The organism is Nocardioides perillae (assembly GCF_013409425.1).
Classification (GTDB): domain Bacteria; phylum Actinomycetota; class Actinomycetes; order Propionibacteriales; family Nocardioidaceae; genus Nocardioides; species Nocardioides perillae.
Map to the genome: position 1 here is coordinate 683972 of NZ_JACCAC010000001.1, position 115343 is coordinate 799314.

Annotated in this window: 92 protein-coding genes, 2 tRNA genes, 1 other RNA gene and 3 pseudogenes (1 of these 98 cut by a window edge); 58 read left to right on the top strand and 40 right to left on the bottom strand. The window is 75.1% G+C overall.

Features of this window, described 5'->3' with window-relative positions; translation table 11 throughout:
• Positions 1-136: 136 nt before the first annotated feature.
• From BJ989_RS03260 to BJ989_RS18970, 4 genes and pseudogenes are all read left to right on the top strand, one after another.
• Complete coding sequence (locus BJ989_RS03260) at positions 137-1063, top strand: hypothetical protein (protein WP_179516980.1); 927 nt, start codon at positions 137-139, stop codon at positions 1061-1063.
• A complete protein-coding gene (locus BJ989_RS18580; protein WP_218848702.1) occupies positions 1060-1572 on the top strand; it encodes a phage holin family protein in 513 nt (170 codons plus the stop codon). Before BJ989_RS03260 ends, BJ989_RS18580 begins: the two co-directional genes overlap by 4 nt.
• Positions 1548-2183 (top strand): DUF3618 domain-containing protein, encoded by a 636-nt coding sequence (locus BJ989_RS03270; protein WP_179516981.1) that lies wholly within the window; start codon positions 1548-1550, stop codon positions 2181-2183. Before BJ989_RS18580 ends, BJ989_RS03270 begins: the two co-directional genes overlap by 25 nt.
• A 179-nt stretch (positions 2184-2362) precedes the next feature.
• Positions 2363-2617: pseudogene (locus BJ989_RS18970) on the top strand (hypothetical protein); the annotation flags it as partial.
• A gap of 204 nt (positions 2618-2821) precedes the next feature.
• Here BJ989_RS18970 and BJ989_RS18585 read toward each other — a convergent pair.
• The 3 genes from BJ989_RS18585 to BJ989_RS03290 form a co-directional block, all read right to left on the bottom strand.
• The gene (locus BJ989_RS18585) at positions 2822-3607 is read right to left on the bottom strand and encodes an ANTAR domain-containing protein (protein WP_179516982.1); all 786 of its coding nucleotides are present in this window, start codon (positions 3605-3607) and stop codon (positions 2822-2824) included.
• Between the two features lie 168 nt (positions 3608-3775).
• Positions 3776-4027, bottom strand: coding sequence for a hypothetical protein (locus BJ989_RS03285; protein WP_179516983.1), 252 nt, complete (start codon positions 4025-4027; stop codon positions 3776-3778).
• A 111-nt stretch (positions 4028-4138) separates the two neighbouring features.
• Positions 4139-5119 (bottom strand): LysR family transcriptional regulator, encoded by a 981-nt coding sequence (locus BJ989_RS03290; RefSeq protein ID WP_343049056.1) that lies wholly within the window; start codon positions 5117-5119, stop codon positions 4139-4141.
• 133 nt (positions 5120-5252) lie between these two features.
• Here BJ989_RS03290 and BJ989_RS03295 point away from each other — a divergent pair, with 133 nt between their 5' ends.
• The 5 genes from BJ989_RS03295 (at position 5253) to BJ989_RS03315 (ending at position 18445) form a co-directional block, all read left to right on the top strand.
• On the top strand, positions 5253-8786 hold the full coding sequence (locus BJ989_RS03295) for a proline dehydrogenase family protein (protein ID WP_179516984.1): 3534 nt from the start codon (positions 5253-5255) through the stop codon (positions 8784-8786).
• A gap of 82 nt (positions 8787-8868) precedes the next feature.
• Positions 8869-12342 carry an exodeoxyribonuclease V subunit gamma gene (recC, locus tag BJ989_RS03300; protein WP_179516985.1) on the top strand — a complete coding sequence of 1158 codons (3474 nt, stop codon included), beginning with the start codon at positions 8869-8871 and terminating at the stop codon, positions 12340-12342.
• Positions 12339-15899, top strand: a complete 3561-nt coding sequence (locus BJ989_RS03305; RefSeq protein ID WP_343049057.1) for a UvrD-helicase domain-containing protein — start codon at positions 12339-12341, stop codon at positions 15897-15899. Before recC ends, BJ989_RS03305 begins: the two co-directional genes overlap by 4 nt.
• Positions 15896-17767 carry an exodeoxyribonuclease V subunit alpha gene (gene recD / locus BJ989_RS03310; RefSeq protein ID WP_179516986.1) on the top strand — a complete coding sequence of 624 codons (1872 nt, stop codon included), beginning with the start codon at positions 15896-15898 and terminating at the stop codon, positions 17765-17767. Before BJ989_RS03305 ends, recD begins: the two co-directional genes overlap by 4 nt.
• A gap of 237 nt (positions 17768-18004) precedes the next feature.
• Positions 18005-18445 (top strand): nitroreductase family deazaflavin-dependent oxidoreductase, encoded by a 441-nt coding sequence (locus tag BJ989_RS03315; RefSeq protein WP_179516987.1) that lies wholly within the window; start codon positions 18005-18007, stop codon positions 18443-18445.
• Here BJ989_RS03315 and bluB read toward each other — a convergent pair.
• On the bottom strand, positions 18435-19151 hold the full coding sequence (gene bluB / locus BJ989_RS03320) for a 5,6-dimethylbenzimidazole synthase (protein WP_179516988.1): 717 nt from the start codon (positions 19149-19151) through the stop codon (positions 18435-18437). The genes BJ989_RS03315 and bluB overlap by 11 nt on opposite strands.
• Positions 19152-19230: 79 nt before the next feature.
• Here bluB and BJ989_RS03325 point away from each other — a divergent pair, with 79 nt between their 5' ends.
• Positions 19231-20805: an alpha/beta hydrolase family protein gene (locus BJ989_RS03325; protein ID WP_343049058.1), complete on the top strand. Its 1575-nt coding sequence runs from the start codon at positions 19231-19233 to the stop codon at positions 20803-20805.
• Between the two features lie 24 nt (positions 20806-20829).
• Here BJ989_RS03325 and BJ989_RS03330 read toward each other — a convergent pair whose 3' ends face one another.
• Positions 20830-21456 carry an ACT domain-containing protein gene (locus BJ989_RS03330; RefSeq protein WP_179516989.1) on the bottom strand — a complete coding sequence of 209 codons (627 nt, stop codon included), beginning with the start codon at positions 21454-21456 and terminating at the stop codon, positions 20830-20832.
• A gap of 66 nt (positions 21457-21522) precedes the next feature.
• Between BJ989_RS03330 and BJ989_RS03335 the strand changes: the two genes are divergently transcribed.
• On the top strand, positions 21523-22440 hold the full coding sequence (locus BJ989_RS03335) for a 1,4-dihydroxy-2-naphthoyl-CoA synthase (protein ID WP_179516990.1): 918 nt from the start codon (positions 21523-21525) through the stop codon (positions 22438-22440).
• 257 nt (positions 22441-22697) lie between these two features.
• Here BJ989_RS03335 and BJ989_RS03340 read toward each other — a convergent pair whose 3' ends face one another.
• Together BJ989_RS03340 and BJ989_RS03345 are read right to left on the bottom strand one after the other, a co-directional pair.
• A complete protein-coding gene (locus BJ989_RS03340) occupies positions 22698-23309 on the bottom strand; it encodes an NYN domain-containing protein (protein ID WP_343049059.1) in 612 nt (203 codons plus the stop codon).
• A 188-nt stretch (positions 23310-23497) separates the two neighbouring features.
• On the bottom strand, positions 23498-23779 hold the full coding sequence (locus BJ989_RS03345; protein ID WP_246283388.1) for a tyrosine-type recombinase/integrase: 282 nt from the start codon (positions 23777-23779) through the stop codon (positions 23498-23500).
• Between BJ989_RS03345 and BJ989_RS17445 the strand changes: the two are divergent.
• From BJ989_RS17445 to BJ989_RS03385, 8 genes and pseudogenes are all read left to right on the top strand, one after another.
• A pseudogene (locus BJ989_RS17445) lies at positions 23763-24029 on the top strand (restriction system modified-DNA reader domain-containing protein); the annotation flags it as partial. The gene BJ989_RS03345 and the pseudogene BJ989_RS17445 sit on opposite strands and share 17 nt — an antisense overlap.
• Before the next feature lie 169 nt (positions 24030-24198).
• Positions 24199-26958, top strand: coding sequence for a type I restriction endonuclease subunit R (locus BJ989_RS03355; RefSeq protein WP_179516991.1), 2760 nt, complete (start codon positions 24199-24201; stop codon positions 26956-26958).
• The gene (locus tag BJ989_RS03360) at positions 26955-28211 is read left to right on the top strand and encodes a restriction endonuclease subunit S (RefSeq protein ID WP_179516992.1); all 1257 of its coding nucleotides are present in this window, start codon (positions 26955-26957) and stop codon (positions 28209-28211) included. Before BJ989_RS03355 ends, BJ989_RS03360 begins: the two co-directional genes overlap by 4 nt.
• A gap of 57 nt (positions 28212-28268) precedes the next feature.
• A complete protein-coding gene (locus BJ989_RS03365) occupies positions 28269-29471 on the top strand; it encodes a hypothetical protein (RefSeq protein ID WP_179516993.1) in 1203 nt (400 codons plus the stop codon).
• Positions 29446-30168 carry a hypothetical protein gene (locus BJ989_RS03370; RefSeq protein ID WP_179516994.1) on the top strand — a complete coding sequence of 241 codons (723 nt, stop codon included), beginning with the start codon at positions 29446-29448 and terminating at the stop codon, positions 30166-30168. Before BJ989_RS03365 ends, BJ989_RS03370 begins: the two co-directional genes overlap by 26 nt.
• Positions 30155-31651: a class I SAM-dependent DNA methyltransferase gene (locus BJ989_RS03375; RefSeq protein WP_179516995.1), complete on the top strand. Its 1497-nt coding sequence runs from the start codon at positions 30155-30157 to the stop codon at positions 31649-31651. The genes BJ989_RS03370 and BJ989_RS03375 overlap by 14 nt, the downstream gene beginning before the upstream one ends.
• A complete protein-coding gene (locus tag BJ989_RS03380; RefSeq protein ID WP_179516996.1) occupies positions 31651-31983 on the top strand; it encodes a DUF3024 domain-containing protein in 333 nt (110 codons plus the stop codon). The genes BJ989_RS03375 and BJ989_RS03380 overlap by 1 nt, the downstream gene beginning before the upstream one ends.
• Positions 31984-32408: 425 nt before the next feature.
• Positions 32409-33098: a hypothetical protein gene (locus tag BJ989_RS03385; RefSeq protein ID WP_179516997.1), complete on the top strand. Its 690-nt coding sequence runs from the start codon at positions 32409-32411 to the stop codon at positions 33096-33098.
• Here the strand turns inward: BJ989_RS03385 and BJ989_RS03390 are convergent.
• The 12 genes from BJ989_RS03390 to BJ989_RS03445 form a co-directional block, all read right to left on the bottom strand.
• Positions 33095-33892: a WHG domain-containing protein gene (locus tag BJ989_RS03390; RefSeq protein ID WP_179516998.1), complete on the bottom strand. Its 798-nt coding sequence runs from the start codon at positions 33890-33892 to the stop codon at positions 33095-33097. The genes BJ989_RS03385 and BJ989_RS03390 overlap by 4 nt on opposite strands.
• On the bottom strand, positions 33889-35166 hold the full coding sequence (locus BJ989_RS03395) for a glycosyltransferase (protein WP_179516999.1): 1278 nt from the start codon (positions 35164-35166) through the stop codon (positions 33889-33891). Before BJ989_RS03395 ends, BJ989_RS03390 begins: the two co-directional genes overlap by 4 nt.
• A complete protein-coding gene (locus BJ989_RS03400) occupies positions 35163-36176 on the bottom strand; it encodes a glycosyltransferase (protein ID WP_179517000.1) in 1014 nt (337 codons plus the stop codon). Before BJ989_RS03400 ends, BJ989_RS03395 begins: the two co-directional genes overlap by 4 nt.
• Positions 36167-37024, bottom strand: a complete 858-nt coding sequence (locus tag BJ989_RS03405) for a polysaccharide deacetylase family protein (protein WP_179517001.1) — start codon at positions 37022-37024, stop codon at positions 36167-36169. Before BJ989_RS03405 ends, BJ989_RS03400 begins: the two co-directional genes overlap by 10 nt.
• Positions 37021-38076: a glycosyltransferase gene (locus BJ989_RS03410; protein ID WP_218848704.1), complete on the bottom strand. Its 1056-nt coding sequence runs from the start codon at positions 38074-38076 to the stop codon at positions 37021-37023. Before BJ989_RS03410 ends, BJ989_RS03405 begins: the two co-directional genes overlap by 4 nt.
• Before the next feature lie 218 nt (positions 38077-38294).
• The gene (locus BJ989_RS03415; protein ID WP_179517002.1) at positions 38295-39497 is read right to left on the bottom strand and encodes a GH39 family glycosyl hydrolase; all 1203 of its coding nucleotides are present in this window, start codon (positions 39495-39497) and stop codon (positions 38295-38297) included.
• On the bottom strand, positions 39494-40798 hold the full coding sequence (locus BJ989_RS03420) for an acyltransferase family protein (protein WP_179517003.1): 1305 nt from the start codon (positions 40796-40798) through the stop codon (positions 39494-39496). The genes BJ989_RS03415 and BJ989_RS03420 overlap by 4 nt, the downstream gene beginning before the upstream one ends.
• Positions 40795-42213 (bottom strand): lipopolysaccharide biosynthesis protein, encoded by a 1419-nt coding sequence (locus BJ989_RS03425; protein ID WP_179517004.1) that lies wholly within the window; start codon positions 42211-42213, stop codon positions 40795-40797. The genes BJ989_RS03420 and BJ989_RS03425 overlap by 4 nt, the downstream gene beginning before the upstream one ends.
• Positions 42210-44549 (bottom strand): glycosyltransferase family 39 protein, encoded by a 2340-nt coding sequence (locus BJ989_RS03430; protein WP_179517005.1) that lies wholly within the window; start codon positions 44547-44549, stop codon positions 42210-42212. The genes BJ989_RS03425 and BJ989_RS03430 overlap by 4 nt, the downstream gene beginning before the upstream one ends.
• Positions 44546-45766 carry a glycosyltransferase gene (locus tag BJ989_RS18590; protein ID WP_179517006.1) on the bottom strand — a complete coding sequence of 407 codons (1221 nt, stop codon included), beginning with the start codon at positions 45764-45766 and terminating at the stop codon, positions 44546-44548. The genes BJ989_RS03430 and BJ989_RS18590 overlap by 4 nt, the downstream gene beginning before the upstream one ends.
• On the bottom strand, positions 45763-46635 hold the full coding sequence (locus tag BJ989_RS03440; protein WP_179517007.1) for a glycosyltransferase family 2 protein: 873 nt from the start codon (positions 46633-46635) through the stop codon (positions 45763-45765). The genes BJ989_RS18590 and BJ989_RS03440 overlap by 4 nt, the downstream gene beginning before the upstream one ends.
• Before the next feature lie 209 nt (positions 46636-46844).
• Positions 46845-47849 carry a hypothetical protein gene (locus BJ989_RS03445; RefSeq protein WP_179517008.1) on the bottom strand — a complete coding sequence of 335 codons (1005 nt, stop codon included), beginning with the start codon at positions 47847-47849 and terminating at the stop codon, positions 46845-46847.
• Between the two features lie 122 nt (positions 47850-47971).
• Here BJ989_RS03445 and BJ989_RS03450 point away from each other — a divergent pair, with 122 nt between their 5' ends.
• The gene (locus tag BJ989_RS03450) at positions 47972-48661 is read left to right on the top strand and encodes an NAD-dependent deacylase (RefSeq protein WP_343049061.1); all 690 of its coding nucleotides are present in this window, start codon (positions 47972-47974) and stop codon (positions 48659-48661) included.
• A gap of 131 nt (positions 48662-48792) precedes the next feature.
• Here the strand turns inward: BJ989_RS03450 and BJ989_RS03455 are convergent, their stop codons facing one another.
• Entirely contained in the window at positions 48793-49584 is a 792-nt protein-coding gene (locus BJ989_RS03455; protein WP_179517010.1) for a WHG domain-containing protein, read from the bottom strand.
• A 106-nt stretch (positions 49585-49690) separates the two neighbouring features.
• Between BJ989_RS03455 and BJ989_RS03460 the strand changes: the two genes are divergently transcribed.
• Positions 49691-51994, top strand: coding sequence for an MMPL family transporter (locus BJ989_RS03460; RefSeq protein ID WP_218848706.1), 2304 nt, complete (start codon positions 49691-49693; stop codon positions 51992-51994).
• A gap of 30 nt (positions 51995-52024) precedes the next feature.
• The gene (locus BJ989_RS03465; protein WP_179517011.1) at positions 52025-52696 is read left to right on the top strand and encodes a CPBP family glutamic-type intramembrane protease; all 672 of its coding nucleotides are present in this window, start codon (positions 52025-52027) and stop codon (positions 52694-52696) included.
• 54 nt (positions 52697-52750) lie between these two features.
• Here the strand turns inward: BJ989_RS03465 and BJ989_RS03470 are convergent, their stop codons facing one another.
• The 5 genes from BJ989_RS03470 to glgX all read right to left on the bottom strand — a co-directional run bounded on the left by BJ989_RS03470 (position 52751) and on the right by glgX (position 61529).
• Positions 52751-53671, bottom strand: coding sequence for an NAD(P)H-binding protein (locus BJ989_RS03470; protein ID WP_179517012.1), 921 nt, complete (start codon positions 53669-53671; stop codon positions 52751-52753).
• Between the two features lie 58 nt (positions 53672-53729).
• The gene (locus tag BJ989_RS03475; protein WP_343049062.1) at positions 53730-54731 is read right to left on the bottom strand and encodes a M15 family metallopeptidase; all 1002 of its coding nucleotides are present in this window, start codon (positions 54729-54731) and stop codon (positions 53730-53732) included.
• An 86-nt stretch (positions 54732-54817) separates the two neighbouring features.
• The gene (treZ, locus tag BJ989_RS03480; protein ID WP_179517013.1) at positions 54818-56650 is read right to left on the bottom strand and encodes a malto-oligosyltrehalose trehalohydrolase; all 1833 of its coding nucleotides are present in this window, start codon (positions 56648-56650) and stop codon (positions 54818-54820) included.
• On the bottom strand, positions 56650-59118 hold the full coding sequence (treY, locus tag BJ989_RS03485) for a malto-oligosyltrehalose synthase (protein WP_343049063.1): 2469 nt from the start codon (positions 59116-59118) through the stop codon (positions 56650-56652). The genes treZ and treY overlap by 1 nt, the downstream gene beginning before the upstream one ends.
• Positions 59115-61529 carry a glycogen debranching protein GlgX gene (glgX, locus tag BJ989_RS03490; protein ID WP_179519345.1) on the bottom strand — a complete coding sequence of 805 codons (2415 nt, stop codon included), beginning with the start codon at positions 61527-61529 and terminating at the stop codon, positions 59115-59117. The genes treY and glgX overlap by 4 nt, the downstream gene beginning before the upstream one ends.
• Before the next feature lie 209 nt (positions 61530-61738).
• On the opposite strand from glgX, the gene BJ989_RS03495 reads away from it, so the two are divergent.
• The 6 genes from BJ989_RS03495 (at position 61739) to BJ989_RS03520 (ending at position 67048) form a co-directional block, all read left to right on the top strand.
• Entirely contained in the window at positions 61739-62893 is a 1155-nt protein-coding gene (locus BJ989_RS03495) for an acyl-CoA dehydrogenase family protein (RefSeq protein ID WP_179517014.1), read from the top strand.
• Positions 62894-63097: 204 nt separating this feature from the next.
• Positions 63098-63346 carry a hypothetical protein gene (locus BJ989_RS03500; protein WP_179517015.1) on the top strand — a complete coding sequence of 83 codons (249 nt, stop codon included), beginning with the start codon at positions 63098-63100 and terminating at the stop codon, positions 63344-63346.
• A 106-nt stretch (positions 63347-63452) separates the two neighbouring features.
• Complete coding sequence (gene thpR, locus BJ989_RS03505; RefSeq protein ID WP_179517016.1) at positions 63453-64025, top strand: RNA 2',3'-cyclic phosphodiesterase; 573 nt, start codon at positions 63453-63455, stop codon at positions 64023-64025.
• Between the two features lie 145 nt (positions 64026-64170).
• Positions 64171-65328 carry an NAD(P) transhydrogenase subunit alpha gene (locus BJ989_RS03510; protein WP_179517017.1) on the top strand — a complete coding sequence of 386 codons (1158 nt, stop codon included), beginning with the start codon at positions 64171-64173 and terminating at the stop codon, positions 65326-65328.
• Positions 65325-65654 carry a proton-translocating transhydrogenase family protein gene (locus BJ989_RS03515; protein ID WP_179517018.1) on the top strand — a complete coding sequence of 110 codons (330 nt, stop codon included), beginning with the start codon at positions 65325-65327 and terminating at the stop codon, positions 65652-65654. The genes BJ989_RS03510 and BJ989_RS03515 overlap by 4 nt, the downstream gene beginning before the upstream one ends.
• A 5-nt stretch (positions 65655-65659) precedes the next feature.
• Positions 65660-67048 (top strand): NAD(P)(+) transhydrogenase (Re/Si-specific) subunit beta, encoded by a 1389-nt coding sequence (locus BJ989_RS03520; protein ID WP_179517019.1) that lies wholly within the window; start codon positions 65660-65662, stop codon positions 67046-67048.
• 32 nt (positions 67049-67080) lie between these two features.
• On the opposite strand, the gene upp is transcribed toward BJ989_RS03520, so the two are convergent.
• Positions 67081-67725 (bottom strand): uracil phosphoribosyltransferase, encoded by a 645-nt coding sequence (gene upp / locus BJ989_RS03525; protein WP_179517020.1) that lies wholly within the window; start codon positions 67723-67725, stop codon positions 67081-67083.
• Positions 67726-67860: 135 nt separating this feature from the next.
• On the opposite strand from upp, the gene BJ989_RS03530 reads away from it, so the two are divergent.
• From BJ989_RS03530 to BJ989_RS03570, 9 genes are all read left to right on the top strand, one after another.
• Complete coding sequence (locus BJ989_RS03530; RefSeq protein ID WP_179517021.1) at positions 67861-68358, top strand: tRNA adenosine deaminase-associated protein; 498 nt, start codon at positions 67861-67863, stop codon at positions 68356-68358.
• A 65-nt stretch (positions 68359-68423) separates the two neighbouring features.
• Entirely contained in the window at positions 68424-68882 is a 459-nt protein-coding gene (locus BJ989_RS03535; RefSeq protein WP_179519346.1) for a nucleoside deaminase, read from the top strand.
• 459 nt (positions 68883-69341) lie between these two features.
• Entirely contained in the window at positions 69342-70136 is a 795-nt protein-coding gene (locus BJ989_RS03540) for a (Fe-S)-binding protein (RefSeq protein WP_179519347.1), read from the top strand.
• Between the two features lie 17 nt (positions 70137-70153).
• On the top strand, positions 70154-71635 hold the full coding sequence (locus BJ989_RS03545) for a lactate utilization protein B (RefSeq protein WP_179519348.1): 1482 nt from the start codon (positions 70154-70156) through the stop codon (positions 71633-71635).
• The gene (locus tag BJ989_RS03550; RefSeq protein WP_179517022.1) at positions 71632-72267 is read left to right on the top strand and encodes an LUD domain-containing protein; all 636 of its coding nucleotides are present in this window, start codon (positions 71632-71634) and stop codon (positions 72265-72267) included. The genes BJ989_RS03545 and BJ989_RS03550 overlap by 4 nt, the downstream gene beginning before the upstream one ends.
• Before the next feature lie 86 nt (positions 72268-72353).
• On the top strand, positions 72354-73460 hold the full coding sequence (locus BJ989_RS03555; RefSeq protein ID WP_179517023.1) for an EamA family transporter: 1107 nt from the start codon (positions 72354-72356) through the stop codon (positions 73458-73460).
• A complete protein-coding gene (locus BJ989_RS03560; RefSeq protein ID WP_179517024.1) occupies positions 73364-73645 on the top strand; it encodes a GlsB/YeaQ/YmgE family stress response membrane protein in 282 nt (93 codons plus the stop codon). The genes BJ989_RS03555 and BJ989_RS03560 overlap by 97 nt, the downstream gene beginning before the upstream one ends.
• Before the next feature lie 85 nt (positions 73646-73730).
• Positions 73731-75002: an MFS transporter gene (locus BJ989_RS03565; RefSeq protein WP_218848708.1), complete on the top strand. Its 1272-nt coding sequence runs from the start codon at positions 73731-73733 to the stop codon at positions 75000-75002.
• A 120-nt stretch (positions 75003-75122) separates the two neighbouring features.
• A tRNA-Ser gene (locus tag BJ989_RS03570) sits at positions 75123-75212 on the top strand.
• A gap of 228 nt (positions 75213-75440) precedes the next feature.
• Here BJ989_RS03570 and BJ989_RS03575 read toward each other — a convergent pair.
• The 5 genes from BJ989_RS03575 to BJ989_RS03595 are packed head-to-tail and all read right to left on the bottom strand — an operon-like array spanning position 75441 to position 80913.
• Positions 75441-77210, bottom strand: a complete 1770-nt coding sequence (locus tag BJ989_RS03575; protein WP_179517025.1) for a PhnE/PtxC family ABC transporter permease — start codon at positions 77208-77210, stop codon at positions 75441-75443.
• Positions 77207-77962: an ATP-binding cassette domain-containing protein gene (locus tag BJ989_RS03580; RefSeq protein ID WP_218848709.1), complete on the bottom strand. Its 756-nt coding sequence runs from the start codon at positions 77960-77962 to the stop codon at positions 77207-77209. The genes BJ989_RS03575 and BJ989_RS03580 overlap by 4 nt, the downstream gene beginning before the upstream one ends.
• Positions 77959-78921: a putative selenate ABC transporter substrate-binding protein gene (locus tag BJ989_RS03585; RefSeq protein ID WP_179517026.1), complete on the bottom strand. Its 963-nt coding sequence runs from the start codon at positions 78919-78921 to the stop codon at positions 77959-77961. The genes BJ989_RS03580 and BJ989_RS03585 overlap by 4 nt, the downstream gene beginning before the upstream one ends.
• Positions 78918-79817: an Rv1678 family membrane protein gene (locus BJ989_RS03590; RefSeq protein WP_179517027.1), complete on the bottom strand. Its 900-nt coding sequence runs from the start codon at positions 79815-79817 to the stop codon at positions 78918-78920. The genes BJ989_RS03585 and BJ989_RS03590 overlap by 4 nt, the downstream gene beginning before the upstream one ends.
• Positions 79810-80913 (bottom strand): radical SAM protein, encoded by a 1104-nt coding sequence (locus tag BJ989_RS03595; protein ID WP_179517028.1) that lies wholly within the window; start codon positions 80911-80913, stop codon positions 79810-79812. The genes BJ989_RS03590 and BJ989_RS03595 overlap by 8 nt, the downstream gene beginning before the upstream one ends.
• Before the next feature lie 148 nt (positions 80914-81061).
• Here BJ989_RS03595 and BJ989_RS03600 point away from each other — a divergent pair, with 148 nt between their 5' ends.
• Positions 81062-81718, top strand: coding sequence for a methyltransferase domain-containing protein (locus BJ989_RS03600; protein WP_179517029.1), 657 nt, complete (start codon positions 81062-81064; stop codon positions 81716-81718).
• 21 nt (positions 81719-81739) lie between these two features.
• Here BJ989_RS03600 and BJ989_RS03605 read toward each other — a convergent pair whose 3' ends face one another.
• Complete coding sequence (locus BJ989_RS03605; protein WP_179517030.1) at positions 81740-83224, bottom strand: protein adenylyltransferase SelO family protein; 1485 nt, start codon at positions 83222-83224, stop codon at positions 81740-81742.
• Positions 83225-83266: 42 nt separating this feature from the next.
• Between BJ989_RS03605 and BJ989_RS03610 the strand changes: the two genes are divergently transcribed.
• Together BJ989_RS03610 and BJ989_RS03615 are read left to right on the top strand one after the other, a co-directional pair.
• A complete protein-coding gene (locus tag BJ989_RS03610; protein WP_179517031.1) occupies positions 83267-84889 on the top strand; it encodes an FMN-binding glutamate synthase family protein in 1623 nt (540 codons plus the stop codon).
• Positions 84890-84938: 49 nt separating this feature from the next.
• A complete protein-coding gene (locus BJ989_RS03615) occupies positions 84939-85583 on the top strand; it encodes a response regulator (protein ID WP_179517032.1) in 645 nt (214 codons plus the stop codon).
• A 44-nt stretch (positions 85584-85627) separates the two neighbouring features.
• Here the strand turns inward: BJ989_RS03615 and BJ989_RS03620 are convergent, their stop codons facing one another.
• The gene (locus BJ989_RS03620; protein ID WP_179517033.1) at positions 85628-87238 is read right to left on the bottom strand and encodes a GAF domain-containing protein; all 1611 of its coding nucleotides are present in this window, start codon (positions 87236-87238) and stop codon (positions 85628-85630) included.
• 119 nt (positions 87239-87357) lie between these two features.
• Here BJ989_RS03620 and BJ989_RS17450 point away from each other — a divergent pair, with 119 nt between their 5' ends.
• The 6 genes and pseudogenes from BJ989_RS17450 (at position 87358) to BJ989_RS03645 (ending at position 95831) form a co-directional block, all read left to right on the top strand.
• Positions 87358-87534 (top strand): enoyl-CoA hydratase-related protein, encoded by a 177-nt coding sequence (locus BJ989_RS17450; RefSeq protein WP_246283392.1) that lies wholly within the window; start codon positions 87358-87360, stop codon positions 87532-87534.
• Positions 87535-87546: 12 nt separating this feature from the next.
• Positions 87547-88125 (top strand): annotated as a pseudogene (locus tag BJ989_RS03625) (crotonase/enoyl-CoA hydratase family protein); the annotation flags it as partial.
• Between the two features lie 14 nt (positions 88126-88139).
• Positions 88140-89003: an AAA family ATPase gene (locus BJ989_RS03630; protein WP_179517034.1), complete on the top strand. Its 864-nt coding sequence runs from the start codon at positions 88140-88142 to the stop codon at positions 89001-89003.
• Between the two features lie 28 nt (positions 89004-89031).
• A complete protein-coding gene (locus tag BJ989_RS03635) occupies positions 89032-90498 on the top strand; it encodes a VWA domain-containing protein (protein WP_179517035.1) in 1467 nt (488 codons plus the stop codon).
• A gap of 183 nt (positions 90499-90681) precedes the next feature.
• Positions 90682-94386 carry a M36 family metallopeptidase gene (locus tag BJ989_RS03640; RefSeq protein ID WP_179517036.1) on the top strand — a complete coding sequence of 1235 codons (3705 nt, stop codon included), beginning with the start codon at positions 90682-90684 and terminating at the stop codon, positions 94384-94386.
• A gap of 137 nt (positions 94387-94523) precedes the next feature.
• A complete protein-coding gene (locus BJ989_RS03645; protein WP_218848710.1) occupies positions 94524-95831 on the top strand; it encodes a YncE family protein in 1308 nt (435 codons plus the stop codon).
• Positions 95832-95960: 129 nt separating this feature from the next.
• Here BJ989_RS03645 and BJ989_RS03650 read toward each other — a convergent pair whose 3' ends face one another.
• The gene (locus BJ989_RS03650) at positions 95961-97187 is read right to left on the bottom strand and encodes a pyridoxal phosphate-dependent aminotransferase (RefSeq protein WP_179517037.1); all 1227 of its coding nucleotides are present in this window, start codon (positions 97185-97187) and stop codon (positions 95961-95963) included.
• Positions 97188-97289: 102 nt separating this feature from the next.
• Here BJ989_RS03650 and BJ989_RS03655 point away from each other — a divergent pair, with 102 nt between their 5' ends.
• Positions 97290-98777, top strand: coding sequence for a potassium/proton antiporter (locus BJ989_RS03655; RefSeq protein WP_179519352.1), 1488 nt, complete (start codon positions 97290-97292; stop codon positions 98775-98777).
• Positions 98778-98872: 95 nt separating this feature from the next.
• Here BJ989_RS03655 and BJ989_RS18595 read toward each other — a convergent pair whose 3' ends face one another.
• A complete protein-coding gene (locus tag BJ989_RS18595) occupies positions 98873-99445 on the bottom strand; it encodes a LytR C-terminal domain-containing protein (RefSeq protein ID WP_179517038.1) in 573 nt (190 codons plus the stop codon).
• On the bottom strand, positions 99442-99744 hold the full coding sequence (locus tag BJ989_RS03665) for a type II toxin-antitoxin system VapB family antitoxin (RefSeq protein WP_179517039.1): 303 nt from the start codon (positions 99742-99744) through the stop codon (positions 99442-99444). Before BJ989_RS03665 ends, BJ989_RS18595 begins: the two co-directional genes overlap by 4 nt.
• A 42-nt stretch (positions 99745-99786) precedes the next feature.
• Here BJ989_RS03665 and BJ989_RS03670 point away from each other — a divergent pair, with 42 nt between their 5' ends.
• On the top strand, positions 99787-101490 hold the full coding sequence (locus BJ989_RS03670) for a helicase HerA-like domain-containing protein (RefSeq protein ID WP_179517040.1): 1704 nt from the start codon (positions 99787-99789) through the stop codon (positions 101488-101490).
• A gap of 95 nt (positions 101491-101585) precedes the next feature.
• Here BJ989_RS03670 and BJ989_RS03675 read toward each other — a convergent pair whose 3' ends face one another.
• Both BJ989_RS03675 and eccCb read right to left on the bottom strand, forming a co-directional pair.
• Positions 101586-101759 carry a hypothetical protein gene (locus BJ989_RS03675; RefSeq protein WP_179517041.1) on the bottom strand — a complete coding sequence of 58 codons (174 nt, stop codon included), beginning with the start codon at positions 101757-101759 and terminating at the stop codon, positions 101586-101588.
• Between the two features lie 162 nt (positions 101760-101921).
• Positions 101922-106190 carry a type VII secretion protein EccCb gene (gene eccCb, locus BJ989_RS03680; protein WP_179517042.1) on the bottom strand — a complete coding sequence of 1423 codons (4269 nt, stop codon included), beginning with the start codon at positions 106188-106190 and terminating at the stop codon, positions 101922-101924.
• Between the two features lie 248 nt (positions 106191-106438).
• On the opposite strand from eccCb, the gene BJ989_RS03685 reads away from it, so the two are divergent.
• From BJ989_RS03685 to BJ989_RS03700, 4 genes are all read left to right on the top strand, one after another.
• Positions 106439-106747 (top strand): WXG100 family type VII secretion target, encoded by a 309-nt coding sequence (locus BJ989_RS03685; protein ID WP_179517043.1) that lies wholly within the window; start codon positions 106439-106441, stop codon positions 106745-106747.
• Between the two features lie 24 nt (positions 106748-106771).
• A complete protein-coding gene (locus BJ989_RS03690) occupies positions 106772-107065 on the top strand; it encodes a WXG100 family type VII secretion target (RefSeq protein ID WP_179517044.1) in 294 nt (97 codons plus the stop codon).
• Between the two features lie 90 nt (positions 107066-107155).
• On the top strand, positions 107156-108541 hold the full coding sequence (locus BJ989_RS03695; RefSeq protein WP_179517045.1) for an EsaB/YukD family protein: 1386 nt from the start codon (positions 107156-107158) through the stop codon (positions 108539-108541).
• The gene (locus BJ989_RS03700) at positions 108538-108753 is read left to right on the top strand and encodes a hypothetical protein (protein WP_179517046.1); all 216 of its coding nucleotides are present in this window, start codon (positions 108538-108540) and stop codon (positions 108751-108753) included. The genes BJ989_RS03695 and BJ989_RS03700 overlap by 4 nt, the downstream gene beginning before the upstream one ends.
• Before the next feature lie 26 nt (positions 108754-108779).
• On the opposite strand, the gene BJ989_RS03705 is transcribed toward BJ989_RS03700, so the two are convergent.
• Positions 108780-109577, bottom strand: coding sequence for an NYN domain-containing protein (locus BJ989_RS03705; protein ID WP_218848711.1), 798 nt, complete (start codon positions 109575-109577; stop codon positions 108780-108782).
• 96 nt (positions 109578-109673) lie between these two features.
• On the opposite strand from BJ989_RS03705, the gene BJ989_RS03710 reads away from it, so the two are divergent.
• Positions 109674-111398, top strand: a complete 1725-nt coding sequence (locus tag BJ989_RS03710) for a class I adenylate-forming enzyme family protein (RefSeq protein WP_218848712.1) — start codon at positions 109674-109676, stop codon at positions 111396-111398.
• On the opposite strand, the gene BJ989_RS03715 is transcribed toward BJ989_RS03710, so the two are convergent.
• Positions 111386-111474, bottom strand: a tRNA-Ser gene (locus tag BJ989_RS03715). The two genes, BJ989_RS03710 and BJ989_RS03715, sit on opposite strands and share 13 nt — an antisense overlap.
• Positions 111475-111586: 112 nt before the next feature.
• Here BJ989_RS03715 and ffs point away from each other — a divergent pair.
• The 5 genes from ffs to BJ989_RS03740 all read left to right on the top strand — a co-directional run.
• Positions 111587-111679, top strand: an RNA gene (gene ffs / locus BJ989_RS03720) — signal recognition particle sRNA small type.
• Between the two features lie 90 nt (positions 111680-111769).
• Positions 111770-114058 (top strand): DNA polymerase III subunit gamma and tau, encoded by a 2289-nt coding sequence (locus tag BJ989_RS03725; protein WP_179517047.1) that lies wholly within the window; start codon positions 111770-111772, stop codon positions 114056-114058.
• 124 nt (positions 114059-114182) lie between these two features.
• A complete protein-coding gene (locus BJ989_RS03730) occupies positions 114183-114608 on the top strand; it encodes a YbaB/EbfC family nucleoid-associated protein (protein ID WP_179517048.1) in 426 nt (141 codons plus the stop codon).
• A gap of 9 nt (positions 114609-114617) precedes the next feature.
• Positions 114618-115217 (top strand): recombination mediator RecR, encoded by a 600-nt coding sequence (recR, locus tag BJ989_RS03735; RefSeq protein WP_179517049.1) that lies wholly within the window; start codon positions 114618-114620, stop codon positions 115215-115217.
• Positions 115210-115343 carry the beginning of a DUF5063 domain-containing protein gene (locus BJ989_RS03740; protein WP_179517050.1) on the top strand. Its footprint extends 538 nt past the window's final position, so only the first 134 of its 672 coding nucleotides appear in the window; its start codon is at positions 115210-115212; its stop codon lies off the right edge, out of view. Before recR ends, BJ989_RS03740 begins: the two co-directional genes overlap by 8 nt.

Here is a 115343-nt window from a genome sequence, read left to right on the forward strand (position 1 = left end):
TACCCCAGCGGGTGGTGTTGCGCGGCCCCCGGATTGGAGCCCGGCCGGGCGGGGGTACTGCGTCGTCACCACGGGCTGGCGGCCGCAGGCAGCCGGCTCGACCCAGGCACCACGACCACCGACCACAGGAGGACCCATGACCGAGGCCACCACACCGACCGGTCTCACCGGCGGCCCCGGCGGCACCGGCGGCACCGGCACCTCGGGCTACGCGACCGGCACGACCGGCTCCGGCTCCGGCGGCGGGACCGCCGAGAAGGCCCAGGAGGTCGCCGGCACCGCCAAGGAGCAGACCCAGGCCGTCGCCGGCACCGCGGCCAGCGAGGCCAAGGACGTCGCCGGCGAGGCGGCCCAGCAGGCGCGCGAGGTGGCCGGCGAGGCCAAGCAGCACGCCCGCGACCTGCTCGGGGAGGCCCGGGGCCACCTCGAGAGCCAGTCCTCGGAGCAGCTCGGTCGCCTGACCGACCTGCTGCGCGAGGCCGGCGACCAGCTGCAGTCGATGGCCCAGCAGGGTGACGGCGTCGCCGCCGACCTCGCCCGCCAGGTCGCCGACCGGGTCCAGGGACTCACCGGCCGCCTCGAGGGCCGCGAGCCCGCCGACCTGCTGCAGGAGGTGCGCGGCTACGCCCGTCGCAGCCCCGGCACGTTCCTGCTCGGCGCGCTCGCCGCCGGCGTCGTCGCCGGCCGCCTGGCGCGCGGCGCCAAGGACGCCGGTGTGATCGGCGGCTCGAGCACCTCGGGCACCTCCGGTCCCGCGGGCCTGGCCGGCAGCAGCGACCGCCTGCCGCAGACCACCGGTGACGCCGCCGCCGACCCCCTCGCGGGTCGCCCGGTGCCCACCGGCGTGCCGCAGGCCCACACCCTCGAGACCGCCCCGGGCAGCACGCCGGGCGTCCCCGGCGGCACCGGGATCGACCGCGGCGTCGACGGCGGCGTCGGCGGACCCGCGGTGCCGTCCCAGCGCACCGAGGACGACGCGCTCGACCTCGAGGCCTCCGGCACCGGTCTCGGATCCGACCCGACCGGGTACGGCGCGCGGCCGGCGGGCGGTGGTCCGGCGTGAGCACACCCCAGGACCGCACCGCGGTCACGGACGCTCCCGGCGTGCCGGGTCAGACCCGGGCCGCCAACCCCGGCGTCAGCGGCAGCACCGAGACCTTCGCCGGCGAGGACCACGCGCCGCGCGGCAGCGGTGACGGCCGCAGCCTCGGCGAGATCGTCAGCGACGTCACCGGCGACCTCAGCCGCCTCTTCCAGCAGGAGGTCGAGCTCGCCAAGACCGAGCTGAAGCAGGAGCTCACCAAGGCCGGCAAGGGCGCCGGGCTGCTCGGAGGTGCCGGCGTCGCCGGCCTCTACTTCCTCGGCTTCGCCTCGCTCGCCCTCGCCTACCTGCTGCACAACTGGCTGCCGCTCGAGGCGGGCGCCGGGATCGTCGCGCTGCTGTGGGGCCTCGTGGCCGCCGCGCTGGCGCTGACCGGCAAGAAGGAAGTCCAGGAAGCCAACCCGCAGCTGCCCCAGACGCAGCGCACGATCCAGGAGGACAAGGAATGGGTCAGAGCACAGAAGAGCTGAGCCGCGACATCGCGGGCACCCGCCGGGACCTGGCGTCGGACCTCGACGCGCTGCAGGACCGCGTGAGCCCGCAGGCCATCGTGGAGCGTCGCAAGGCGGCCGCCAAGGGCCGCTGGGAGTCGACCAAGAACAAGGTCATGGGCAGCGCCTCGTCGGCCAAGCACTCCGCCGCCGACACCGCCTCCGGCACCGCCGGCTCGGTGCGCGACGGTGCCTCCGGCGCCGTCCACGGCGTGGCCGACACCGCCAGCGGTGCGGTCTCGACCGTGGAGGACAAGGTGGAGGGCAGCCCCCTGGCCGCCGGCCTGGTCGCCTTCGGCGCCGGGGTCGTGCTCGCCGGACTGCTGCCGTCCTCGCAGCGCGAGGCGCAGGCCGCCCGCCAGGTCGTCGAGACGGCCAAGGAGCAGGGTCAGCCGCTCGTCGAGGAGGCGAAGTCGGTGGCCCAGCAGGTCGGCCAGGACCTCCAGGGGTCCGCCACCGAGCACGCCCAGGACCTGCAGCAGTCGGCGACCGAGAGCGCCGAGCAGGTGAAGGGCTCCGCCCAAGAGTCGGCCTCCCGGGTCCAGGACGAGGGCACGAGCGCGGTCGACGAGGTCAAGAGCTCCAGCTGACCGACCGCACGCGCCCTGCGGAAGGCGCCCCCACCCGGTGTGTCAGGGGAGTCCGGGTGGGGGCGCCGTCCTGCGTGCTGACGGCTCGCCGTCCGCCGGGCCGCTGCCCGTCGCACGCCGGCGGCCGGTCGGCCGCGTCGCCCGACTCCCCTGACCTCACCCACGTCGGAGGAGACCAGATGACCTCGCTCGCCCACCAGTCCACCGCCGAGCTCGGCGGGCGCCTCAGCGTGCTCGCCCGGCAGAAGGCCGACCACGTGCGCCTCGACCGGCTGCTGCACCGCCTCGAGCAGGCCGAGGGCCGCGAGGAGGACGAGGTGCTGCACCGGATCGCGCGGCTGGTCTTCCCGCACGCCTTCGCCGAGGAGTCGGTGCTCTGGCCGGTGCTGCGCCGCGAGCTGCCCGACGGCGAGGAGCTGACCCTGCAGGTGGAGCAGGAGCACCAGGAGGTCAACGAGCTCTGGACGCGCCTCGAGGACGCTGTCGACCTGCCGCACGCCCGAGGACCGCGCCGAGGGCAACACCTGGTCCGACCGCTTCGGCAATCCGGAGAACCGGGTCGACAAGATCGGCGTGCTCGTGCGCAGCCGGCCCGTCGGCTGAGGCTCGTGCCGACGGCTCGCGCGGGTGGGGTGAGGTCAGCCGACCGGCTCGGCGGGGTCGACCCCCGACTCGGCCGCGCCCTGGTCGCGCCGGTCCACGACCTCGCGCGCGACCAGCGCGAGCTTGACCTCGCGGGTGCTGGCCTGGCGCACGAGGTAGTCCCAGGCGCGGTCGTGCGTCAGGTCGTAGCGCTCCATCACGATGCCGATCGCCTGCCCGATGACCGAGCGGGTCTCGAGGGCGCGGGCGACGTCCTGCTGGTGGGCGAGGCGCTCGACCGAGCCGGCGGCCGCGGCGGCCACCGTCTCGAGGAGGCGGCGGCTGCCGGTCGACAGCGACACCTCCAGCGCGACGCCGACGAGCACGCCGCGCACGCGGCGTCCGTCCAGGAGCGGCACGCACACGAGGGCGCGCACCCCGTGCCGGGCGGCGAGGTCACCGACCGCCGACCACTCGTCGAGGGCGCGGCGCAGGACGTGCGCGGTCTCCCGGGCCTCGGCCGCCGCGTGGGCGGGCCCGGCGGCCGCGGCCAGCTCGGCGGCCACCAGGTCGCGGGCCACCGGGCCGGTGGCCGCCCGGCACTCCCACGGCCCGCCGAGGTCAACGACGAAGGCCACCTCGGAGACCTCGGGTGCGAGCAGCACGGCTCCGCGGGCGAGGTGGGTGAGCGTGGCGTCGAGCGCGTCCGCGTCACGGACCGGGCCCAGGGCCGGGTGCAGGACGTCGAGCACGTCGGGGTCGGTGCCGAGCGGAGCGGCCGCGGGTGCGGGCGCGCCGGTCGAGCCCGGGGTGGTCGCCCCGGGAAGCACGTGGTCAGGCACGGTCGCTCCTGGCCGGGCTACGGCGGTCACGACGGTCCGGGCGGTTGTCTGCACCCGTGGGGGACAACGTAGTCGAGGGCCCCAGGTCACGCGCGGGCGGGCTGTCCGTGGGCGCCTCGCGCGAGCACCCGCGGCCTGGCAGCCGGGCGAGCGCCTTCGCCCCGCGCCTCAGGGCCAGGCGGCGGGCGGGGCGGGGTCGACGGGCGGCTCGTCGAGCTCGACGACGCGGACGGGACCGCCGGGGTCGAGGCGCTCGCCGGGGGACGCGGCCGTCGTGGGTGTCCCCACCCCGACGACGAGCACGAGCGCGGTGACGCCGGCGTAGCCGGCGAGGGCGCGCACCAGCCCGGTGACGGCCGCGACGCGCAGCCCGTCGCGCAGGGGCAGCGCCGCGATCCGCTCGCTGCGGGACCGCACCACGGCACACCTCCTCGCCCTCACGCGTCGTCCGGCTGCTGCCGGGGGCGCCCGGTGGCGCCGCACCACCTCAACGACGCAGCGCGGCGAAGGTCCCGCCGCGCCTCGGTCGACTCAGCCAGCGCCGCCGCCTCCGGGTCCGACCCCGGGCCCCGCTCCCGCCTCGACGACGGCGCGGGCGAGGGCGGCGCGGACGGCTCGCACCGAGGGGCGGTCGGTCGTGGTGCGGCGCGCGGCGGTGAAGACCGATCGCTCGGGGTCGCCGGGCAGGTCGAGCAGCCGCACCCCCGGGTCGCCGCGGCCCACCCACACGAGGTCGGGCAGCAGGGCGACGGCGTTGCCGGAGGCGACGAGCGCGACGTGGGCCTGCAGGTCGGCGGTCTCGAAGCGCACGTCGGGCTCGAAGCCGGCGCGCCGGCACATCTGCTCGGCGAAGTGGCGCGAGGCCGCGCCGTGGGGCTCCATCACCCACGGCGAGCGGGCTGCGTCGGGCAGCGACCCCACGGCGTCCCAGGCCGCGGCGCTCCCCGTGCCGCCGCCGGTGGGGGGCAGTGCGAGCCGGATCCGGTCGCCGGTGAGCGGCTCGCGGTCGAGGCCGGGGTGCCACGGCGCGGCGTGGCCGGGGTACTGCTCGGCGACCACCAGGTCGAAGTCGCGGGCCGAGGTCTCGAGCAGCGCGGTCTCGGGCTCGCGCTGGGTGACCGTCACGCGCAGGCGCGGGTGGTCCTCGCCCAGCATCCGCAAGGTGGCGGGCAGCAGCGCGAGCGCGGCGGACTGGAAGACCGCGAGCCGCACCGGGCCGACCACCTCCCGCTGGGCCGAGGCGAGGTCGCTCTCGGCCTGCTCGAGCCGTTCGAGCACCGCGACCGTGTGCTCGACCAGGATCTCCGCCTCGGGCGTCAGCTGCACCCGGCGACCGGCCTTGCGCAGCAGCTCCACCCCGGCCTCCCGCTCCAGCTGCGCGAGCTGCTGGGAGACCGCCGACGGGCTCTGGTGCAGGGCAGCGGCGACGTCGGCCAGCGTGCCGCGCAGGGCCAGCTCGCGCAGCAGCCGCAGCCGTCGTACGTCGAGCACGGAGGCCTCCTCGCCGCCCACGGGGGACCGGTCGATCGTGAAGCACAGGTGACGAGCACCCGTCAGAAGAGTTCACTTCACCTTACGCGTCGGTCGCCGCACACTGGGAGGACCCGGCGCGCCACCCGCGCGCCCGCCCGCCTGCGAGGACTCCGTGACCACCACCCCGGCCGCCCCTGCCTCCCGCCCCGTCCCGTCGGACCCGACCGGCGCGTCGGGCGACCCCGAGCTCGTCGGCCTCGCCGACGAGGTGACCGCCCAGGTCCGCCGCTGGCTCGCGACCTCCGCCGAGCTGCCCGTCGACGCCTCGGCCCAGCACCTCGCGGGCGTGCTGAAGGACAGCAGGGGCCTCGACTTCACCGTCGGCTTCGTCGACGGCGTCGTGCGCCCCGAGGACCCGCGCGTGGCGGCGCGCAACTTCGCGGTGCTGGCCCGCGACGTGCCCCGCTTCTTGCCGTGGCACCTGCGGGTCGCGGTGCGCGTCGGCGCGCTGGCCGGCCTGCTGCTGCCCGCGCTCGTCATCCCGGTCGTGCGCCGCGCGCTGCGCCAGATGGTCGGCCACCTGGTGGTCGACGCGCGCGACCGCCAGCTCGGCCGGGCGCTGGCCCGGATCCGCGAGCGCGACGTGCGGCTCAACATCAACCTCCTCGGCGAGGCCGTGCTCGGCGAGCGCGAGGCCGCCAAGCGGCTCGAGGGCACCCACCGGCTGCTCGCCCGCGACGACGTCGACTACGTCTCGATCAAGGTCTCCTCGACCGTGGCGCCGCACAACCCGTGGGCCTTCGACGAGGCCGTCGAGCACGTCGTCGACCGGCTGCTGCCGCTCTACCGCCGCGCGGCCGCGGCCAGCCCGCAGAAGTTCGTCAACCTCGACATGGAGGAGTACCGCGACCTCGAGCTGACCACCGCGGTCTTCACCCGCATCCTCGACCGCGAGGAGTTCCTCGGCCTGGAGGCCGGCATCGTGCTCCAGGCCTACCTGCCCGACGCCCTCGCCGCGATGGTGCGGCTGCAGGAGTGGTCCGCGGCGCGGGTCGCCCGCGGTGGCGCGCCGATCAAGGTGCGCGTGGTCAAGGGCGCCAACCTGCCGATGGAGCGCGTCGAGGCCGAGGTGCACGACTGGCCCCTCGCCACCTGGCACACCAAGCAGGACTCCGACACCCACTACAAGCGCGTGCTGTCCTACGCGCTGAACCCCGAGCGCACCGCCCACGTGCGCATCGGCGTCGCCGGCCACAACCTCTTCGACGTCGCGTTCGCCTGGATCCTCGCCGGTCGCCGCGGGGTCCGCGACGGCATCGACTTCGAGATGCTGCTGGGCATGGCCCAGGGCCAGGCGGAGGCCGTCCGCCGCGACGTCGCGGCGGAGGGCGGCTCGCTGCTGCTCTACACGCCGGTCGTGCACCCCCGCGAGTTCGACGTCGCCATCGCCTACCTCATCCGCCGCCTCGAGGAGGGCGCGAGCCGCGAGAACTTCATGTCCGCGGTCTTCGACCTGCACGAGGACGCGCAGCTCTTCGAGCGCGAGCGGCAGCGCTTCCTCGCCTCGCTCGTCGCGGTCGACGACGTCGTCCCGCCGCCGCACCGCACCCAGGACCGCCGCACCGAGGACCCCGCCGAGGCCGTCGCCGGCACCTACCGCGCGACCCCCGACACCGACCCCGCCCTGCCGGGCAACCTGGCGTGGGGCCGCGAGGTCCTCGCCCGGGTGCCGGGCTCCACGCTCGGCGCCGACCTGGTCGCCGCCCACACCGTGGACTCCGCCGACGCGCTCGAGGGCGTCCTCGCCCGGGCGACCGACCCGGCCGCCGGCGGCGCCTGGGGCCGGCTGAGCGGTGCGGAGCGCGCGGCGCACCTGCGCCGGGCCGCGGTCGAGCTCGAGCGACGTCGTGGCGCGCTGCTCGAGGTGATGGCCTCGGAGTGCGGCAAGACCCTCGACCAGGGCGACCCCGAGGTCTCCGAGGCGGTCGACTTCGCCAACTACTACGCCCACCTCGCCGAGGAGCTCGACGAGGTCGACGGCGCCGAGCACCACCCCGTGGGGCTGACCGTCGTCACCCCGCCGTGGAACTTCCCGGTCGCGATCCCGGCTGGCTCGGCGCTCGCGGCGCTGGCGGCGGGGTCCGCGGTGGTCGTCAAGCCCGCTCCGCAGGCCCAGCGGTGCGGCTCGGTCATGGTCGAGGCGCTGTGGGCCGCGGGCATCCCCGCCGACGCGCTGCAGCTGGTGCACGTCGAGGAGGGCGACCTCGGCCGCGCGCTCATCGCCGACCCGCGGGTCGAGCGGTTGATCCTCACGGGCGCCTACGACACGGCCGCGCTCTTCCGCTCCTTCCGCCCCGACCTGCCGCTGCTGGCGGAGACCTCGGGCAAGAACGCCCTCGTCGTCACCCCGAGCGCCGACCTGGACCTCGCGGTCAAGGACCTCGTCGCCTCCGCCTTCGGCCACGCCGGCCAGAAGTGCTCGGCGGCGTCGCTGGCGATCCTCGTCGGCTCCGTGGCCCGCTCGCGCCGCTTCCGCCAGCAGCTGGTCGACGCGGTGACCTCGCTCGAGGTCGGCTACCCCGAGGTCGCCACCACGAAGGTGGGCCCCCTGGTCGAGCCCGCCTCGGGCAAGCTGCTGCGCGCGCTCACCACGCTCGGCCCCGGTGAGTCGTGGCTCGTCGAGCCCCGGCAGCTCGACGACACCGGTCGCCTGTGGTCGCCCGGCGTGAAGGAGGGCGTCGTGCGCGGCTCGGAGTTCCACCTCACCGAGTACTTCGGCCCCGTCCTGGGCCTCATGGTCGCCGCCGACCTCGACGAGGCGGTGACGCTGCAGAACGAGGTCGACTACGGCCTCACCGCCGGCCTGCACAGCCTCGACCCCGACGAGGTCCGCACCTGGCTCGACCGCGTCGAGGCCGGCAACGTCTACGTCAACCGCGGCACCACCGGCGCGATCGTGCAGCGCCAGCCCTTCGGCGGCTGGAAGCGGTCGGCGGTGGGTGCGGGCTCGAAGGCCGGCGGCCCGCACTACCTCGTCGGGCTGTCGTCGTGGACCTCGCGGCCCGCGGGCGCGACCACCGCCCCCCTCGAGCCCGCCCGCGCGCTCCTGGCCGCGGCGGCCGACGCCCTCGGCGAGGACGAGCGGGCCTCGGTCGAGCGCGCCCTGCGCTCCGACGCGGCGTACTGGGGCGAGGTGCTGGGCACGCCCGACGACGTGACCGGGCTCGCCGCCGAGCGCAACGTGCTGCGCCACCTGCCGGTGCCGGTGGTGGTGCGCCACGTCGGCGGCCCGCTCGGCCCGCTGGTGCGGGTGCTCGCCGCGGGGCTCGTGGCCGGCTCCCGGCTGCGGGCGTCGGTCACCCCCGAGGCGTACGCCGCCCTGCCGGTCGCCCTGCGCGCCGAGCTGTCGGCACGGGGGGTGGCCCTGAGCGCCGAGGACGACTCGGCGTGGCTGGCCCGCGCGGACGCGCTGGGCCGCGACAGCCACGGTGCCCGGGTGCGCCTGGTCGGCCCTGCCGCGGAGACCGCGGCCGCGGCGCTCGCCCTCGCGGACGTCGTGGGCACCCGGCCCGAGGTGGCGGTGTGGTCCGGCCCGGTGACCGAGGCCGGTCGCGTCGAGCTGCTGCCCTTCGTGCACGAGCAGGCGATCAGCATCACCGCGCACCGCTTCGGCACGCCGCACCGGCTCGCCCACGAGGTGCTCTGACCCGGCGGGGTCCCCGGGCCTCTCCACAGGCCGAGCGGAGGGTCCGCCGACGCTGTCGGCGGACCCTCCTAGGGTGCTGTGCGTGGTCCTCCACCTGCACCGCGCCGAGCGCACCGACCTGCTCGCCGACGCCCTCGGCGAGCTGCTGGCGCGTCCGCTCCCCGACCCCTTCGCCAGCGAGGTCGTCGTGGTGCCCGCGCGTGGGGTCGAGCGGTGGCTGACCCAGCGGCTCTCCCACCGGCTCGGCGCTGCGCCGGGTGCGGGCGACGGTGTCTGCGCCGGGGTGCGCTTCCTCTCGCCGCGCTCGCTGGTGGGCCTGCTGCTCGAGCGCGACCGCGACGACCCGTGGGACCCCGACCGCCTCGTGTGGCCGCTGCTCGAGGTGGTCGACGGCTGCCTCGGCGAGCCCGGCTTCGAGGCGCTCTCGTCGCACCTCGGGCACGGGGCTGGCGGGCCGGGCGGGCCGGGTGGGGGCGCGGTCGACCCTCGGGCGTCGCGGCGGTGGTCGGTGGCGCGGCGCCTGTCCGGGCTGCTGTCGTCCTACGCCGTGCAGCGCCCCCGGCTCGTCGCCGACTGGCGCGCGGGCCTCGACACCGACGGCGCGGGTCGTGCGCTCGACGACGACCTGCGCTGGCAGGCCGAGCTGTGGCGGCGGCTCGTCGCCGCGGTCGACCACCCCGCGCCCGACGAGCGGCACGCCGCCGCGCTCGCCTCGCTCACCGCCGGCGGCGCGGGCCTCGACCTGCCGCCGCGGCTCTCGCTCTTCGGCCACACCCGCCTGCCGGAGACGGAGGTCGAGCTGCTGCGCGCCGTGGGCGAGGTGCGCGACGTCCACCTGTGGCTGCCCCAGGCCTCCACGGCGCTGTGGGAGCAGCTCGCGCCGACCGCCCGGGAGGGCCGGGTGGCGCGGCGCGACGACGCCTCCGCGCTGCTGGTGGGCCACCCGCTGCTCGCCTCGCTCGGGCGCGACGCCCGCGAGCTGCGGCGCACCCTCGGGCCGGTGGTCCACGACGAGGCGGTGCCCTCGCCGCCCACCCCCGCCACGCTGCTCGGCTGGCTGCAGGCCGACCTGCGGGCCGGGGTCGAGCCGAGCGCCGAGACCCGGGCCGCGCGGGTGCCGGCGGCCGACGACCGCAGCGTGCAGGTGCACGCCTGCCACGGCCCGGCCCGGCAGGTCGACGTGCTCCGCGAGGTGCTGGTGGGCCTCCTCGAGGACGACCCGACCCTCGAGCCGCGCGACGTGCTCGTGATGTGCCCCGACATCGAGGGCTACGCCCCCCTGGTCTCCGCCGCGTTCGGGCTCGCGGACCTCTCGACCACCGCGCTGGGCGACGAGGCGGTCGGCGGGCACGACGCCGTCGCCACGGGGCACCCCGCCCACCGGCTGCGGGTGCGGCTCGCCGACCGGGCGCCCGGCGCGACCAACCCGCTCCTCGTCGTGGCGGCGACCCTCGTCGAGCTCGCCGGCGGGCGCGTCACCGCCACCGACGTGCTCGACCTCGCCGGCACCGAGCCGGTCCGCCGGCGCTTCGGGCTCGACGACGACGACCTCGAGCGGGTGACGGCGTGGGTCGACGAGGCGGCGGTGCGGTGGGGCCTCGACGGCGCCCACCGCGCCGACTACGGCCTCGCCCTCGACGACGGCACCTGGGCGACCGGTCTGCGGCGGCTGCTGGTCGGCGCGGCGGTCGCGGGCGACGGGCACCGGCAGGTGCGCGGCGTGCTGCCGCTCGACGACGTCGGCGACGGCGACCTCGAGCTCGTCGGCCGCGTGGGCGAGCTCGTGGCGCGGCTGCAGGCCTTCGTCGAGCGCGCCCGGGAGGCGGTCGGCGTGGGCGAGTGGGTCGCCGCGCTGCGCGCCGGGATGGCGGGTCTCACCGCCACCGACCCGGGCGAGGCGTGGCAGGCCGCCCAGCTCGAGCGCGAGCTGGCGCGCATGGGTGCCGGCGGCGAGGGCGAGGGGGTCGGCCCGGCGCTCCGCCAGTCCGACGTGCGCGCGCTGCTGCGGCACCGCCTGGGAGGGCGACCGACGCGGTCCGGCTTCCGCACCGGCACGCTCACCGTCTGCACGATGGTGCCGATGCGCTCGGTGCCGCACCGGGTGGTGTGCCTGGTCGGGCTCGACGACGACGTCTTCCCCCGCGGCACCACCGTCGACGGCGACGACGTGCTGGCCCGCAGCCCCCGCACCGGTGAGCGCGACCCGCGATCCGAGGACCGCCAGCTCCTGCTCGACGCCGTCACCTCGGCGACCGAGACCCTCGTCGTGACCTACACCGGCCGCGGGGTCCACACCGGGCTCGAGCGCCCGCCCGCCGTGCCCCTCGGCGAGCTCCTCGACGCCGTCGACCGCACCGCGGCCGACCCCGTGCGCGACCGCGTCGTCGTGCACCACCCGCTGCAGCCCCACGACGAGCAGACGATGCAGCCGGGCCGCCTCGGGGTCCCCACGCCGTTCACCTTCGACCGCAGCGCGGTCGCCGGCGCCACCGCCGCCCGCGACCCCCGGCCCGCGGAGCCGCTGCTGGTCCGCGAGCCGCTGCCGGCCCGGGCCGCGGCGGTCCCCGGAGCCGGGCCGGCCCCGGGCGCGGCGTCCGGAGGCGACGACGGCGTCTCGCTCGCCGACCTGCACGACGTGCTCACCCACCCCGTGCGCGCCTTCCTGCGCCACCGGCTGCGCATCACGACCGGCCGTGAGCACGAGGAGCTGCGCGACGCGCTGCCGCTCTCGCTCGACCCGCTGGAGAAGTGGGCGGTCGGCGACCGGCTCGTGCGGGTGGTCCTCGACGGGGCGCCTCCCCAGGAGGCGATGCGCGCCGAGCAGCTGCGCGGGACGCTGCCGCCCGGTCGTCTCGGGGGCACCCAGCTCGACGAGGTCAAGCGAGAGGTCAAGCCGCTCGTCGAGCACGGCCTCGCGCTGCGCCGCGGCGCCCCGCGCACGGTCGACGTCGACGTCGTCCTGCGCGACGGTCGGCGGCTCACCGGCACGGTCGGCGACCTCTTCGGCGGCGACCTCGTGCGGGTCGGCTACTCACGCGTCGGCGCCCGCCACCGCCTCGCGGCGTGGGTCGACGCGCTCGCCCTGGCCGCCGGCCACCCCGACCACAACTGGACCGCGCACACGGTCGGCAAGCACCGGGGCGGTGCTCAGCGCGCCCTCGTGCCGCCGCTCGACGACCGCGCGGTCGGCTGGCTCTCCGACCTCGTCGAGGTCGCCGACCGGGCGCTGCGCGAGCCGTTGCCGCTGCCGCTGCGCACCGGCCTGGCGTGGGCCGAGGAGTTCGCCCACGCCCGCCGCGGCCGCGAGGTCGACCCCGACGCCAAGGGCCGCGCCGAGTGGGAGACGCCGCGCTTCGACCAGACCGGCTTCCCCCGCGAGGACGCCGACGCCTGGCACGTGCGCGCGTTCGGCGAGCACGCCCCCTGGTCGTGCCTCACCGGGCCGCCCCAGCCGCACGACGTCCCCGGCGAGGCGCCCCACCGCCTGGGGCGCTACGCCTGGGCCGTGTGGGGCCCGCTGCTCACCGAGGCCGGGGAGCAGGTGCGGGCGCTGTGACGCACGAGGAGGGCCCCGTCGTGCCCGTGGGTCCCGTCGCGCCTGTCGATCCGGTCGCGCCGGTCGTGCCCGTCGCGTTCGACGTCACCGGGCCGCTCCCGAGCGGCACCACGCTGCTCGAGGCCAGCGCCGGCACCGGCAAGACCTGGACGATCGCGGCGCTCGTCACCCGCTGGGTCGCCGAAGGCGAGGCGGAGCTCGACGAGATGCTCGTCGTGACCTTCACGCGCGCGGCCAGCCAGGAGCTCCGCGACCGCGTGCGGGCACAGCTCGTCGCGGCCGAGCGGTGCCTCGGCGAGGTGGTCGACGGGATCCGCGACCTCGACGACGCCGCTGCTCGGGTGGGCGACGACGCGCTGCTGGCCCACCTGCTGCGCGCCGACCACGCAGCACTGGGTGACCGCCGGCGACGGCTGCGCGCCGCGGTGGGCGGTTTCGACGGCGCGACGATCGCGACCATCCACCAGTTCTGCCAGCTGGTGCTCCGGGGGCTCGGGGTCGCGGGCGACACCGACGCCGACGCCACGCTCGTCGAGGACCTCGAGGAGCTGCTGACCGAGGTGGTCGACGACCTCTACCTCGCGCGGTTCGCCGACCTCGACGGCACGCCGCCGTTCGACCGACCCACCGCCCTGCGCCTGGCCCGCGACGTGGTCGCCGACCCGCGGGCGCGCGTCGAGCCGCAGGCGGCGCTCGAGGCGGCGCCCGACGAGGTCCCGGCGCAGCGGGTGCGGTTCGCGCTCGACGTGCTCGCCGAGCTGGACCGCCGCAAGCGGCGCCTGGGCGTCCTGTCCTACGACGACCTCCTCGGCCAGCTCGCCGACGCGCTCGCCGCGGCCGACGCGCCCGCCCGTGCACGCATGCGCCACCGCTGGAAGGTCGCTCTCGTCGACGAGTTCCAGGACACCGACCCGGTGCAGTGGCAGGTCTTCGAGCGCGCCTTCCACGGCGCGGCGACGCTCGTGCTCATCGGTGACCCCAAGCAGGCCGTCTACGCCTTCCGCGGCGGCGACGTCACCACCTACCTCCGGGCCGCCGAGCTCGCCACGACGCGCGGCACGCTCGCGGTCAACCGGCGCTCCGACGCGCCGTTGGTCGCCGCGACCACGGCGCTCCTCGGCGGTGCGCAGCTCGGTGACGAGCAGATCGCGGTGCACGACGTCTCCGCCCACCACCGGGAAGCCCGGTTGCTGGTCGACGACCAGCCGGCACCCCCGCTGCGGCTGCGCGTGGTGCGCCACGAGGAGCTGGGGGTCTCGGCCAAGGCCTGGGTCAAGGTCGACCAGTGGCGCGAGCACGTCGCGCGCGACCTCGCCCGCGACGTCCGCCGCCAGCTCGGCGACCCGCGGGTGCGCTTCTGCGGCCGTCGGCTGGAGGCGGCCGACGTGGCGGTCCTGGCGCACACCCGCCGCGACCTGCTGGCCGCGCAGGCTGCGCTCGCCGAGGTCGGCGTGCCGGCGGTCGTCGGCGCCGGCGGCTCGGTCTTTTCGACGCCGGCCGCCGTCCAGTGGCTGACGCTCCTCGAGGCGCTGGAGCAGCCCCACCGTGCCGACCGGGTGCGCGCCGCGGCGCTCACCGCGTTCGTCGGGCTCACCGCGGTCGAGGTCGACGCGGGCGGCGACGCCGCAGCCGCAGACGCCCTCACCGACCGCCTCGCCGAGCGGGTGCGGGCCCTCGCGGAGGTCTTGGCCCAGCGCGGCGTGGCGGCGGTGCTCGAGTGCGCGGTGCTGGCCGGACTGGTGCCGCGGGTCCTCGGCACGGTCGGCGGCGAGCGGCTGCTGACGGACCTGCGCCACGTGGGCGAGGCCCTCCACCGGGTCGCGGTCGAGGAGCGGCTCGGCGTGGTCGGCCTGCTCGGCTGGCTGCGCGAGCAGATGGCCGACGACAAGGTCGAGGTGGCCTCCGAGCGCACCCGCCGTCTCGACTCCGACGCCGCCGCCGTGCAGCTCGTGACCATCCACGGCGCGAAGGGCCTGCAGTACGGCCTGGTCTACCTCCCCGGCCTGTGGGACCGCTGGGTCGGCGACCGTGGGCCGGACGTCCCGCTCTACCACGACGCCGAGGGCCGCCGCTGCCGCGACGTCGGGGGCCCTGGCCCGCACCGCGAGGAGTCGCTGCGGCGTCACCGGGCAGAGGAGGCGGGCGAGTCGCTGCGCCTGCTCTACGTCGCCCTCACCCGGGCGCAGTCGCAGGTCGTGGCGTGGTGGGCGCCGGCGAAGAGCAACACACCGAGTGCACCGCTCCACCGGGTCCTCTTCGGTCGACGCCCCGGCGACCCGGTCGTGCCCGACACGGTCGCCCTGCCCGACGCCGACCGGCTCGCCAACGCGCTCGCCGGGTGGCGTGACGCCGGGGCGCTGACCCCCGAGCTCGCCGTGCCGGTGGAGCCCACCGACGAGGCCCCTGTCCGGGACCGCCCACCCCTCGCCGCGCGCGAGGCGCGACGGCGGGTCGACACGGCGTGGCGCCGCACGTCCTACTCCTCGCTGTCCGCTGCCGCCGGCACCGGCTCGCCGTCCGGCGTCGGGGTCGGCGACGGCGCCGCCGCCGGGGACATCACGGCAGCGGGTCCCGGCGGTCCCGGCGACCGGCTGCCACCGCTGAGCGAGCCGGAGGACGCGCCCGAGCTGCGCGACGGTGACGTGCTCGACGCGCCCGACGCGGGTGGCGCGCTCGCCGACGACGGCCGGCCGCTCACCGCGGTGCCCTCGCCGATGGCCGACCTGCCGGTCGGCGCGACCTTCGGCTCGCTGGTCCACGCCGTGCTCGAGCACGCCGACCCGGCGGCCGACGACTGGTCCGGCGAGCTGCGTCGCCACCTCGACGAGCAGGCGGTGTGGTGGCCGCTCGACGTCGACCGCGACGCCCTGGTCACGGCCCTGGTCGCGGCGTGCGACACCCCTCTGGGGCCGCTCGCCGGCGAGCGCACGCTGCGCCAGGTGGGTCTGGACGACCGGCTGCGCGAGATGGAGTTCGAGCTGCCGCTGGCAGGGGGCGACCACCCCTCGCACGCCCCCGGCTCGGGGGCACCGGCCGTCCTGCTGGGTCACCTGGCGCCGCTGCTGCGTGCCCACCTGGCCACCGACGACCCGTTGCTGGGCTACGCCGACACCCTCGAGGCCGACCCGGCCCTCGCCGGGCAGGAGCTGCGCGGCTACCTCACCGGCTCGATCGACGTGGTCCTGCGCCACACGGGTGATGACGGGGTCCCGCGCTTCGTCACCGTCGACTACAAGACCAACTGGGTCGGCGGCGACGACGGCGTGCTCACCGCCTACGACTACCGCCCCCGTGTGCTCGCGGCCGCGATGGGCCACAGCGACTACCCGCTCCAGGCCCTGCTCTACACGGTGGTCCTGCACCGCTACCTCCGCTGGCGGCTGGCCGGTTACGACCCCGACGTGCACCTGGGCGGGGTGCTCTACCTCTACCTGCGCGGGCTGTGCGGCCCCGAGACCCCGCGCGTCGACGGGCAGCCGTGCGGCGTCTTCGCGTGGCGGCCGCCCACGCCGCTGGTGACGGCGCTGTCCGACCTGCTCGACGGGAGACGTCCGTGATCGACACCTTCGAGCCCGTCGACGCCCACGACCACCGGCTGGTGGCCGGGGCGACGGGGCTGCTCGGCGAGGCCAACCGTGCCGGCGCGGTGACCGCCGCCGACGTGCACCTCGCGCGAGCCCTTGGCGACCTGGTGGGCGAGACCGACGAGCGCGTGCTGCTGGCAGCGGCGCTGGCCACCGCCGCGGTGCGCGGTGGGTCGGTCTGCCTCGACCTCGCCGCGGTCGCGGTCGAGGCGCGCGAGTCCGGCGACGACGTCGAGGCACCGGGCCCGGGAGAGGCGGGTCGGGGTGGGCGCAGCGCAGGAGAGGCGGTCCCGGGAGAGGCGGGCGCCGTGCCGCCCGCGCTGGCCTGGCCGGAGCCCGCGGCCTGGTGCGCCGCCGTCGCGGGCAGCAGGCTCGTGGCCGAGGGGGTGCTGCGCTGGGAGCACGACCTGCTCTACCTCGACCGCTACCACGCCCAGGAGCAGCAGGTGCTCGCCGACCTGCTCGCGCGGGGGGCGTCCACGCCGCCGGTCGACGAGGCACGGCTCGCGGACTCGCTCGCCCGGGTGCTGCCCGGCGCGGGCTACGCCGAGCAGCGCGCCGCGGTCTCCCGCGCGGCCCGGCAGTGGACGACGGTGCTGACCGGCGGTCCCGGCACCGGCAAGACCACCGCCGTCGCCGGCCTGCTCGTCGTGCTCGCCGAGCAGGCGCGCAGCCGCGGGGAGGTCCCGCGCGTCGCGCTCGCCGCCCCGACCGGCAAGGCCGCGGCCCGGCTCCAGGAGGCGGTGTCCGGCTCCGCCGCGACCCTCGACCCCGACGGCAGCACCGGTCTGGCGACGCTGCAGGCCTCGACGCTGCACCGCCTCCTGCGACCGGTGCCGCGCAGCCGCACCCGCTTCCGCCACGACCGGGCCAACCGGTTGCCCCACGACGTCGTCGTGGTCGACGAGAGCTCGATGGTGTCGCTGACGATGATGGCGCGCCTGGTCGAGGCCGTGCGGCCCGATGCGCGGCTGGTGCTCGTGGGCGATCCCGACCAGCTGTCCTCCGTCGAGGCCGGCGCCGTCTTGACCGACCTCGTCGCCGGATGGGCGGGTCGCCCGGACGACCCGGTCACGCGGCTCGAGACCACCCACCGCTTCGGCGCGCACATCGGCGAGCTCGCCGCCGCCCTCCGCACCGGCGACGCCGACGCCGCTGTGCGGGTGCTGGCGGCGGGGCACCACGAGGTCGAGTGGGTGCGCGACCCCGACCCGGCGGCACAGGCCGCCGCCGTGCGCTCGACCGCGCTCGAGGCGGCACTCGGGCTGCGCGACGCCGCACTCGCCGGTGACCTGCCCGGTGCCGTCGCCGCGCTCGACCGGCACCGCCTGCTCTGCGCCCACCGCGAGGGACCCCACGGCGTACGCCACTGGAACCGCCAGGTCGAGTCGTGGCTGACCGAGGTGACGGGCGATCCGCTGCACGACCCGTCCTACCCGGGCCGGCCGCTGCTCGTGACCGCCAACGACCACGTCCTCGGCGTCTGGAACGGTGACACCGGCGTCGTCGCGCAGACCGGCCGCGGCCGGCGGGTCGCCCTGGCCACCGGCGGCGCGGTCCGCGACCTCGCCCCCTCCCGGCTCGGCGAGGTGCAGACCATGCACGCCATGACGATCCACAAGAGCCAGGGCAGCCAGGCCGACGTCGTCACCGTGCTGCTGCCCGACGAGGACTCCCGCCTGCTCACCCGCGAGCTGTTCTACACCGCGGTCACCCGCGCCCGCCGGCGCGTGCGCGTCGTCGGCTCCGAGGCCGCCGTCCGTGCTGCGCTGGCCCGCGGGGCCCGCCGCGCGAGCGGCCTGCGCCAGCGCCTCGAGTCCGCCCCCGTCCCCCACCTCTGACGCCCACGGCCCAGGCCGGCGCCCGGCGCAGGCCGCATGTCCCGGTCATGCGTCATGCGGATCGGGCGCGATCGCGTGCAGACCGCACGACGCAGGGGCCAGGACGGACAGGACGCCGTCGCGGCGTCATGCGGAGCGGACGCCATCGCGTGCAGACCGCATGACGCACGCACGGCGACCACCGCCGGCGGAGCCGCGACCCTGGACGCCGGGACGTGCGGGTGGTGGGGTGGGGCCATGCCCCTCACCGGAGAGTACGAGTCGAGCACGAGCAGCTGGGTGCGCGAGCAGGTCGAGACCTACGAGCGCACCGGTGGTCGCGAGGGCGCCGAGATGCGCGGCGTGCCCATCGTCGTCATCACCTCCCGCGGGGTGCGATCGGGCAAGCTGCGCAAGAACCCCGTCATGCGCGTCGAGCACGACGGGGTCTACGCCGCCGTGGCGTCGAAGGGCGGCGCGCCGGACAACCCGGCGTGGTACGCCAACATGGTGGCCGAGCCGCTCGTCGAGCTGCAGGACGGTCCCGAGCCCGCGGACTACCGCGCCCGCGAGGTGCACGGCGAGGAGCGGGCGGCCTGGTGGGAGCGGGCGGTCGCGGTCTGGCCCGACTACGACGACTACGCCGCGCGCACCGACCGCGAGATCCCGGTCCTGGTCCTGGAGCCGGTCAACGGCTGAGCGCGCCCACCCCGCCCGGCAGGGACGACGTCGACCCTGACCCGCCCAGCGTCGCGCCCCACCTCCCGTGGTGCACCGCCTCGGCGAGGGGGCGTCGCTGCCGCCAGCCGGCGCGCTCGAGGTCGGGGGTCTCGGCGAGCGCGCTCACAGGCCCCAGGCACAGCCACGCCACCGGTCGGACCCCGGCCGGCACACCGAGCAGGTCGGCGAGGAACTCCTCGCGGTAGAAGGACACCCACCCCACGCCGAGCCCCTCGGCGGTGGCCGCGAGCCAGAGGTTCTGGATGGCCAGGCAGGTGGAGTAGAGGCCCGCGTCGGCGATCGCGTGCCGCCCCAGGACGGCCGGGCCCCCGCGCGCGTCGTCGTGGGTGACGACGACGCCGAGGGACGACTCGAGCACCCCCTCGACCTTGATCCGCTCGAAGGTGGCCCGCCGCTCCCCGTCGAGCGAGGCCGCGAAGGTGTCGCGCTCGTGGCGCACGTGGTCGCGGAAGGCGGTGCGGGTCGCGACGTCGTCGACGAGGACGAAGTCCCACGGCTGCGAGTGGCCGACGCTGGGCGCGGCGTGGGCGGCGCCGAGCACGCGACGCAGCGCGGCCGGGTCCACGGGCGCGCCGGTGAACTCCCGCCGCACGTCCCGGCGCCGGTGCACCACGTCGTAGAGCGAGGCGGTGGGTCCGGCGGCCGGGTTACGGGGAGCGCTCACCCGCGGCACGCTAGCCGCCGTCTCGGCGTGCCCTGTGCCCCGCTCGCTCGTTGGCCCGGTGAGACCCCGAGGAGGACCCGTGCGCCGCCCCACCACCCCTCGCGCGAGCCGCGCCGACCGCGCCAGCCGTGCCCCCCGCGCCCCCCGCGCCCCCCGCGCGACCCGTGCGAGCCGCGCCCTCGCGGGTGCGCTCACCGTCCTGGCGACCGGCGCCGCGCTGCTCGCCGCGCCGACGGGCCCGGCCGCGGCCGAGGAGCCCACGCCGGGCACACCGGCGTACGTCGCGCGCGACCTGCAGAACGTCGCCGACGCCTACGGACGCATCACCGGGTCCGGCGGGCAGCTGCAGAACCCCGCCTACCTCCCGGCCCTGGTCGTCGCCTCGACCGCGCGCCACGTCGCCCAGATGCTCGACCAGGTGGCCTCGCCGACCCGCCTCGCGGTGACGCCGGGCAACCTGGTGCCGGGGTGGAACGTCGGCAACCCGCTGCGCGACGGCTGGGCGGGCACCCGCGGCCGGGCGGCGCGGGTCGCCTTCACCAACCGCCACGGCGCGCTGCTGCGCGGCACGGTCTGGGCCCCGCGCCCGGGGGCGCGCGACCCCTACACCGGACGGCCCCTGCGCGGGCCCTTCCCCGGCGTCGTGGTCACGCCGGGCTCGGTGCAGGGCTCGCAGGGGATGTACGAGTGGCTCGCCCAGGACCTCGCCGAGCGGGGCTACGTCGTCCTCACCTACGACGTGCAGGGCCAGGGCACGAGCGAGACGCTCCCGCACACCACCGGCGAGGCCTTCCCCGGGTGCGACCCGACCGCCGCGCCCGCAGGCGAGGAGACGACCGGCTGCCCGGGTGTGCCCTCGCAGCAGCTCGCGAACTTCACCGTGGGCACCCGCGACGCGCTCTTTTTCCTGCTGGCCACCCCGCGTCGGCCCTACGCGAACCCGGGCAGCACTGGCGCTCCGGTGCAGCGGGCCAACCCGTTCTGGCGGCTCCTCGACCGCCGCCCGATGGCCGACCCGTGGACCCCGGGGCGGCGCACCAAGGTGGCGATCGTCGGGCACTCGCTCGGCGCCGCCGCCGTCAGCCGGGTGCAGGCCGACGACCGACGGGTCGCGACCGTCGTCGCGCTCGACAAGCTCGGCAACGGCACCGGTGGCTCGGGGCCGCTGCGCCCGCGGGTGCCGGCGCTGGCGGTGCAGTCGGAGTACGGCTTCACGGTCGCGCCGTACGCCCTCGCCGGCGGCGGCTCGATCATGCCGCAGCCGAGCCCGCAGGGCCCCGACCCGCGACGCGAGCGGGCCACGGGCTGGGAGGCGTGGGACGCCGCGGGGGTCGACAGCCTGCTCGTCGTGCCGCGCGCCTCGACCCACCTCGAGTACACCGACATCCCGCTCGTCCTCCCCGCGAGCCGGTGGGGCCAGGCCGTCACCAGCGCGTACGTCCAGCGCTGGCTCGACCGCTACCTCAAGCGCCGCGGTGCGCCGAGCGACCTGCTCGCGCGCTCCTTCCGCTACCTCGAGCCCGTCGGCGAGGGCCGGTGGGAGCCTGTGGTGGTGCGCCGTGACCCCAGCTACCAGTTCTGCTCCGCCTTCCGGCTGAGCACCGACCGTGGCCGGGTGCTGCGCGACGCCACCTGGACGGGACCCGCCTGCTGAGGCCGGTGCCGCGGCGAGCGCGGGTCAGGCCGTGCGCGAGATCGACAGCGCGAGGCCGACGAGGTGGCCGAGGCGCGCGACCTCGGAGTCGAGGAAGGCCGGTCCGCCGCGGCGACCGATCAGCACGACGTCGTCGTCGGCCAGCGGCGCGCCGACGGTGACGTTGACGTCGTCCCCGAGGTCGACGTGGCCCGGCCGCGTGAGCGCGGGCCACGGCAGCGTGGTGGGGGCCGCGCCGGTCGCGTGCACCCGTTCGACGCCGTCGTGTCCGTCACCGGTGCGCCGCACCCGCGCCGCCCAGTCGGCGCGGAAGGTCACGGGCAGCAGGTCGATGAGCCGGTCCAGCGCCTGGGCTGGGTGCTCGGTGAGGTCCTCGACCGCCTCGAGGTCGAGGACGAGCCCGCCACTGCCGGCGTAGCGGCTGATCCACAGCACGCGCACACCGTCGAGCGCGCTGCAGGCCGAGACCAGGGAGTCGGGCATGGTGCCGGGGGCGGTCTCGAGCAGCACGTCGTCGACCGCGGTGCCGTCGGGCCGCTTCTCGACGATCTCGATGGCCTCGATGTCGCCGCCGGCCTCACCGATGGCCGAGGCGACCCGGCCCAACGACCCGGGCACGTCGGGCAGCTCCACGCGCAGCAGGAACGGCATCGCGCTCCCTCCCCTCGTCGGACCGCGACCCTAGCCTGCCCGAGCCGTCTCGGTAGGTTCCACCCCATGAGCGCGATCGACGGAGTGTCCGAGACCTTCGACCCCGAGGCGTGGGACGTCGTCCCGGGCTTCGAGGACCTGACCGACACCACCTACCACCGCGCGCGGGAGCACGGTACGGTGCGCGTCGCCTTCGACCGCCCCGACGTGCTCAACGCCTTCCGGCCCCACACCGTCGACGAGCTGCTGCGCATCCTCGAGCACGCCCGCACCTCCTCCGACGTCGGCTGCGTGCTCCTCACCGGCAACGGGCCCGGCGAGCGCCACGGCAAGCGCGCCTTCTGCACCGGCGGCGACCAGCGCATCCGGGGTCGCGCGGGCTACCAGTACGCCGACGGCGAGCAGCCCGACACGGTCGACAAGGCCAAGCTGGCCCGGCTGCACATCCTGGAGGTGCAGCGCTTGATCCGCTTCATGCCGAAGGTCGTGGTGTGCCTGGTCAACGGGTGGGCGGCCGGCGGCGGCCACAGCCTGCACGTCGTGTGCGACCTGACGCTGGCGAGTGCCGAGCACGCCCGCTTCAAGCAGACCGACGCCGACGTCGGCTCCTTCGACGGCGGGTTCGGCTCGGCCTACCTCGCCCGCCAGGTCGGCCAGAAGTTCGCGCGCGAGATCTTCTTCCTCGCCGACGAGTACGACGCCGCCGACATGCACGCCATGGGTGCGGTCAACCGGGTGGTGCCGCACGCCGAGCTCGAGGCGGTCGGCCTCGAGTGGGGCCGGCGCATCAACGGCAAGTCGCCGACGGCGCAGCGGATGCTGAAGTACTCGTTCAACCTTGTCGACGACGGCCTCGTCGGCCAGCAGCTCTTCGCCGGCGAGACCACCCGCCTGGCCTACATGACCGACGAGGCGCAGGAGGGGCGCGACCAGTTCCTCGAGAAGCGCGACCCCGACTGGTCGGAGTACCCCTGGTACTACTGATTTGACGCGTCTGCGCAGGTCAGGCGCAGGTTTGGTCGTCGAAGTCCGCGTCTGGTCCGCAGAAAGTCTGCGCGAATCGGCTGGAGTCGTGGTGACTGACGCGTACCGTCGTGGTCCTGGGTCCGTCGACAGGCCCACCCTTTAGGCGGGGACATCCCCCGCCACTCCCTCGGGAGGCGGTTCGACCCGAGGGCCGCAAGACCCGCAGAACTACCTGCGGTCGCCCTTCGTGAAGGAGTGAGTGGGCGGGGTTCGCGTCAGGACCACTTCACGGGTCGCAAATAGGAACGTCCAGCGCCGCTCACGGTCTGGGGGAGTTGACTCTGCCGGATCTTGTTGGGGCTGATGTGGAACGAGCCCGGCATCAGCTTCTTGAGCTCGGCCGAGAATCGCTTCGGCGGAAAGGCTGCCGCGACGTAGAGGCTCGGGTTGAGGGACCGCGCGGCCTTCACCGCCGGCGTGAGGTCGCTGTCCGCGCTGACGATCAGTGCCGAATCGGAGAGGCGGCGCGCGGCATCCGCGACAAGTGACGTCGCGATGTTCACGTCCGTCTCCTTCTCCTCGTAGTGGGTCCACCCGGCGCCACACTTGCGGCACTTCATCGGCTTCTTCTGGTAGCGCCCTTGAACGATGTCGACCAGGCCAGGGTTCTGCGCGAGCAGCGCCTGTTGGTACCGGCCTTGTCGGGAAGCGGCGGGTGGCTCATCAAGGACCGGCGCCGTGAAGTAGCGCACCTGGACCAAGTTGCTTCGCGGCCTCAGACTCTTCGAGAGGTCGACTAGGTCGAGCCACAGCATGCGTCGGCCAAACTGCTCCTTGAGCCCGTGATACAGGTTGAAACCGTCCACGTAGACGATCAGGCTCGACACGGGGTGCTCCTCCTTGGGATGGGGCGACCACCCTACGGCGTGCGTTATGAGTGTGACGCAACACTGGATGTCCGGATCTTGGTTCGCAGGCCCGCGTATGGCTATAGTCTCCGTACACCACGCCAAGGCCTCGCGGCCTTGGTCCAACGGCCCCATCTTCACGATGGGGCCGTTTTTGTTTGTCCCGGTCACCCCTCAGAGAGGCTGTCGGCCTGCCGGGTCGACTGGGCGATCAGGTCGGCGGCCGCAGCCCGCGTCCGATCCTCCGCTGTCGGCCACAGATGGTTGTAAGTGTTCAGGGTCGTCGTCGCCGACGAGTGCCCCAGCGCTCGCTGCACGGTGACGACGTCGCACCCGGCGGCGATCAGCCCGGAAGCGTAGAAATACCGCAGGTCGTGGAGCCGCACGTGCGGCAGTCCAGCTGACGTCCGGGTCGCGCGCCACCGCCAGTCGATGTCGTTGTCGTACATCGGTCCGTCGCGGACGGTGAACAGTCAAGCCCCCCAAACCAAGGCGCAGGACTGGGTGGAGATCAAGCACCTCATCGAAGCGGGTCTCCTCTCGGTCGGCGACAAGCTGATCGCGACCCACCGAGACTTCGCCGGCGTCGAGGCGCTGATCGCCGCTGATGCCAAGATCGAGTTGAACGGCAGGTGCTTTGCAACGCCGACAGGCGCGGGCAACCATCTGCGCAGGCGGGCGACGAACGGCTGGTACTTCAGGTCCGTGGCCGACGGCCGTCGGCTGCGCGACCTACGGTCGGAGTTCCTCGCCGCCGCAGAGTCCCACGAGACGGGCAGCTCTCCCTCATCGATGAGTGGTCGGAAGCTTCCGGGCCGGTCGCTGGAGTTAGAGACGCGGCCATCCTGCACGACTAACCTTGCTGGCCATGACTCCCGGGGACGACACCAACCGCCTTGCGGCGGAGGCACGCGCCCGGGTGCTGATCGACCGCCAACTGGCCGAGGCCAGTTGGTCGGTGCAGGACAAGACGGCGATGAACCTCTTCGCCGCCCAGGGGGTCGCCGTCCGCGAGGTCACCCTCAAGCCGGGTCACGGCCGAGCGGACTACCTGCTGTACGTCGATCAGAAGGTCGTCGGCGTCATCGAGGCCAAGCCGGAGGGGACGCCGCTCTCCGGCGTCGAATGGCAGTCCAGCAAGTACGCCGACGGGCTGCCCGCGGACGTCAAGCTGGCGGCGCTGACCAAGGACGGCCGGCTTCCGTTCGTGTTCGAAGCCAGCGGCACCGAGACCCACTTCACGAACGGCTATGACCCCAATCCTCGGGCGCGACGGATCTTTAACGTCCCCAAGCCCTCGACGCTCGCGGGCATCCTCAAGCATGTGGACGAGGAGCACCCGACGTGGCGCGGGAAGGTACGCGCGTTCCCGCCGCTAGACACCCGGCCGCTGCGACCATCTCAGATCGAGGCGATCAACGGTGTCGAGACCAGTCTGCGCGAGCAGCGTTACGACCGCAGCCTCGTGCAGATGGCCACCGGCGCGGGCAAGACCTACACCGCCGTCACGCTGTCCTACCGGTTGCTGAAGCACGGCGGCTTCCAGCGAATTCTGTTCCTCGTCGACCGCAACAACCTGGCTAGGCAGACGATGGCCGAGTTCGAGAACTACCAGACCCCTGATGACGGCCGGAAGTTCACCGAGCTCTACAACGTCAACCGGCTCAAGCGCGGGCCGATGCCGGATGCGACCAGCGTCGCGATCTCGACCATCCAGCGCGTCTTCACGGCGCTGCGTAACGAGGAGGTCGGGGACACCGACGACCCGGACCTCGACGGCTGGGTGCCTGAGACTCCCGTCACCGTGGCCTACAACCCCGACATCCCGCCTGAGGCCTTCGACTTGATCGTGGTCGACGAGGCCCACCGCTCGATCTACGGCCAGTGGCGCGGGGTGCTGGAGTACTTCGATGCCCACGTGGTCGGGCTCACCGCCACCCCCGGCAAGCAGACCTTCGGGTTCTTCAAGCAGAACCTCGTCAGCGAGTACACCTACCCGCAGTCGGTGGCCGACAACGTCAACGTCGACTTCGACATCTACCGGATCAGGACCCAGATCAGCGAGCAGGGATCGACAATCGAGGCCGGCACCATCGTGCCGAAGGTCGACCGGCGCACACGGGCTCAACGCTACGAAGCGCTCGACGAGGATCTGGAATACCGCCGGACCCAGCTCGATCGTGCCGTGACCGCGACCGACCAGATCCGCACGGTCCTGGAGACCTTCCGCCACAAGCTCTTCACCGAGATCTTCCCCGGCCGCTCGGTGGTGCCCAAGTCGCTGATCTTCGCCAAGGACGACGCCCACGCCGAGGAGATCGTCACCCAGGTCCGCGAAGTGTTCGGCAAGGGCAACGACTTCGCCGCCAAGATCACCTACAACGCCCGCAACGCCGACCAACAGCTCGCCGCCTTCCGCACCAGCGCCGCCCTGCGGATCGCGGTCACCGTCGACATGATCGCCACCGGCACCGACGTGAAGCCCCTGGAGTGCGTCTTCTTCATGCGCGACGTCCGCTCCCCACAGTACTTCGAGCAGATGAAGGGACGCGGTGCCCGCACCATCCCCGACGCCGACTTCCAGGCCGTCACCCCCGACGCCAAGGAGAAGACCCGCTTCGTGCTGGTCGACGCCGTCGGCGTCACCGAGCACGACTTCGTCGAGCCGCCGCTGAACCGCGAGAAGTCGATCAGCCTGCAGAAGCTTCTGGAGAAGGCCGCCAACCTCACCATCACCGAGGACGAGACGGCCACACTCGCCTCCCGCCTCGCTGCTCTCGAAGCGCAGATCACCGACGACGAGCGCACCGAGCTCGACGCCGTCGCCGGCGGCTCGCTGCGCCAGGTCGTCCGCGAGCTCGTGGATGCCGTCGATCCCGACGTCCAGGCCAAGGCCCTCGAAGGCGCCGCCGACCAGGACCAAGCGCTCCAGCAGCTGATCATCGCCGCGGTGAAGCCGATTGCCTCGAACCCCGACCTGCGGGCGCGCATCCTCGAACTCCGCCGCGCCCACGACCGGATCATCGACGAGGTCTCCACCGACGTCCTCCTCGACGCCTACGGAGTCATCGACACCAGCAAGGCCAAGTCCGTCGTGGAGTCCTGGCGCGCCTACCTCGACGAGCATCGCTCCGAGATCACCGCCATCCAGCTCCTTGCCGAAGCGCGGGAGCGGCGTATCTCGTTCGGCGACATCAAGGAGCTGGCCGACCGCATCTCGCGGCCGCCCTACAACTGGACTCCCGACATCATCTGGAACGCCTACGTCGCGCTCGACCCCGAGTACGGCAAGGCGTCAACCACTCACCGGACGCTGACCGATCTGGTCTCTCTGATCCGCTTCACCCTTGGCGAGGACGACCGGCTCGCGCCGTACGCCGACAAGGTCAACCAGAAGTACGCCGCCTGGCTGGCCCAACAGGAGCAGGCCGGCGTCGCGTTCACGCCTGCCGAGCGTTGGTGGCTGGATCGGATGGTCCAGGTCATCGCGTCCTCCGCCGGTATCAGCCCTGCCGACCTCGACCAGCCCCCGTTCACCGAGAAGGGCGGCACCGACGGTGCCGTCCGTGATCTCGGCGAACGAGCAGGAAGCCTGATCGACGAGCTGAACCAGGAACTCACTGCATGACGTGGCCTGTCGTCACCCTCAACGATCTGCAGGCGAACGAACCCAGGGCAATCACCGACGGCCCTTTCGGATCCAACCTCGCAAGCCGCCACTACACAGAGAGCGGCCCTCGCGTCGTCCGCCTGCAGAACATCGGCGATGGTCAGTTCATCGACGAGCGGGCGCACATATCCGAGGAGCACTTCGAGTCGCTCCGTGCGCACGAGGTCCGAGCCGGAGACCTCCTGGTCGCTTCACTAGGTGAGGTCCTGCCGCGCGCCTGTCTTGCGCCACCTGCCCTTGGACCCGCCATCGTGAAGGCTGATTGCATCCGGGTGCGCCTCGGCGATGCGGTCGACCCGCGCTGGGTCCTCTACGCGCTCCAACGTCCCGAGGTACGGCGGTGGGCTGACGAGCACCGACATGGTGTCGGGCGTCCGCGGCTCGGGCTGAAGGCGATCCGCCAGATCCCGATCCCCCTCCCGGAACTCGAAGAGCAGCAACGCATCGTCGACCTCCTCGAAGGCCACCTCTCCCGCCTCGACGCCGCTGAGGCGCTCGTTCGCAAGTCGATTCGTCGTCAGGCCGCCCTCCGCGACGCAGCCCTGTATGACTGGGTTCAACGAGCGCGTGAGTCGGCGGGCGTCGAGCTTGCGACGTTAGGTTCGATTGCGAAGGTTACGAGCGGACTGACGCCCCTCAAAGCCAACAAGGCCTTCTATGAGGGTGGGACCATCCCGTGGATCACCAGCGGTGACCTCCATCAAGGTGTCGTGACCAAGGCATCCACCTTCGTCACAGAACGCGCCCTTGCGGACACAACGCTCAAGATGGTGCCTGCGGGTGCTCTCTTGATCGCCATGTACGGGGAAGGAAAGACCCGCGGCACCGCCGCTGAGCTCGGGTTCGACGCGACCACGAATCAAGCGTGCGCCGCGGTCGTTCTGCACGACCCGAATCTTCGGCGGTGGGTTCGGCTCGTCCTTGACGCGAACTACACCCGCGTTCGTCGGTTGGCGGCGGGAGGGGTGCAGCCGAACCTCAATCTTTCGATCATCAAGGCGATTGAGGTTCCGATTCCCAAGGCAGACCTGCGTGGCGAACTGCTTGCCGAGCGCCGTGAACTCGATGAACAATCCCGCAGGTTGAGGGCCGATTTGGCTGCCGCGCAGTCTCGCGGTCGCAGCCTCCGGAGGTCGCTGCTCGCGGCTGCCTTCTCGGGCCGCCTCACGACTGAGCTGCCGCAGCCGGCGGAGTCGACACTTGCTGTGTGAGGCAGCTGCCCCTGCGCCACTCGCCGATATGTCGGACGTGGGGGCGAGGATTCTCTTGTGAGCCTCGTTTTCTCGAACCGCGTCCGCACCGACGCCTCCCCGTGCGGCCACAGCGAGTCGACCTTCGCGTTCCTTGACCGGGTTGCTGGTCCGTACTGGGAACAGGTCCGGGAACTCATCGAGAAGTGGGTGGCGCATCTGCCGGTTGAGTGCTGTGCAGATGTGATCGGCCGGCTTCGTTCGCCGGACTACGCGCAGCACGCGAGCGCCTACTGGGAGTTGCACCTCCACGAGACCTCTAGATCGAGCGGGTTCGACGTCGTCGTCCACCCGCAGGTGACCGGAAGCCCCAGGCAGCCTGACTTCCTGGTGAGCCGCGGGGACGACTCGTTCTACGTCGAGGCGACATGCCTCGTGTCGAAGGCGACCGACCCCGGCGCCTCAGCCCGCAAGCGGCAGGTTTACGACGCCTTGGACTCGATCAGCTGTCCGAACTTCTTCCTGCAGATCGACGTCAATCGAGTCGGGCCGGCCGATCTGCCGACCAAGCCGCTGCGGCGACGACTGGAGGCCTGGGTCCGGACGCTGGATCCCGACCCGATTGTCGTAGACGACCACTACCTCGACTTCGGCGAAAGCTTTGAGTGGTCCCATGCAGGATGGGAGTTGCGGTTTCGCCCGTTCCCGGTCAGCGCGGGCGCGCGCGGACGACCCGGCCATCGCCCGTTGGGCATCTTCGGACCTGTCGAGGCGGCGTGGATCAACGATGATCAGACGCTCCGCGGGGCCTTGCAGGACAAGGGCTCCGCCTACGGCGAGCTGGACCGTCCGCTCGTCATCGCCGTCAACAGTTTTGCCTTGAGCCACGATGACTACGACACGATGAACGCGCTTTACGGCACCGAGCAGATCACGATCTCACTGACGGATCGAAACGCTCCGCCCGTGCCCTCGCGCAAGCCCGATGGATACTGGCTCGCAGGCACCTGGGCGCACCAGCATGTGGCAGGAATCCTGATCGGTCGGTCGATTGCTGAGTACCGTCCGACGGCCACGCCAACATTCTGGGTCCACCCCGAGCCGGTGGAGGCCGTCCAACCACTGCCCGTCTGGAGGGCCGCGGAACCGGTGGATGACCACATCGAATACCGCGAGCCCCCGAGACCCTTCACGAGCTGTTCCGGCTGCCCGAGGTCTGGCCGGCCGGCGAGCCGTTCCCGCAGGAGATGCTGGCATGAGCTTCGGAAACCCACCCAATGAGGATGTGCGCCGCTTCCTCGTGGACCCACATGAAGTCATGGCGTCCCTCGCTCGCCGCCGGCCGGTATTCCATTCCGAAGCGGACTTCCAGTTCGCCTTCGCCTGGGAGGCGAAGACACTGATCCCCGGTGTCGAGGTCAGGCTGGAGACGCATCCCGAGCCCGGAGTCCGTCTCGACTTGGAGTTGATCGATCCTGCCGCGAAACGCGGGCTGGCCGTCGAACTGAAGTACATGACACGGCTGTGGACGGGCGAGTCAGGCGGCGAGTCCTTCGCGCTGAAGAACCACGGCGCCTCCGACCTGCGCGCGTACGACGTCGTCAAGGACATCGAGCGCGTTGAGCGGTTCGTCCTGCCGCGGCCCGGATGGACCGGGTTGGTGATCGCTCTGACCAACGAGAGCGCCTACTGGCGCTCGCCGACTCACGGACGTACCACGAATGCCGATGCGTTCCGCCTCTTCGAGGGGAACCTTCTGGCCGGCGAACGTCGGTGGGGACCGAACACCGGCGGGACCGCCAAGGGAAGGGAGGCACCGCTCGCACTGCGCGGGACCTATGAACTCCAGTGGGTCGACTACTCACGACTGGACGCCGGGCCAGCCGGGTCGTTTCGAGCACTCGTCGTGCCGATCGACGGGGACGGCATGGCATCGAGCCAGACCAGCCAACCGAGGGCAACAGATGACCACTCCTGACTCCCGCCGCCTCGTCGCCAAGCTCGTTGCCGGGAGCAACGTGCTCCGCGACTCGGGCGTCAACATGTACGAGTACACCGAGCAGTTGACCTACCTGCTGTTCCTCAAGATGGCCGAGGAGCGGGCGACCCGGCCGCTGAATCCCGAGCGCGTGGTGCCGGAGGAGTACTCCTGGCACCGGCTGCTCGGGTTGTCGGGCGAAGCGCTCGAGAACACCTACAACCACATCCTGCGTGGCCTCGCCAGCCAACCGGGCGTGCTCGGTGCGATCTACCGCGGGGCGCAGAACAAGATCTCTAATCCCTCACATCTCAAGACGCTGATCGTCGACTACATCGACAAGGAGAACTGGTCGGCCGCCGGCGCCGACATCAACGGGGACGCCTACGAGGAGCTGCTGGAGCGCTCGGCCGGAGATACCAAGTCGACTGCAGGGCAGTACTTCACGCCGCGCGCGCTGATCCATGCGATCGTCGATGTGGTCCAGCCGACGGTCGCCGACCGGGTCATCGACCCGGCGAGCGGCACCGGCGGCTTCCTGCTTGCGGCCCATGCCTATGCCACTCGCGACGCCGCGAACCTCACTCCGCCGGAGCGCGAGCACCTCCAGACCAGGTTCGTGCGCGGTGTCGACATCGGCGCCACGACATCGCGGCTCGCGTCGATGAACCTGCTGCTGCACGGCATCGGGTCGATCACCGGTAACTCCCTCATCGACCACAAGGACGCTCTCGTCGCCGATCCGGGCGAGCGGTGGAGCGTCGTCCTTGCCAATCCGCCCTTCGGTCGCAGCTCGTCGACCGACATCGGCGGCGGGGACGACGACGGCGCCGAGATCTTCCGGCAGGACTTCGTGGTCACCACGGCGAACAAGCAGCTCAACTTCCTGCAGCACATCATGACGATCCTCGACATCAACGGGCGGGCCGGCGTGGTGCTGCCGGACAATGTGCTGTTCGAGGGCGGCGCCGGGGAGACCTTGCGCCGCAAGCTGCTGACCGCGTTCGACTTCCACACGCTGTTGCGGCTGCCGACGGGCATCTTCTACAAGCCCGGCGTGAAGGCCAACGTGCTGTTCTTCGACAAGAAGCCGGCGGCCGAGCAGCCCTGGACGCAGCGACTGTGGGTCTATGACCTGCGGACCAACAAGCACTTCACGTTGAAGAAGAAGCCGCTGCGCCGTGAGGACCTCGATGACTTCGTCGCGTCGTACCTCCCCGGAAAGCCTCGCGAGGAGCGGGTCGAGTCGAAGCGGTGGAAGTCGTTCAACTATGACGAACTCGTTGCGCGCGACAAGGTCAATCTGGACCTCACCTGGCTGCGGGACGAGTCTCTGGAAGACGCCGACAACCTCCCGGCTCCGGAGATCATCGCCCGCGAGATCGTCGAGGACCTCACCGCCGCACTCGCCGAGTTCGAAGCCGTCGCGACCGCCCTGGAGGACCGGCTTGCTGGGCCGGCGGCGTCTGAGGATGCGGGCTGATGGCGCTCCCGGAGACGGACCTCCACCGCATCCACCTGTGGGCACGCGAGCGCGTGCCGGAGCATCTTTGGGACCAGGTCAAGGTCGAGGCCGATGTTGGCGACCGTCACGTCGACATCGTCGAGGTCCGACCGCCGTGGGACGGAGTCGGTGAGCACACGCGATTCCCGATCGCGCGCCTGCGCTACACGAAGGCGAGCGGCCAGTGGGCGATCTACTGGCGCGATCGCAACCTGAAGTTCCACGAGTACAAGCGGAAGCGACCGAGCAAGAACATCCAGTCGTTGCTCGACTACATCGACACCTCGGGTGACCCGATCTTCTGGGGATGACGGCAGGGGAGCACCCCTGCTTCGGTCCGCAGAAAGTCCGCGAGACGGCCGGTTCCGCTCGATCACACCAAACGACACCCAGGACCTTCGAGGAAGCGTTTGTGCAGGTCAGGCCAGACTTTCGTCCAGAACCACCGCTTGCCGACGACGGCCAGCAACCTGCCGAATGCTTCCCCTGGTACTACTGAGCGCCCCCGCTCCCCCCCCGCCCCCGCCCGCGCCCCCGCCGTCGCGCGACACGCCGCACGGCACCTGGCCGCACCCGGTCTGGACCACTCGTTGACCGGATCCGGACCGGCGTGACCTGCGTCGCGCCCTGTCGTTGACCCAGGTGGAGGCGTCTAGACGTCCTGTGGGCCGGGAGGCCGCAGGGGTACGGACGGGGAGCAGCGCGGCACCGGGGTGCCGCGAGGGGAGGAGCAGTCGTGCACCGACGGGACGACGCCGCAGCCGTGCCGCGGCCGCGGCGCAGCACCGAGGGCGGCAGCGCGCCGGCCGGCACGCTGGTCGGCGCGGTCGACGACGCCGTCGAGCTGGTGGTGGACCGGCTGGTCGAGTCCGTCGAGGGCTGCCTCGCCGGGTTGGAGGCCATGGCGGCCGAGCCGGTGGCCGACCGGCTGGAGTACGTCGCGCGGTGCGCGGCGACCGCGTGGGGTGCGCCCCGTCTCTGGGTCGGCTCCGTCGACGGCGACCGGCTGGTCACCCGCCGCTGCCGCAGCCTGCGCCCGGTCAGCCCCGTCAGCGCGGTCGACGCGACCGGCCCGGGCGGCACGACCGACGCGGGCACGACGTCCCCGGCGTTCGCGGACTGCGCCGACGGCGTCGACCTCGAGGAGCGGCTCGGGCCCCTGGGCGACCGCGACGCGCTGCTCGCGGCGCTCGAGGGCGGCTCGTTGCTGGCGCGCCCCGGTGACGGCTCCGGGCTCGGCGGGTGGCTGCCCGAGCTCGGGCTCGGTGCTGTGGTCGCGGCGGGGGGCTACGACCACGACGCCCGCCAGTGGCTCGTCGCCGTGCTGATGCGCGACTCCGGCGCCGACGCCGCCATCGCCCGGCTGGCCCTCACCTCGCTGGTGCAGGCCGCCCTCGCGATGCCCGTCTCCGCTCACCGACGCTAGGGCGGGGTCGGGCCCGCATCCTCGGGCAGCACCGCGTCGGCGACGCCGCGGTAGCCCATGGCCCGCAGGGTGCCCCGGGCGTGGGCGTCCCAGGCGGTGTCGAGGTCGGCGTAGAACCACGAGAGCGGGCCGTAGACCTCGAGCGAGACGTAGCCGTGGAACGACGCCCAGCCCGACAGCAGGACGCCGACCTGCTGCTCGTCGAGGCCGTCCTGGTCGCGGCGCATCTCCTCGAGCTCGGCGACCAGCGGCGACCCCCACTGCAGCGCTGCCGCCCCGGTGTCGACCACCCCGGCACGCACGCAGCGGGCGAAGTGCACCAGGGGTGCGGCGAAGAACTCGTGCAGCTGGCTCGGGTCGGGGACCGGGCCGCCGTCGGAGGCGAAGGTGTCGGTGCCGAACATCAGCGAGAACTCCGCGCGGTGCGACAGGCACCACCGCCGGTAGGCGTGCGCCATCGCGAGGGCCTGCGAGGTGAGGTCGAGGCCGTCGTGGGCGACCGCGGAGGCGTGCAGTGCGGCAGCCGCCGAGGAGAAGGCGTCGGCCGCCACCGCGGCCACCAGCTCCTGCCGGGAGGCGAAGTAGCGGTAGATGCCCGAGGGCGCGATCCCGACGTCGCGGGCGACCGCGCGCAGCGACAGCTCACCGGTCGAGTGCGGCACCAGCAGGTCGCGCGCCGAGCGCTTGAGGTCCTCGCGGACCTCCTGGCGCAGCCGCTCGCGGCGCGTCGGGAAGCGCCCGTCGGGGCCCCGCTCGACCTGCTCCTGCCCACCGCGGGCCACCTCGGCGCTCACCGCGGCACCCCGGCCGCGACCTGGGCGTAGAGCTCGCCGAAGCGGTCGGCGACCGCGCTCTGCAGGAAGGGCCGCACGTCGGCGCGGGCACCCTCGGCGAGCCCCGCCCCCAGGGCCGGGTCTGCGCCGAGCCGGTCGAGCGCGGCCGCGGTGGCCGCCGCGTCCCCCGGCGGCACGACCAGCGCCGAGCGCCCGTCGACCACCATGTCGGCGATGCCGCCCTGGTGCGTGGTGACGAGCGGCGCGCCGAGCGCCATCGCCTCCAGCACCGTGGTGGGGCAGGGGTCGTGCCACTCGCTGGGCAGCACGGCGGCCCGGGCGTGCTGGAAGCCTGCGACGACCCGCTCGTGGTCCCAGCCCTGCTCGACCCGGACGCCGTCGGGCAGGGCGTCGGGGAGGTCGGCCGTCGGCCGACCCACCAGCACGAGCTCGGCCGGCACCCCGTCGGTGCCCCCGCCCCGGCCCAGCGCCGCGCGGTCGACCCGCCGCCAGGCGTCGAGCAGGGTCAGCAGCCCCTTCTCGGCCGACAGGTCGCCGGCGAAGAAGACGTAGGGCGCGTCCGGCAGGCCGTCGTGGCGCGGCTCGGTCGGGCGGGTGAGCAGCTCGTCGGGCACGAAGTTGGGCACCACCTCGAAGGGCACGGGTCCCGAGGCGAGGTCGTTGCCCTCGGCGACCGCGCGGCTGACCGGGGTGAACAGGTCGACACGGCGGTGCCGCACGGGCACGCCGCCGCGCACCGCGGCGTACACCGGCACGCCCCGCAGGGCGCCGTAGTGCTCGCTCACGTGGGGCACGCACCGCGACGGCGACGGCCCGGGGCACGGCGCTCCGCCGACCATGAGCCGCTTGGTCGCGCACACGTGGCTGTAGTCGTGCAGCGAGTGCACGAGTGGGGTGCGACGCGCCGCGGCGAGCGGCAGCCAGGAGGCGAGGATCCAGTTGTGGCTGTGCACGACGTCGGGCCGCAGCCGCTCGGCCAGCCGGGCCAGCGCGCGCGACGTGAGCGGGTCGGGCACGGGCAGCGCGAGGGGCCGGTCGGCGGTGGGGTAGAGCGCGGGCACCCGCTGCCCGACGTTGTCGAGCAGGTGCACGTGCACCCCGGGGTCGGCGGGCACCCGCGCGCCGGCCGCGCCGTGGGCGCCCTGGCCCACCTTGAGCGTGGCGACGTGCACGTCGTGACCGCGCGCCGCGAGCGCGACGGCCAGGTTGCGCACGTGGCGCTCCTCCCCGCCGATGACGGGCGGGTAGAACTGGGCGAGCAGCAGGACCCTCACGCCCGCGCCTCCCCGGCCCGGACCACGACCACGGGGCGCCGGGAGAGCCGGCTGCGCACGAGCCCGGCGACCACGGCCAGCGACGCCACGACCGTGCCGAGGGCGGCGCTGCGCCGCCCCGGGGTCCGCAGGTAGTCGAGCGCGGCCCGCGGCAGCCGGCGCGCGAAGTCGCGCTCCGGCCCCAGCGCCGCACCGCCCGCGGGCCCCTCGCCGAGGGCGCGGGCGATGTCGCCCTTCATGACGCCCTCGTCGTAGCTGCGGCGCACGAGGTAGGACCACGTGGCGCGCGGGGCGGGCACCCGGTGGTCGATGCGTGCCTCGGGCACGAACCAGAACTCCCCGCCGGGCCGCGCCGCGCGCACCCGCAGGCAGAACTCCGCCTCCTCGCCGCCGCCGACCCGGCCGTCACCGTGGCCGATGCCGTCGGCGAAGCCGCCGACGTCGAGGAAGGTGTCGCGGCGCATGCCGGCGCACCCCCCGTAGAAGTTGCGCACCGGCGCGGCCTCGTCGGGCAACCCGCGGTAGGCGACGCCGACGGTCCAGAGGTACTCGTCGGGCAGCCACGCCGGCGCCCGGCCGACGAAGTCGCCGACCGACCGCGCGCTGGCGCCGAGGACGTCGGGCCGGGTGAGGTACGGCGCGAGCTCGGCCACCCAGCGCGGGTGCGCGGTCGCGTCGTCGTCGAGGAAGAAGACCAGGTCGGTCTCGAGCTGCGCGGCGCCGGTGTTGCGGGCGACCGAGACGCCGCGGTTGCGGCCGAGGACCACGACCTGCTCGCCGGGCAGGGCGCCGCGGACGACCGCGCCGAGCTCCTCGTCGCCGTCGACGACCACGACGAGCTGGTCGACGTGGTGCTCCTGCGCGCGCACCGACGCGACCGCGGCGCGCAGCTGCGGCAGCCGCTCGGCCGTGTAGGTGCACACCACGACCCCGACGGTCGGGTCGGGCGACGCGGCGCGGGGGGCCTCGGGCACCGCGCGGGCCTCGGGGGTCACGTCGTTCAGCGCCACGGCGCGCCCCCCGTCGCCGCGGCGGTGCGCTCGCGCAGCAGCCGCGCCGCCCGCCACGCCGGTCCGGCGGCGCGCTTGAGCGCCGGCACGAGGGGCGAGGGCCCGTGCTCGACGAGGTCGAGCAGCGCCTGGCCACGGTGGTCGGGTCGCACCGCCAGCCGCTGCACCGCGGTCGGGTCGCCGTCGGTCACGTGGACGCGGTGGCCGATCGCCACGCCGTGGGTGTAGCCGGCCGCGACGACCTGCCGCCGCAGGCCGCGCGAGTGGTAGCCGTGGGGGTAGGCGACGGTGTCGACGGGCTGGCCGGTGAGGTCCTGCAGGATCCGGCGGCTCCACCTCAGCGAGGCGGTGGCACCGGCCGGGCGCAGGGTGTCCATCGGCACGTGCAGGTCACCGTGGCTGCCGACCTCGACACCGGCACGCGCGACCTCCGCGAGCGCGGCGTCGTCCATCAGCTGCACGTCGGCGCCACCGCCGGGCAGCCACGAGGCCGGCCCGCCGAGGTGGCCGGTGGGGGCGTAGAGCGTCGCGCGCGCCCCGTGGTCGTCGAGCACCTCGAGCGCCGACTCGGCGAAGTCGAGGTAGGCGTCGTCGAAGGTCAGCGCGACCACCCGCCGGTGCGGGTCGGCGGCCAGGGCGGCGAACGCCTCGGTGAGCCCCAGCAGCTCCCAGCCGGCCCCGCGCAGGGTGGCGAGCTGGTCGGCGAGCACGGGCGGCGGCACGTCGAGCCACTCCAGGCCGCGCGGCATCGGGGTGCCGACGGCGTGATACATCAGCACCGGCAGCCGCGCGGCGGTGGTGCCGCGCGCGGACGAGGCGGTGGGCCGGTGGCCCAGCAGGCCGCTCACCGTGCCCCCTCCGGTGCCCGGAGGGCGGTCGCACGGCGGTCGGTGCGCCCGGCGCGCCGCAGCGAGCCGCGGGCGTAGCCCGCACCGGCGCTCGCCAGCCCCACGACGACGCCGGCGGCCCCGCGCGGGCCGCCCTCGGCGCCGCTGCGCAGCTCTCGGCGCACCGCGGCGGGGAGCACCCGGCGCACGTAGGCGCGCTCGGTGCTGGTGGCCGCCCCCGGGCCCGCGGTGCGGGCGATGTGGGCCTTGCTCAACCCCTCGGCGTACGCCCGGCGCGCGAGGTAGCGCCACGTCGTGCGGTCGGCGGAGACGTGGTGGGCCACCGTCGCTGCGGGCTCGTGGACGAGCAGCGCGCCCGGCTTGCGGCGGGCCAGCCGCAGGCACAGCTCGGTCTCCTCGCCGCCGAGCAGGACGTCGCCGACCCGCCCGGCGGCCTCGTCGAAGTCGCCGGCCAGCTCGAGGGCCGCCCGGGTGAAGGACATGGTGGCGCCCAGCAGGTTGCGCACGGGGGCACGGTGCTCGGGCAGGCCGCGGTAGCTGCAGCCCACGACCCAGTCGAGCTCGGCGACGAGGTGGCGCGGGCGCCCGCTCGGCGGCCACACGGGGGTGGCACGGCCGTCCACACCGTCGGCTCCGGTCTCGGCGAGCGCGGTGACGAGCCGGTCGAGCCAGTCGGGGGCGGGCACCGCGTCGTCGTCGAGGAAGGCCACGACGTCGCCGACGCCGGCGTGGACCCCGGTGTTGCGGGCACCGGAGAGACCCCGGCCGCGGGTGTTGGGCAGCACCGTCAGCCAGGTGTCGTCGCCGCCGAGGCCGAGCAGGCCCGGCAGCTCGGCCGCGGCGCGCCGCAGGAGCGCGTCGTCGTGGTCGACGACCAGCAGCACCTGGTCGGGGCGGCGCGACTGCGCCGCCAACGCCTGCAGCCCCGCCACGATGCTGGTCCAGCGGCGCTCGGTGTGGGCGCACACGACCACGGACGTCGTGGGCTCCCGCCGCTCACCGGGGTCGGCCGAGGAGCGCACGCGCGAGGCGTCCGACGGGCCCGGGTCCACGGCGTCGACGGTAGCGCCGGCAGGCGCCGGCGGGGCAGAGGGCACAGTCGCTGCCGCGACGCAGGTGGACGTGGGCGAGGCGGGCGTGCCCGCACCTGCAGGGGTCGCCGCTCCCACGAGTCCCGCCGTCGTCCACGCCGCTACCTCTGCTGCCTCCTCGCCGGTCCCCATGCTCGGCGCCGAGGGTAGCGCTCGTGACCCCGGCACGCTCCGCCCGTTCACCGCAGCGCCCCGACCCGACGGGCCCACGCCACCAGCGCGGCGTACGTCTCGTTGGGCTGTCCCTGCCGGTCGAGCAGCGTCCAGGACGGCTCGTTGAAGCGGGTGGGGTGGAAGTAGTACCAGGACAGCGCGCTCACGTAGGAGTAGCAGGTGGCGGCGCGGAAGGCCTCCTCGAGGTAGACCGCGCGGTCGGCGTCGGACACCGGGCCGAACTCGCGCCACGGCTGGGTGCTGTAGCCGAACTCGCCGATGTAGAGCGGCTTGTCGGCGTCGCCGCGCTGCTCCATCAGGTCGTGGAGGTCGACGATGCCGAGGAAGTTCTGGCTGAACTCGCCGAAGGGCTCGCGCTCGTAGGTCCAGCGCGCGAGCTCGGTGCTGGGCGAGCGGTCGCCCGAGAACGGGTGCACCCCGACCTGGTCGAAGAGCACCTCGTCCTCGCCGTAGAGCTCGTCGCGGGCGTCGTAGACCGCGCGCAGGAAGCCGATGTCGTTGTTGCTCAGCCCGCCGGAGACGATCGAGATGCTCGGGTCGACCTCCTTGACGGCGGCGTAGCTGGCCTCGAGCAGCCGCGCGAAGGCGACGGGGTCGGGCCCGGTGGGCCAGAAGTCGTACTCGTTGGGCTCGTTCCAGATCTCGAGGTAGTCGACCCGGCCCTGCACGTGGACGGTGAGGTCGTGGACGAAGCGAGTCCACCGGCGCAGCTCGGTGTCGGTGAGCGGGGGGTGCCAGAAGTCGGTGTCGGTCGGCGAGCTGGTCTCCTCCACCGCCCACTGCGGCATCGTCGAGACCTGCAGGCGCACGCGCAGTCCGGCGGCGTTGGCCGCGTCGATGACGCGGTCGAGGAGGGTCCAGTCGTAAGGCCGGTCGGGGTCGGGCTCGATGGTGCGCCAGGACGCGGCGGTCGAGATGACCGCCGCGCCGGCGGCCTCGGCGCGGGCCACGAGCCGGCGGATCTCGGGCGCGGTGAGCTCGGGGTAGGTGACCGTCGACCCGAGCTCCTCGCCCTGGCCGACACCGCCCGCGGCCTGCACGCCGAGGTCGATGAGGGGACCGGGGCGCGAGCGCGACGGCTCGCAGGCCACCACCGGACCGACCGCGGGCTCGGCGTCCTCGAGGGAGCGGATGACCGACAGCCCGACTACGGCCAAGGCGAGGCAGAGCAGGCCCGGCAGCAGCAGGAGCAGGACGCGGCGGGTCACCGGTCGGCCCTCCCCTCGACGTCGCGGTCGGTGCCGGCGCGGCTCGCGCGTCGGTGGCGGCCGGCTGCGTCGGTCGTGCCGGTCGTCCCGGCGGGCACGGTGGCGGGGGACGGTGAGGCGACCGCGGCGTCCTGCGCGCGGTCGGTGGGGTCGCCGCGCAGCAGCTCCTTGCGACGCAGGAAGGGCTGCTCGACGACGTGGTAGGAGAGCGCTGCGGCGCCGAGGGACAGCCCGAGCGCGACCGGGGCGGCGGCGAGCTTCTCGACGGTGGTCTCGATGCCGGCCTGGTCGGCCATGACCTCGAAGACGACGCGGTGCCACAGGTAGAGCGGGTAGGAGATCAGCCCGACGTAGACCACCGGCCGCAGCGTCGCCAGGGCGAGCAGGGCTCGGTGGGCCGGGCCGCCCTCGTCGTCGCCGGGGAGCACGAGCCGGGTGATGACCGCGGCCGACGCGAGGGCGACGAGGAGGTAGTTGGTGTCGTAGGGCAGGGCGTGGTGCAGGGACACCACCGCGGTCTCGACCAGCAGGAGCAGCACGCCGGCGACGGCGGCGGCGGTGAGCAGGCCCTGGTGGCGCAGCAACCGCTCGCGCAGCGCGGGCAGCGCGAGGGCCAGCGCGCTCCCGACCAGCAGGCCGTCGGTCTGGGTGTCCACGCCCATGCCCACGTGGGCGGCCAGACCCTGGCTGCTCAACCAGGCGCGCCACGACACCACGACGGCGGCCATCGCGAGCACGGCCGCGACGCGCGCCCGGGTGGAGCGCAGCAGCCGCAGGAGCACGGCGAGCAGCAGCGGCCAGACCAGGTAGTACTGCTCCTCCACGCCGAGCGACCAGGTCTGGCCGAGCAGGCCGTAGTCCTCGGTCTCGGCGCCCCGGCCGAGCAGGAAGTTCGTCGTGTAGGTGATCGAGGTCAGCGCCTGCAGCAGCTGGAAGCGCCGCTCCTCGCCTTCCAGCGCGACCAGGGCGTAGGCGGTGACGAAGCCGACGACCACCACCAGCGCGGGGAAGAGCCGCAGCACGCGGCGCAGGTAGAACCGGCGCACCCCTCCGGGGGTCAGTGCACCGGGCCGCACCAGCAGCCCGGTGATGAGGAAGCCGGAGAGCACGAAGAACACGGTCACGCCGAGGCTGCCGCCGGCCATCAGCGGCACGCCGGCGTGGAGGCCGACGACGAGCGCGACGGCGAGCGCGCGCAGCCCGTCGAGCGCGGGCACCCGCACCGGGGCGTCGGCCTCTGTCGGGGGGCGACGGTCGGGTGGCAGCGCACCGGGCTGGACGCTGGGATGGGGGGTGCTCATCGGGCTTCCTCGGTCAGGGGTCGGCCGGGAGCGGCCGCGGTCGGTGCAGTGGGTGCAGTCGGGGTGGGCGGGCCGAGCGGGGCGCGCAGGATGCCGTGGACGACCGGAGCGGCGCCGTAGGCCTGGACGCCGAGGGCGAGCAGCCAGCCGACGCACAGCCCGGGGGCGCCGGCGACGGCGGCCCCGGCCGCCGCGCCGGAGACCTCGAGCAGGACCCCGCCCCCGGCCAGGCCGGCGGCAGAGGTGACCCGTCCCTGCACGCGCCAGAGGGCGACGACGTGGTCCTTGAGGACCATCCACAGCCCGGCGGGCACGAGCAGCGCGAGGAGCCGCGAGGACTCCTCGGCGTAGCCGGGGCCGAAGACCCCCAGGACGTACGGCGCGGCCAGCGCGGCCGCCGCGCCGAGCACCGCGCTGATCGCCAGCCCGCCCGGCAGGGTGCGGCGGGCGCGTCGGCAGAAGTCGTCGAGGGGCTCGTGCACGCTCGCGGCGAAGAGCGCGGTGGCGAGCATGTAGGGCGGGACGAAGACGAAGGTCGCGACGAGCCACGCGATCGCGAAGCGGGCGTTGGCCTCGGGCGCGAGCACGGCGGCGGCGACGACCGGCATGAGGAGCGGCCCGGCCGACAGCGACAGGTCGAGCGCGTGCTGGCGCAGCGCGCCGCCCGCGTGGCGGGCGGAGTGGGCGAGCACGCCGGGCTCGCTGCCGCGGCCGTCGACCGACCCGCGCGGGAAGAGCCGGCGCCACACCAGCACCGACGAGAGGGCCAGCGGCAGCGCCCAGCAGAGCAGCAGCGCGCCGCTGCCGGTGAGGCCGACTGCCAGCAGCGCGACCCCGAGCGGGAAGCGGAGACCCGAGGCGACCAGGTTGCGCAGCACCTGCAGCGACGAGCGCTGGGCACCGAGCACCGCCTGGTCGAGCAGCAGGCCGACAGCGGTCGCGGCGGTGCCGGCGACGAAGACCGCGACGGCGACGGGCCCGCCGAAGAGCTGGTGCACGGTCGCGCCGTCGAGGGCCGGGACCAGCTCGACCGCGCCGACGAAGAGCGCACCGGCCAGGAGCCCGGCCACCGTGACCACGGTGGTGCCGGCACGCAGCAGGCTGCGCCGGCCGGCCGCGCCGAGGGGCGGCAGCTCCGCGATGAGGTGCGTGCCGACGCCGAGCACGGCGACCTTGCCGAGCAGTGCCTGCGCGGCGACGCCGGCCGAGACCAGGCCGACGGTCGCGGCGGGCACGCCGCGGGCGGCGACGACCCAGAAGAGGAAGCCGAGCGCCGTGCCGACGAGCTGTGCGGCGACGAGGGAGGTGAAGGGGCGCAGCACGACGCCGAGGTCGACCGCGCCGATCCTGCTGGGGCGGGCGGAGGTGGTCACGGCGGCGCCGTCCTGGCGCAGCAGGGCCCGGGTCGCGTTCACGGGGTCACCCCCGGGGGCGGCGGCAGCACCGGGGCGGTGGCGAGCAGGCCTTCCCACGCGCCGAGCGCGGCGACGAGGCAGGCGGCCGAGAAGACCGCGGCGACGGCCAGGGGCAGCAGCAGGGCGGCGCCGCGCGGGAGCACGCGGGCCGGGGCCGCCGGCCGCTGCCGGACCGCGACGATCGCGACCGCGCCGAGCACGGCCAGGGCCGCCGTGCCGACCCAGGGGGCGTAGCCGAGAGCGGTCGCGACGGCGCCCACCACCATGAGGGCGGGCAGCGCCACGGCGAGCGCGACCTGGCCGCGCAGGCGCAGCAGCGCGTCGAGGCGCGGCAGGCGGCGCCGGCGCAGTGCGACCGCCAGGCCGGCGAGGAGCTCGAGGAGGAGCACGACCGAGGCGAGGTGCACCGTGCCGGGCAGCAGCGCCGAGGGCCGGTCGACCCAGGTGCTCTCCGCGCCGCGCAGGCCCCGCACGTCGTAGACCCGCAGCGGGCCCTCGTCGAGGACGGTGTCGACACCCTCGGCGTCGGCGAACTTGGTCAGCTGGGCCGCCGAGACCGTCGAGACGCCCCAGTCGTCGGAGCCCTCGAAGAGCGCGCCAGAGCGCGACAGCTCGTCGGCCAGGCGCAGGTCGACGGCCACGAAGTCGACCTCGTAGCGCTGGATCAGCCCCGCCGTGGTGGCGTCGACCGTCGGGGCGGTGAAGAGCGGGGTGACGTTGAAGCGCCCGCCCACGCCCGTGGCGGCGTCGACGTCGGCGTAGGTCGGGATGGTCCGGCTGAGCGTGAGGTCGGCCGCCACGACCGAGCCGGGCGGGGCGTAGCGGTCGAACCAGCGGGCGAGCGCCACGGTGCTCTCGTCGATCGAGCGCTGCTCGGCCGCGGGCTCGTAGGGGCCGGGCACGCGCGACCAGTCGGGGCCGCCGCCCAGGATCGTGCCGCCCATCACCAGCACGACGCCCGTCGCCGCGACCAGGGCCGAGGGCACGCGGTCGAGGTGGCGCACCACCCACGCCGCGACGACGAGCGCCATCGCCATGGCGATGAAGGAGATCGCCCGCTCGCCGATGTCGGAGGCGGTCGGGGAGAAGCGGGCGAGCAGCGTCGCGGGGTAGGCGCAGGCGAGGGCCAGCGGGAGGAAGCGGGCGAGGGAGCGGCCCAGGGTGCGCCCGCGCAGTGCCCACCACGCGGCAGGGGCGAGGAGCGCGCACCACAGCAGCATCGAGCCGAACATGGTGCCCCGCTCCCACAGCGGCGTGGCGTAGCCGGACTTGTCGGCGAAGAGCTGACGGCCGGTGTCCTCGCCGCCGGCGAGGCCCGCGACCTCCTCGACCGCGGAGCCGAAGACGGGGCCGAGGTAGCCCGCGAGCAGCGGCGCGACGAGGGCGCTCCACGCCAGCGCGACCAGGGTGGTGGCGGCCGCGACCGTCGCGACGAGGCGGGCGGCGCGGGGGTCGCTCGGGCGGCGGCCGTAGAGGTGCAGGAGCGCCCACGCCCACAGCGCGGCGACGACGAGCCAGCTGGTGAGGTGGTGGGTCACGACGAGCGCCGCGCCGGCGACGAGGGCGCCGGCCAGCGGCACCCGCGGCCAGCGCGCGTCGGCGTCGACCGCGCGGAGGGTGAGCCAGATCGCGAGCACCCCCAGCGGGAGGGCGACCGTCTGGTAGGAGAACTGCGCGTTGAAGAACCAGAACTGCGAGCTCGCGCCGTAGAGCAGCACCGCGACCGCTCCGGCGCGTGTCGACCCGGTCAGCCGCTCGACGACGAGCAGGACGGCCACGACGAGGGCGAGGCGGGCCACCACCACGGTCAGCAGCTGGCAGACGACCAGCGGCAGCCCGGTCAGCCAGTGCACCCCGCCGGCGGCGAGCTCGAGACCGGGGTAGTGGGGGCTGACCGGCAGCATCGGGTTGGGGTCGAAGAAACCCGCGCCCTCGACCATCCGCAGCAGCGTGCCGACGTGGAGCGTCTCGTCGAAGCGGGTGGCCATCAGCGGGTTCGACAGCCACCAGGAGAGGAGCATCGTCAGCCCGAAGGCGATCGAGCCGAGCAGGGCGGTACGACGGTCGAGGCGGCGCGTCAGCAACCACGCGAAGGGCGCGATCAGCAGCGCGTGGCCGACGTAGAAGAAGGTGAGCGCGCGCACCTGCGGCTCGCCCCGCCAGCCGGTGCGGTAGCCCCACGCCTCGAGCAGCAGGCCGACGCCGGCGACCAGGCAGACGAGCAGCAGCAGGCGGGTGCCGCCGGTGGGCGTGCCGGCCTCGCCCGCCGCCGGCGCGGCGTCGGGGGCGGCCCCCGTCGCGGTGCGCGGGCGGGTGGGGAGGCCGAGCAGGGTCATCGTGCGAGCACCTCCGCGTAGACCTCGGCGAGCTCGGCGACGCTGCTCTCCCAGTCGGGGAGCAGAGCGGGGTCGGGCTGCAGCGGGTCGTCGAGCTGCGCGAGCACGGCGGCGGCGACGTCGTCGGGGGTGGCGTCCGGCTCGACCGCGCGGGCCCAGCCGTCCTCGGCCAGCTCGGCGAGGCCGGAGGTGCGCAGGACGACGGCGGGGCGGCCGACGGCGAGGGCCTCCATCACGGCGACCGGGTGCGCCTCGTAGTCGCTGAGCAGCACCACGACACCGGCGCCGGCGAGGGCGGCGGCCATCGCGTCGCGGTCGACCGGGGGCACGAAGCGCACCTCGACGCGGTCGGCGACGCCGAGGCGGGCAGCGAGCGCGTGCAGCTCGGGCTCGTAGGGCCCGGAGCCCAGGATCAGCAGCCGGGCGCCCGGACGCGTCCGCAGCAGCACCGGCAGCGCCTCGATCGCGCGGTGGTGGCCCTTGAAGCGCTCCAGCCGGCCGGTGCTGACGACGAGGTCGGGGTCGGGCACGACGCCGGCGGGCGCCGGCGGCAGCGTGCCGCCGTTGCGCACGACCCGCACCGTGCCGGGGGCCAGGCCGGCGGCCTGCTCGAAGAGCCGCGCCTCGTGGCGCGAGACGCCGACGAGGGCCGCGGCGCGGCGCAGCAGCGGGGCGAGCAGCCGCCACTGCAGGCTGCGCGCGCGGGTGCGCAGGGCGCTGGAGCTGCCGCCGGTGTGGAAGGTGACGACGTACGGCGTGCGGCGCAGCCAGGCGACCAGCATCGCCAGCGGGGGCACGAGGGTGTGGATGCCCTGCACGTGCACCAGGTCGGCCCGCGAGCGGGCGAGGGCGGCGGCGAGGCCGGGGGAGAGGTACCAGTCGCGGCTGGCCGGGAAGGCGCGGAAGCGGCGGGTGCGCAGCCGGGCCGCGGGCCGCGGCGGGTCGCCCGCTCGGACAGCGGTGGCGACGGTGCGCTCCTCGCGGCGCGGCAGCGCGCGGCTGCGGTCGGTGGTGAGCACCTCGACGTCCCAGCCGTCGCGGACCAGGCGCGTCGAGACCTCCTCGACGTGGGTCTCGACGCCGCCGATCTCGGGGACGCAGCGAGCGGTCGCGACCACGACCCGGCCGGTGCGGGCCGGGGTGCTCGAGGTCGGTTGCGACGGCCGCACCGAGGACCCCGCAGCCGTGCGGCTGCGGGGTGCGGACGCCGTCGTCACGCCGCCTGGCCCTGGCGCACCCGCGACCCGCGCCGCGCGGCGGCCCGGCGCCGGCGCGCGGTGCTGCGGCGCTCGGCGTACATCGTCTTGAGGACCCGCAGGCCGTCCTTGACGGCGTGGAGGTTGCTCTCGCCCCAGATGCGGGGCAGCTCGACGCTGGGCACCTCGGTGATGGCGAGCCCCTCGGCGGCGACGCGGCAGTTGAGGAGGGTCTCGATCTCGAAGCCGTCGCCCCACAGCATGGCGCCGTCGGCCGGGGCCGGCGTGGTGGTGTCGGGCAGGTCGAGGACCGGCAGGATGTCGGCCCAGAAGGCGTTGTAGCCGTAGCAGAGGTCGGTGTACTTCGTGCCGAACAGCGCGTTGGCCTGGCCGTTGAGGAACTTGTTGCCGAGCGAGCGGACCGTGGTGATGTCGCTGGAGCCGCCGCCGGGCATGAAGCGGCTGCCCTTCGCGAAGTCGGCCCCGTCGAGCAGCGCCTGCACGAACCGGGGGATCTCCTCGGGGTCGGCCGAGCCGTCGGCGTCGAACATCACCACGACGTCGCCGGTGACCTGCTCGAAGCCGCAGGCCAGGGCGTTGCCCTTGCCGCGGCGGGTCTGGTGCACCACGCGGATGCCGGGGAGCACGCGCTGGGCGACCTCCACGGTGTCGTCGACCGAGCCGCCGTCGACCAGGATCACCTCGTGCGCCTCGGGCAGGCGGGGCAGCACCTCGGCGAGGTTGCGGGCCTCGTTCATCGCCGGGACCACGATCGAGACCCGGGGTCCGTCGTCGCCCGTGCGTCGGGCCGGTGCCCCGTCGCGGTGGTGCGTCGCGTGGGAGGCGACCCACGCGGTGGGGGCTTCGCGGGAATCCGCGTTGGTCTTCATGGGCAGGGGATCTCCGTCGTCGGCCCGAGATGGCGGTCGCTGGCGGGTGCTCAGCCGACTGGTCTAGTCGTCTGGTCCACCATGTTCTCTCCGAGAACAGCGTTCGCAAACGTCTGGACCGGGCCGGATCCGGTCAGGACCGGACCCGGACCCCGGGAGGTGACGGGGGTCACCGGACGGGGCTGCGCGAGCAGTCCCGTACTCGATCGTCAGAGCCGCAACCACCCGAGGTCGACCGCCCGGGCTGCCAGCTCGAAGCGGCTGGTGGCGCCGGCACGGCGCTGGAGGTCGGCGATCATGCGCCGCACCGTGCGCGGCGAGACCTGCAGGGCGCGCGCCGAGCTCTCGTCGGTGTGGCCGTCGAGCAGCAGCCGCAGCAGCTCCAGGTCGGCCGGAGGTGGCCGGTCGCCGTCGCGGGCGCCGGCACGCTCGCCGGGCGCGAGCAGGTCGACGGACTGCCGCCAGACGAGGTCGAAGAGCGCGACCAGGGCGGCCACCACGCCGGGGCTCGTGAGCACCACGGCGCCCTGGGTCGGGTCGTGGGGGTCGCGGGCGACGAGGGCGCGCTCCGCGTCGTAGACCACCATGCGCACCGGCAGGCGGGGCGCGCTGCGGACCGTCGCGCCCGCCCGGGCGAAGGCGGCGAGGTAGGGGCGGATCTGCGGGTCGCCGGTGACCGAGTCGGGGTGGACGACGCGCACGTCGACGCCGCGGTCGAGCACACCGCCGTCCTCGTCGAGGCTGGCGGCGTAGACCTCGACGGGGTACTTCGCGGCGACGAAGGACCGGACGCTCCGGCGCACGCCCTGGTTGAGCTCCGACATCCGGGTGACCGTCTCGGCGCGCGTCGCGAGCACCTCGACCTGCTCGGTCCCGCGGCGGTCGCGCTCGCACCGGTAGTCTTCGGCGAAGGTGTCGGCCTGCTCGCGCATCGCCTGCAGCTCGGCGTGGCGGCGGGCGAGCTGCTGCTCCTCGCGGCGCAGGTAGGCCGACAGGGCGACCTCGGGGCTGCGGGGGCGGACGGCCTTGCCGTCGCCGCTCGCCTCGAGCGGGGTCACCAGGCCGACGTGGGCGAGCCGGTCGGTGGCGTCGCGGACCTGCAGCACGGTGAGACCCGTGGCCTCGGCGAGCGCCTCGTCGGGGTCCTCGGGTGCGAGCAGGCGCGCGCGGTAGACGGCAGCCGCCTCCCCGTCCAGCCCGAACCGCTCCAGCATCCCTCGCCCCGTGGTGTGCGGGACCCGGCCCCCCACGGGCCGGGTCTCGCCTCGGAGGCTAGGGAGCGAGGCTCAAGTCGACCCTCGGCTCCACCTCAAGACTCGCGTGGCAGGGTGTGCCGGTGCGCGTCGTCGTCCTCACCGGTGCCGGGATCTCGGCGGAGAGCGGTGTGCCCACCTTCCGCGACGCCGACGGCCTGTGGCACGGCCACCGCGTCGAGGACGTCGCCACCCCGGAGGCCTACGAGCGGCAGCCGACGCTCGTGCACCGCTTCTACGACGAGCGACGCCGCTCGCTGCGCGACGTCGGGCCCAACCCCGCGCACCGCGCGCTGGCCCGCCTCGAGGACGCGCTCGGCGCCGACCTCACGCTCGTCACCCAGAACATCGACGACCTGCACGAGCGCGGCGGCTCGCGGCGGGTCCTGCACATGCACGGCGAGCTGCGCTCGGCGCTGTGCCGCGCGTGCGGCGGGCGCACGCCGTGGGACGACGACCTCGTCGACCTGCCGCCCTGCCCCGGCTGCGGCGTCACCGAGCTGCGCCCCGACGTCGTCTGGTTCGGCGAGGTGCCCTACCTGATGGACCGGATCGAGGTGCGCCTCGCGACGGCGGAGCTGTTCGTCTCGGTCGGCACCTCCGGCGCGGTCTACCCGGCGGCCGGCTTCGTGCAGGTCGCCGCGGCGTACGGCGCGCGCACCCTCGAGCTGAACCTCGAGCCCAGCGAGGGCTCTGCGCTCTTCGACGAGGCACGCCACGGCCCGGCCTCGCTCCTCGTCCCCGCGTGGGTGGACGAGGTGCTCGGGGGCTGACGGGTGACGGCCAGCCCCCGTCGGAGTCACCGGTCAGCCGGTGAGTCCCTCACTTGTGCCCCGAGTTCTCGGCCCACAAGTGCAGGAGTCACCGGTCAGCCGGGGACTCCTGCAGCGGGCCGGAGACCCCCTCAGCGGGCCATCTCGGCGGCGAGCACCGCCTCGTAGTGCGCCCGGCGGTCGGCGAGGCCGAGGCGGGGCACCCACTCGCGGACGAACTGGGTGAACATCGCGCCGGCCTCGATGATGCGCGGGTCGAGGTGGCCGAAGACCTCGAGCGTGACCACGCCGTAGAGCTGGGTCCACGCCGACATGAAGACCCACAGGACGCCGCGCGCCGCCTCGGGCACGCGGTCGAGGTCGACCGGGGCGAGCGGGTCGCGCAGCGCCTCGGCGACGGCGGGCTCGAGGTCGGCGAGGTCGGGGTGGGCGAAGCCCTCGCGCTGCCACACGTCGAGGAGCAGGCCGTTCATGAAGTGCCCCGACGTCGCGGCGGTGAGCAGCTCGCGCCGCACGCACGCGCTGTCGGCGACCGGGTTGGCGAAGACCAGCGAGAACTCCCGCGGCTCGGCCAGCGCCCAGCGGCGGAAGGCGACCGCGGCGGCGACCAGGCGGGCGGCCGGGTCGTCGGCGGGGTGCCGCTCGGCCGCCTCGCGCAGCCGCTCGGTCGCGGCGCGGTCCACCTCAAAGGCGACCAGGTCGACCAGCTCCTGGTAGGACGCGACGTAGCGGTAGAGCGCCGGCGCCGTCATGCCCATCCGCGAGGCGACGGCGCGCAGCGACAGCTCCTGGCCGTCGGCGAGGAGCGCTCGGGAGACGGTGACGATCTCGGCGAAGGTCGCCTCGCGCTGCCGCTCGCGTCGGGTCCGCCCGGCACTGGGGGCAGGAGTGGGCGCGGAGGTGGAGGCAGGGGCCTGCGGCACGGTGCTCCTCGGGTCCGAGAGGGTCTTGACGGGCTGAGTTTACACCGTTTACCGTTCGATGGGTTAACACCCTTCACCGAGATGAAGGGGTGTCAGAGGAGGAACCGTGGTCGACCGCTGGGGTGGCTTCGTGGCCCGCCGGGCCCTGTCCGTGCTGCTCGCCGGCCTCGCGCTGGTGATGGCCGCCGGTGCCTACGGCGCCGGCGTCTTCGACTCGCTCAGCCAGGGGGGTTTCGACGACCCCGCCTCGGAGTCGGCCCGCGAGCTCGCCCGCGAGCGCGAGCTCTTCGGCAACCGCTCGGTCGACGTGGTCGCGGTCTACTCCGCGCCCGACGGCAGCGGCCTCGCCGCCGACGACCCCGCCTTCCGCGCCGAGGTGGAGCGGGTGGTCGACGAGGTCCCGGAGGGCACCGTCGCCCAGGTCGTCACGGCGTACGACGTGCCGGACGGCTCGCTCGTCAGCGACGACGGCCGTGCGGTGCAGGTGCTGGTCTCGCTCGCGGGGGAGAGCCAGGACGACTTCCTGCGCGCCTACGACGAGCTGGCGCCCGCGCTGGAGTCCGACCTGCTGCGCACCGACCTCGCCGGGGCCTTCGCGGTCTACTCCGACGTCAACGAGATCACCGCCGAGGACCTGGAGCGCGCGGAGCTGCTCAGCCTGCCGCTGGTGCTGCTGCTCGCCCTGCTCATCTTCCGCAGCCTGGTCGCGGCGCTGATGCCGGTGCTCGTCGGGCTGGTGGCGCTGCTCGGGGCGCTGGCCGTGGTGCGGCTGGTCGCGCAGGTCACCGAGGTCTCGGTCTTCTCCGTCAACGTCGTCTCGCTGCTGGGCATCGGCCTGGCCATCGACTACGCCCTCTTCGTGGTCAGCCGCTTCCGCGAGGAGCTGGCGACGCTCCGGGGCGACGCGGGCGGCCGGGCCCCCGGGCCGGACGCGGTCGCGGAGGCCGTGCACCGCACGATGGCGTCGGCGGGGCGCACCGTGCTCTTCTCGGGGCTCACCGTCGCCGCGGCGATGTCGAGCCTCCTCGTCTTCCCCCAGGCGTTCCTGCGCAGCATGGCCTACGGCGGCGCCGCGGCCGTGCTGGTCGCGATGCTGGCCGCGCTCACGGTGCTCCCCGCCGCGCTGCGGCTGCTGGGCCACCGCGTCGACGCGGGCCGGCTGCCGGCGCTGACCCGCCGCGGCCGGGGCGGTCGACGGGGGGCCGAGGCCGGCTCCCCGGCCACTGACGAGGGCGCGCGCTGGGCGGCCCTGGCCCGTGCCGTGATGCGGCGCCCCGTCGTCGTCGTCACGGTGACCGTGGCGGTGCTGCTCGCGGTGGCCTCCCCCTTCCTGGGCGCGCAGTGGGGCAGCGTCGACCACCGGGTGCTGCCGGCCGACGCGCCCGCGCACGTGGCCGCCGACCTCGTCGCGGCCGAGTTCGGCGGCGAGACCTCGAGTGCGTCGCTGCTGCTGGAGGGCGCGAGCGAGGCGGAGGTCGCGGCGTACGTCGAGGCGGTGCAGCGCGTCGACGGCGTCGTCGCGGTCACCCCGGTGGCGCAGGAGGCCGCCGCGGTGCTGCTCCGCGCGACGTGGGAGGGCGACAGCCAGTCCGAGCGCGCCCAGGGCATCGTCGCGGACCTGCGCGACGTCGACCCGGCCGGCGGCGAGGTGCTGGTCGGCGGCATCGCGGCCGACACCGTCGACCTGCTCGACTCGGTGGCCGACCGGCTGCCCTGGATGGGCCTGATCGTCGTCGTGGTCATGCTGGTGCTGCTCTTCGTCGCCTTCGGCTCGGTCGTGCTGCCGGTCAAGGCGGTGGTGATGAACCTCGTGTCCATCACGGCCAGCTTCGGCGTCGTCACCTGGATCTTCGGCGACGGCAACGGCGCCGACCTGCTGGGCTTCGAGCCGCAGGGCTTCCTGGACGCGACCAACCCGATCCTGATGCTCGCGATCCTCTTCGGCCTCTCGATGGACTACGAGGTCTTCCTGCTCTCCCGGGTGCGCGAGCAGTGGGACCGCAGCGCCGGCGACCCCACCCTCACCCCGGCGCAGCGCAACCGGCTGGCCGTCGTCACCGGCGTGCAGAAGACCGGCCGGATCATCACCAGCGCGGCCCTGCTGCTCGCCATCGTGATCGGCGCCTTCGCCACGAGCGGCATCGTCTTCATGAAGATGCTCGGCGTCGGCATGCTCGTCGCGCTGCTGCTCGACGCCACCGTGGTGCGGGCGCTGCTGGTGCCCGCGACCATGGCGCTGCTCGGGCGGTGGAACTGGTGGGCGCCGGGCCCGCTGGCGCGGTGGTGGGAGCGCCACGGCTTCCGCGAGGAGGGCCGCGCGCCGGGCCGGGCGACGGGGCCGGCGACGGGGCCGGCGACCGGCGGGGACGACCCCACGGGGACGCCCGAGCGGGTGGACGCCCTCGTCTGAGGGTTGCCACCCCCCTGCCAGACTCGCCGGGTGAACCGACAGCAGGCCACCACCCTCGTCTTCGCGGCGGTCGGGGCGAGCGTGCTCGGGTTCCTGCTGCGCGTGGAGCCGGGGTCGAGCACGTTCTACGCCCTCACCTTCGGCCTCGCCGCGGTCTGGGCGGTCGGCGCCTTCGCCGCGGGCCCGCTCCACCTCGGCCGGGTGGGCGACGGGCTCTACCTCCGCCAGCTCTTCGGCCCGGCCGTGTGGACCTGGGCCCAGGGCCGGCGGCCCGTCATCATCGGCGTCGGGGGCGGCGTCGTGCTCGCCACCGTCTTCGTGCTCGGCGGCCTGCTGGTGCGCGAGCTGACCTTCCTGGAGCCGCTGGAGCGGGCGATCGCGCAGGTCGTGCAGTTCGCCAACCAGGGCAGCGCCCCGCTGCTGCTGGTGATCACCGTGCTCAACGGGCTCGCGGAGGAGACCTTCTTCCGCGGCGCGGTCTTCGACGCGGTGCCCCACCGCAAGGTCGTGGTCTCCACCGCGCTCTACGTCGTCGCGACGGCCCTCACCGGCAACGTCATGCTCGCCTTCGCCGCGATCGTCATCGGCGCCGTCACCGGCTACCAGCGGCTGGTCACCGGTGGCATCCTCGCGCCGATGCTCACCCACATCACCTGGTCGGTGACGATGCTCTACGCGCTGCCGGCGATCTTCGTCGCCTGAGCGGACCGCACGCGGCCCGCGCCGCCTGGCGCGCGGCCCCGGGCCTGGGTGGCCTCAGGCCCCCGTGGCCGCCCGCCGCTCGGCCAGCGCCCGGCGCACCGCCTCCTCGTAGGTCAGCGGCTCCCCGGGCACCACGTCGCGGATCGAGTGGTCCTTGACGACCACCTCGACGTCCATGGAGTCGATGAGGTTGCGCCCGGTGGTCACGTCGACGTCGGTGACCAGCGCCAGCCAGTAGGAGGACAGCCGCGGGCTGAGCACCGGCACGCGGATGATCGGGATGGTGCGCCCGTGGTCGACGCGGGCGGCGACCTGCAGCATGTCGACGTAGGTCAGCTGGTCGGGCCCGCCGACCTCGAAGCACCGGCCCAGCGCCTCCTCGCGACCGAGCACGCCGGCGAGGTAGCGCACCACGTCGTCGACGGCGATCGGCTGGGTGCGGGTCGAGGCCCACTTGGGCGCCACCATGGCGGGCAGGTTCTTCACCAGCTGGCGCGTGATCTCCCAGGAGATGCCGCCGTGGCCGACGACGACGGCCGCACGCAGGACCGTCACGGGCACGCCGGCCTCGCCGAGCAGGCCCTCCACCTGGCGGCGGCTGCGCAGGTGGGCCGAGAGCGCCTCGTCCTCCTCGCCCAAGCCGCCGAGGTAGACGATCTGCTGCACGCCCTGCGCGGCCGCGGCCTCGCCGAAGGTGCGCGCGGCCGTCGCGTCGTGCTCCTCGAAGTCGGGCCGGTCGAGCGAGTGGACGAAGTAGTAGGCCACCTGCACGCCCTCGAGCGCGGCCACGAGGGAGTCGCGGTCGGTGACGTCGCCGTAGGTCGCGGTGCCGGCGCCGTCGTACTGCTCCGGGCGGCGCGTCATCGCGCGCACGTCGTGACCGGCCTCGGCGAGCACCGGCACGAGCCGGCGACCCACGAAGCCGGAGGCACCGGTGACGAGCACGCGGGTGGGCGCGGGCGCGGCGTCGGTCATGCGCTCCAGCATGCCGGGTCGGTGCACGCCCGGCCCGTCACCCGCCCGAGCGGTGGGGTCAGCCCCCGGTCAGGCTGAAGTGCTGCCAGTCGCGCAGCGTGCGGTAGTCCCCGCCCCAGGACCAGCCGATCCGCGCGAAGGCCCGCACGACCGGCCCGCCGGCCCGGACCATCCCCGGGGCGCGGCGGTCGCGGTCGAGGTAGGCGGAGGCGAGCTCGGGGAGCACGATCCGCTCGGTGCCGGACGCGGTCTCGCGCACCCGCAGGTAGGGGTTCTGGAACGGGTTCAGGTCGACAGCGAGTCCGTAGGCGTGCTGGCTGAACCCGCCGCCGCCGGTGACGGGTCGGCACACGAAGGCGCCGGTGTCGTTGCCGTCGCCGGTGGGCGGGGCGTCGAGGGCGGCGCGGTCGGTGATCGAGACCCGCTCGAGCGGGAAGTCGGCGCGCCACAGGTCGCGGAAGACCTGGCGCAGGTCGGTCGCGACGTCGCGGTGCACGAGCAGCTCGCCGGTGTGCCGGCCGCCGTCGAAGCCGCGGTGCACCACCCGCAACCACGCCAGGTCGTCGCGGGCGACGGGGCAGCCGGGCTCCCAGGTCGACCGGTCGACCACCCGGTCGGGCGCGGGCGCGACGACCCGCGCCGCGTAGCCGTCACCGGGCAGCGGGGCGACCGGGTCGGGCAGGTCGAAGCGGCGGGTGCGCAGCGCCCGCGGCGTGCGCCGCACCTCGCCGTAGCCCGTCTCCGCCTCCGGCAGCACCCGCGTGCCCAGCCAGGGCGGCGGGGTGGTGCCGGGCGCGGGTGGGGTGGTCGGGGTGCTCGGGGTGGGCGTCGCGGTGGGGGAGTCGGGGGAGGTGGGGGAGGTGGGGGACGGGCGCGGCGTCGCGCCGGCGGTCGGCGTCGCGCCCTCGTCGTACGCCGTGGGGCTCGGGTCGGTCGTCTGCGCGCCGCTCGCCTCCGGCCCGGCGAGGCTGCCGCACCCGGCCAGCAGCACCGCTCCGGTCAGCAGGCCGGCCGCGCGCGCAGTGGCCCTGCGCGTCCTGCTCGCTCCCCTGGCACCCACCCCTCGACCGTACGGCCCCTTGTAACGCGCCGTCAGGAGCACCACCTACCCCGTCGACGGGGGTGGGTGGTGCTTCCAACGGCGCGTTACATGCGGTCCGGGGCGGTGCGGGCCAGCACGGCGCAGGCGTGCGGGGGGAGCGAGAGCGTGCCGGCGCCTCCGCCTCCGCCCTCGCCCTCGCCCTCGGCCAGCGTCGCGCCCGAGGGGCCCGCGAAGACCACGACCCGGTCGCCCTCGACCGCGACCTCGCGGGGGGCGTCGGAGAAGTTCACGGCGACCAGCAGCTCGTCGTGGTCGTGCCCGCGCCGCATGGTGAAGACGCGGGTCTCCTCGTCGGCCGTGCACGCGGTGGCGCCGAAGGCCGGGTCGGTGACCGCGGGCAGCGTGCGCCGCAGCGTGGTGAGCTGGCGGTAGGCGTCGAGCACGACCGCGTGGCGCCCGCCCTCGAGCTCGCTCCAGTCGAGCTTCGAGCGGGTGAAGGTCGCGGGGTCCTGCGGGTCGGGCACCGTCGCGGGGTCCCACCCCATCTCCGCGAACTCCGCGATCCGGCCCTCGGCCGTCGCGGTGCCGAGCTCGGGCTCGGGGTGGGAGGTGAAGAACTGGAACGGCGAGGACGCCGCCCACTCCTCGCCCTGGAAGAGCATGGGGGTGAAGGGCCCGAGCAGCGTCAGCACGGCCGCCGTCACGAGCTGGTCGTCGTCGAGGTGCTCGGTGAGCCGGTCGCCGCGGGCGCGGTTGCCGACCTGGTCGTGGTTCTGCGAGCAGACCACGAGGCGCCACGTCGGCATCGCCGCGGTGTCGACCGGGCGGCCGTGGCGCCGACCGCGGAAGGACGACCAGGTGCCGTCGTGGAAGAAGCCGCGCTCGCACACCTTGGCCAGCGCGGCGAGCGGCTCGAAGTCGGCGTAGTAGCCGGTGGTCTCGCCCGTCAGCGCGACGTGGACGGCGTGGTGGAAGTCGTCGCTCCACTGCGCGTCGAGCCCGCGGCCGCCGGCCTCGCGCGGGGTGACCATGCGCGCGTCGTTGAGGTCGGACTCCGCGATGAGCGTGAGCGGGCGGCGCAGCCGCGCCGACAGCGCCGCGACCTCGACCCCCATCTCCTCCAGCAGGTGGGTGATCGAGGAGTCCTGCAGCGCGTGCACGGCGTCGAGGCGGAGACCGTCGACGTGGAGGTCCTCGAGGTACATCCGGACGTCGTCGAGGACGAGCCTGCGCACCTCGGCCGAGCCGGGCCCGTCGAGGTTGACCAGGTCGCCCCAGGTGTTGCGGCCGTCCTTGAGGTAGGGACCGAAGAGCGGGAGGTAGTTGCCGGAGGGACCGAGGTGGTTGTGCACGACGTCCTGCACCACGCCCAGGCCGGCACGGTGGCAGGCGTCGACGAAGCGCTGGTAACCCGCCGGGCCACCGTAGGTCTCGCTCACCGCGAACCAGCCGACCCCGTCGTAGCCCCAGTTGTGGGTGCCGTTGAAGGAGTTGACCGGCAGCAGCTCGACCAGGTCGACGCCGAGCTCGACCAGGTGGTCGAGACGCTCGACCGCCGCGTCGAAGGTGCCCTCCGGCGTGAAGGTGCCGACGTGCAGCTCGTAGACCACCGACCCGGCGAGCTGGCGGCCCGTCCAGTCGTCGTCGGTCCACGCGAAGGCGGCCGGGTCGTAGGTGCGCGACAGCCCGTGCACCCCGTCGGGCTGGCGGCGCGAGCGCGGGTCGGGCCGGGGGTCGGGGTCGTCGTCGAGCAGGAAGCCGTAGGCCACCCCGTCGCCGGACGGGCCCGCCGGGTCGGGCACGTCGCCGACCGGCGTCCACCAGTCGTCGTCGCCCTTGCGCATGTCGACGGCCCGCCCGTCGACGAGCAGCCGCACCCGCTCGGGGCGCGGCGCCCACACATCGTAGGGGCCGTGGGTGGCGGACGTGCTGTGCATCAGGAGTCCCTCCTCAGCAGGGCGACGGGCAGGTCGGCGAGCAGCTCGGCCAGGGGTACGCCGCCGGGGCCGGCCGCGAGCCGGCGACCGGTCACCTCGTCGACCCAGGCACCCTCCGGCAGGTCGAGCGAGGTGTCGCCCCACCCGCCGCGGCGCGCCAGGCCGACCGGCAGCCGGGTCGCGACGGCGACGGCGCCGCCGCGGTCGAAGGCGACGACGTGGTCGGTGGCCTCGCCCTGGGCCGCGACCGGGGTGTAGTCGGTGAACAGCTCGGGCCGGTCGCGGCGCAGCCGCAGCGCGGCGCGGACCACCGCGAGCTTGGCGGCACCGTCGTCGTCGAGGGCGTCGTCGCCCGTGGTCAGCGGCGGCACCCAGCCGTCGGCGACCCGGTCGAGCAGCGCGCGCCGCGCCTCGAAGTCGACCGGCCGGCGGTTGTCGGGGTCGACCAGGCTCTGCTCCCACAGCTCCGAGCCCTGGTAGACGTCGGGCACGCCCGGTGCCGTCAGGGCCAGCAGCTTGAGCGAGAGCGAGTTGACCCAGCCCGGCCCGGCGAGGCGCCTCGCCAGGGCCGCGACCTCCGCGGCGACCGCCTCGTCGTCGTACGCCGCGTCGACGGCCGCGTGCACCGCACCCTCGAACGCCTCGTCGGGCTCGGTCCAACGGGTGTGCGCGCCGGCCTCGCGCATCGCCTTCTCGGCGTAGGCGTGCAGCCGCTCGCGGCTCACCGGCCAGGCGCCGACCGCGGCCTGCCACAGCAGCGAGCCGAAGCCCGGGTCGGGCACGGGCGCCCGCTCCTGCAGCCGGTCGAGCGCGACGGCCCACACGTCCGGCACCTCCGCGAGCACCGAGATGCGCGCGCGGGTGTCCTCGCCGCGCTTGGTGTCGTGGGTCGAGGTGGTCGTCATCGCGTGCGGCCAGTCGCGCTGCCGCGCGGTGAGCGCGGCGTGCAGCTCGTCGACCGACACGGCGAAGTCGGCCGGGTCGGCGCCGACCTCGGTGAGCGAGGTCAGGCGCGACCAGCGGTAGAAGGAGCAGTCCTCGACGCCCTTGGCCATCACCATGCCGGAGGTCTGCTGGAAGCGCTTCGCGGCGGCCGCGTCGGGGTCGGTGAGCCACGGCACGACCTGGTCGAAGGTCGCCGCGAGGTCGGGGCGGCGGTGGCGGGCCTCGGCGACCGCCTCCTCGAGGTGGTCGCGGCCCTCGGGCAGGTAGGAGCGGTAGACCGGGAAGCAGGCGAGCAGCTCGGCGACGACGTCCTCGACCCGGTGGGCCGGCAGGGTCGGCAGGTGGCGGCGCAGCTCGCGGCCGATGCGGCGCACCTCGGCGTGCAGGATGCCGTCGGTGACCTCCCGCTTGAGGTCGTGGACCATCTCCGGCCAGTCGACCGGGCCGCCGCGCAGCCGGGTCTCGAGGGCGTCGAGCGGCTCCTCGCCGGCGGGGTCGACCAGCACGCGGTCGAGGAGGCCGAGGGCGTCGTAGCCGGTCGTGCCCTCGCAGGCCCAGGAGACCGGCAGGTGCTCGCCGGGCTCGAGGATCTTCTCGACCAGCACGTAGGCGCCGCCGGTCAGCTCGGCGAGGTCGTCGAGGTAGCCCTTCGGGTCGCGCAGGCCGTCGGGGTGGTCGACGCGCAGCCCGTCGACCAGGCCCTCGCTGATCCAGCGGCCGATCTCGCGGTGCGTGTCGCGGAAGACCTCCGGGTCCTCGACGCGCAGGGCCGCGAGGGTGTTGACGGCGAAGAACCGGCGGTAGTTGAGGTCGTCGTCGGCGTCGTGCCAGTTGACCAGCTCGTAGTGCTGGCGGTCGTGGACGGTGTCGGCGTCCACGACGGCGCCCGGCTCGGCCGTGCCCTCGGGCAGCGGCTCGCCGAGGTCGTCGGCGGTGCCGGGCGCGACCGGGAAGCGGTGGTCGTGGTAGCGCAGCTCGGGCTCGCCCGACTCGTCGTCGACGACCACGGCCAGGTGGCCGATGGTCGCGCCGGCGCCGTGGGCGTCCTGCGGCAGGTCGTGGTCGCCGACGACCGGGATGCGCAGCCGGCCGTCCCCGGCCGACCAGTCGACGTCGAAGGCGGCGGCGTGCTCGGCATCGCGGCCGTGCTTGAGCACGTCCCACCACCACGGATCCTCGACCGGGGTCGCGACGCCGACGTGGTTGGGGACGATGTCGACGAGCACGCCGAGGCCGAGCTCACGTGCCGTCGCCGCGAGCGCGGCCAGGCCGGCCTCGCCGCCGCGCTCCTCGTCGACGTGGTCGTGGGCCACGACGTCGTAGCCGTGGTCGCTGCCCGGCTCCGAGGCCAGGATCGGGGACAGGTAGACCCAGTCGGCGCCCAGGTCGCGCAGGTAGGGCAGCACCTCCGCGCAGCGGAAGAGGTCCTGCGCGGGCGTCACCTGCAGCCGGTAGGTGCTGGTCGGCACCCGGGCCGGCACCTGACGGGTACGCCGCGGGGCGGCGCCGGTCTCGTCGCTCACGCCTGCGTCCCCTCCTCGGGCTGCTGGGTGTCGGCCTCGGCCGGCACCTCGTCGCTGCTCCCGCCGTCGGCCCCGTCGTCGGCCCCGTCGTCGGCCTCGCCGCTGCCCTCGCCGTCGGCGTCCATGCCGTCGTGCTCCTCCGCGCGCTCTTCGGCGCGGGCGATCGCGTCGTCGACGGCCTGCTGCTCGCCTCGCGTGGTCTTGGCGAGCACCGCGAGCGAGGCCGCGACCGAGGTGTCGACCTCGGGCTCGGCCTCGCGGTGCTGGCGCAGCACGAGCATCGACCGGCTCGGGAGCGGCACGGTCGCGCCGGCGGCGTACTCCTCGTGGTCGGCGGGGCGGCCGGCGGTGTCGACGACGACGTCCCACGACTCGGCGTACTCGGCGGAGGGGAGCACGACCTCGGTGTCGCCGTCGGCGTTGAGCCACAGCAGGAAGTGGTCGTCGCTGATGCGCTGGCCGCGCGGGTCGACCCCGGCGATGCCGTCGCCGTTCAGGAACATGCCGATCAGCTGCGAGCCGCCCTCGTGCGGCGGGCGGTCCCAGTCGGCGTCCTCCATCGGCTGCCCGTCGCCGCGCAGCCAGACGGTGTCGCGCACCTGCTCGCCGTCGGCGGTCTCGACGACACCGCCGGAGAAGAAGCGGCGACGGCGGAAGGTCGGGTGCTCGTGGCGCAGCCGCGCGACCTCGGCGGCGAACTCGAGCAGCGGCGCGTCGGCGCGGTCCCAGTGGACCCAGCTGATCTCGGAGTCCTGGGCGTAGGTGTTGTTGTTGCCGAGCTGGGTGCGGCCCAGCTCGTCGCCGTGCAGCAGCATCGGCACGCCCTGGCTGAGCAGCAGCGTGGTGAGGAAGTTGCGCTGCTGGCGCGCGCGCATCGTGAGCACCTCGGGGTCGTCGGTCGGACCCTCGACGCCGTGGTTCCACGAGCGATTGTGGCTCTCGCCGTCGTTGCCGTCCTCGCCGTTGGCGTCGTTGTGCTTCTCGTTGTAGGACACGAGGTCGCGCAGCGTGAAGCCGTCGTGGGCGGTGACGAAGTTGATGCTCGCGAAGGGCCGGCGACCGGAGTGCTCGTAGAGGTCGGAGGAGCCGGCCAGGCGGCTGGCGAACTCGCCGAGGCTGGGCTCGCCGCGCCAGAAGTCGCGCACCGTGTCGCGGTAGGCGCCGTTCCACTCGGTCCACTGCGGCGGGAAGCCGCCGACCTGGTAGCCGCCGGGGCCGACGTCCCACGGCTCGGCGATCAGCTTGACCTGGCTGACGACCGGGTCCTGCTGCACGAGCTCGAAGAAGGTGGCGAGCCGGTCGACGTCGTAGAACTCGCGGGCGAGCGCGGCGGCGAGGTCGAAGCGGAAGCCGTCGACGTGCATCTCGGTCACCCAGTAGCGCAGCGAGTCCATGATCAGCTGCAGCGAGTGCGGGTGGCGCACGTTGAGGCTGTTGCCGGTGCCGGTGTAGTCCATGTAGTACTGCTGGTCGTCCTCGACGAGGCGGTAGTACGCCGGGTTGTCGATGCCCTTGAACGACAGGGTCGGGCCGAGGTGGTTGCCCTCGGCGGTGTGGTTGTAGACGACGTCGAGGATGACCTCGATGCCCGCGGCGTGCATCGCCTTGACCATCGACTTGAACTCCTGCACCTGCTGGCCCGGCTCGGAGGTCGCGGCGTAGGAGGCGTGCGGGGCGAAGAAGCCGAGGGTGTTGTAACCCCAGTAGTTGCGCAGGCCCTTCTCGAGCAGGGTGTTGTCCTGCACGAACTGGTGCACGGGCATGAGCTCGATCGCCGTGACGCCGAGCTTCTGCAGGTGGTCGGTGATGGCCGGCAGCGCGAGGGCGGCGTAGGTGCCGCGCATCTCCTCGGGCACGTCGGGGTGCAGCTGGGTGAGGCCCTTGACGTGCGCCTCGTAGATCACGGAGTCGGCGTAGGGCACGTAGGGCGGGCGGTCGCCCTCCCAGTCGAAGAACGGGTTGATGACGACGCCGAGGGTCATGTGGGCGGCGGAGTCCTGGTCGTTGCGGCTGTCGGGGTCGCCGAAGTCGTAGGCGAAGAGGCTGGGGTGCCAGTCGATCTCGCCGCTCGTGGCCTTCGCGTAGGGGTCGAGGAGCAGCTTCTGGGGATTGCAGCGCAGGCCCTGCGCCGGGTCCCAGGGGCCGTGCACGCGGTAGCCGTAGCGCTGGCCGGGCTGCACGCCCGGCAGGTAGCAGTGCCACACGTGCGCGTCGACCTCGGTGAGCTCGACCCGGGTCTCGACCAGGCCCTTCTTCCGGCTGCCCTTGGGCTGCTGGTCGAAGAGGCACAGCTCGACGCGGTCGGCGACCTCGCTGAAGAGGGCGAAGTTGGTGCCGCTGCCGTCGTAGGTGGCGCCGAGGGGGTAGGCCGAGCCGGGCCACACCTCCGGCCGGCCGTCGGCGCCGACCACCCGGTCGCGCGCGCTCCCGCGGGCGGCGGCGGTGGTGCGGGCGCGGGGGCTGCTCTGGGGCACGGTGTCTCCTGGTGCGTCGTACGGCGCGTCCCGGTGCCCGGTGCGCTGCTCATTGGATCGTTCAAGTCATCTTGTCCGACGACCCCGGCCCAGTACCCACCCGCATGCGCGTTACCCGCCGGTAGCGACGGCGTACGATGGCCGGCATGAAGCGCACCATCTACACCGAGGACCACGAGGCCTTCCGCGCCTCCGTGCGCGAGTTCCTCGAGCGGTCGGTCGTCCCCCACGTCGAGCAGCACGCGGCCGACAAGTCGCTGCCCCGCGACTTCTGGCTCGAGGCCGGCAAGCAGGGCTTCCTCGGTCTCGAGGTCCCCGACGAGTTCGGCGGCGCCAAGGACCTCCAGGGCGGCGACTACCGGTTCAACGCCGTGCTGATGGAGGAGCTGTCCTTCGTCAACGCCGCGCTGTCGTCGTGCGTCGGCATCCACGCCGACATCGTCGCGCCCTACCTCGTCGAGCTCACCACCGAGGAGCAGCGCCAGCGCTGGCTGCCCGGTGTCGCCTCGGGCGAGACGCTCTGCGCGATCGGCATGACCGAGCCCTCCGGCGGCTCCGACCTGGCGGCGCTCAAGACGACCGCGGTGCGCGACGGCGACGACTGGGTCGTCAACGGCTCGAAGACCTTCATCACCAACGGCTACTCCGCCGACCTGGTGGTCACCGCGGTCCGCACCAGCCCCGAGAAGGGCGCGCGCGGCATCACGCTCTTCGGCATCGAGACCGACAAGCCGGGCTTCAGCCGCGGTCGCAAGCTCGACAAGGTCGGTCAGGACGAGTCCGACACCGCCGAGCTGTTCTTCGAGGACGTCCGCGTCACCGACGCCGACGTCGTGGGCGAGCTCGACAACGGCTTCATCCACATGATGCAGAACCTCCCGCAGGAGCGCCTGGGCTGCGCGATCTCCAACCTGGCGCACGCCAAGCAGATCCTGGTCGAGACGCTGCAGTACACCAAGGACCGCAAGGCCTTCGGCCAGGGCGTGGGCTCCTTCCAGCACAACAAGTTCCTGCTCGCCGAGCTGTTCACCCAGGTCGACGTCACCCAGGCCTACGTCGACCAGTGCGTGCTCGCGCACTCCGCCGGCGACCTCACCCCCACCGACGCCGCCAAGGCCAAGTGGTGGACCTCGCAGGTGCAGAACGAGATCCTCGACCACTGCGTGCAGCTGCACGGCGGCTACGGCTTCATGAACGAGTACCGCGTCGCCCGCGCCTGGCGCGACGCCCGCGTCTCGAAGATCTGGGCCGGCTCCAACGAGATCATGAAGGAGCTCATCGGCCGCGACCTCGGCCTCTGAGGCGCGTCTGCGGGGTGTCGGAGTCCCCGGCTGACCGGTGACTCCTGCACTTGTGGCCCGACAACTCGGGCCACAAGTGCAGGACTTGCCCCCCCAGTACGCCGGGGCGCGCGACGCGGCCCCGTCCCAGGGCCCCCGCCCGCCCCAGCAGCCCCTTTGGTGCATTCGGCTGTGCGGCGCGGCGGGGTCCGGCACGATGAGCGCGTGGACGACGAGCAGGACCGCGGCACGGGACCGCGCGGCCCCGCGCCCGGGCGCCGGCCGCACCCCGGGCCCGACGCCTCGCCCTTCGCGCTGGAGGTGTGGCGCGCGAGCGAGGAGGTCGCCGACGTGCTCGACCAGTTCGACGACGAGGACGAGCGCCAGCGCGCCGCCGAGCTGATCTACCGCGACGCCGACGGCACCGTGCGCACGCGCCACGGCATGCTGCGCCCGGTCCGCGACGACCCCTGAGCCCGCCTCCGACCCGCCGCCGACCGGCCGCCGTCCCGCGGCACCCCTGCCGACCCGCACCAGCACCTGCACCGCAACCCCCGGCGTACGTCGTAGGGTCGCCGCCGTGCGCGTCTTCGTCGCCCTGAGGCCGCCCGAGGAGGCGGTGGAGCACCTCGCCGACTTCCTGGAGCCGCGGCGCGAGGCCGCGCCGCCGGGGCTGCGGTGGTCACTGGTGGAGCAGCTGCACGTGACGCTCGCCTTCGCCGCGGAGCTCGAGGAGCGCCGCCTCGACGACCTGCTCGAGGGGGTGGCCGCCGCCGCGGCGCGCCGTCGCCCCGTGCCGACCCGGGTCGCCGGTGGCGGGGCCTTCCCCGACGTCGGCCGCGCGAAGGTGCTGTGGGCGGGCCTCGACCTGGCGCCCGACGACGCGGCGGAGGTCGATGCGCTCGCGGCCGGCGTCCGCACGGCCGTGGCGCGGGCCGGCGCGCCGGTCGACGGCGCCCGCTTCCGCCCGCACCTGACCGTGGCGCGGCTCGGCCGGCCGCGCGAGATCACGCGGTGGGTGCAGCTGCTCGACGCCTACGTCGGGCCGCGCTGGCACGCCGACCAGGTCGCGGTGGTGGCGTCCCACCTCGGGGAGGGCCCGGGCGGGCGCCCGCGCCACGAGCAGCTGGCCCGGCTGCCCGTCGGCGCCTGACCCGCGTCTCACCCGCACCCGACCCCGCAGGACCCCGCCAGACCTGCGCCGACCCCGCACCGCGCGGTGCCTGTCGCGCGCCCGCTCGGTGCCCTAGGTTCAGCGGCGTGAGGCCGCGCGCTGGAGGCACTGCAGGGAGCACCGCATGAGGATCGCCGTCGTCCGCGAGACCCGCGAGGCCGAGGCCCGCGTCGCCATGGTGCCCGAGCTGGTGGGCAAGCTGACCGCCCTGGGCTACGAGGTGCTGGTCGAGCCCGGGGCCGGCCTGAGCGCGGGCGCGACCGACGCCGACTACACGACCGCGGGCGCGCAGGTCGACGACCGCGCGCTCGACGACGCCGACGTCGTGCTGGCGGTGCAGCCGCTCGGCGTCGACCAGGTGCGCCGGCTGCGCCGCGGTGCGGCGACGATCTCCTTCCTGCCGACCGCGCAGGTGCCCGAGGTGGTACGCGACCTGCGCGACCTGGCGATCACCTCCTTCGCGGTCGAGCTGGTGCCGCGGATCAGCCGCGCGCAGTCGATGGACGCGCTCTCCTCGCAGTCGCTCGTCTCGGGCTACCGCTGCGCGATCGTCGCCGCCGGCATGCTGCGCCGCTTCTTCCCGCTCAACATGACCGCCGCCGGCACGGTGCCGCCCGCCGAGGTGGTCGTGCTCGGTGCGGGCGTCGCGGGCCTGCAGGCCATCGCCACCGCGCGCCGGCTCGGCGCCGTCGTCAAGGCGTACGACGTGCGCGCGGCCGCCGCCGAGGAGATCCGGTCGCTGGGGGCCCAGGCGATCGAGCTGGACCTCGAGACGCTCGAGGGCGCCGGGGGCTACGCCCGCGAGATGAGCGAGGAGCGGGCGGCGCGCCAGCGCGAGCTGCTCGCCCCCCACATCGCCTCGGCCGACGCGCTCATCACCACCGCGGCGGTGCCGGGCCGCACCGCGCCGGTGCTGGTGACCGCCGCCATGGTCGAGCGCATGCGGCCCGGCTCGGTCGTGGTCGACCTGGCCGCGGAGTCCGGCGGCAACGTCGAGGGCTCGGTGCCCGGCGAGGTGGTGCGCGTGGGCGGCGCCACCCTGTGGGGCGGGCGCAACGTGCCCGCGCAGATGCCGGCGCCCGCCTCGCGGCTCTACGCCCAGAACCTCGTCAACCTCGTCGCCCTCATGACCGCCGCCGGCGAGGACGCGCCGCCCGGCACGTTCCTGCCGGACTGGGGCGACGAGATCGTCGCCGCGTCGTGCGTCACCCGCGACGGCGCGATCGTCCACGACCCGACCCGGGTCGCCCTCGAAGGACCTGCCGGAGGTGCCCTGCCGTGACCCTCGACCCCGCGGTCGTCTGGCTGACGATCTTCGTGCTCAGCGTCTTCGTCGGCGTCGAGGTGATCTCGAAGGTCTCCTCGACCCTGCACACCCCGCTCATGTCCGGCGCCAACGCCATCCACGGCATCATCCTGCTCGGCGCGGTCCTGGTGACCGGCACCGCCGACTCGGGGCTCGCCCTGGTCGTCGGCCTCGTCGCCGTCGTGCTCGCCTCCGTCAACGTCGTCGGCGGCTTCGTCGTGACCGACCGGATGCTGCGGATGTTCCAGCGCCGCAAGCCAGCGAAGGGGCAGCCGGCCGGGTCCGACGGCGCCGGCCGGTGAGCGACGTGAGCACCGTGCCCACCTGGGTGCAGCTGGTCTACCTCGGCTGCGCCGTCGCCTTCATCCTCGCGCTCAAGGGGCTGGCAGGCCCGCGCACCGCCCGCGCCGGCAACCTGCTCGGCGCCGCCGCGGCCGCGGTGGCCTGCGCGGTCCCCTTCCTCCACCTCGACCTCGACCACGTCGGGCTGATCCTGGGCGCGGTCGCGCTCGGCTCGCTCGTCGGCGCGGTCGGCGCCCGCCGGGTGCAGATGACGCAGATGCCGCAGATGGTCGCGCTCTTCAACGGCGTCGGCGGCGGCGCGGCCGCCCTGGTGGCGCTCCTGGAGCTCGAGCACCTCGTCGAGGACGGCGCGCCCACCTTCTACCTCGTCGCCACGGCGTTCACGATCCTCGTCGGCTCGGTCTCCTTCTCCGGCTCGGTCGTCACCTTCGCCAAGCTGCAGGAGCTCATGACCTCGCGGCCGGTGACCTTCCCGGGGCTGCCGGTGGTCTTCGGCCTGGCCGCCGTCGCGGCGCTCGCGGTGGGCGTCGTGCTGTCGACGGCGTCGGGGGCGAGCGTCTGGCTGGGCGTCGGGCTCGCGCTGCTCGGCCTCGCGGTCGGCGTGCTGCTGGTGCTGCCGGTCGGCGGCGCCGACGTGCCGATCGTCATCTCGCTGCTCAACGCCTTCACCGGCCTGACGGTCGCCGCCGGCGGCTACGTCCTGCAGAACGTCGTGCTCCTCGTCGCCGGCACCCTGGTCGGCGCCTCCGGCACCTTCCTCACCCTGCTGATGGCCGGCGCGATGGGCCGCTCGGTGTCGAACATCCTCTTCGGCGCGCTGAAGGGCGGCTCCACGCTCGGCGCGGGCGAGGCGTCCGACCGCCCGGTGCGCTCGGCCGGGCCCGAGGACGTCGCCATCCTGCTCGGCTACGCCGACAGCGTCCTCGTCGTGCCCGGCTACGGCCTCGCCGTGGCCCAGGCGCAGCACACCCTGCGCGAGCTGGTCGAGGTGCTGCAGGCGCGCGGCACGCGCGTCGCCTACGCCATCCACCCGGTCGCCGGCCGGATGCCCGGCCACATGAACGTGCTGCTGGCCGAGGCCCAGGTGCCCTACGAGCAGCTGCGCGAGATGGACGACGTCAACGGCGAGTTCAAGCAGACCGACGTGGTGCTCGTCGTCGGCGCCAACGACGTGGTCAACCCCGCCGCGCGCACGTCGCCCGGTGCGCCGATCTACGGCATGCCGATCCTCGACGTCGACGAGGCGCGACAGGTGGTCTTCCTGAAGCGCTCGATGCGTCCCGGCTTCGCCGGCATCGAGAACGAGCTGCTCTTCGACCCCAAGACCACCCTGCTCTTCGGCGACGCCAAGGCCACGCTGACCAAGCTGCTGGGGGCGACCAAGGCGCTCTGAGGCCCGCCGGCAGCGCGGCCGGGCGGTGCCGCTCAGCCGTGCGCCACCCCGTACAACCGGTCGCCGGCGTCGCCGAGGCCGGGGACGATGTAGCCGAGCTCGTTGAGCCGCTCGTCCATGGCGGCGGTGACGACGGTGACCGGCACGTCGAGGTCGGCGAGCTCGCGCTCGAGGCGCTCGCAGCCCTCGGGGGCGACGAGCAGGCAGATCGCGGTGATGTGGTCGGCCCCGCGGTCGGTGAGGAAGCGGATCGCCGCGGCCAGCGTGCCGCCGGTGGCGAGCATCGGGTCGAGCACGTAGCACTGGCGCCCCGAGAGGTCCTCGGGCAGGCGCTCGGCGTAGGTCGAGGCCTCCAGCGTCTCCTCGTTGCGGATCATCCCGAGGAAGCCCACCTCGGCCGTCGGCAGCAGCCGCATCATCCCGTCGAGCATCCCGAGCCCGGCCCGCAGGATCGGCACGACGAGCGGCTTGGGGGTGGCCAGGCGTACGCCGGTCGTCGCCGCCACGGGCGTCTCGATGTCGACGTCGGTCACCCGCACCTCGCGGGTCGCCTCGTAGGCCAGCAACGTGACGAGCTCGTCGGCCAGCCGCCGGAAGGTCGGCGAGTCGGTCGAGGCCTCCCGCAGCGTGGTGAGCTTGTGGGCGACGAGCGGGTGGTGGACGACCTCGGTGCGCATGGGCCGCACCCTAGCCCCGCGGGGTGGAGCGACCAGAACCCTCTTGGCGCGGGCCCCCCGACCTGCCACGCTGGACGGCGGGACAGGCGGGGACCCGGCTGGCGGGACCGCGAGCAGGCGCAGGAGGAGGCAGTCGTGAGCGAGCAGACCGACGGCATCGACTTCGCCGTCGCGGCCTACCGCGAAGACGGCCGCTGGGTCGTCGACGACATCGCCGACCGCTTCCTCACCGACCTCGACACGCTCGCCTCGGGCCTGCGGCGCTTCCCGGGCGACGGCGGGGCGGTGGGCCTGGTCGCGGTCGACGAGGACTTCTTCCTCGTCGTCCGGGTCACCGGCCCGCGCACCCGGTTGCTCCTCTCCGACGTCACCGCCGCGCTCGAGTGGGAGCTCGCGGCGGAGGCCGTCGAGCTGCTGGGCCTGCCCGACCCCGAGGACGACGACGAGCCGGAGCCGGCCGGCGACGTCGAGGTGCTGAGCGACCTGGGCCTGCCCGCCGCCGAGCTGGTCGACCTGCTCGAGGACCTCGTCGACGACGACGACCTCTACCCCGACGAGGTGCTCTCGGAGGTCGCCCGGCGCCTCGGCTTCGGCGAGCTCTTCGACGACGCCGTCGGCCTCACCACCGCGTGAGCGCCGGCCCCCACGTCGGCGCCGCACCCGCGGGGCCGGCGGCACCGTCGGCGTACGACGGGTGGATGGGCCTCGCGCTCGACGAGGCGCGGGGCGCGCTCGCGACCGGTGACGTCCCGATCGGCGCGGTCGTGGTCGACCGGGCCGGCGCGGTGCTGGGACGCGGGCGCAACGTCCGCGAGGCAGAGGCGGACCCGACCGGCCACGCCGAGGTGGTCGCGCTGCGCGCGGCCGCACGCGAGCGCGGGGAGTGGCGGCTCGGCGGCTGCACCCTGGTGGTGACCCTCGAGCCCTGCACGATGTGCGCTGGAGCTGCGGTGCTGGCGCGCGTCGACCGGGTCGTGCTCGGCGCCTGGGACGACAAGGCCGGCGCGGTCGGCAGCCTCTGGGACGTCGTGCGCGACCGCCGTCTGAACCATCGTCCCGAGGTGGTCGCCGGGGTGCGCGCGGAGGAGTCCGCCGCGCTGCTCGAGGGGTTCTTCGTCGAGCACCGGCGTGCCGACCGCGACCCGACCGGTGACTGACCTGCGCCGGGCCGGCGCCGCGCGGCGCCGGCCTCGTCGGTCGGCGGCCGGGTGGAGGCCGTCAGGCCGAGGCGGGCTGGCCGACCTCGAGGCCGAGCAGGAAGCCGACGACGTCGAGGTCGTCGGCGAAGCGGTGCGTGACCACGCCGCGACCGGCGCGCGCCACGACGGCGACCGAGCCCGTGCCCGCGGGGGGCTGAGCACGGGGGTCTCCTGGGTGCGGTGGTCTGCGACCGCGGGGTGGGCGGCCGGCCTCGCCGACGCTGGTGCGGCAGCGGCCCGGGTGTGGCCGCAACGACCGGACGGGGGACGGAGGTCCCGGTCGAGCGGGACCGTCGGTGGGGCCTCAGCCGCGCACCGCCCGTGGGCACCGCCCGTGGGCCCCCTTCCGTGCGCGTCGCCCGCCGGGTAGAACGGGGTGGTGCGACGGACGGGCGGTGCGGCGTGAAGGTCGCCCTGATGGTGACGTGCGTCAACGACGCGATGTTCCCCGAGACCGGCAAGGCGGTCGTGCGGCTGCTGGAGCGGCTGGGGGTCGAGGTCGACTTCCCGGCGGCGCAGACCTGCTGCGCCCAGCCGATGGTCAACACCGGCTACCTCGACGAGGCGGTGCCGGTGGTCCGCACGTTCGTGGAGGCGTTCGACGGCTACGACGCGGTCGTGACGCCGTCGGGCTCGTGCGCGGGGTCGGCCCGCCACCAGCACGCGATCGTCGCGCGCCGCTCGGGCGACCCGGCGCTCGCCGCCGCGGTGGAGCGGACCGCGCCGCGGACCTACGAGCTGTCGGAGTTCCTCGTCGACGTGCTCGGCGTGGTGGACGTCGGCGCCTACTTCCCGCACACCGTGACCTACCACCCGACCTGCCACTCGCTGCGGATGCTGGGCGTCGGTGACCGGCCCCGGCGGCTGCTCGAGGCCGTGCGGGGGCTGCGGCTCGTCGAGCTCCCGGGCGCGGCGGAGTGCTGCGGCTTCGGCGGCACCTTCGCGGTGAAGAACAGCGACACGTCGATCGCGATGGGTGCCGACAAGGCCCGGCACGTGCGCGGCACCGGGGCCGAGGTGCTGGTCGCGGGCGACAACTCGTGCCTGGTGCACGTCGGTGGCGTGCTGTCGCGGCAGCAGGCGGGCGTCCGCGTGGTCCACCTCGCCGAGGTGCTGGCCTCGACGGAGGAGGACGCGGCCGACGAGCCGCCGCAGACCTCGCCCGCCACGGCCGTCGGGCGGGCGCCGCTGCAGGGGGAGCGCACGCCGTGAGCGGCACCTTCGTCGGCATGCCGGCCTTCCCCGCGGCGGCCCGCGTGGCCCTGGCCGACACCCAGCTGCGCCACAACCTGGCCCACGCCACCCGCACGATCCGCGACAAGCGGGCCGCGGTCGTCGGCGAGGTGGCGCAGTGGGAGGCGCTGCGCCTGGCCGGGGCGGCGGTCAAGGAGTCGGCGCTGCTCGACCTCGACCGCCACCTCGAGCAGCTCGAGGAGCGGCTGACCGCGGCCGGCGCGACGGTCCACTGGGCGCGCGACGCCGAGGAGGCCTGCGCGGTGGTGGCCGCCGTGGCGCGGGCCCACGGCGTGGACGAGGTGGTCAAGGTCAAGTCGATGGCGACCGCCGAGATCGGCCTGAACGAGGCGCTGGCCGCCGAGGGCATCGCCGCGTGGGAGACCGACCTCGCCGAGCTGATCGTGCAGCTGGGCGGCGACCTGCCCTCCCACATCCTGGTGCCGGCGATCCACCGCAACCGTGCCGAGATCCGCGAGATCTTCCGCCGCGAGATGGCCGCCGCGGGCCGGCCCGCGCCCGACGACCTCACCGACGAGCCGGCCGTCCTGGCGGCAGCGGCGCGGGCGCACCTGCGCGAGAAGTTCCTGCGGGCGAAGGTCGGGGTGTCGGGGGCGAACTTCGCGGTCGCCGAGAGCGGCACGCTGGTCGTCGTGGAGTCCGAGGGCAACGGCCGGATGTGCCTCACGCTGCCCGAGGTGCTCGTCAGCGTCGTGGGCATCGAGAAGGTCGTGCCCACCTGGGAGGCGCTCGACCCGCTGCTGCGGCTGCTGCCGCGCTCCTCCACCGGTGAGCGGATGAACCCCTACACGTCGACGTGGTCGGGCGTGACCCCGGGCGACGGGCCGCAGGAGGTGCACGTCGTGCTGCTCGACGCCGGTCGCACCCGCGCGCTCGCCGACGAGGTCGGCCGGCAGGCGCTGCGGTGCATCCGCTGCTCGGCGTGCCTCAACGTCTGCCCGGTCTACGAGCGCACCGGCGGCCACGCCTACGGCTCGGTCTACCCCGGCCCGATCGGCGCGATCCTCAACCCGCTGATGAAGGGGGTCGGCCAGGCCGGCCCCGAGGGGGCGCAGACCGACTCGCTGCCCTACGCCTCCTCGCTGTGCGGTGCCTGCTTCGAGGTCTGCCCCGTCCGCATCGACATCCCCTCGGTCCTGGTCGACCTGCGCGCCCAGGTGGTCGACGCGCACCGGGGTGACCGCGGCGTGAAGGGGGAGGCGGTGGCGATGAGGGCGGCCGCCTGGTCCTTCTCCGACGCCCGCCGGCTCGCCTGGGCGGAGCGCGCCTCCGGGGTGGCGGGCCGTGTGCTGACCCGCCTCGGGCGCACCACGCTGCCCGGCGGTCGCCGCGCCGCGGGCCGCCTGCCGGGCCCGGGTGCGGCGTGGACCGGCGCCCGTGACCTGCCTGCGCCGCCGCGGGAGTCGTTCCGGGCGTGGTGGGCCCGCACCCGCCCGACGCAGGAGGACGACCGGTGAGTGCCCGCGAGGAGGTCCTGGGCCGGGTGCGCGCTGCGCTGGCCGACGTCGCACCGCAGGCCCGTGCAGCGGTGGCGCCGACCGCGCCGCGGGTCCCCGAGCGGCCGCACCACGAGGTGGTCGACCTGTTCTGCGAGCGGGTCGCCGACTACCGCGCGGTCGTCGAGCGGTGCGCGGTCGACGAGCTGGGGGACCGGGTCGCCGCGGCGCTGGCGGGGGCCGCGCGGGTCGTCGTACCGCCCGGGCTCGCGGACGTGGCGTTGCCGCCCGGGCTCACGGTGGTCGTCGACGGCGAGCCGGACGTGCTGGGCGCGGCGGAGCTCGACGCCGTGGACGCGGTCGTGACCGCGGCCCGGGTCGGCATCGCCGAGACCGGCACGGTCGTGCTCGACCACGCGCCCGACCAGGGACGGCGCGCCCTGACCCTCGTGCCCGACCTCCACGTCTGCGTCGTGCGCGAGGAGCAGGTGGTCGCCGACGTGCCCGACGCGCTGCCGCTGCTCGACCCCGCCCGGCCGCTCACCTGGATCAGCGGGCCGTCCGCGACCAGCGACATCGAGCTGAGCCGGGTCGAGGGCGTCCACGGCCCACGCACCCTCCACGTGCTGGTCGTGGCGGACCGCGAGGGCTGACCGCGGGCCCCGCGGACCCGAGCCCCGCGGGCCCGGGTCCGCGGAACTTGCTGGACGTGGCGGGGGCGTGCCCTCACCCTGGCCCGGTGGGCAACCTCCTCGTGCTGCTGTCGGCCGTCTGCTTCGGTGCGATGGCGGTCTTCGCCAAGCTGGCGTACGCCGAGGGGGTCACGGCCGACGCGCTCGTGCTGGTGCGCTTCTGGCTGGCCGCCGTGCTGCTGGCCGCGCTCACCTGGGTGTGGGGAGGCCGGCGGCGCGGTCCGTCCCAGGCGACGGGTCGGCGGCACGGACTGACCCGGCGCACGGTCGCCGCGGCCCTGGGCCTCGGCGCCCTCGGCTACGCGACGCAGGCGACGCTCTACTTCTCCGCGCTCGAGCGGGCGGGTGCAGGCGTGGTCGCGCTCGTCTTCTACACCTACCCCGCGCTGGTGGTCCTCGCCGCGCTGGCGCTCGGGCGGGAGCGCCCGACCCCCGCACGGGTGGCGGCCCTGGTCGTCGCGACGGCCGGCACGGTGCTGGTGCTGCTCGGCAGCGGGCCGCTCGGCCTCGGTGGCGCCGGGCTCGCCGGGGTCGCGCTGGCGCTCGGTGCGGCCGTGACCTACACCGGCTACATCCTGGTGGCCGACGCGACCGTGCGGGAGGTGCCGCCGCTGGGCCTGGCCACGCTGGTGATGGTCGGAGCCGCGGTCGCGCTGTCGGTGCGCGGCCTCCTGGTCGGTGTCGACCTCACGCTCTCGCCCGCCGGCCTGGCCTGGGTCGCCTGCATCGCGGTCGTGTCGACGGTGGTGGCGGTGACCGCCTTCTTCGCGGGGCTGCAGCGCACCGGCCCCGGCACCGCCTCGATCCTGTCGACCGCCGAGCCGGTGGCCACCGTCGTGCTCGCCGCCGCCGTGCTCGGTGAGCTGCTCGCGCCGGTCGAGCTCGCGGGCGGCCTGCTCGTCCTCGCCTCGGCGCTGCTGGTGCAGTGGCGACGCCGCGGGACCGCACCTGAGAGGCACCTAAGAAAAGTCGGCCCCCGAACGGTGTGGGGGAGGAGCGCCCGGGTACCGGACGACACCTGCGTGGACCCCTGCCACGCCGACGGAGGGAAACGACCATGGACATCCTCGGACTCATCGTCGCAGGCATCATCATCGGCCTGCTCGGCAAGCTCGTCGCCCCCGGCGACAAGGACAACATCCCGATCTGGCTGACGATCCTGTGCGGCATCGGCGGCGTCATCCTGGGCTACTACGTCTACGCCGCCTTCGGTGGCTCGGGCCAGACCAGCGGCATCGACTGGGTGCGCTGGATCGTGGCCGTCATCACCGCGGCCGTGCTCGTGGTGATCGCCTCGACCCTCACCGGGCGCAACACCGGTCACCGCAGCCGCGTCTGACCCTCGTGCGGCCTGCGGGCCCGACGAGACCGACCTCACCGCGCCGGGGCCCTGACGGGTCCCGGCGCGGTGGCACGCTGGGAGGGTGCCGCACCCGACGCTCCAGCCCGCTGGCGCGCTGCACCGTCCCGGCACCCCGGGCTACCGCCGGCTCAACCTGGCGATGGTCGCCGTCGGCTCCGCCGCCTTCGGCCTCCTCTACGCCACCCAGCCGATCCTCCCGCAGCTCGGCCGGGCGTACGCCGTGCCCGCCGCCTCCGCGGCCCTCACCGTCTCCGCCGCCACCGGCGCGCTCGCGCTGCTGGTCGTGCCCGCGACCGCCGTCGGGCTGCGGCTCGGCCGGGTGCGCACGATCAGGTGGGCGCTGCTGGCCGCGGTGGTGCTGACCGGCCTCGCCGCGGTGGCCCCGACGTACGAGGTGCTGGTGGGGGTGCGCGGCCTCACCGGCGCGGCGCTGGCGGCCGTCGTGGCGGTGGCGATGGGCCACGTCGCCGCCGAGGTGCACCCGAGCGGCCTCGCCGGCGCGATGGGGCTCTACGTCGCCGGCAACTCGCTCGGTGGCGTCGGTGGGCGGCTCGTGACCGCGGGCGTCGCCGACTGGCTGGGCTGGCGCGGCGCGCTGGGCGTGCTGGCCGCGGTCGCGCTGGTCGCCACCGCGCTCGTGTGGTGGCTGGCCGAGGACACCCCCGCCCCGGGGTCGGCCCGGGGTGCCGACCGGGCGCGGCTGCCGTGGCGCAGCCCGGCGCTGTGGGCCGTGCTCGCGCTGCCGCTCCTGCTCATGGGCGGCTTCGTCGCGACCTACAACTACCTGTCCTACCGGCTCGTCGCCCCGCCCTTCGGGTTGCCGGCCTCGGCGGTGGGCCTGGTGTTCCTCGCCTACCTCGCCGGCACGCTGAGCTCGGCGGGTGCGGGGCGGCTCGCGCAGCGGTGGGGCCGCGCGCCCGTGCTGGTGGCCTCGGTGCTCCTGATGGCCGCGGGGCTCGCGCTCACGCTGCCGGACCGGCTGCCCGTGGTCGTCGTCGGTCTGCTCGTCGCCACCGCGGGCTTCTTCGCCGCCCACGCCGTCGGCAGCGGCTGGGCGCCCGTGGTCGGCGGGGCCGCGGCCACGCAGGCATCGGCCCTCTACGTCGCCTCCTACTACGCCGGCTCCAGCGTCTTCGGTGCCCTCGTCGGCCTCGCGTGGTCGGGCGCCGCGTGGCCGGGCGTCGTCGCCGCGGTCGGTGCCCTCGTCGCCCTCGCGCTCGGCGCCGCGCTCGTGCTGGCGCGTGCCGCGCCGACACCTCCCAGCCCGACCCGGTGGTCCGGCACACCTCCGACCCGACCCGGTAGTCCGGCACACCTCCGACCCGACCGGTAGTCCGGCACACCTCCGCCCTTCCGCGGGCCCGGGAGGGCGCACCTGTGCCGGACTACCCGGGCAGGAGGCGTCGTGGGTCCGATTCGGAGCCGCGACGCGGGGTCCGGTATGTTCTCCCGCGGTGGCGTGTCCGAGCGGCCTAAGGAGAACGCCTCGAAAGCGTTTGTGGGTGCAAGCCCACCGAGGGTTCAAATCCCTCCGCCACCGCCAGCCTCGAGCCCGGTCCGGCAGCCCCGGACCGGGCTCTGCTGCGTTCGAGGCGGCCGTCACCCGGGTCGCCCCCGACCCGGACCCGCCCGACGGCGAGCGGCTGGCGCTGTGCTCGGACGTTCGACCACGACGTGCACGGACGTCCAGCATGCGCCGGACTCTCCCCCGGGGACCGACGGGCCGGGCCCGCGGAGCCGACGGCGCGGGCCGGGGCTCCACGAGCCTGGATCAGGCGCGCAGCGCGCGCCGCACCCGCCGCGAGACCAGCTCGACGGCGACGCTGACGGCGAAGGAGGCCAGCAGCACCGACGCGACCACGGGGAAGCGGAAGGCTGCGAGGTTCTCCGCCAGCAGCCGGCCGAGGCCGGCCGCGCCCACGACGCCGACGACGGCGGTGTCGCGGACGCTCACCTCGAAGCGGTAGAGCGTGTAGGTCGTCAGCTGCTGCGCCGACGGCGGCACGACCGCCAGCAGCGCCGCTCGCCAGGACGCCACCCCGCCGCGCACCAGCGCGTCGCGCGGCCCGCGGTCGACCGACTCCCACGCCTCGGCGACGAGCCGGCCGAGGATGCCGCCGGCGTAGAGCCCGAGCGCGACCGCGCCGGGCAGGACACCGGGGAAGAAGACGAAGAGCGCCAGCACCGCCCAGATCGACGGCGGCACGGAGCGGAGCGCCAGCAGCAGCACCCGCGCGACCAGCCTCGCCGTGCCGCGCAGCAGCCCGGAGGCGACCAGCGCGCCGCGGGACCCCCCGGGCCGCGCACCGGCCGCCCGGGCGGGGGCGGCCGCCCACGGCGCGAGCAGCAGGGTGAGGGCGACGGCGCCCGCCATCGCCAGCACGGCCATCGCGAGGGTGTCGACGACGCTCAGCAGCAGCGTGCTCGCGCCGCCGGTCGGCCACGCCGGCGGCACCAGGTCGGCGAGCAGCTCGCGGGTGATCTCCCACGTGACGGGGTCGACGAGGCCGCTGAGCGTCGCGCCGGTCCACCACCACGCGAGCGCCAGGCCGGGCAGGCCGAGGAGCACCGACCACCGCGTCCAGGTGCGCCGCGGCGGGGCGGTGTCGCCGCGTCGGCCCTCGGCGGCGACCACCCCCTCGGCGTCGGCGTCGAGCACGCAGGCCGGGGCGGTGGAGGGCGGACCGGCCTCGCGGCGCACCTGCGCGCTCCAGGCCTCGACGAGGGCGGAGAGCAGCAGCAGGGCGAGGACGAGCGTCCAGACCTCGTCCCAGTTGCGCGACTGCAGGCTGACGACCAGCTCCTGCCCCAGGCCGCCGACGCCGACGACCCCGAGCAGCACGGTGGAGCGCAGCGAGCACTCGAAGCGGTAGAAGGAGTAGGACAGCAGCAGCGGCGAGGCGGAGGGCAGCAGGCCGTAGAGCACGGCCGCGGTGCGCGGCGCCCCCGCGCGGCGCATCGCGGCGTGCGCGCCGCCGCGCACGCCGTCGAAGGTCTCGGCGAACACCTGCGCGGTCTGCGCCCCGAAGGGCACCACCAGCGCCAGCACGGCGACCAGCGGGTCGAGCCCGAGCACCGTGACGAGCAGGAGCGCCCACACCAGCTCGTGAACGGACCGCGCGAGCACCAGCACGCCGCGCAGCACGAGCCGCAGCGCCCGCACGGGTGCGGGCGGGCGTCGCGACCACGCCGCGTCGCTCAGCACCAGGCCGCCGAGCAGACCGACCAGCAGGGCACCCGCGGCACCCACCGAGGCGAAGGCCAGCGTCGTGACCGTGGCCCGGGCGACCAGCTCGAGGAACTCGGCGTCGAGGCGGGGGGAGAGCGCCTGCGCGAGCAGGTCGTCGAGGAGGGCCGCGCCGCCGGTGTTGACCGGGTCGCCGGTGCCGGCGAGCGCGCGCCAGGCGCTGAGGCCCAGGACGGTCGCGAGCACCACGACCGTGACCGCTCGGCGCCGCAGCACCGTCGCGCGACCCACCCGGGGCAGGTCGGCGGGCGCCGTGACCGGCACGAGTGCCGGGGCGTCGAGCAGTCCGGTCATGCGCGGGCGTAGAGCTCGTCGAGGTGGTGGTCGCGCAGCTCGTCGGCGGGCAGGTCGAGCACGACCCGCCCGCGCCGCAGGCCGAGCGCGCGGGTGAAGGTGCGCCGCGCCAGCTCGGGCTGGTGCAGGCTCACCACGGTCGTGCCGGTCGAGGCGCTCGACGGCAGCAGCGCGAGCACGTCGCGCGCCGTGGTGGGGTCGAGGCTGGAGGCGGGCTCGTCGGCGACGACGGCCGCCGCCCCCTGCACGAGCAGCCGGGCCACGGCGACCCGCTGCCGCTCGCCACCCGAGAGCTGCTCGGTGCGGGCGTGCACGGCCCACGGCAGCCCCACCTGCTCCAGCACCCGTCGTGCCTCGTCGTCGGCGCGGGCCGTGAGCAGCGCGCTCAGCGCGGTGCGCAGCGGCCAGCGGCCGAGGCGCCCGGCGTTGACGTTGTGCAGCACCCGCACCTGCTCGACGAGGTCGAGCTCCTGGCTCAGCGCTCCGACCTGCGCGCACAGGGTGCGGCGACGCCGGTGGCCCACCGCGGCCAGGTCCTCGCCGAAGAGCAGGGCGGCGCCGTCGTCGGGCACCGCCGCGCCGCTGAGCACCGACAGCAGGGTCGACTTGCCGGAGCCGCTCGGCCCGAGCAGGGCGACGCGCTCCCCGGGACGCACCACCAGGTCGACGCCGTCGAGGGCCCGGTGCGCGCCGTACGCGACGACGGTGCCGCGCAGCTCGAAGACGGCCGGGGCCGCCGGGGGCTCGTTCACCCCAGCAGACCCTGCGCCCTCGCGACCTCCTCGAGCTGGTCGTACGCCGCGTCGTCCGCCGCGATGAACGACTCGGCGCCGAAGAGCTCGAGGATCTCCGCCTCCTTCGCGTTGCCGGCGTCGAGGCCGAGCAGGAAGTCGCGCAGCTCGTCGGTGGTGCCCTCGCCGAACTCCTCGTCGAGGTCGGGGCGGACCAGCCAGTGGTAGTCGGCGTAGCCGGGCGAGCGCCACAGCACGACGACGTCGGAGAGGTCGACCTCCCCGGCCTCCTGGGTGGCGGTGAAGACCTGCTCGTTGACCGCGCCGACGTCGTAGGCGCCGGAGGCGACCGCCTCGATGGTGGCGTCGTGGCTGCCGGAGAAGCCCGGGGCGCCCGCGAGGTCGGCCTCGGTGATGCCGGCCTGCTCCATGAAGTACTGCGGCATGAGGCGGCCCGAGGTCGACGTCTCGCTGCCGAAGGTCAGCGACGACCCCGCGATGCTCGACAGCCCGCTGACGTCGTCGAAGGGCTCGAGCCCGGCGCGCCGGTTGGCGATGAAGAGGCTGTGGAAGTCGGCGTCGATGTCGCGCTGCGCGATCGCGGTCGCGCCGGGCACCAGCTCGCGGGCCTGGACCCCGGTGAGGCCGCCCATCCAGGCCAGGTGCACGTCACCGCGCTGGAAGGCGCGGACGACGGCGGTGTAGTCGGTGACGGGGCGGTACTCGACCTCGAGGTCGGTCGCCGCGGCCACGCAGTCGGCCACGGCGGGGTAGAGCCGGTTGAGCAGCTCGGGGTCCTGGTCGGGGATCGCCGAGATCGCGAGCGTGCGCGTGCTGCCCCCGCCCGCCCCACCGGAGCCGGAGCCGCCGCCGCACGCGCTCAGCAGCGGGACGGCGGGCACGGCGAGGACCCCGAGGAGCAGCCGACGGCGGCTCAGCGGCGACGCGGCGGAGGGGGTCGTGCGGGTCGTGCCGGTCATGCGGTCCTCCGGGATCGGGCGAGCACCAGGCCGACGACGGCCAGGCACAGGTAGGCGGCGGCGCTGCTGGGCGTGCCGCCGAGCAGGGGGTCGGTGAAGCCGAGCTGGGCGTGCAGGGAGAGGGCGGCGAGCGCCCCGAGGCCGGCGGCGGCGAGGCCGAGCGTGCGGGTGCGGTCCGGGTCGCCGGCGCGGGCGGCGAGCACGAGCAGCGCGGCCAGGGCCAGCAGCACCAACGCGCCCACCAGGTTGTAGTTGCCGGTGCTCAACGAGGGGTCGGGGTCGTTGAAACCGGGACCCCGGGCAGCGAGCGGGTCGTCGAGCGACAGCACCACGCTCGGCAGCGCCACCACCGTGGCGACGCCGGCCCACACCAGCGCCTGGCGCCCGGGCAGCCGGCCCTCGGCGCGGGCGGCGTCGAGGGCGCCCCAGCGACCGGAGGCACCGAGCAGCAGGGCGGTGTGGCCGGCCATCATCAGCCAGTAGGCCCAGGGCCACTCGTCGGGGGCGTACATCACCGACAGCGCGATCGCCACCGACTGGCCGAGGCCGACGAGGGCGCCCAGCCGGACCCACAGCCCGGTCAGGAGCAGCACGGCAGCAGCGGTCTCGGCGGCGATGACGAGGTAGCCGAAGAACGTGATGTTGGGCAGCAGGACGTTGTCGACCAGCCACGCCCACGGCGGGAGGACCGGGTGCTCGGACCCGTAGGCGGTGAAGTAGTAGAGGCCGTTGTCGGCCTCCTCGCCGAAGTCGGGCGCGCGCTTCCAGGCGACGTTGTAGAACCACATCAGCCCGAGGGTCAGGCGCAGCACCAGGAAGCCGACGTCCTGCGACCGGCCGGGCTCGCGCGCGGGGGCGGTCAGCCAGGCCAGCGAGCCGGCGACGCGCTCACGCACAGCGGAAGACCTCGCGGCCCGACGCGGCGGCCGCGCCCTGGACGTCGAGGATGTCCTCCACCACGCCGAAGACCTCGGCCAGCGGGAGCGGGGAGTCGGCGATGCGCATGTGGGGGTCGGTCACCGCGACGGGGTGCCACCAGGCGCCGTCGGCGGTGAGCGTGGGCTCGGGCTCGAGGTTCTCCAGGGAGACGTGGATGCCGGTCTCCGCGAACCCCTCGGCCGCGACCGGGCGGATGACGCGGTCCTCGGCCGCGATGCCCTCCTGGTCGAGGCGGGCGTGCAGCGCCGCCACGCCCTCGGGGTCCTCGTCGAACATGGTCGCCGCCACCCGCACGCGGAAGCCGAGCGAGTGGGCCAGCCCGATGCCGTCGAGCGCGCGGGCCCACGAGCCCTTGCCGCGCTGCCGGTCGTGCAGCTCCGGCCCGGCGGAGTCGAGGCTGACCTGCAGCAGCACCGAGCGGTCCATCTCCTCCAGCACCGCCCGCCGGTTGCCGCGGCCGAAGATCATCGCGTTGGTCAGCACGGTGCGCTCGAAGCCCTCCGCGGCCTTGACCAGCTCGCCGAGCTCGGGGTGCATGAAGGGCTCGCCGCCGGTGAGGTAGACCTCGCGGCCGCCCATCTCGGCGAACTCGGCGAAGACCTGGCGGGCGGTGTCGACGTCGACGCGCCGCGCGGCCGCCTTCGGCGAGGACTCCGCGCAGCAGTAGAGGCAGGCGAGGTTGCAGTCGAAGTTGGTGTAGACCCAGAGCCGGTGGCCGACCGGGGTGCGCTCGCCCTGGCTGAAGACCGTGACCGTGGCCGAGCCCTTGCGCACCGCGAACCACCACGGGCCCTGCTCGGTCTCCGCGGCCTGCGAGGCCACGTCGTTGCCGACCATGTCGGCCCAGGCCGGCAGGTCGACCAGCACGCTCGGCTCCGCGCTGCGGATGGCGAGCAGATCGCCGTCGTCGAGGCGGCGCATCGCGCGGGTGATGAGCAGCAGCAGCCCGCTGCCGCAGTCCATGTCGCCGCCGTCGACGAGGCGCGCCGTGGCGGGGAACCCGGGGGGCGGGCTCGCGGGCAGCGCGGGGTCGGGCAGCGTGGTGGAGGTCACGCGCGGGACAGTAGTCGAGGGACGAAGGGGCGCCGAGGAGCTCACCTGAGTCCTTCGTCGCCCTTTGGCCGACGGATGGCAGGTCTTGCGGGGACGACCTCTCCTGCGGACGCCGCGGCGGCCTGGACACCCCGCCTACGCTTCCCGGGTGACCACGGACCCGCAGCAGGCGCCCTGGCGCCCCGAGGACGCCACCTCCCGACGCTCCTTCTGGGAGGACGCCCACCACGGCAAGGACGTCGACTCGGTCTCCTGGTGGCAGTCGGTGCCCGAGCTCTCGCTCGACCTCGTCGACCGCACCGGCGTCGGCAAGGACGCGGGCGTCATCGACGTCGGCGCCGGGTGGTCGACGCTGGTCGACCACCTCGTCGAGCGCGGCTTCACCGACGTCTCCGCGGTGGACCTCTCGCGCACCGCGCTCGACACCGTGCGCGAGCGCATCGGCACCGCCGGGGAGTCGGTCGTGCTCGAGGTCGCCGACGTCCTCGACCTCGCGATGGGGCGGACGTACGCCGTGTGGCACGACCGGGCGGTCTTCCACTTCCTCACCGAGGAGGACGAGCGCGACGACTACCGCGCCTCCCTCGACCGCCACGTCGAGCCCGGCGGGTGGGCGGTCGTCGCCACCTTCGGCCCCGACGGACCGACGACGTGCAGCGGGCTGCCGATCGTGCGCTACACCCACGCCGACCTGGCCGCCGAGTTCCCCGGGTGGGCGCTGGTCGACACCAGCGGTGACGACCACGAGACGCCCTGGGGCACGGTCCAGCAGTTCACCGCGGTCCTGCTGCGCCGCGAGGGCTGAGCGCCCCGGCGCCGGTCCCGCTCAGGTGCCGCAGAAGGTGCGGTACGCCGCGGCGAAGTCCTGCGGGGCGGGCGCGGCGTAGCGCTCCAGGCCGGGCCGCTCGTCGTACGGCGCGCGGAGGACGTCGACGAGGCGCTCGAGCGGGCCGAGGTCGGGCTCCCCGTCGCTCTCGGCGGAGCCGGTCGCCGCGGCGAGGGCCTCCTCGACGAGGTGGTTGCGCGCGACGTACACGGGGTTGGCGCCGGCCGCGACCTCCGACGACGGCGCGAGGGCCCGCCAGCGCTCCAGCCAGGCGTCGACGCCCGCGAGGTCGAGGAAGAGCCCGCGCAGCGGCTCGGCGTCGCCGGCAGCGGCCGGCACCAGCGCCCGCCAGCCGGAGGTCCAGTCGACGTGGCCCTGGTGCATCAGCCGGGTCAGGTCGTCGGCCAGGCCGGTGACCACCGCGTCGGCCGGACCGCGGCCCAGGCCGAGCTTGGCCCGCACGCCACGGGCCCAGGCGGCGCCGTAGAGGTCCGGGAAGCGGCCGAGCTCGGCCTGCGCGACCGCCACGGACTCCTGCTCGTCGTCGTGGAGGAGGGGCAGCAGCGCCTCGGCCAGCCGGGCGAGGTTCCACTGGATCACCGCCGGCTGGTTGCCCCAGGCGTAGCGACCGCCCTCGTCGATCGAGCTGAAGACCGTCGCGGGGTCGAAGGCCTCCATGAAGGCGCACGGGCCGTAGTCGATCGTCTCGCCGGAGAGCGTCGTGTTGTCGGTGTTGAGCACGCCGTGCACGAAGCCGAGCAGCATCCACTGCGCGACCAGCTGCGCCTGCGCCTCGACGACCGCGGCGTAGAGCGCGCGGTGGGGGTGCTCGGCGTCGGCGGCTGCCGGGTGGTGGCGCGCGATCGCCAGGTCGGCGACGCGGCGCAGCAGGTCGCGGTCGTCCGTGGCACGGGCGTACTGCACGCTGCCGACGCGCAGGTGGCTCGCGGCGACGCGGGCCAGGACCGCCCCCGGCAGCACGGTCTCGCGCTGCACGGGCGCCCCGGTGGCGACGACCGCGAGCGCGCGGGTGGTGGGCACGCCGAGCGCGTGCAGCGAGGTGCTGACCACGTGCTCGCGCAGCATCGGCCCGACGGCGGCGAGACCGTCGCCGCCGCGGGCGAAGGGGGTGCGTCCCGAGCCCTTGAGGTGCAGGTCGCGCACGCGCCCGTCGCGGTCGACGAGCTCGCCGAGCAGCAGCGCACGGCCGTCGCCGAGGCGGGGCACGAAGCCTCCGAACTGGTGGCCGGAGTAGGCCTGCGCGACCGGCCGGGCGCCGTCGGGCACGTCGGTGCCGGTGAGCAGCGCCAGCCCGGCGGGAGTGCGCAGCGCGGCCGGGTCGAGGCCGAGCTCGGCGGCCAGCGCCTCGTCGAGCGCGAGGAGCCGCGGCGCGGGCGCGGGCGCCGCCTGCCACGGCACGGCCATCTCGGGCAGCGTCCGGGCGAACTGGTCGTCGAGCCTGACGGCGGTGGGGGCGACGGTCACCTCTCCCAGCGTACGGCGCCACCCGAGGGGGTACCGCTGCCCATGCGGACCCTCTGGAAGGCCCCCGTCGCGGCAGCCGGCGCCCTCGGCGCGGTCGCCGCGCACGACCTGCTGCAGCGGCGGCACGCGATCCTGCGCAACTACCCGGTGCTCGGCCACGCCCGCTTCCTGGTCGAGAAGATCGGGCCCGAGCTGCGGCAGTACGTCGTGGCCGGCAACGACGAGGAGCGGCCCTTCACCCGCGACCAGCGCCGCTGGGTCTACGCCTCGGCGAAGCTGGAGAACAACTACACCGGCTTCGGCACCGACAACGACCTCGAGCACGGCTCCGGCAACGTCGTGGTGCACCACCGCACCTTCGCGCGGGCGGCGCCCACGCACGGCACGGTCGGCCAGGAGGCCCGGCTGCCGGCGGCCAAGGTGCTCGGCGGGCCGCGCGGGCGGCGCCACGCCTTCCGCCCGGAGTCGGTCGTCAACGTCTCGGGCATGAGCTTCGGCTCGCTGTCGGGCCGCGCGGTCGAGGCGATCAACCGTGGGTCGGCGATGGCGGGCTGCCTGCACGGCACGGGCGAGGGGGCGGTCTCCCCGCACCACCTGCACGGCGGGGACCTCGTCTTCCAGATCGGCACGGCCTACTTCGGCTGCCGCGACGACGACGGCCGCTTCAGCCTGCCGCGGCTCGTCGAGCTGTGCGAGCGGGCCCCGGTGCGGGCGATCGAGGTCAAGCTCAGCCAGGGCGCCAAGCCGGGGCTCGGCGGGGTGCTGCCGGGCGCCAAGGTCTCGCGGGAGATCGCCGAGACCCGCGGCGTACCGGAGGGCGTCGACTGCCTCAGCCCGCCCCGGCACGCGGAGTTCGACGACGTCGACTCGATGCTCGACTTCGTCGAGCGGGTCGCGGACGCCACCGGCCTGCCGGTCGGCATCAAGTCGGCCGTCGGCGACATGGGCTTCTGGCGCGAGCTGGCCGAGGCGATGGAGCCGCGCGAGCGCGGCGTCGACTTCGTCTCGGTCGACGGCGGCGAGGGCGGCACGGGTGCGGCCCCGATGGTCTTCGCCGACTCGGTCTCGCTGCCCTTCCGCCTCGGCTTCTCCCGCGTGTACGCCGAGTTCGCGCGGCGGGGCCTGCACGAGGACGTCACCTTCGTCGGCGCCGGCAAGCTGGGGCTGCCCGACAACGCGGTGGTCGCCTTCGCCCTGGGTGCCGACCTCGTGGCCGTGGGCCGCGAGGCGATGCTCGCCGTCGGCTGCATCCAGGCCCAGAAGTGCCACACCGGTGCCTGCCCCACCGGCGTCGCCACCCAGAACCCGTGGCTCGAGCACGGGCTGGACCCCGCGCTCAAGGCCGACCGGCTCGCCAACTACGTGCGCACGCTGCGCCGCGACCTGCTGAAGGTCGCCGAGACGTGCGGGGTCGAGCACCCGGCCCTCATCGACCCGGAGTCCGTCGAGGTGCTCGACACCCTCGCGGACGGCCGGCTGCTCACCGAGGTCTACGGCTACGAGCCCGGGTGGGGTCGTCCCTCGGCCCGCGACGTCGACCAGGTCGTGGCGCTCATGCGGCAGGTCGACGACGGCGAGGTCGAGGCGCGCACCGAGGGCCCGCCGGAGACCGCCGAGCGCGGCCCCGCCACCCGGGAGACCGACGACGACCGGCCGGTCCTGTGACCCTGCGCGCCCCGTGCCGCGCCGCCCCCGGATGCGGTAGGAACGCCTCATGACCACGCGCCCGATCCGCGTCTTCCTGCTCGACGACCACGAGGTGGTGCGCCAGGGCCTGCGCACGCTGCTGGAGGCGGCGGGCGACATCGAGGTCGTGGGCGAGGCCGGGCTGGCGGCCGACGCGATCGCCCGCATCCCGGCGCTGCGCCCCGACGTGGCCGTGCTCGACGCCCGCCTGCCCGACGGCAGCGGCATCGACGTGTGCCGCGAGGTGCGCTCCCTTGACCCGTCGATCCACGCGCTCGTCCTCACGTCCTACGACGACGACACCGCGCTCTTCGCCGCGATCATGGCCGGCGCCAGCGGTTACGTCCTCAAGCAGGTGAGCGGGCCGAGCCTGGTCGAGTCGCTGCGTCGGGTGGCCGAGGGCCAGTCGCTCATCGACCCCGCCCTCATGGCCAAGGTGCTCGACCGCGTGCGCCACGGCGACCAGGCCGAGCAGCCGGAGCTGGCCGACCTCACCGAGCGCGAGCGCGAGATCCTCGCCCTCATCGCCGAGGGCATGACCAACCGGCAGATCGGCGAGCAGCTCTTCCTCGCCGAGAAGACGGTGAAGAACTACGTCTCCAGCCTGCTGGCCAAGCTCGGCCTCGAGCGCCGCACCCAGGCGGCGGTGCTGGCCGCGAAGCTCCTCGGCTGACCACTGCGGGCCACCGGCCGGCCCGCCGACCGCGGGCAGGCCGCTCAGGCGATCGGCACCCGCCACACGACGCGGGTGCCGCCGTCGGGTGGGCACACCAGCTCGAGGTCGCCGCCGAGGCGCCGGGCCCGCTCGCGCAGGTTGGCCAGGCCGCTCTCGCGGCGCCCGCTCGGCAGGCCGGCGCCGTCGTCGCCGATCTCGACCTCGAGGCGGTCGGCGGTGGCGTGCAGCTCCACCCACGCCTCGCTGGCGCCGCTGTGGCGCGCGACGTTGGACAACGCCTCGCGCACGACGGCAGCGGTCTGCTCGGTGAGGGTGGGCGAGGCCAGCGAGTCGACCGGGCCCGACGAGCGCACGGCCGGCGTCCAGCCCAGCACGCGGCCGTAGTCGCGCACGATGCCCTGCACCTCGCTGCGCAACGACCCCGCGTGGCTGGCCTGCAGGTCGAAGATCGTGGAGCGGATGTCGGAGATCGTGGTGTCGAGCTCGGCCACGAGGCGGCGCAGCACGGCGTCGGTGGACTCGGGGTCGCGGGCGGCGCCCTGCGACAGCGTCGACTGCACCTGCAGCCCGGCGGCGAAGAGCCGCTGGATCACCACGTCGTGCAGGTCGCGGGCGATCCGCTCGCGGTCGGTGAGGATCGCCATCTCCTGGCGGTCGCGCACGCCCTCGGCCCGGTCGAGCGCGAGCGCGGCCTGGTCGGCGAAGCTGCGCACCAGATCGTGCCCGGGCGGCAGCGCCGGGGCTGCCGACTCCTCGGTCAGCACCACGAGCACGGAGTCGCGCACGAGGTGGGTGCGCATCGGCACCAGCAGGGCCGACACCCCGTCGCCCGCGGGCACCAGCAGCTCCTCGCCGCCGAGGGCGCGCGAGACGAGGCCCGAGCGGCCGTCGACCAGCTCGGTGATGACCTGCGCCCCCGGGCCGTCGGCCACCAGCTGTGTCGGAGAGCCCTCGTCGGAGGCGACCAGCACCGCGGCTCCCGGCGCCTGCGCCACCCGGCGTACGCCGGCCACCACCGCCGCGAGCGCCGTGCGGAGGGGCACCTCCGGACGCACCTCCGCGGTGAGCAGCGCGACCTCCTCGAGCCAGCGGCGCTGCCGCTCGCTCACGGCGTAGGCCCGCGCGTTGTCGACGACGAAGCCCGCGGCCGACGCGAGGCCCTGCACCAGCTCCTCGTCCTGCTCGTCGAAGTCGACGCCCCCCGCCTTCTCGGTGAGGTAGAGGTTGCCGAAGACGGTGCCGCGGATGCGCACGGGCACGCCGAGGAAGGTGGTCATGCGCGGGTGGTGCGCCGGGAAGCCGTAGGAGGAGGCGTGCGTCTGCAGGTGCTCGAGGCGCAGCGGCCGCGGGTCGGCGATCAGCTGGCCCAGCAGCCCGCGCCCGGTCGGCAGCGGGCCGATGCGGGCGTGCGCCTCGACGGGGATGCCGTGGGTGATGAAGGAGGAGATGCCGCCGGAGGGCCCGATGACGCCGAGCGCGCCGTAGCGGGCACCGGTGAGCGCGCAGGCCGTGGCCACGATGCGGTCCAGCACCCGGTCGACCTCGAGGCTCTCGCCGAGCCCGATGACCGCCTCGAGCAACGACTGCGTCGCGCCGTCGGTCACGACCGGGTCCGCACCCGTGGTCTCCTCGCGCTGCCCCTGCTCGCCCACGCGCCCGATCGTGCCGCACCTCGACGCGATGCGCAGGCCGACCGGCCGACCGGGGACCTCCGTCCTGGCCGCGGCGCAGCCGCTCCGGTCCCGCCCCGGGCTGGACTAGGTTGCCGCGGGTGAGCGTCCACGTGCACCGCGACGGCCCCGTCACCACCGTGACCCTCGACCGCCCCGACGTGCGCAACGCCGTCGACGGCCCGACCGCGGCCGCGCTCGCCGACGCCTTCCGGGCCTTCGACGCCGACGACGAGGCGGCCGTCGCCGTGCTCACCGGCGCGGGCGGCACCTTCTGATCCGGTGCCGACCTCGGCGCGGTCGGCACACCGTCGGGCAACCGTGTCGACCCGCTGCCGGCGGACGGCCCGATGGGCCCCACCCGGATGCGGCTGGGCAAGCCCGTGGTGGCGGCGATCGAGGGCTACGCGGTGGCGGGCGGCCTCGAGCTCGCGCTGTGGTGCGACCTGCGCGTGGCCGCGTCCGACGCGGTGCTGGGGGTCTTCTGCCGCCGCTGGGGCGTGCCGCTGATCGACGGCGGCACCGTCCGGCTGCCGCGGCTGGTCGGCGCGAGCCGGGCGATGGACCTCGTGCTCACCGGTCGCCCGGTGGCGGCCGACGAGGCCGAGCGGATCGGCCTGGTCAACCGGGTCGTCGCTCCCGGCGAGGCGCTCGGCGCCGCGCAGGCCCTGGCCCGCGAGCTGGCGGCGCTGCCCCAGGCGTGCCTGCGCCACGACCGGCTGTCCCTGCTCGAGGCCGAGGGGGTCGAGGAGGAGCAGGCGCTGGTGCGCGAGCTCGAGCACGGCCTGGTCTCGCTGCAGGAGGTCGAGGCCGGCCTGCGCGCCTTCCGCGGCGGCGCGGGGCGCCACGGCGCCCCGCGCACGTCGTAGGCGAGGATGCAGCGGTGAGCACCTGGTTCCCCTCGCCCGAGGCCGTCGCCGCCGGGCTGCGCGAGGCCGGCTACCTCGCCGACGCCGCCACCGCGACCACGACCTACCTCGCGGGTGCGCTGGAGAAGCCGCTGCTGGTCGAGGGACCGGCGGGCGTCGGCAAGACCGAGCTGGCCAAGGCCGTCGCCGCCACTGCCGGCGCCGAGCTGGTGCGGCTGCAGTGCTACGAGGGCCTCGACGAGGCCCGTGCGCTCTACGAGTGGAACTACAAGAAGCAGCTGCTGCGCATCCAGGCGGCGGGCGACCAGGCGTGGGACGAGACCCACGACGACATCTTCACCGACGAGTTCCTGCTGACCCGCCCGCTGCTGACCGCCATCCGGCGCGAGGAGCCGACGGTGCTGCTGGTCGACGAGGTCGACAAGACCGACGTCGAGGTGGAGGGGTTGCTGCTCGAGGTGCTCTCCGACTTCCAGGTCACGATCCCCGAGCTCGGCACCGTGGTGGCGACCCGCCGCCCCTTCGTCGTGCTCACCTCCAACGCGAGCCGCGAGCTCTCCGAGGCGGTCAAGCGCCGCTGCCTCTACCTCTACGTCGACTACCCCGACGCCGCGCGGGAGCGCGAGATCGTCTGCTCCCGCGTGCCCGGGCTCGACGAGCGGCTGGCGGACAAGCTGGTCGACACGGTCGCGCGGCTGCGCACCCTCGAGCTGAAGAAGGCGCCCTCGATCGCCGAGTCCGTCGACTGGGCCCGCACCCTCGTGGCGCTCCACGTCGACGACCTCGACGAGCAGACGGTCGCCGCCACCCTCGGCGTGGTGCTCAAGCACGCCTCCGACCACGAGCGGGCCGTGCGCGAGCTGCGGCTGCGCGGCTGAGCGCCCGCCCCGGCTGAGGAGGAGCGCCGTGCCCGGCCTGCTGGACCGCCACCTCGCCTTCGTCGGCGCGCTGCGGCGCGCCGGCCTGCCGGTCTCGCTCGCCGAGGACCTCGACGCCCTCGACGCCCTGGGGCGCCTGCCGTGGGACGACCGCGAGACCGTGCGGGCGGCGTACGCCGCGACGGTGCTGAAGCGGCAGGCCCAGCGACCGACCTTCGACGCGCTCTTCGACCTGTGGTGGCCGCGGCTGGTCGGCGACGGGTGGCGGGGCGACCCGCTGGTGGCGGACGTCGACGACGAGGACGCCGGGGAGGCCGACGAGGGCGCAGCCGAGGCCGGTGACGGCGGGGCGGGGGAGGACGAGGCGCAGGCCGAGACCGAGGGCGCGGGCCCGGTCCGCGACGGCGGGGCCGCGCTGGCGGCGCTGCGCGAGCGCCTCGCCGAGGCCCTGGCGGCCGGTGACGACGCCGCCGCCCAGGCGCTGGCGGCCGAGGCGGTGGGCCGCTTCGGGGCGATGCCCGGGCGCGGGCCGGGGCTGTCGTCGTGGTCGGCCTACACCGCACTCCAGCGGGTCTCACCGGCCGAGCTGGTGGAGCGGCTCGTGCAGGCGCTCGCCGCGGGCGGCTGGGCCGAGGACGACGCGCGCCGCGCCGCGGTCGAGCGGGTCGCCCGCTTCGAGACGGAGGTCGAGGGCGACGCCCGCCGCCGCATCGCGGAGGAGCGCGGGCCGCGCCACGTCGCCGACGTCGTGCTGCGTCCGAGCATCGAGCGGCTCGACTTCCTCAGCGCTCGCCGCAGCGACCTGGAGGAGCTGCGCCGCGAGATCCAGCCGCTGGCCCGGCGCCTGGCGGTGCGGCTCACCAAGGAGCAGCACGCGCGGCGACGCGGACCGCTCGACTTCCGGCGCACCGTGCGGGCGTCGGTCTCGACCGGCGGGGTGCCGCTGACCACGCACCACCGGCCGAAGCGGCCGCACCGCTCCGAGCTGGTCGTGCTGTGCGACGTGAGCGGGTCGGTGGCCAACTTCGCGCAGTTCACGCTGCTGCTCGTCTTCGCGCTGCGCGAGCAGTTCACGAAGGTGCGGGCCTTCACCTTCGTCGACCAGGTCGTCGAGGTCACCGAGCACTTCCGCCCCGGTGCCGACGTGGTCGACGTGATGACCCACCTCGCGGCGGCCTCGGCGCACGCGGCCCGCTTCGGGCGCACGAACTACGGCCGCGCCTTCGCCGCCTTCGAGGAGCAGCACGCCGACGCGCTGGGGCCGAGGAGCGCCCTGCTCGTGCTCGGCGACGCCCGCTCCAACCACGCCGACCTGCGCCTCGACGTGCTCCGCCGCCTCGTCGACGACACCCGCCACGCGTGGTGGCTCAACCCCGAGCACCGTCGGCACTGGGACACCGGCGACTCGGCCGCCCGCGCCTACGGCGCGCTGGTGCCCATGGTCGAGTGCCGCAACCTGACCCAGCTCGGGGAGTTCGTGCACGACCTGGTCTGAGCAGCCGACCCCGACAGCGGTCGGGGCGCCGGTCTGGACCGGTGGGCGTAACCCAGGTCACACCCGCTCGTTCGACCTGGTGACACCGGTGCGGGGGAGGGAGCCGGCGTCTCCCACCCCCTGGCGGCCTCGGCCGCCCCGACCGTCACCACTGAGCCGGTGACGTGGAAGGACCCTGCCACCGTGCGCAACCATCTCGGGAAGCGCGGGCGCCCTCAGCTGGCGCTCGCCACCGCCGCCGTCATCGGCGCGGCCGCCCTCGTGCCCCTGTCCCTCCCCGCGTCCGGCGAGGAGCCGGACCCCCTCGCCGGTCTCGACGACGCCTCGTTCTCGTTCCAGGGGGAGGAGGGCAAGCTGCCCAACCTCGACGCGCGCGAGGGCCGGGTCGTCCCGAGCGCCGCGCAGCGCGACCTCGCCACCTCCCTCGGCGCCGACGACGCGCGCTGGAACGCGTTCGGCACGCCCCACGTGCTGATGGACCGGACGGGCTACCTCTCCGGTCCCCGCGCGGGCAGCGCCCGCGAGGCCGCCCGGGCCTTCGTCGCCGACCACGCGGCGCTCTTCCGGCTCGACGCCGCCGACGTCGAGGCGCTCGAGGTCCTCACCGACACGCCCCTCTACGACAGCCCCGACCTGGTGCGGGTGCGCGAGGGGAAGGCACCGGCGCGGCCCGACGTCGCCCACGTCGTCACCTTCCGCCAGCGCTTCGGCGACCTCGTGGCCGGACACGACGGCCTGCTGACCGTGGGCGTGCAACGCGACGGCCGGGTGGCGTGGGTGTCCTCGTCGGTCACCGGCGACTCCGAGGTGCGCGGTGAGCAGCGGCTCTCCGCCGTCGCCGCCCTGACCGCGGCCGCCGAGGACGTCGGCCTGCCGCTCGGCGACCTCGTCGAGGTCACCGACCAGGCGGCCCCGGGCCCGTGGCGGACGTTCGAGTCGCCGCTGACGCGCGACCTGCAGCGCGCCCGGCTGATGGCATTGCCGACCCCGACCGACGGCGTGCGCCTGGCGTGGGAGACCACCCTGCTGAAGGCCGACCACACCGACACCGACAGCGGGGGCCACCACGCCGAGCCCCAGGCCTTCATCAGCTTCGTCGACGCCGAGACCGGCGAGGTGCTCCTGCGCGACAACCGCGTCGACCACCTGGCCGAGGGGGCGAGCCCCGCCTCGGTGAACCTGCCCGCAGCCGCACCGGGCGGCGTACGCGGTGGTGCCGGCGTGCGCGCGGCACTCGCCGCCGCGCCGAGCGCGGCTCCGTTCTCCGGTGCCACCGACGCGGCCGGGGCCTGCACCCCGACCGACGCGCGCCACCCGGTGAGCGTGCCGGCCGGCACCGGCCAGGTCAGCGTCGCCGCGGCGGTGACGTTGCCCAACGGCCTCGACGACGACATCACCGTCAACCTCTACCGCGCCGGCGTCTCCGCGCCGGTGGCCTCGCAGGACCTGCTGACCTCGCCAGAGGTGCTGACCTACGCGCCCGCAGGCGGGGTGCCGGCCGGCGACTACCTCGTGGAGGTCTGCGAGTTCACCGCCTCGCCCGGCACGATCGGCTACGCCGGCACGGTCACCACCTCCGAGGGCGCGGCCTCGACCGACGTGCAGCTGCCGCGCTGGCGGGTCTTCCTGGCCAACCCGAACTTCACCGACTCGAGCGCCCCGAGCGAGGACACCCGCGAGCTGTGGTGCTGGGTGGCCGACGCCGAGGGCTGCGACCGCGAGCTGCGCAACGACGCCGCGCGCCTGCCGTGGGACGTGCTCGCGCCGAGCCTGGCGACGCTCACGACGCTGGGCAACAACGCCTCGACGGCGATCTCCGAGGTCAGCTTCGTCAGCCCCGACACGGTCGTGCAGCGCCCGCTCACCCCGAGCCGCGTCTACGACTACCCGTGGGAGAACACGTGGTACGAGTCGCAGTGCGACCCGACCACCTTCGACCAGCCCGGCGGCAACGACGACGACGCCTCGACGGCGAACCTCTTCGCGATGCACAACCGGATGCACGACTGGAGCTACTACCTCGGCTTCACCGAGCTGACCTCCAACCTGCAGGTCAGCAACTTCGGCAACACCGGACCCGACCGGGAGAACGACCCCGAGATCGGCAACGCCCAGGCCGGCCGCCGCACCTTCAACGGTCGTGACAACGCCAACCAGATCACGCTGCAGGACGGCATCGCGCCGATCACCAACCAGTACCTCTGGCAGCCGCTCGCCGGCGCGTTCTACGCCGCCTGCACCGACGGCGCCTACGACATGGCGGTGGTCGCGCACGAGTACGGCCACGCGATCAGCAACCGGATGGTCGCCGGCCCCGACACCGGCACCGGCTCGACCCAGGGCCAGACCGAGAGCTGGTCCGACCTGATCTTCGCCGAGTACTTCCGCGGCAACGCGATCTCCACCGGGCCGGGCGCGAGCCCCTACGCCCTGGCGCCCTACGTCTCGGGCAACAAGGAGCGCGGCATCCGGAACTACAGCATGGACACGAGCCCGCTCAACTACTCCGACCTCGAGTACGACGCCAACGGCACCACCTCGCCGCACGCCGACGGCGAGATCTGGAGCGCGGTCAACTTCGACATCAGCGAGGCGCTCAACCGGGTGTACGACGGGCAGTTCCCGTCGTCCGACGACGCGCTGCAGCGCCGGTGCGCCGCCGGCACGCTGCCGGCCGACGAGTGCCCCGGCAACCGCCGCTGGGCGCAGATCATGTTCGACGGCCTGCTGCTGACCCCGACCGGCTCGACGATGCTCGACTCGCGCGACGCGATGCTCGCCGCCGACCGGCTCCGTTTCGACGGGGCCAACCAGGAGGCCATGTGGCGGGCCTTCGCCGCCCGCGGCATGGGCGAGTCGGCCACCTCGACCGGCCCGGACGACCGCGAGCCGGTGCCCGGCTGGTCCTCGCCGCTCAGCGCCGACGAGGCGACCGTGCGGTTCGTGACGGTCGGGCCCGACGGTGCGGCTGTCCCGGCCACCGTCTACACCGGCGTCTACGAGGCGCGGATCAGCCCCACCGCCGACACCGACGGCGAGACCGCCACCTCCGACACCGTCGCCTTCGTGCCCGGCACGTACGACTTCCTCGTGCAGGCGGAGGGCTTCGGCGCCACCCGCGTCAGCCGCACCTTCGCCCCCGGTGAGCAGGTCGTGGTCGAGGTGCCGCTGCAGCGCAACCTCGCCTCGGTGCACAACGGCGCCACCGTCGCCGGTGACGGCGTCAACCTCACCTCCCTCGTCGACGACACCGAGACCACCAACTGGGCCTCGCTGACCTCCGTCGGCACCGCCAGCGAGGGCAAGGGCGAGGGTCGGCAGGTCGAGGGCCGTCAGGTCACGGTCGAGCTGGCCGACACCCCGGTGGCCATCGACCGGGTGCAGGTGAGCGCCGCGCTGCGGCCCACCGACCCCGCGAACACCGACGACCCGGGCTCGCAGAGCCGCTTCTCGGCGCTGCGGTCCTTCGACATCCTGGTCTGCGACGCCACCGTCAACGGCAACACCTGCACCGACGACCAGTCGGAGTTCTCGATCGTCTACCGCAGCAGCGCCGACGCCTTCCCCGGCGTGCGGCCGCGGCCGACGGCGCCCGACCTCACGCTGCGCGGCTTCGACGTCACCGATGCCCGGGCCACGCACGTGCGGATCCGGGTGCGCGACAGCCAGTGCACCGGCGGCCCGCTCTACAGCGGCGAGGCCAACCCGGTGAACGACCCGGTCTTCAGCAACCCCGACTGCGACAGCCTCGAGAGCACCCCCGACCGGCAGGTCCTGAGCCCGCCCTTCGACCTCGTGCGCATCTCCGAGCTGCAGGTCTTCGGGCCGCCGCCGGCGGCGGTGACGACCGTGACCAAGGGGAAGGTGAAGCCGCGGCGCTCCCGCTGAGGACGCGCAGCCGCGGATCCCGCGGCACCGCTGCGGGCCCACCGAGGTGACCCACCGGGCGGGCGCGGCCGTGACCACGGCCGCGCCCGCTCGTTGCTCCGGTGTCCCGCACGCCCGCTCGACCACGAGGTTGTCCCATGCGCCGGCCCCGCCCCGCCCGTCCGCTGACCGCCCGCACGCAGGCCCGCACGCGCGTCCGGGCCGCGGTGGCCGCGGCCCTCGGCAGCCTCGTCGCCGCCCTGGCGCCGGCACCCGCGGCCCACTCCTCCGAGGGCCAGGTGCCCGTCGGCGACGTGCGCCGGATGGTCTTCGTCGGCAACAACTGGGACGGCACGGTCGACGTGCTGCGGCCGGGCACGCTGGAGCGGGTGGCGCGGCTGGACGCGGTGCCGGACCTCGACGAGCGGATGCAGGAGATCGCGACCAACCCGCAGCGGCTGGCGTTCTTCCTCGCGATCCGCGAGGCGATCGGCGAGGGCAACGACCAGTTCGTCGACGACATGTACTCCTCCAACGACGGGCGCACGCTGGTCATCAGCCGGCCGTCGTTCGCCGACGTGGTGGCCCTCGACCTGCGCACCGGCGACATCCGCTGGCGCTTCGCCGTCGACGGCGAGCGCTCCGACCACATGGCGCTCTCGCCCGACGGCAAGCGGGTCGCGGTCAGCGCCTCGACCGGCAACGTCGTGCACATCCTGCGCGTGGCCGACGGCACGGAGGTCGCGGCGGTGCCGTCCGGCGGCTCGCCCCACGAGAACGTCTACTTCGACGGCGGTCGCAAGATCCTGCACGCGAGCATCGGCATGGTCTACAGCCCGCTCGACCAGCCCGAGCTCGACGCCACCAAGCAGGAGCGCGTCTTCCAGGTCATCGACGCGCGCACCAACCGGGTCGTCCGCCGCATCGACGTGCGCCGCTCCCTCGACCAGGCCGGCCTCACCCGCCTCTCCCACGCCGTGCGCCCGCTGACCCTCTCGCCCGACGAGCGCACCGTGTGGTTCCAGGTGTCGTTCTTCCACGGCTTCCTGCAGATGGACCTGCGCACCGGCCGCATCACGCGCGTGCGCCGCCTGCCCAACCTGGTGCCGGACCTTCCGCGCGAGGCCTACCTCCTCGACTCGGCCCACCACGGCATCGCGGTCGACCCCACCGGCCGCAAGCTGTGCGTCGCCGGCACGATGTCGGACTACGCCACCGTCGTGCGCCGCGACGACCTGACCCGCGGACCGCTGCTCAAGGGCGGCACCAAGCCCTACTGGGTCACCCCCAGCGCCGACGGCCGCTTCTGCTACATCTCCTGGTCGGGCACCGACGCGGTCTCGCAGATCTCCTACCGCACCGGCCGGATCGCCAAGACCGTGCGCGTCGGCGACCACCCGCAGCGCATCCGCAACGGCTTCGTCGCCGCCTCGCTCGTGCGCGGCCTGCGGTCGCTGGGCGGCTGACCGGGCGCTGCAGGAGTCACCGGTCGACCGGTGACTCCTGCACTTGTGGCCCGAGAACTCGGGCCACAAGTGACAGTCTCACCGGTCAGCCGGTGACTCCGACAGCCACGGCGAGGCGTACGGCGGGGGTCAGCGCAGCAGGGTCGCGAGGCGGGTGAGCCCCTCCTCGACGTCGGAGGTCGGGCCCGCGAAGCTGAAGCGCAGCCACCGGGAGCCGTCGGCGGTGTCGAAGTCGACGCCCGGCGCGGTGGCGACGCCGGTCTCGGCGAGCAGCCGGTGGCAGAAGGCCATCGAGTCGTCGGTGAGGTGGCCGACGTCGGCCCAGGCGTAGAAGGCGCCGTCGGCGGGGGCGAGCCGGGTCAGCCCCAGCGAGGCGAGGCCGTCGAGCAGCAGCGCCCGGTTGGCGGCGTAGCGCGCGACGTGGCCGTCGAGCTCGGCGTAGGACTCGTCGCTGAAGGCCTGGACGCAGGCCCACTGCGCGACCACCGGCGGGCAGATCGTGAAGTTGCCGGTCAGCACCTCGACGGCGCGCCGCAGCCGCTCGGGCACCAGCATCCAGCCGATGCGCCAGCCGGTCATCGAGAAGTACTTCGAGAACGAGCTGAAGACCACCGCCTCCCGCGACGTCTCCCACGCGCTGCGCGTGAGGGACGCGCCGCCGCTCGCCGCGGCGTACTCGATGCCGTGGTAGATCTCGTCGCTGATCAGCTGCACCCCGTGCTCCTCGCACCAGCGCGCGAGTGCGGCGAGCTCCTCGGGCAGCAGCACGGTGCCGGTCGGGTTGGCGGGGGAGGCGACGACGAGGCCGGCCAGCGGGGTCCGCGCGTGGACGGCGGCGACCTGCTCGACGGTGGGCTGGAAGCGGGTCGCGGGACCGGTCTCGACCTCGACCACCTCGCAGCCCAGGGCCTGCAGCACGTTGCGGTAGCAGGGGTAGCCGGGGCGTGCCATCGCCACGCGGTCACCGGCGTCGAAGGCGGCGAGGAAGGCGAGCAGGAAGCCGCCGCTCGACCCGGTCGTGACGACCACGTCGTCGGCGGTGACCTCGATGCCGTGGGCGCGCCGGTGGTGGCCGGCGATCGCGGCGCGCAGCTCGGGCACGCCGGTCGAGACGGTGTAGCCCAGCGGGTCGCCGGACTGCAGCAGCCGCACCGCCTCCCCCCGCACGGGCGCGGGAGCCCCGGTGCTCGGCTGCCCGGCCACGAGGTTGACCAGGTCGCCGTGGGTGCGCTGGCGCTCCGCAGCCGCGGCGAGGAGGTCCATCACGTGGAAGGGCGGCACCGCGGCGCGCGTCGCGACGCCCAGCCGGGCCGCCGTCCCGTCGTCGGGCAAGCCGTCGGGGGTGGGGGCCGTCATGGCGGCGAGTGTCGCACCGCGCGCCGATAGGATGGCCACCCGGCCGGCCAGCAGCACCGAGACCACCGAGCGAGGTGAGGCGTGACCTTCGACGCCTCCCAGATGGACTCCTTCCTCCTGGTGGGCGCCGCCGTCACCCTCCTCGCCGTCCTGGCCGTGCGGGTCTCCGCCCGCGCGGGCCTGCCCTCGCTGCTGCTCTACCTCCTCATGGGCGTCGCGCTCGGGGAGTCCGGCGTCGGGATCCAGTTCGACGACGCGGCCGTGGCGCACGCCCTCGGCTTCGCCGCGCTCGTGGTGATCCTGGCCGAGGGCGGCCTCACGACCTCGTGGCGCGAGCTGCGGCCGTCGATGCGGCTGGGCTTGGCGCTCTCGACGCTCGGCGTCACCGTCTCGGTGGCGGTGGTCGCGGTCGGCACGCACTACCTGCTCGGTCTGCCCTGGCAGCTCGCGGTGCTGCTGGGCGCCGCGACGTCCGCGACCGACGCGGCGGCGGTCTTCTCGGTGCTGCGCACCGTCCCGCTGCCCCGGCGCCTCACGGGCGCGCTCGAGGCGGAGTCGGGCCTCAACGACGCCCCCACCATCGTCCTCATCGTGCTCGTCTCGTCCGACACGGCGCTCGAGCAGGGCGTGCTCGTGACGGCCCTGGTGATCCTCGGCGAGCTCGCCGGCGGCGTCGCCCTCGGCCTCGCGGTGGGGTGGGCCGGGGCGTGGGTGATGCGGCGGGCCGCGCTCCCCTCGACGGGCCTCTACCCGATCGCGGTGCTGTGCCTCGCGGTCCTGGCGTACGCCGGCGGCGCGGCGCTCCACGTCAGCGGTTTCGCGGCCGTCTACGTCGCCGCCCTGTGGCTGGGCAACGCCGACCTGCCGCACCGCGGGGCCACCCGCTCCTTCTCGGAGGGCATCGCGTGGCTGGCCCAGATCGGCCTGTTCGTCATGCTCGGCCTGCTGCTCTCCCCGGAGCGCCTGGGCTGGTCCACGCTGTGGATGGCGCTGGTCGCCGGCGGCGTCCTCACCTTCGTGGCCCGCCCGCTCTCGGTGCTCGCCTGCAGCCTCGTGCAGCGGATGCCGCCGCGCGAGCTGGCGTTCCTGTCGTGGGCGGGGCTGCGCGGCGCCGTGCCGATCGTCTTCACCACGATCCCGCTCGCCGCGGGCACACCGGGGGCCGCGCAGCTCTTCGACCTCGTCTTCGTGCTGGTCGTCGTCTACACCCTGCTCACCGGACCGACCCTGCCGTGGGTCGCGAAGTGGCTGCGGGTGGCGCGGCGCTCGGAGCCGCGCGGGATCGACCTCGAGGCCGCGCCGCTCGAGCGGGTCGCCGCCGACATGCTGCAGGTGACCATCGCGCCGAGCTCGCGCCTGCACGGCGTCGAGGTCGGTGAGCTGCGGCTGCCGGTCGGCGCGTCGGTGTCGCTGGTCGTGCGCCAGGGCGAGGCGCTCGTGCCGGAGCCGCGCACCACCCTGCGCCACGGCGACGAGCTGCTCGTGGTCACCCCGCGGCGGCAGCGGCACGCCACCGAGGACCGCCTCCGAGCCGTCTCCGAGGGGGGCCGGCTGGCCCTGTGGCGCGGCCCCCGGCGGCCCGCGCGCTGAGGCGGCGGGGCCGCGCGCCCCGGCGTACGACAGGTGGTGGCGCCCGCCGGCGTCGTGCGGCTGGGTGGGCCGTGCGGCTGGGTGGGCCGAGCGGCTCAGCCCGCCGGCGTCTCGGCGGTGTCGGCCGGCGGGCTGCAGACGGTGGCGTCCTCGCGCACCTGCACCTGTCGCCTGCCGCGTGCCAGGCGGCCGAAGTCGTCACCCACGACGACCGTGATACCCGGGCCGAGGCCCTCGCGCTCCACGACCCGCACGCCGCGGCCGAGGTGGCTGCGCACCAGGCGGACCGCCGGGTTGCGACGGTCGGGCGCCCAGACCTGCACCCGCGGGATGCGCTCGCCCGCGTTGCCGCTCTCGCCCAGCACGAAGCCGCGCTCGGCCAGCCGGCTCAGGGTGCGGCCGGCGAGCCCGGCGGTCGTGCCGCCGTTGTAGACGCTGACCACCACGTCGCCGCGGCCCAGCGTGCTGCCGGCCTCGACCGTGCGGTCGGTGCACAGCGGCGGCTCCTCGACGGCGAGGTCGGGTCGCGGCAGCGGCTGGGTGAGCGCGCTCCAGCCCCACGCGGTGCCGGCGACGAGCAGCAGGCCGAGGACGGCGAGGGTGAGGGCGGTGCGCACGCGTGGGTCGAGGTGCAGACCGCCGGGGCTGCCGGGTCGACCGTCGCTCACGACCGGCCCCCCAGCGCGACGACGCGGGCGTGCAGCAGGTGACGCTGCTGCAGGGCGGCGCGCAGCGCGCGGTGCAGGCCGTCCTCGAGGTAGAGCTCGCCCTGCCACTCCACGACGTGGGCGAAGAGGTCGCCGTAGAACGTCGACTCCTCGTCGAGGAGCGCCGCGAGCTGGAGCGTGTCCTTCGTGGTCACGAGGTGGTCGAGGCGCACCTGGCGCGGCGCGACGTCGGCCCACGCCCGCGGGGTCAGCCCGTGGTCGGGGTAGGGGCGCCCGACGCCCACCCGCTTGAAGATCACGCCTGCGACCCTAGCGCCGGCCCCCGCGGCTACGCTCCCCGCATGGACGAGCAGAGCACGCCGGAGGCCGGGGCCGAGCACCCGCTGGCCGCAGCGATCAGGCCGGGCTACACCTTCGAGGGGCCGGCGCTGGAGCTCGGGGCGCTCATGGCCGACGAGTCCACCGTCCTTCCCGTGCCGATCCGGATCCCGATCGCGATGCTCAACCGCCACGGGCTCGTGGCGGGGGCCACCGGCACCGGCAAGACCAAGACGCTCCAGCTCATGGCCGAGCAGCTCAGCGACGCCGGCGTGCCCGTCTTCGCCGCCGACGTCAAGGGCGACCTGACCGGCCTGCTCGTGCCGGGCGAGGACTCCCCGCGCGTCCGCGACCGGGCGGCCTCGGTCGGCCAGGCGTGGGAGCCCACCGGCTTCCCCGTCGAGCTGCTCGCCATCGGGGGCGAGGGCACCGGCACCCCGCTGCGCGCCACGGTCAGCACCTTCGGCCCGCTGCTGCTCTCGAAGGTGCTGGGCCTCAACGAGACCCAGGAGTCCAGCCTCGGCCTGGTCTTCCACTACGCCGACCAGGCGGGCCTGCCGCTGCTCGACCTCGCCGACCTGCGCGCGGTCGTGCAGCACCTCGTCTCCGACGAGGGCAAGCCGGAGCTGAAGCAGCTCGGCGGACTGGCCCCCTCGACCGCCGGAGTGATCCTGCGCGAGCTCATCGGCTTCTCCGACCAGGGCGCCGACGCGTTCTTCGGCGAGCCCGAGTTCGACACCGCCGACCTGCTGCGGGTGCTGCCCGACGGCCGCGGCGTCATCAGCCTCGTCGAGCTGCCGCGGCTCGCCGACCGCCCGGCGGTCTTCTCGACCTTCTTGATGTGGCTGCTCGCCGACCTCTTCCACGACCTGCCCGAGGTCGGCGACGTCGACAAGCCCAAGCTGGTCTTCTTCTTCGACGAGGCGCACCTGCTCTTCGACGACGCCTCCGAGGCGTTCCTCGACCAGGTCGCCCAGACCGTGCGGCTGATCCGCTCCAAGGGCGTCGGCGTCTTCTTCGTCACCCAGCAGCCGACCGACGTGCCCGACGAGGTGCTCGCCCAGCTCGGTTCCCGCGTCCAGCACCAGCTCCGCGCCCACACCCCCAACGACGCCAAGGCGCTCAAGGAGACCGTCGCCACCTATCCCCACCCCGAGTACGACGACCTCGGCCGCGTGCTCACCGGCCTCGGCACCGGCGAGGCGATCGTGACCGTCATGGGGGAGCGCGGCGCGCCGACACCGGTGGCGTGGACCCGCCTGCCCGCACCCCGCTCGCTCATGGCGACCGCCGAGCAGGCCGTGCAGGACGCCGCGGTCGCCGCGAGCCCGCTCCACCCGACGTACGCCGCGGCGGTCGACCGCGAGTCGGCGCGCGAGCTGTTGGCCGCCCGCCTCGAGCGGGGCGCCCAGAAGGCCGCGGCGGAGGCGGGGGCGAGCGGGGGTGCTGACGCGGGTGCGTCGGGCCCCGGTCCGGACTCTCCGGACGGCGCGTCGCAGGACGAGCGGCTGCGGGCCGAGGCGGACCGGCTCGAGCGCGGCTCGCGCGCGCCGCGCGGTGGCGGCAGCCGGGCCGGTGGCCGTGCAGGTCGGTCGGGTGGTCGCTCCGGGGACGCCGGTGGCGGCGACGTGCTGCGCGACGTCGTCGAGTCGAAGGTCTTCCGCGACGTGGTGCGCACCGCGGCGCGCGAGATCGCCCGGGGGATGTTCCGCACCGGGCGCCGCTGACCGAGGAACCGGCCCGCCCGGGCGGCGCTGCGTGAGTCGCCGCCCGGGGCGGGCACAGGTGTGGTCCCCGCTGCGTGAGGGGGAAGCTGGTCGGGCTAGGCCGACCAGCGCACCGACTCGGTGACGAAGTCGGCCATCGCGTGGACGCCGGTCAGGTCCTTGCGCTCCTCGAGCAGGTGCGTGAGGGCGGAGGAGTGGCGGCTGCGGAGCTTCAGGTGCTGCGTCTCGAGGCGGACGAGGCGGAGGTCCTCGCGCTCTTCTTCGGTCATGCGTCCTCCTGGGGTGTGGAGCCGACGTGGACGGTGCTTCCCGAGAGCCGCGCTGGTGAGCGCTGCCCTGAGCATGGAGCGCCGACGTCGCCCCGGTGTGGCCACCGGGTTACCACCAGGTTTCCGTCTGTGAGATCTCTGTGTCGCGTCGTCGAGACCCGGTCACGCTGGTCGCCCCTGCTGCAGGTGTCGACCCCCGGCGGGGCGGTCGGCGCCTGAGGTCGGATCCGTACCCCCGGACCCGTCGGCCATGCGCTCCGCGGCCCAGGCCACCTGCACCTCCGTGCCGGCCCCGCCCGCCACGCCGCCCGGTCCGCCCTCGCCGACCTCGCCGCCGGGCACGAAGCGGCCCCGACCGGGCCGGGCCGCGGAGGTGAGGTCGAGCCGAGGGGCACCGAGGTCGCGGAGCAGGCCCGCCACCGGGTCGTGGCCACGCTCGAGCCCGGTCGGGCGGCGCGCCAGGAGCAGGTGCAGCCCGACCTCGGCGGACCGCGGCAGCAGCGGCGCGAGCGGAGCCAGCGGGCTGGCGGCGGTGGGAGCGGCGAGGAGGTCGTAGTCGTCGGCCACGACCAGCACCTCGGGTCCCTCCCACCAGCAGCGCTCGCGCAGCTGGGCGACGGTCGTGCGGGCGGTCGGCAGCCGCGCCCGCAGGTGCGCGGCGAGGGCCTCGACCGCGGCGCGGCTGCGGTCGTCACCGGGGAGGTCGTCGAGCAGGTGGTCGGGCGAGACCTCGCCGGTGAGACCCCGGCGCGGGTCGAGCAGCACGACCTGCAGCGCCGACGGTGGGCGCTGCAGGAAGCCGCGCAGCGCCGTGCGCAACGACGCGGTGCGCCCGGACCCGGGCGGGCCGAGCACCACCAGGTGGCGTCGCGCCCCGGTCGGCACACCCACCGGCGCGCCGTCGGGGCGCACGCCGAGCGGTACCTCGACCTCGGTGGGCGCGTCGCGGGTGCCGGAGGTCTCGGAGCCGCCGGAGCCGCCGGAGCCGTGGGGGTCGTCGACGAGGTCGACGAGGTCGGCGAGGTCGAGGTGATCGGGGAGGGCCGGGAGAGTCGGTGCCGTGCGCTCGCCCCAGCGGGCCCGCAGCCGGTGCACGAGGTCTTCGGGACTGCCCTCGAGGCGGGGCTCGGCGACCAGCACGTGCGCACCGTCGGCGCGCAGACCACGGCCCGGCCGGTCGACCGGCACGGCCGCCGCCGCCCTGCGGTCGACCCAGGAGTCGAGGGGGTCGCCCAGGCGCAGCTCGACCCGGCTGCCGAGCAGGTCCCGCAGGGCGGGGCGCAGCTCCGACCACCGGTGCGCGGTCACCACGAGGTGCACGCCCACGCCCAGGCCGCGCGCGGCGAGCCCGACGAGGTCGTCCTCGAGGCCCGGGTGGTCGGCGCGGAGCGCGGCCCAGCCGTCGACCACCACGAGCACCTCGCCCCAGCCGTCGGCACGCCACCCGGGCCCCGCGGGCCCGGCCGCGTCGTGGCGAGACTCCTCGCCGGACTCCCGACGCTCGACCAACGAGCGCACGTGGGTGACCACCCGGCGTACGCCGTCGGGGTCGGACCGCTCCGCCCGCGCGGCGACGTGGGGGAGCCCCGCGAGCCCGGCGAGACCACCGCCGAGGTCGAGCAGCAGGACGGTGGTGCGGCCTGGTGCGGAGGTGAGGGCGGCGGCGCACACGAGCGTGCGCACGGCCGTGCTCCGTCCGCTGCGCGGACCACCGACGACGGCGACGTGACCACCCGCCCCGCCGAGGTCGAGGACGAAGGGTTCGCGCCGTTGCTCGCGCGGGAGGTCGACCACGCCCACCGGCAGGCGGAGGGGCGCGGTGACCGGGGCGCCCGCACCGGGACGCCGGGGGGTGTCGGCCCGGTCCGCGTGCTCCGGCAGGAGCTCGGCCAGGGTCGGCGAGGTCGTGAGCGGCGGGAGCCAGACCTGGTGCGGGCGGGCGTGCCCGGCGTCGCGGGCCTGTCGGGCGAGCGCGGCGACGGCCGTGCTCAGCAGCGAGGGTGCCCCCGGGTCGGGTGCACCGCCGGGTGCACCACGGGCTGCGCCGCGGCCCGGCGGCTCCGTCCCAGCCCTGGGGCGCACCGGGCCCACGGGAGCCGCGCCGAAGCGGACCACCCGGGGTGAGGGCCCGTCGGGCGCGGCGGCGGACGTCCCGGGCGTCGTCCCGGGCGTCGTCCCGGGCGTCGTCAGGGGCGGTGTGGCCGGGGGTGTCGCGCCGGTCTCGGGCGGCACGGGCCGTGAGACCAGGCCGGCACGGAACGTCACGGGGGGCTCGGGGCCGGTGCGCAGCAGGGCGTGGCCGGGGTGGGTGGGCAGGAGGGCAGCATCGGGCACGCCCACCACGGCGCGCGACTCGGCCGCGCTGGAGGTGCGCAGCGCGATCCGGACCGAGAGGTGTGACTCGAGCCCGCGGAGCCGACCCTCCTCGAGCCGCTGCGTGGCCAGCAGCAGGTGGACCCCCAGCGAGCGGCCGAGGCGGCCCAGGGCCACGACCGTGTCGAGGAGGTCGGGGCGAGCGGCGAGCAGCTCGGCGAACTCGTCGACCACGACGAGCAACCGGGGCAGCGGCTCCAGGGGTGCGCCCGACACCCGTCGGGCCTCGTGCTCGTGGACGGACGCCAGGTCGCCTGCGGCGCGCAGGACCTCCTGCCGGCGCACCAGCTCGCCCTCGAGCGCGTCGCGCATCCGGTCGACCAGCGCCGCCTCACCGGAGAGGTTGGTGATGAGGGCGGCCACGTGGGGGAGGTCGCCGAGCCCCGCGAAGGTCGCCCCGCCCTTGAAGTCGACCAGGACGAGCGAGAGGTCCTCGGGCGGCTGGCCGGCGGCCAGCCCGAGCACCACCGTGCGCAGCAGCTCGGACTTGCCCGACCCGGTCGTGCCCACGACGAGGCCGTGCGGCCCCTGGCCGCCCGCGGCCGGCTCCTCGAGGTCGAGGGTCACCGGGCCGCTCGCGGCGGAGCCGACGACCACGCGCAGCGGTGCGCGGCGCCCGTCGGGTCGCCACGACGCGGCCGGGTGTGCCGGGTCGAGGCCCGCGGGCAGCGCCGGCTCCGCTGTGCCGCCGGGGGCGCCGGTGCCGCCCGGGGTGTCGGCCGACGATCCGGAGGCCGTCGAGGTCGCAGCGACGGCACGGTGGGCCGCCTCGGCACGGTGGGCGCGCCCGGCGAGGGCGCGCGCGACGGCCTCGGCGGTCGTCGGGTCGAGCTGGTCGGCTCGGGCCGCGACCGGGGGGTGACCGTGGCGGTGGACGCGCACCGGCACGACGACCGGTGCGGTGTCGGGCGACCCCGTCGGTGCCGGCTCCCCCCAGGTTGCGGGAGGGGTCAGGTCGAGCACCAGGTCGGCGGCGTCGGCGGCCTCGTCGAGACGCAGCAGCGTCACCCGCGGGGGCAGGGCGAGCATCCCGACCAGGTCGGACGGCGCGTGGGCGCTGTCGACGACCAGCAGCAGGTGCGGGGGGCACGCCCCCCGGCCGTCGGCCCCGAGCCCCGGCAGTGCCCGGGAGGCCAGGCGGTGCGGGTCGTCGTCGAGCAGCCGTGCCGGCCCGGCGTCGTCGACGGCCGCCGGGGCAGCGGCGTGGGGCAGCCACGCGGCCCACGACCAGTCCCCGACGCTCGCGGCGTCGTGGAGGCACGCGACGCGGAGGTCACCGGGTGCGTGCGCCGCGGCGCCCGCGACGACGAGCGCACGCGCCAGGGCGCGACGCGCCGGCAGGGGGCCGGTCAGCACGACCTGGCGGTGCTCGGCCAGGTCGAGCGCAGCCGGCAGCTCCAGCCCGGCGGCGGCGCCCTCGACGACCCGTCGGTAGGCCGCGGCGCACACCGGGTCGGGACGGTCGTGGAGCTCCGAGGGCAGGTCGAGGGAGACCGGGTGCGGGTGGCGCGCGCACCCCCACCGCACGACCACCCGGCCGACGCGGTCGGGTCGGTCGGCGTGGACGGCGTGGACGGCGTGGACGGCGTGGTCGGGGAGGGGGAGCGCGGCGGGGCTCGGCAACGCCCGGCGGAGGTCCTCGCGGTGCTCGGCCGCCGCGGTGGCGAGGGCCTCCTCGACCGCGGCGAGGCGGCCGAGGTAGCCGTGGCGCACCTCGTCGGTCACCCGTGCGCGGGTCCGTCGCTGCCGGTCGGCCTGCAGCACGAGCACGGCGACGGTGGCGAGGAGGAACAGCACCCCCGCCACGAGGGCCCGGGTGCGTGCCTCGCCGCCGGTCGTGGCGAGCACGAGCACGGAGCCGACGGACCCGGCGACCGGGAGCGCGGTCACGAGCGTCGACGACGAGCCGAGGTCCGGCTGCTCGACCGCGGGCGGTGCCTCGAGGGTCACCGGCGACCGGGTGCCGGTCCCGATCGGGGCCGGCACCGCGGCGGGCGCCGTGGTCGGCAGCGCGGCCGGCGTCGCGGTGGCGCCGAGCGCCTCCGACGGTGTGCTCACGCGCCCTCCTCTCCTCGGGTGTGCGGCCCTGGACGAGGCCAGACCGTAGGGGCCGGGGCCGACGCGCGTCGCGGCCCGGCGGGGTCGCCTGTGGACAACGGGGCGCGGACCGGGGCTGGCCCCGGTGGCCTGTGGACGACGCGACGCACGGGAGCGCCGGCTCGTCCTACGGTGCACGCCACGCGGCTCGCCAGGGCCGTCCCGACCCCGCCACGACGGGGTCGGGTGCCCCCACCCGAGGAGGACCGATGACCCAGCTCAGCCAGGGCCCGCGCGCCCTGAGCGCGGCGGCCGAGGCCGTGGCCGGCACCCGCGCCGACGTGACCCGAGTCCAGCAGGAGGTCGCCGGCGACGTCGCTGCGCTCGGCCAGCGCTGGTCCGGCTCGGGTGCGATCGCCTTCCACCGCGTCCACACCGCGTGGCAGGAGCAGCAGTCGCGGGTGGTCGCCGCGCTCGACGGCTTCGAGGCGGCCCTGCGCGAGACGGAGGCCGACACCGGACGCACCGACGACGACCAGGCCACCGGCTTCGCCCACTACGCGTCGCGGCTCGGCTGAGCCCGCCACGAGAGGAGCATCCCCGTGCACACCGGCATCCACGTCGACCACGCGGCCCTCGCCGCCACCGCCCAGCATCTGCTGCTCGGCGCGCGCCGCACCGGCGATCGCCTCGACCGGCTCGAGCAGGAGCTGGCCCCGCTGCGCGGGGAGTGGTCCGGCGCGGCCCGCGGGACCTACGACGCGGCGAAGGCGCAGTGGGACGCCGCCGTCGCCGACATGGTCCAGCTGCTCGGGCAGGTCGGGCACGCGGTCGAGGCGGCCGACGCCGCCTACCGCGCCGCCGACCAGCGCGGCGCCGCCCGCTTCGGCGGCTGACCCGGCACGGGCGTGGCGACGACCTGCGTCCCGGCGGCGACGGGCAGGGGCACGGGCGCGAGTGCCTCCCCGGCTCGCGCGCTGGTGCGCGTGCTCGCCGTGCACGGCGCACGGCGCGTGCCGCTGGCGGTGCCGGCCCGCGTCCCGCTCGCCGACCTGATCGACGCGGTCGGGGCGGAGGTCGGCGCCCCCGTGCGCGTCGGCGGCGGCCTGCGGGCGACCACGGCCTGCGGTCGCCCGCTGCGCCCCGACACCTCGTTGGTCGAGCAGGGCGTGGTCGACGGCGACCTGCTCGTGCTCCTGGAGCGCCAGGAGGCGGTCGACCTGGGCGACCCGAGCGGCGGCGACCACGCCGCAGGAGGCGGGGAGGGGACGACCGCGGACGTGGCCGCCGCCGTGGCGCGCCTGGTCGAGGCGTCCGCGGCCGCGCGCCCGGCCTCGTCACCGACGCCGCGCCTGCTCGTGCCGGCGGTGGCCCTCGCGGGTCCTGCCGCCCTGCTGCCCACGGTGCCGGGCGGGGGTGCGCTGGCCCTGGCCGCGACCGCCTGCCTCCTGGCGCTCGCCGGCGTGCTCGGTCGTGCCGGGTCGGCGCGTGCACTCCCGGCGGCCGTCGCCGCCTGCGCCCACGCGGCGGCCGCCGGCGCCGTCCTCGTGCCCGCCGCCGGCGGGTGGCTGGGGCTCCGGCTGGCCGTGGCCGGGTCCGCGGCTGCGCTCGTCGGGGCGCTCGCACTGCCGCTGCTGCGCGAGCGCCGGCTGCTGCTCCTGCCTGTCGTGGCCCTGGGGGTCCTCCTGGCCGTCACGGCGCTCGCGGCGCGGCTCACCACTGCGCCGCCGGCGGCCGCCGTCCTGTCCGCAGCCGCCTTCGGCGTGCTCGTCCTGCCGGGGCTGCCGCGTCTCGCCGTCGGCGCGTCCGGCCTCGCCCGACGGCTGCCCGACCTCGGCCCGGTCACCGCGCTCCACGCCGGTGGCGGTCCCGTGCCCCTCCCCACCACCGCTGCGGCACCCCTGGCGGCCGAGGTGCGCGCTGCCCACGACCTCCTGCTCACCGGTCACGTGACCGCTGCGGCGCTGCTGCTCGTGGCAGCCCCGGTGGCGGTGCTCACCGGGCCTGCCGGCACCGCGCTGGTCCTCGCCGGCTCGACGGTGCTGCTGACCACGGCGAGCCGCTGGCGCGACCCGGGCCCGGCTCGGCCCGCGGCCGCCGCCGGCGTCGCCGTGCTGCTCGCGCTGGTCGCCGCGGTGCTCGTGCTGCAACCCGGCTGGCGGCCGGTGGTCGCGGTGACCCTGCTCGCGGTCGGGTCGGTGGCCCTCCTCGCGCCGACCGGTGGCGCGGCTGCCCGAGCGAGGCGGGCGCGGGCGTGCGAGCGGCTCGAGGGCACGGCAGTGCTCGTGGTCCTGCCACTGCTCGCGGTCGCGAGCGGTGCCGTCGACCTCGCGGCCGATGCCGTCCTCGACCTCCGCGGCTGGGGCCCGTGACCGCCCCGGTGCCGCAGCCGCGCGACCTGCCCGGCGCCGCGGCCTGGTCCCGGCGCCGGCTCGCCGCGGCGCTCGTGTCCGGGGCGGCGGGGGTGGGCGGCGACCCACCCGGCGTACGCCGGCCGGTGCGGTTGCTCGTCGGTGGCGGCCTGCTGTCGCTGCTGCTCCCCGCTGTCGCGGTCGGGGCGCGGCTGGTCGGCGGCGCCGGGTGAGCCCGGGTGGCCCGGACCCAGGAGGCTCAGGCGCGCTTCTGCTTCTCCCGCACCCGGATCGCGGTGGTCCGGCCGCGCTCGTCGGCCACCCGCTCGACGTCGAAGAGGCCGACGGCGGTGACCAGGTCGACCAGCTTGGTGTAGCGCCAGTTGCGCGCGTCGAAGTCGGGTGCGCGGTTGGCGATGTGCGAGCCCAGCGTCCCGAGGTCGGCCCACCCCTCGTCGTCGGAGGCGGAGTCGACGCCGCGGCGCAGCAGCGAGACCAGCCGCGAGTCCTGGCGCAGCTCCTTGCCGCTCGGCTTCTCCGCGGGGGCTTCCGGCTCGTCGGTCTCGCCCGGCTCGTCGCCGCGCGAGCGCAGGACGTCCATGTAGACGAAGCGGTCGCACGCCGAGACGAAGGCCTGCGGCGTCTTGCGCTCGCCGAAGCCGTAGACCGTGACGCCCGACTCGCGCAGGCGGCTCGCGAGACGGGTGAAGTCGCTGTCGGAGGAGACCAGGCAGAAGCCGTCGAAGCGCTCGGTGTAGAGCAGGTCCATCGCGTCGATGATCATCGCGCTGTCGGTGGCGTTCTTGCCGGTGGTGTAGGCGAACTGCTGGATCGGGGTGATGGCGTGGACGTTCGAGGCCTCCTTCCACCCCCGGAGCTTGGGTGTCGTCCAGTCGCCGTAGACGCGCTTGACCGAGGCCACGCCGTACTTCGCGATCTCCGAGACCAGCGCGTCGGCGACCGACGGCGGTGCGTTGTCGGCGTCGATGAGCACGGCCAGCTTGTGGTCGCGCGAGGGGCGGGGGGCGGCCGAGGGGGAGGCCGAGGGGGTGGGCACCCGGGCAGGCTAGTCGGCGGCCGCGGCTCCCGGCCCCGCCCTGGCCCGGCGCACTACCGTGGTGGCCCATCCGTCGAGGTGGCGGAGGCAGCGCAGGTGGCAGCGGAGGTGCACGTGCCCGGACCCGACCCGCGACCGGCCGCGGACCCAGCCCCGCAGCGCGCCGCGCACCCCTCGCTCGCCGCGGCGTGGCGCGCCCGCGTCGCGGCGGCGCCCGACCGGGTCGCCCTGGCCTGGTTCGACGCCCGCCTGAGCGCCGCGGAGGTCGACGAGGCCTCCGACGCGCTCGCAGTGGCCTTCGCCCGGCTCGGCTGCGGGCCCGGTGACCGGGTCGGGATCCACCTGCAGAACGTGCCCCACCACGTCTTCGCGGTGCTCGCGCTGTGGAAGCTCGGGGCGATCGTGCTGCCGCTGAACCCGATGTACCGTCGCGCCGAGCTGCGGCGGCTCGTCGACGACGCGGAGGCGGTCGGCATCCTCTGCGCCGACCACGAGGTCGACGAGGTGGCCGAGTCGCTCGCCGGCTCGTCCGTGCGGTGGACCCTCAGCTCGCGCGCGCGCGACCTGCAGTCGCGCGACGACCCGCGCGTCTTCGCCCCCGGCGGACCGGAGGCCCCCGGTGCCGCGCACCGGCCCGCCGCGCAGGGCGACCTCGGCGCGCTGCTGCGCCGCCACCGCGGTGAGCGGCCCGACCCCGTCGACGTCGCCCCCGACGACGTCGCGCTGCTCACCTACACCTCCGGCACGACCGGGCCGCCGAAGGGCGCGATGAGCACCCACGCCAACGTGCTGTCGGTCGTCGACACCTTCGGCGACTGGGTGGGGCTCGCCCCCGGCGACGTCGTCCTCGCGATGGCGCCGCTCTTCCACATCACCGGCGCCGTGGTCAACGCCGCGCTCTCCCTGCTGACCGACACGACCCTGGTCCTGACGGGCCGCTTCCACCCCGAGGTCGCGCTCGAGGCGTTCGTCGAGCACGGGGTGACGTTCACGATCGGCTCGATCACGGCGTACTCCGCGATGGCGCAGGTCCCGCACGCCTCCCGCGAGCACTTCGCGAGCGCCACGGGACTGTGGTCGGGCGGCGCGCCGATCCCGCCGGCCACCGTGGAGCGCTTCGAGGCGCGGTTCGGCGTCCACCTCCACAACGCCTACGGCATGACCGAGACGACGTCGGCGGTGGTCGCCGTGCCGGCCGGGCGGCGCGCGCCCGTCCACGGTCCGAGCGGCACCCTCTCGGTGGGGGTGCCCCTGCCGGGGGTGACCGTGCGGGTCGTCGACCCCGAGGGTCGGCCGGTGCCCACAGGCGAGCAGGGCGAGCTCGAGATGTCCGGACCGTCCGTGGTGGCGGGCTACTGGCGCAATCCGGAGGCGACCGAGCACACGATGCCGGGCGGGCGGCTGCGGTCCGGTGACGTCGCCGTGCTCGACGACGACGGCTGGGTCTACCTCGTCGACCGGCTGAAGGACCAGGTGAACGTCTCCGGCTACAAGGTGTGGCCGCGCGAGGTCGAGGACGCGCTCTACGAGCACCCCGCGGTCCGCGAGGCCGCGGTGGTGGGCGAGCCCGACGCGCACCGCGGCGAGTCGGTGCTGGCCTTCGTCTCGCTCGTCGCCGGCGCCCAGGTGGCGCCCGAGGAGCTGATCGCGTTCGCGCGCGAGCGGCTCGCGGCCTACAAGGCCCCGCGGCGCCTCGTCGTGCTCGACGACCTGCCCAAGACGCAGACCGGCAAGATCCGGCGCAACGTGCTGCGCGAAGGCGCAGCGGACGCAGCGACGGCGCCGGCCGCAGGGCCGACGCCGTCGAGTGGCGGAGGATAGGGGATTCGAACCCCTGAGGGCTGTTAACCCAACCCGCTTTCCAAGCGAGCGCCATAGGCCACTAGGCGAATCCTCCGCGGAGGAGGTTACTCGTCGCCCGCAGGGGGCGCGAATCCGCCCCGTCGGCGCCCGTCCGGCGTGCCCCGGGGTGCTTTGTGCGCCGCGCCCGGGCTCCCCTACAGTGGGGGCAACCCCCCGTGCGGCGGCACCTCGCCCAACTCCCCCAGGGCCGGAAGGCAGCAAGGGCAAGCGAGCTCTGTCGGGTGCGCGGGGGGCCTTCTCGTCCCCGGGTGACCGGTCCGAGGCGTACGCCGCGGGGCACCGGGGCGCCGCCGGTCCCGGCTGTCGGCGGCGCTGGTTAGGGTCGCAGGGTGGAGTCCCCCCTCGCGCTGTACCGGCGCTACCGACCCGAGACCTTCGCCGAGGTCATCGGGCAGGACCACGTCACGACGCCGCTGCGCGCGGCGCTGGCGAACAACCGGGTCAACCACGCCTACCTCTTCTCCGGCCCGCGCGGCTGCGGCAAGACCACCTCGGCGCGCATCCTGGCCCGCGCGCTCAACTGCGAGCGCGCGCCGGTGGCCGACCCGTGCGGCGAGTGCGACTCCTGCCGCGACCTGGCCCGTGGCGGCCCGGGGTCGATCGACGTCATCGAGATCGACGCCGCCTCCCACGGCGGCGTCGACGACGCGCGCGACCTGCGGGAGAAGGCGTTCTTCGCGCCCGTGCGCAGCCGCTACAAGGTCTACGTCATCGACGAGGCCCACATGGTCACGACCCAGGGCTTCAACGCGCTGCTGAAGCTGGTCGAGGAGCCGCCGCCCCACCTGCGCTTCATCTTCGCCACCACCGAGCCCGACAAGGTGATCCCGACCATCCGGTCGCGCACCCACCACTACCCCTTCCGGCTCATCCCGCCGCGGCTGCTGACGACCTACCTCACCGATCTGTGCCAGCGCGAGGGCGTGGCCATCGAGCCCGCCGCGCTGCCGCTCGTGGTGCGCGCGGGCGGGGGCTCGGCCCGCGACACCCTCTCCGTGCTCGACCAGCTGCTCGGCGGGGCGGGCCCGGAGGGCGTGACCCACCAGCTCGCCACCGACCTCCTCGGTTACACCCCCGACACGCTCCTCGACGAGGTCGTCGAGGCCTTCGCCGCGGGCGACGGTGCGGCGGTCTTCGGCGTCGTCGACAAGGTCGTGGAGACCGGCCAGGACCCGCGCCGCTTCACCGAGGACCTCCTGCGCCGGCTGCGCGACCTCGTCATCGTCGACGCCGTGCCCGACGCCCCCGCCACCGGGCTCATCGACGTCTCGGAGGACCAGGGAGAGCGGCTGGTCGCGCAGGCCGCGCGGTTCGGTGGGGTCGAGCTCTCGCGCGCCGCCGACCTGGTCGCCGCCGGGCTGACCGAGATGCGCGGCGCGACCGCACCCCGGCTGCTCCTCGAGCTGGTCTGCGCCCGGGTGCTGCTGCCGGGGGCAGACGACACCGACGACGGCGTGCTCGCGCGTCTCGACCGGCTCGAGAAGCGGCTCGCGATCCCCGGTGGTGCGCCCGCACCGGCCGCTCCGGCAGCGGTCGCCCCGGCGGTGCCCGCAGCGGCGACCCGGTCCGAGGCCCCGGCGGCCCCGGTCGCCCCGGCAGCGCCGCCCAGCTCGGCCCGTCCTGAGCCCGCCGCGCCGGCCGCGCCACCGCCCGACCGCCCCTCCGAGGGCCCGGTCGCGCCGGCCGCCGAGGCGCCCGCCCCGTCGACACCGTCGGCCGCGCCCGCTGCGCCGGCAGCGGCCGGTGCCGCAGCCCCGGCCGGTGCTCCGACGACCACCCGGCCCGACAGCTCGTCCCCGACCAGCACCTCGTCGGGCCCCCCGGCGCCGTCCGCGCCCGCCGACGAGCAGCCGGCTGCCGCCGGGCCGGCACCGGCCGCCCCCGCGGGCGGACTCACGCTCGTCGACGTCCGGCGGCTGTGGCCCGACATCGTCGAGGCGACGAAGGCCCGCCGACGGGTCACCTGGATGCACCTCACCCAGCACGCGCAGGTGGTCTCGGTCGACGCCGGCAGCCTCGTGCTCGGCTTCGACGCCGCCGGCCCGCGCGACCACTTCGCCGCGGGCGGCCACGCCGAGATCGTGCGCCAGGCCGCGATCGACGTGGTCGGGGTCGACTGGCGCATCGAGGCGATCACCGACCCGGGTGTGTCGCCGGGTGCGGCCGCGCCGGCTGCGGCCCCCGCGGGCGGTGCGACCGGCTCGAGCCCGGCGGCTGCCCCGGCGCCGGCCCCCACCGAGCGCGACGCGCCGATCGCCGGCGACCGTGGCGCACCTGCCGCCGCGCCGCCGGCGGAGCCCCCCGGGTGGGCCACCACCGCGCCCGGCGGGACACCGGTCGAGCCCGCGGCGCCCGCCACGCCCGCCACGCCTGCGGGGGAGGCCACCGCGGCACCCGATCGTCCGTCCGCCTCGGCCGAGGGCATCGCCCACGCCCGCGCCGGCATCCAGCAGACCCGGGAGGCCGGCCGCTCGGCCGAGCGCGACGACGACCGCGCGGCCGCCGACGCCGACGCCCACCCCGACGACATGGACGCCGAGACCGACGGACTCGCCGGTGCCGAGCTGCTCCAGCGTGAGCTCGGCGCCCAGGTCATCGAGGAGATCCCCCACCGCTGACCCCGCCCGGCGCGCCGGGCGGGCCCACCGGCAGGCGGTCCGACCAGCGCACCCCTCGACGTACTCCCCGCACGGCCCCACCACCCCCACCACCACCCCACCACCAGCACAGGAGCGCACCGCGATGACCCAGAACCCCTTCGAGGCCCTCGGCGGCGGCGGCTTCGACGTCAACGCCCTCCTGCAGCAGGCCCAGGCGATGCAGCAGCAGCTGCAGGAGGCGCAGCAGCGCCTCCACGACGAGACCGTCGAGGGCAGCGCGGGCGGCGCCGTGACGGTGACCGTCAACGGCGTCGGCGACCTGGTCAAGGTCGACGTCACGCCGGGTCGCTTCGACGGCGGTGACGCCGACGACCTCACCGACCTCGGCGACCTCGTGGTGGCCGCCTACCGCGACGCCAAGGCCAAGGCCGACGCGCTCGCCGGCGAGGCCCTCGGGCCCCTCGCCGGGGGAGGTGCCGGTGGTGGTCTCGGAGACCTCGGCGGCCTGCTCGGCGGCGGCACCGACGACGCCGGGCCGGGCGCCACGCCCGGCCGGCTCGGCTTCTAGGACCCCGCGTTGTACGAAGGCGTGGTCCAGGACCTCATCGACGAGCTCGGCCGGCTGCCGGGCGTGGGGCCCAAGAGCGCCCAGCGCATCGCCTTCCACCTGCTGCAGGCCGACCCCGCCGACGTGAAGCGGCTCTCCGACGTGCTGGTCGAGGTCAAGCGCAAGGTGGTCTTCTGCTCCACCTGCTTCAACGTCTCCGAGGAGGAGACCTGCCGGATCTGCCGCGACCCCCGGCGCGACCCGACGGTGCTCTGCGTCGTCGAGGAGTACAAGGACGTCGTGGCCATCGAGCGCACGCGCGAGTTCCGGGGCCGCTACCACGTGCTCGGCGGCGCGATCTCACCGATCGACGGCATCGGGCCCGACCAGCTGCACATCCGCGAGCTGATGCCGCGACTTGCCGACGGCACCGTCACCGAGACCATCCTCGCGACCGACCCCAACCTCGAGGGCGAGGCGACCGCGACCTACCTGACGCGGTTGCTCAAGCCGATGGGGTTGCGCGTGACGCGTCTGGCGAGTGGACTGCCGGTGGGCGGAGACCTCGAGTACGCCGACGAGGTGACGTTGGGTCGGGCCTTCGCCGGGAGGAGGTCCGCCGATGACTGAGCCAACGACCGCGCCGACGACCGCGCCGACGGCCGCGCCGACGGCCGGGGGCGGCGAGGCGCCCCCGCGCGCCGTGCCGGTGCTCGACAGCGACACCGAGGACCTCGCCCAGCAGGTCGCCGACCA

What these genes read in the sequence shown, in the direction of transcription:
- upp (WP_179517020.1), bottom strand. Translation starts at nt 67,725, where the DNA reads ATGCGCACCGAGGTCGTCCACCACCCGCTCGTCGCCCACAAGCTCACC.
- BJ989_RS03510 (WP_179517017.1), top strand. Translation starts at nt 64,171, where the DNA reads ATGAGGATCGCCGTCGTCCGCGAGACCCGCGAGGCCGAGGCCCGCGTC.
- BJ989_RS03730 (WP_179517048.1), top strand. Translation starts at nt 114,183, where the DNA reads ATGACCCAGAACCCCTTCGAGGCCCTCGGCGGCGGCGGCTTCGACGTC.
- BJ989_RS03615 (WP_179517032.1), top strand. Translation starts at nt 84,939, where the DNA reads ATGACCACGCGCCCGATCCGCGTCTTCCTGCTCGACGACCACGAGGTG.
- BJ989_RS03445 (WP_179517008.1), bottom strand. Translation starts at nt 47,849, where the DNA reads ATGCTGGAGCGGTTCGGGCTGGACGGGGAGGCGGCTGCCGTCTACCGC.
- BJ989_RS03655 (WP_179519352.1), top strand. Translation starts at nt 97,290, where the DNA reads ATGGACTCCTTCCTCCTGGTGGGCGCCGCCGTCACCCTCCTCGCCGTC.
- BJ989_RS03260 (WP_179516980.1), top strand. Translation starts at nt 137, where the DNA reads ATGACCGAGGCCACCACACCGACCGGTCTCACCGGCGGCCCCGGCGGC.
- BJ989_RS03315 (WP_179516987.1), top strand. Translation starts at nt 18,005, where the DNA reads ATGCCCCTCACCGGAGAGTACGAGTCGAGCACGAGCAGCTGGGTGCGC.
- BJ989_RS03545 (WP_179519348.1), top strand. Translation starts at nt 70,154, where the DNA reads ATGCCGGCCTTCCCCGCGGCGGCCCGCGTGGCCCTGGCCGACACCCAG.
- BJ989_RS03645 (WP_218848710.1), top strand. Translation starts at nt 94,524, where the DNA reads ATGCGCCGGCCCCGCCCCGCCCGTCCGCTGACCGCCCGCACGCAGGCC.
- BJ989_RS03560 (WP_179517024.1), top strand. Translation starts at nt 73,364, where the DNA reads ATGGACATCCTCGGACTCATCGTCGCAGGCATCATCATCGGCCTGCTC.
- BJ989_RS03535 (WP_179519346.1), top strand. Translation starts at nt 68,424, where the DNA reads ATGGGCCTCGCGCTCGACGAGGCGCGGGGCGCGCTCGCGACCGGTGAC.
- BJ989_RS03430 (WP_179517005.1), bottom strand. Translation starts at nt 44,549, where the DNA reads ATGACCCTGCTCGGCCTCCCCACCCGCCCGCGCACCGCGACGGGGGCC.
- BJ989_RS03370 (WP_179516994.1), top strand. Translation starts at nt 29,446, where the DNA reads ATGAGCTTCGGAAACCCACCCAATGAGGATGTGCGCCGCTTCCTCGTG.
- BJ989_RS03575 (WP_179517025.1), bottom strand. Translation starts at nt 77,210, where the DNA reads ATGACCGGACTGCTCGACGCCCCGGCACTCGTGCCGGTCACGGCGCCC.
- BJ989_RS03585 (WP_179517026.1), bottom strand. Translation starts at nt 78,921, where the DNA reads ATGACCGGCACGACCCGCACGACCCCCTCCGCCGCGTCGCCGCTGAGC.
- BJ989_RS03470 (WP_179517012.1), bottom strand. Translation starts at nt 53,671, where the DNA reads ATGACCGACGCCGCGCCCGCGCCCACCCGCGTGCTCGTCACCGGTGCC.
- BJ989_RS03440 (WP_179517007.1), bottom strand. Translation starts at nt 46,635, where the DNA reads ATGAAGACCAACGCGGATTCCCGCGAAGCCCCCACCGCGTGGGTCGCC.
- BJ989_RS03345 (WP_246283388.1), bottom strand. Translation starts at nt 23,779, where the DNA reads ATGTACGACAACGACATCGACTGGCGGTGGCGCGCGACCCGGACGTCA.
- BJ989_RS03375 (WP_179516995.1), top strand. Translation starts at nt 30,155, where the DNA reads ATGACCACTCCTGACTCCCGCCGCCTCGTCGCCAAGCTCGTTGCCGGG.
- BJ989_RS03380 (WP_179516996.1), top strand. Translation starts at nt 31,651, where the DNA reads ATGGCGCTCCCGGAGACGGACCTCCACCGCATCCACCTGTGGGCACGC.
- BJ989_RS03495 (WP_179517014.1), top strand. Translation starts at nt 61,739, where the DNA reads ATGAAGCGCACCATCTACACCGAGGACCACGAGGCCTTCCGCGCCTCC.
- BJ989_RS03270 (WP_179516981.1), top strand. Translation starts at nt 1,548, where the DNA reads ATGGGTCAGAGCACAGAAGAGCTGAGCCGCGACATCGCGGGCACCCGC.
- BJ989_RS03650 (WP_179517037.1), bottom strand. Translation starts at nt 97,187, where the DNA reads ATGACGGCCCCCACCCCCGACGGCTTGCCCGACGACGGGACGGCGGCC.
- BJ989_RS03360 (WP_179516992.1), top strand. Translation starts at nt 26,955, where the DNA reads ATGACGTGGCCTGTCGTCACCCTCAACGATCTGCAGGCGAACGAACCC.
- treZ (WP_179517013.1), bottom strand. Translation starts at nt 56,650, where the DNA reads ATGCACAGCACGTCCGCCACCCACGGCCCCTACGATGTGTGGGCGCCG.
- BJ989_RS03330 (WP_179516989.1), bottom strand. Translation starts at nt 21,456, where the DNA reads ATGCCGTTCCTGCTGCGCGTGGAGCTGCCCGACGTGCCCGGGTCGTTG.
- BJ989_RS03670 (WP_179517040.1), top strand. Translation starts at nt 99,787, where the DNA reads ATGGACGAGCAGAGCACGCCGGAGGCCGGGGCCGAGCACCCGCTGGCC.
- BJ989_RS03335 (WP_179516990.1), top strand. Translation starts at nt 21,523, where the DNA reads ATGAGCGCGATCGACGGAGTGTCCGAGACCTTCGACCCCGAGGCGTGG.
- BJ989_RS03610 (WP_179517031.1), top strand. Translation starts at nt 83,267, where the DNA reads ATGCGGACCCTCTGGAAGGCCCCCGTCGCGGCAGCCGGCGCCCTCGGC.
- BJ989_RS03420 (WP_179517003.1), bottom strand. Translation starts at nt 40,798, where the DNA reads ATGAGCACCCCCCATCCCAGCGTCCAGCCCGGTGCGCTGCCACCCGAC.
- BJ989_RS03540 (WP_179519347.1), top strand. Translation starts at nt 69,342, where the DNA reads ATGGTGACGTGCGTCAACGACGCGATGTTCCCCGAGACCGGCAAGGCG.
- BJ989_RS03355 (WP_179516991.1), top strand. Translation starts at nt 24,199, where the DNA reads ATGACTCCCGGGGACGACACCAACCGCCTTGCGGCGGAGGCACGCGCC.
- BJ989_RS03675 (WP_179517041.1), bottom strand. Translation starts at nt 101,759, where the DNA reads ATGACCGAAGAAGAGCGCGAGGACCTCCGCCTCGTCCGCCTCGAGACG.
- BJ989_RS03685 (WP_179517043.1), top strand. Translation starts at nt 106,439, where the DNA reads ATGACCCAGCTCAGCCAGGGCCCGCGCGCCCTGAGCGCGGCGGCCGAG.